General features: G+C 73.2%; 90 protein-coding genes and 1 pseudogene. 33 read left to right on the top strand and 58 right to left on the bottom strand.

All coding sequences use genetic code 11. The features are described 5' to 3' along the window. Together PKE99_RS24970 and PKE99_RS24965 are read left to right on the top strand one after the other, a co-directional pair. A partial coding sequence (locus PKE99_RS24970; RefSeq protein WP_271214922.1) for an MFS transporter occupies window positions 1-784 on the top strand: 784 nt, incomplete at its 5' end. Next, on the top strand, window positions 781-1,524 hold the full coding sequence (locus PKE99_RS24965; protein WP_037049960.1) for a PIG-L deacetylase family protein: 744 nt from the start codon (window positions 781-783) through the stop codon (window positions 1,522-1,524). The genes PKE99_RS24970 and PKE99_RS24965, both read left to right, overlap by 4 nt. On the opposite strand, the gene PKE99_RS24960 is transcribed toward PKE99_RS24965, so the two are convergent. Beyond that, window positions 1,485-4,322, bottom strand: coding sequence for an AfsR/SARP family transcriptional regulator (locus tag PKE99_RS24960; protein ID WP_051737915.1), 2,838 nt, complete (start codon window positions 4,320-4,322; stop codon window positions 1,485-1,487). The genes PKE99_RS24965 and PKE99_RS24960 overlap by 40 nt on opposite strands. 139 nt (window positions 4,323-4,461) lie before the next feature. Here PKE99_RS24960 and PKE99_RS24955 point away from each other — a divergent pair, with 139 nt between their 5' ends. The 3 genes from PKE99_RS24955 to PKE99_RS24945 all read left to right on the top strand — a co-directional run bounded on the left by PKE99_RS24955 (window position 4,462) and on the right by PKE99_RS24945 (window position 8,118). Beyond that, window positions 4,462-5,508 carry a class I SAM-dependent methyltransferase gene (locus PKE99_RS24955; protein WP_037049958.1) on the top strand — a complete coding sequence of 349 codons (1,047 nt, stop codon included), beginning with the start codon at window positions 4,462-4,464 and terminating at the stop codon, window positions 5,506-5,508. 124 nt (window positions 5,509-5,632) lie between these two features. After that, window positions 5,633-7,021, top strand: a complete 1,389-nt coding sequence (locus PKE99_RS24950; protein ID WP_081924526.1) for a type I glutamate--ammonia ligase — start codon at window positions 5,633-5,635, stop codon at window positions 7,019-7,021. After that, complete coding sequence (locus PKE99_RS24945; protein ID WP_306470754.1) at window positions 7,018-8,118, top strand: amidohydrolase family protein; 1,101 nt, start codon at window positions 7,018-7,020, stop codon at window positions 8,116-8,118. Before PKE99_RS24950 ends, PKE99_RS24945 begins: the two co-directional genes overlap by 4 nt. Here PKE99_RS24945 and couO read toward each other — a convergent pair whose 3' ends face one another. Together couO and PKE99_RS24935 are read right to left on the bottom strand one after the other, a co-directional pair. Continuing rightward, complete coding sequence (gene couO, locus PKE99_RS24940; protein WP_037049956.1) at window positions 8,119-8,982, bottom strand: 4-hydroxyphenyl-beta-ketoacyl-CoA hydrolase; 864 nt, start codon at window positions 8,980-8,982, stop codon at window positions 8,119-8,121. A gap of 89 nt (window positions 8,983-9,071) precedes the next feature. Beyond that, the gene (locus PKE99_RS24935) at window positions 9,072-9,707 is read right to left on the bottom strand and encodes a TetR/AcrR family transcriptional regulator (RefSeq protein ID WP_037049954.1); all 636 of its coding nucleotides are present in this window, start codon (window positions 9,705-9,707) and stop codon (window positions 9,072-9,074) included. A 129-nt stretch (window positions 9,708-9,836) separates the two neighbouring features. Between PKE99_RS24935 and PKE99_RS24930 the strand changes: the two genes are divergently transcribed. Then, window positions 9,837-11,078 (top strand): cytochrome P450, encoded by a 1,242-nt coding sequence (locus PKE99_RS24930; RefSeq protein WP_037049952.1) that lies wholly within the window; start codon window positions 9,837-9,839, stop codon window positions 11,076-11,078. Between the two features lie 643 nt (window positions 11,079-11,721). Here PKE99_RS24930 and PKE99_RS24925 read toward each other — a convergent pair. After that, window positions 11,722-14,424 carry an MFS transporter gene (locus PKE99_RS24925; RefSeq protein WP_271214921.1) on the bottom strand — a complete coding sequence of 901 codons (2,703 nt, stop codon included), beginning with the start codon at window positions 14,422-14,424 and terminating at the stop codon, window positions 11,722-11,724. A 108-nt stretch (window positions 14,425-14,532) separates the two neighbouring features. Next, a complete protein-coding gene (locus tag PKE99_RS24920; RefSeq protein ID WP_037049949.1) occupies window positions 14,533-15,273 on the bottom strand; it encodes an SDR family oxidoreductase in 741 nt (246 codons plus the stop codon). Window positions 15,274-15,344: 71 nt separating this feature from the next. On the opposite strand from PKE99_RS24920, the gene PKE99_RS24915 reads away from it, so the two are divergent. Next, window positions 15,345-15,917 carry a TetR/AcrR family transcriptional regulator gene (locus PKE99_RS24915; RefSeq protein ID WP_037049946.1) on the top strand — a complete coding sequence of 191 codons (573 nt, stop codon included), beginning with the start codon at window positions 15,345-15,347 and terminating at the stop codon, window positions 15,915-15,917. A gap of 1 nt (window position 15,918) precedes the next feature. Here PKE99_RS24915 and PKE99_RS24910 read toward each other — a convergent pair whose 3' ends face one another. Continuing rightward, complete coding sequence (locus PKE99_RS24910; RefSeq protein ID WP_051737911.1) at window positions 15,919-17,862, bottom strand: SpoIIE family protein phosphatase; 1,944 nt, start codon at window positions 17,860-17,862, stop codon at window positions 15,919-15,921. A 125-nt stretch (window positions 17,863-17,987) separates the two neighbouring features. After that, complete coding sequence (sbnA, locus tag PKE99_RS24905) at window positions 17,988-18,983, bottom strand: 2,3-diaminopropionate biosynthesis protein SbnA (protein WP_037049943.1); 996 nt, start codon at window positions 18,981-18,983, stop codon at window positions 17,988-17,990. Window positions 18,984-19,667: 684 nt separating this feature from the next. Here sbnA and PKE99_RS24900 point away from each other — a divergent pair. Both PKE99_RS24900 and PKE99_RS24895 read left to right on the top strand, forming a co-directional pair. After that, entirely contained in the window at window positions 19,668-22,391 is a 2,724-nt protein-coding gene (locus tag PKE99_RS24900) for an ATP-binding protein (RefSeq protein WP_037049940.1), read from the top strand. A gap of 196 nt (window positions 22,392-22,587) precedes the next feature. Next, window positions 22,588-23,493, top strand: a complete 906-nt coding sequence (locus PKE99_RS24895; RefSeq protein WP_037049938.1) for a LysR family transcriptional regulator — start codon at window positions 22,588-22,590, stop codon at window positions 23,491-23,493. Here PKE99_RS24895 and PKE99_RS24890 read toward each other — a convergent pair. The 7 genes from PKE99_RS24890 to PKE99_RS24860 form a co-directional block, all read right to left on the bottom strand. Next, window positions 23,436-24,302 (bottom strand): LysR family transcriptional regulator, encoded by an 867-nt coding sequence (locus PKE99_RS24890; RefSeq protein ID WP_037049935.1) that lies wholly within the window; start codon window positions 24,300-24,302, stop codon window positions 23,436-23,438. The genes PKE99_RS24895 and PKE99_RS24890 overlap by 58 nt on opposite strands. A gap of 19 nt (window positions 24,303-24,321) precedes the next feature. Then, entirely contained in the window at window positions 24,322-25,056 is a 735-nt protein-coding gene (fabG, locus tag PKE99_RS24885; RefSeq protein ID WP_037049932.1) for a 3-oxoacyl-ACP reductase FabG, read from the bottom strand. A 10-nt stretch (window positions 25,057-25,066) separates the two neighbouring features. Then, window positions 25,067-26,215 (bottom strand): acyl-CoA dehydrogenase family protein, encoded by a 1,149-nt coding sequence (locus PKE99_RS24880; RefSeq protein WP_037049930.1) that lies wholly within the window; start codon window positions 26,213-26,215, stop codon window positions 25,067-25,069. Between the two features lie 22 nt (window positions 26,216-26,237). Continuing rightward, window positions 26,238-27,404 carry a thiolase family protein gene (locus PKE99_RS24875; RefSeq protein ID WP_037050161.1) on the bottom strand — a complete coding sequence of 389 codons (1,167 nt, stop codon included), beginning with the start codon at window positions 27,402-27,404 and terminating at the stop codon, window positions 26,238-26,240. Window positions 27,405-27,408: 4 nt separating this feature from the next. Continuing rightward, window positions 27,409-29,052, bottom strand: a complete 1,644-nt coding sequence (locus PKE99_RS24870; RefSeq protein ID WP_197040772.1) for a class I adenylate-forming enzyme family protein — start codon at window positions 29,050-29,052, stop codon at window positions 27,409-27,411. After that, complete coding sequence (locus PKE99_RS24865) at window positions 29,049-30,371, bottom strand: MFS transporter (protein ID WP_037049928.1); 1,323 nt, start codon at window positions 30,369-30,371, stop codon at window positions 29,049-29,051. The genes PKE99_RS24870 and PKE99_RS24865 overlap by 4 nt, the downstream gene beginning before the upstream one ends. A gap of 146 nt (window positions 30,372-30,517) precedes the next feature. Beyond that, window positions 30,518-31,087, bottom strand: a complete 570-nt coding sequence (locus PKE99_RS24860) for a class I SAM-dependent methyltransferase (protein WP_037049925.1) — start codon at window positions 31,085-31,087, stop codon at window positions 30,518-30,520. A 236-nt stretch (window positions 31,088-31,323) separates the two neighbouring features. On the opposite strand from PKE99_RS24860, the gene PKE99_RS24855 reads away from it, so the two are divergent. After that, on the top strand, window positions 31,324-31,485 hold the full coding sequence (locus PKE99_RS24855; RefSeq protein WP_156067852.1) for a hypothetical protein: 162 nt from the start codon (window positions 31,324-31,326) through the stop codon (window positions 31,483-31,485). Here the strand turns inward: PKE99_RS24855 and PKE99_RS24850 are convergent. The 3 genes from PKE99_RS24850 to PKE99_RS24840 are packed head-to-tail and all read right to left on the bottom strand — an operon-like array spanning window position 31,482 to window position 34,948. After that, entirely contained in the window at window positions 31,482-32,135 is a 654-nt protein-coding gene (locus PKE99_RS24850) for a TetR/AcrR family transcriptional regulator (RefSeq protein WP_063739828.1), read from the bottom strand. The genes PKE99_RS24855 and PKE99_RS24850 overlap by 4 nt on opposite strands. Window positions 32,136-32,159: 24 nt before the next feature. Continuing rightward, entirely contained in the window at window positions 32,160-33,785 is a 1,626-nt protein-coding gene (locus PKE99_RS24845; protein WP_037049923.1) for a class I adenylate-forming enzyme family protein, read from the bottom strand. After that, on the bottom strand, window positions 33,782-34,948 hold the full coding sequence (locus PKE99_RS24840) for an acyl-CoA dehydrogenase family protein (RefSeq protein WP_037049921.1): 1,167 nt from the start codon (window positions 34,946-34,948) through the stop codon (window positions 33,782-33,784). The genes PKE99_RS24845 and PKE99_RS24840 overlap by 4 nt, the downstream gene beginning before the upstream one ends. 455 nt (window positions 34,949-35,403) lie before the next feature. Between PKE99_RS24840 and PKE99_RS24835 the strand changes: the two genes are divergently transcribed. The 6 genes from PKE99_RS24835 (at window position 35,404) to PKE99_RS24810 (ending at window position 43,564) form a co-directional block, all read left to right on the top strand. Next, window positions 35,404-37,296 (top strand): molybdopterin oxidoreductase family protein, encoded by a 1,893-nt coding sequence (locus PKE99_RS24835; RefSeq protein WP_081924523.1) that lies wholly within the window; start codon window positions 35,404-35,406, stop codon window positions 37,294-37,296. Continuing rightward, window positions 37,296-39,131: an NAD(P)H-dependent oxidoreductase subunit E gene (locus PKE99_RS24830; RefSeq protein ID WP_037049912.1), complete on the top strand. Its 1,836-nt coding sequence runs from the start codon at window positions 37,296-37,298 to the stop codon at window positions 39,129-39,131. Before PKE99_RS24835 ends, PKE99_RS24830 begins: the two co-directional genes overlap by 1 nt. Beyond that, window positions 39,128-40,063 (top strand): 2Fe-2S iron-sulfur cluster-binding protein, encoded by a 936-nt coding sequence (locus PKE99_RS24825; protein WP_037049909.1) that lies wholly within the window; start codon window positions 39,128-39,130, stop codon window positions 40,061-40,063. The genes PKE99_RS24830 and PKE99_RS24825 overlap by 4 nt, the downstream gene beginning before the upstream one ends. 102 nt (window positions 40,064-40,165) lie before the next feature. Further along, entirely contained in the window at window positions 40,166-40,990 is an 825-nt protein-coding gene (locus PKE99_RS24820; RefSeq protein ID WP_037049906.1) for a HalD/BesD family halogenase, read from the top strand. A gap of 13 nt (window positions 40,991-41,003) precedes the next feature. Continuing rightward, entirely contained in the window at window positions 41,004-42,761 is a 1,758-nt protein-coding gene (locus PKE99_RS24815) for a choline/carnitine O-acyltransferase (RefSeq protein ID WP_037050151.1), read from the top strand. Then, window positions 42,758-43,564: a hypothetical protein gene (locus PKE99_RS24810; RefSeq protein ID WP_051737909.1), complete on the top strand. Its 807-nt coding sequence runs from the start codon at window positions 42,758-42,760 to the stop codon at window positions 43,562-43,564. The genes PKE99_RS24815 and PKE99_RS24810 overlap by 4 nt, the downstream gene beginning before the upstream one ends. A gap of 539 nt (window positions 43,565-44,103) precedes the next feature. Here PKE99_RS24810 and PKE99_RS24805 read toward each other — a convergent pair. After that, the gene (locus PKE99_RS24805; RefSeq protein WP_425566523.1) at window positions 44,104-44,523 is read right to left on the bottom strand and encodes an LLM class flavin-dependent oxidoreductase; all 420 of its coding nucleotides are present in this window, start codon (window positions 44,521-44,523) and stop codon (window positions 44,104-44,106) included. Window positions 44,524-44,949: 426 nt separating this feature from the next. Further along, window positions 44,950-45,621: a hypothetical protein gene (locus PKE99_RS39060; protein ID WP_344741576.1), complete on the bottom strand. Its 672-nt coding sequence runs from the start codon at window positions 45,619-45,621 to the stop codon at window positions 44,950-44,952. A gap of 240 nt (window positions 45,622-45,861) precedes the next feature. On the opposite strand from PKE99_RS39060, the gene PKE99_RS24795 reads away from it, so the two are divergent. Beyond that, window positions 45,862-46,740, top strand: a complete 879-nt coding sequence (locus PKE99_RS24795; protein ID WP_063739824.1) for a FadR/GntR family transcriptional regulator — start codon at window positions 45,862-45,864, stop codon at window positions 46,738-46,740. Between the two features lie 59 nt (window positions 46,741-46,799). Here PKE99_RS24795 and PKE99_RS24790 read toward each other — a convergent pair whose 3' ends face one another. The 3 genes from PKE99_RS24790 to PKE99_RS24780 are packed head-to-tail and all read right to left on the bottom strand — an operon-like array spanning window position 46,800 to window position 49,724. Then, the gene (locus PKE99_RS24790) at window positions 46,800-47,930 is read right to left on the bottom strand and encodes an acyl-CoA dehydrogenase family protein (protein WP_037049901.1); all 1,131 of its coding nucleotides are present in this window, start codon (window positions 47,928-47,930) and stop codon (window positions 46,800-46,802) included. Continuing rightward, the gene (locus PKE99_RS24785) at window positions 47,917-48,915 is read right to left on the bottom strand and encodes an acyl-CoA dehydrogenase family protein (RefSeq protein ID WP_156067849.1); all 999 of its coding nucleotides are present in this window, start codon (window positions 48,913-48,915) and stop codon (window positions 47,917-47,919) included. The genes PKE99_RS24790 and PKE99_RS24785 overlap by 14 nt, the downstream gene beginning before the upstream one ends. Next, complete coding sequence (locus tag PKE99_RS24780; protein ID WP_037049897.1) at window positions 48,912-49,724, bottom strand: enoyl-CoA hydratase/isomerase family protein; 813 nt, start codon at window positions 49,722-49,724, stop codon at window positions 48,912-48,914. The genes PKE99_RS24785 and PKE99_RS24780 overlap by 4 nt, the downstream gene beginning before the upstream one ends. A gap of 92 nt (window positions 49,725-49,816) precedes the next feature. Here PKE99_RS24780 and PKE99_RS24775 point away from each other — a divergent pair, with 92 nt between their 5' ends. Then, complete coding sequence (locus tag PKE99_RS24775; protein WP_037049894.1) at window positions 49,817-50,584, top strand: SDR family NAD(P)-dependent oxidoreductase; 768 nt, start codon at window positions 49,817-49,819, stop codon at window positions 50,582-50,584. Window positions 50,585-50,653: 69 nt separating this feature from the next. Here PKE99_RS24775 and PKE99_RS24770 read toward each other — a convergent pair whose 3' ends face one another. The 4 genes from PKE99_RS24770 to PKE99_RS24755 all read right to left on the bottom strand — a co-directional run bounded on the left by PKE99_RS24770 (window position 50,654) and on the right by PKE99_RS24755 (window position 55,252). Beyond that, the gene (locus PKE99_RS24770; protein ID WP_037049892.1) at window positions 50,654-52,144 is read right to left on the bottom strand and encodes a class I adenylate-forming enzyme family protein; all 1,491 of its coding nucleotides are present in this window, start codon (window positions 52,142-52,144) and stop codon (window positions 50,654-50,656) included. A gap of 28 nt (window positions 52,145-52,172) precedes the next feature. Further along, a complete protein-coding gene (locus tag PKE99_RS24765) occupies window positions 52,173-53,132 on the bottom strand; it encodes an acyl-CoA dehydrogenase family protein (RefSeq protein ID WP_051737908.1) in 960 nt (319 codons plus the stop codon). Window positions 53,133-53,181: 49 nt separating this feature from the next. Further along, window positions 53,182-54,336 carry an acyl-CoA dehydrogenase family protein gene (locus tag PKE99_RS24760; protein ID WP_197040771.1) on the bottom strand — a complete coding sequence of 385 codons (1,155 nt, stop codon included), beginning with the start codon at window positions 54,334-54,336 and terminating at the stop codon, window positions 53,182-53,184. Between the two features lie 73 nt (window positions 54,337-54,409). Next, entirely contained in the window at window positions 54,410-55,252 is an 843-nt protein-coding gene (locus PKE99_RS24755) for a mycofactocin-coupled SDR family oxidoreductase (protein ID WP_037049888.1), read from the bottom strand. Window positions 55,253-55,367: 115 nt separating this feature from the next. Between PKE99_RS24755 and PKE99_RS24750 the strand changes: the two genes are divergently transcribed. Genes PKE99_RS24750 through PKE99_RS24740 form a run of 3 tightly spaced genes read left to right on the top strand, consistent with a single transcriptional unit; the run spans window position 55,368 to window position 58,641 of the window. Beyond that, window positions 55,368-56,327, top strand: coding sequence for a PDR/VanB family oxidoreductase (locus tag PKE99_RS24750; RefSeq protein WP_063739823.1), 960 nt, complete (start codon window positions 55,368-55,370; stop codon window positions 56,325-56,327). A 41-nt stretch (window positions 56,328-56,368) separates the two neighbouring features. After that, window positions 56,369-57,142 (top strand): crotonase/enoyl-CoA hydratase family protein, encoded by a 774-nt coding sequence (locus PKE99_RS24745; protein WP_037049886.1) that lies wholly within the window; start codon window positions 56,369-56,371, stop codon window positions 57,140-57,142. Beyond that, window positions 57,139-58,641, top strand: coding sequence for a TLP1 C-terminal extension domain-containing protein (locus tag PKE99_RS24740; RefSeq protein WP_037050138.1), 1,503 nt, complete (start codon window positions 57,139-57,141; stop codon window positions 58,639-58,641). Before PKE99_RS24745 ends, PKE99_RS24740 begins: the two co-directional genes overlap by 4 nt. A 70-nt stretch (window positions 58,642-58,711) precedes the next feature. On the opposite strand, the gene PKE99_RS24735 is transcribed toward PKE99_RS24740, so the two are convergent. From PKE99_RS24735 to PKE99_RS24680, 12 genes are all read right to left on the bottom strand, one after another. Further along, a complete protein-coding gene (locus PKE99_RS24735; protein ID WP_037049883.1) occupies window positions 58,712-59,935 on the bottom strand; it encodes a cytochrome P450 in 1,224 nt (407 codons plus the stop codon). Further along, window positions 59,932-62,169 (bottom strand): CoA transferase, encoded by a 2,238-nt coding sequence (locus tag PKE99_RS24730; RefSeq protein ID WP_063739822.1) that lies wholly within the window; start codon window positions 62,167-62,169, stop codon window positions 59,932-59,934. The genes PKE99_RS24735 and PKE99_RS24730 overlap by 4 nt, the downstream gene beginning before the upstream one ends. Continuing rightward, complete coding sequence (locus PKE99_RS24725) at window positions 62,166-63,806, bottom strand: AMP-binding protein (protein ID WP_051737905.1); 1,641 nt, start codon at window positions 63,804-63,806, stop codon at window positions 62,166-62,168. Before PKE99_RS24725 ends, PKE99_RS24730 begins: the two co-directional genes overlap by 4 nt. A gap of 108 nt (window positions 63,807-63,914) precedes the next feature. Beyond that, window positions 63,915-65,141, bottom strand: coding sequence for a cytochrome P450 (locus PKE99_RS24720; RefSeq protein WP_051737904.1), 1,227 nt, complete (start codon window positions 65,139-65,141; stop codon window positions 63,915-63,917). A gap of 31 nt (window positions 65,142-65,172) precedes the next feature. Further along, complete coding sequence (locus PKE99_RS24715; RefSeq protein ID WP_037049880.1) at window positions 65,173-66,060, bottom strand: SDR family NAD(P)-dependent oxidoreductase; 888 nt, start codon at window positions 66,058-66,060, stop codon at window positions 65,173-65,175. Between the two features lie 171 nt (window positions 66,061-66,231). Next, the gene (locus PKE99_RS24710) at window positions 66,232-66,531 is read right to left on the bottom strand and encodes a hypothetical protein (RefSeq protein WP_037049878.1); all 300 of its coding nucleotides are present in this window, start codon (window positions 66,529-66,531) and stop codon (window positions 66,232-66,234) included. Between the two features lie 19 nt (window positions 66,532-66,550). Continuing rightward, the gene (locus PKE99_RS24705; RefSeq protein WP_037049876.1) at window positions 66,551-68,008 is read right to left on the bottom strand and encodes an aldehyde dehydrogenase family protein; all 1,458 of its coding nucleotides are present in this window, start codon (window positions 68,006-68,008) and stop codon (window positions 66,551-66,553) included. Beyond that, window positions 68,005-69,189, bottom strand: a complete 1,185-nt coding sequence (locus PKE99_RS24700; RefSeq protein WP_037049874.1) for a thiolase C-terminal domain-containing protein — start codon at window positions 69,187-69,189, stop codon at window positions 68,005-68,007. Before PKE99_RS24700 ends, PKE99_RS24705 begins: the two co-directional genes overlap by 4 nt. Next, window positions 69,186-69,623 carry a Zn-ribbon domain-containing OB-fold protein gene (locus PKE99_RS24695; RefSeq protein ID WP_037049872.1) on the bottom strand — a complete coding sequence of 146 codons (438 nt, stop codon included), beginning with the start codon at window positions 69,621-69,623 and terminating at the stop codon, window positions 69,186-69,188. The genes PKE99_RS24700 and PKE99_RS24695 overlap by 4 nt, the downstream gene beginning before the upstream one ends. 172 nt (window positions 69,624-69,795) lie before the next feature. After that, a complete protein-coding gene (locus PKE99_RS24690; protein ID WP_037049869.1) occupies window positions 69,796-71,028 on the bottom strand; it encodes a Vgb family protein in 1,233 nt (410 codons plus the stop codon). Between the two features lie 185 nt (window positions 71,029-71,213). Further along, entirely contained in the window at window positions 71,214-72,533 is a 1,320-nt protein-coding gene (locus PKE99_RS24685; RefSeq protein ID WP_037049866.1) for an MFS transporter, read from the bottom strand. A 128-nt stretch (window positions 72,534-72,661) separates the two neighbouring features. Beyond that, complete coding sequence (locus tag PKE99_RS24680) at window positions 72,662-73,012, bottom strand: SDR family NAD(P)-dependent oxidoreductase (protein WP_231498338.1); 351 nt, start codon at window positions 73,010-73,012, stop codon at window positions 72,662-72,664. A gap of 172 nt (window positions 73,013-73,184) precedes the next feature. Between PKE99_RS24680 and PKE99_RS24675 the strand changes: the two genes are divergently transcribed. Together PKE99_RS24675 and PKE99_RS24670 are read left to right on the top strand one after the other, a co-directional pair. Then, window positions 73,185-74,054: an alpha/beta fold hydrolase gene (locus tag PKE99_RS24675; protein ID WP_037049863.1), complete on the top strand. Its 870-nt coding sequence runs from the start codon at window positions 73,185-73,187 to the stop codon at window positions 74,052-74,054. A 190-nt stretch (window positions 74,055-74,244) separates the two neighbouring features. Further along, a complete protein-coding gene (locus tag PKE99_RS24670) occupies window positions 74,245-76,497 on the top strand; it encodes a molybdopterin-dependent oxidoreductase (RefSeq protein WP_231498337.1) in 2,253 nt (750 codons plus the stop codon). Between the two features lie 21 nt (window positions 76,498-76,518). Here the strand turns inward: PKE99_RS24670 and PKE99_RS24665 are convergent, their stop codons facing one another. The 4 genes from PKE99_RS24665 to PKE99_RS24650 are packed head-to-tail and all read right to left on the bottom strand — an operon-like array spanning window position 76,519 to window position 80,801. Beyond that, a complete protein-coding gene (locus PKE99_RS24665) occupies window positions 76,519-77,385 on the bottom strand; it encodes a TIGR03619 family F420-dependent LLM class oxidoreductase (protein ID WP_037049860.1) in 867 nt (288 codons plus the stop codon). Window position 77,386: 1 nt separating this feature from the next. Then, on the bottom strand, window positions 77,387-79,219 hold the full coding sequence (locus PKE99_RS24660) for a flavin-containing monooxygenase (protein WP_081924520.1): 1,833 nt from the start codon (window positions 79,217-79,219) through the stop codon (window positions 77,387-77,389). After that, on the bottom strand, window positions 79,216-80,160 hold the full coding sequence (locus PKE99_RS24655; protein WP_037049854.1) for an alpha/beta hydrolase: 945 nt from the start codon (window positions 80,158-80,160) through the stop codon (window positions 79,216-79,218). Before PKE99_RS24655 ends, PKE99_RS24660 begins: the two co-directional genes overlap by 4 nt. Then, window positions 80,157-80,801 (bottom strand): SDR family NAD(P)-dependent oxidoreductase, encoded by a 645-nt coding sequence (locus PKE99_RS24650; protein WP_197040770.1) that lies wholly within the window; start codon window positions 80,799-80,801, stop codon window positions 80,157-80,159. Before PKE99_RS24650 ends, PKE99_RS24655 begins: the two co-directional genes overlap by 4 nt. Window positions 80,802-80,825: 24 nt before the next feature. Here PKE99_RS24650 and PKE99_RS24645 point away from each other — a divergent pair, with 24 nt between their 5' ends. After that, window positions 80,826-80,993: a hypothetical protein gene (locus tag PKE99_RS24645; RefSeq protein ID WP_197040769.1), complete on the top strand. Its 168-nt coding sequence runs from the start codon at window positions 80,826-80,828 to the stop codon at window positions 80,991-80,993. Here the strand turns inward: PKE99_RS24645 and PKE99_RS24640 are convergent. The 8 genes from PKE99_RS24640 to PKE99_RS24605 form a co-directional block, all read right to left on the bottom strand. Further along, complete coding sequence (locus PKE99_RS24640; RefSeq protein ID WP_037049852.1) at window positions 80,977-82,179, bottom strand: cytochrome P450; 1,203 nt, start codon at window positions 82,177-82,179, stop codon at window positions 80,977-80,979. The genes PKE99_RS24645 and PKE99_RS24640 overlap by 17 nt on opposite strands. A gap of 36 nt (window positions 82,180-82,215) precedes the next feature. Further along, entirely contained in the window at window positions 82,216-82,674 is a 459-nt protein-coding gene (locus PKE99_RS24635) for a lipocalin-like domain-containing protein (RefSeq protein ID WP_051737903.1), read from the bottom strand. Next, window positions 82,671-84,026 (bottom strand): MFS transporter, encoded by a 1,356-nt coding sequence (locus PKE99_RS24630; protein ID WP_051737902.1) that lies wholly within the window; start codon window positions 84,024-84,026, stop codon window positions 82,671-82,673. Before PKE99_RS24630 ends, PKE99_RS24635 begins: the two co-directional genes overlap by 4 nt. Window positions 84,027-84,212: 186 nt before the next feature. After that, window positions 84,213-85,382, bottom strand: a complete 1,170-nt coding sequence (locus PKE99_RS24625; protein WP_037049849.1) for a thiolase C-terminal domain-containing protein — start codon at window positions 85,380-85,382, stop codon at window positions 84,213-84,215. Next, window positions 85,382-85,816 (bottom strand): Zn-ribbon domain-containing OB-fold protein, encoded by a 435-nt coding sequence (locus PKE99_RS24620; protein ID WP_051737901.1) that lies wholly within the window; start codon window positions 85,814-85,816, stop codon window positions 85,382-85,384. Before PKE99_RS24620 ends, PKE99_RS24625 begins: the two co-directional genes overlap by 1 nt. Before the next feature lie 10 nt (window positions 85,817-85,826). Then, window positions 85,827-87,017, bottom strand: coding sequence for an aromatic ring-hydroxylating oxygenase subunit alpha (locus tag PKE99_RS24615; protein ID WP_037049846.1), 1,191 nt, complete (start codon window positions 87,015-87,017; stop codon window positions 85,827-85,829). Between the two features lie 243 nt (window positions 87,018-87,260). Beyond that, a complete protein-coding gene (locus PKE99_RS24610) occupies window positions 87,261-88,676 on the bottom strand; it encodes an aldehyde dehydrogenase family protein (protein WP_037050119.1) in 1,416 nt (471 codons plus the stop codon). A gap of 134 nt (window positions 88,677-88,810) precedes the next feature. Beyond that, complete coding sequence (locus PKE99_RS24605) at window positions 88,811-89,563, bottom strand: SDR family NAD(P)-dependent oxidoreductase (RefSeq protein ID WP_037049844.1); 753 nt, start codon at window positions 89,561-89,563, stop codon at window positions 88,811-88,813. Between the two features lie 116 nt (window positions 89,564-89,679). On the opposite strand from PKE99_RS24605, the gene PKE99_RS24600 reads away from it, so the two are divergent. The 7 genes and pseudogenes from PKE99_RS24600 to PKE99_RS39055 form a co-directional block, all read left to right on the top strand. After that, a complete protein-coding gene (locus tag PKE99_RS24600; protein WP_037049842.1) occupies window positions 89,680-90,312 on the top strand; it encodes a TetR family transcriptional regulator in 633 nt (210 codons plus the stop codon). Window positions 90,313-90,495: 183 nt separating this feature from the next. Next, window positions 90,496-92,007, top strand: a complete 1,512-nt coding sequence (locus PKE99_RS24595; RefSeq protein ID WP_037049839.1) for a class I adenylate-forming enzyme family protein — start codon at window positions 90,496-90,498, stop codon at window positions 92,005-92,007. Continuing rightward, window positions 92,004-93,095: a protein kinase family protein gene (locus PKE99_RS24590; RefSeq protein ID WP_051737900.1), complete on the top strand. Its 1,092-nt coding sequence runs from the start codon at window positions 92,004-92,006 to the stop codon at window positions 93,093-93,095. The genes PKE99_RS24595 and PKE99_RS24590 overlap by 4 nt, the downstream gene beginning before the upstream one ends. 37 nt (window positions 93,096-93,132) lie before the next feature. Further along, a complete protein-coding gene (locus PKE99_RS24585; RefSeq protein WP_037049836.1) occupies window positions 93,133-94,248 on the top strand; it encodes an NDMA-dependent alcohol dehydrogenase in 1,116 nt (371 codons plus the stop codon). A 27-nt stretch (window positions 94,249-94,275) separates the two neighbouring features. Continuing rightward, window positions 94,276-95,439, top strand: coding sequence for an LLM class flavin-dependent oxidoreductase (locus PKE99_RS24580; protein ID WP_197040767.1), 1,164 nt, complete (start codon window positions 94,276-94,278; stop codon window positions 95,437-95,439). Window positions 95,440-95,473: 34 nt separating this feature from the next. After that, window positions 95,474-96,682, top strand: a complete 1,209-nt coding sequence (locus PKE99_RS24575) for a cytochrome P450 (RefSeq protein WP_037049834.1) — start codon at window positions 95,474-95,476, stop codon at window positions 96,680-96,682. 133 nt (window positions 96,683-96,815) lie between these two features. Continuing rightward, window positions 96,816-97,010: pseudogene (locus tag PKE99_RS39055) on the top strand (AMP-binding protein); the annotation flags it as partial. A 45-nt stretch (window positions 97,011-97,055) separates the two neighbouring features. Here the strand turns inward: PKE99_RS39055 and PKE99_RS24570 are convergent. Genes PKE99_RS24570 through PKE99_RS24560 form a run of 3 tightly spaced genes read right to left on the bottom strand, consistent with a single transcriptional unit; the run spans window position 97,056 to window position 100,905 of the window. Continuing rightward, window positions 97,056-98,201, bottom strand: a complete 1,146-nt coding sequence (locus PKE99_RS24570) for an aromatic ring-hydroxylating oxygenase subunit alpha (RefSeq protein ID WP_037049832.1) — start codon at window positions 98,199-98,201, stop codon at window positions 97,056-97,058. Beyond that, window positions 98,198-99,754 carry a class I adenylate-forming enzyme family protein gene (locus tag PKE99_RS24565; RefSeq protein ID WP_037049830.1) on the bottom strand — a complete coding sequence of 519 codons (1,557 nt, stop codon included), beginning with the start codon at window positions 99,752-99,754 and terminating at the stop codon, window positions 98,198-98,200. Before PKE99_RS24565 ends, PKE99_RS24570 begins: the two co-directional genes overlap by 4 nt. Next, window positions 99,751-100,905: a CaiB/BaiF CoA transferase family protein gene (locus PKE99_RS24560; RefSeq protein ID WP_037050113.1), complete on the bottom strand. Its 1,155-nt coding sequence runs from the start codon at window positions 100,903-100,905 to the stop codon at window positions 99,751-99,753. Before PKE99_RS24560 ends, PKE99_RS24565 begins: the two co-directional genes overlap by 4 nt. A 111-nt stretch (window positions 100,906-101,016) precedes the next feature. Here PKE99_RS24560 and PKE99_RS24555 point away from each other — a divergent pair, with 111 nt between their 5' ends. Then, window positions 101,017-101,616 (top strand): TetR/AcrR family transcriptional regulator, encoded by a 600-nt coding sequence (locus PKE99_RS24555; protein ID WP_037049829.1) that lies wholly within the window; start codon window positions 101,017-101,019, stop codon window positions 101,614-101,616. 3 nt (window positions 101,617-101,619) lie between these two features. On the opposite strand, the gene PKE99_RS24550 is transcribed toward PKE99_RS24555, so the two are convergent. Then, the gene (locus tag PKE99_RS24550) at window positions 101,620-102,789 is read right to left on the bottom strand and encodes an aromatic ring-hydroxylating oxygenase subunit alpha (protein ID WP_037049826.1); all 1,170 of its coding nucleotides are present in this window, start codon (window positions 102,787-102,789) and stop codon (window positions 101,620-101,622) included. A 39-nt stretch (window positions 102,790-102,828) separates the two neighbouring features. After that, complete coding sequence (locus tag PKE99_RS24545) at window positions 102,829-105,102, bottom strand: molybdopterin-containing oxidoreductase family protein (protein WP_156067846.1); 2,274 nt, start codon at window positions 105,100-105,102, stop codon at window positions 102,829-102,831. Between PKE99_RS24545 and PKE99_RS24540 the strand changes: the two genes are divergently transcribed. Further along, window positions 105,077-105,724 carry a TetR/AcrR family transcriptional regulator gene (locus tag PKE99_RS24540; RefSeq protein ID WP_231498336.1) on the top strand — a complete coding sequence of 216 codons (648 nt, stop codon included), beginning with the start codon at window positions 105,077-105,079 and terminating at the stop codon, window positions 105,722-105,724. The genes PKE99_RS24545 and PKE99_RS24540 overlap by 26 nt on opposite strands. 117 nt (window positions 105,725-105,841) lie before the next feature. On the opposite strand, the gene PKE99_RS24535 is transcribed toward PKE99_RS24540, so the two are convergent. From PKE99_RS24535 to PKE99_RS24525, 3 genes are read right to left on the bottom strand one after another with little or no spacing between them, the layout of a single operon-like run. Continuing rightward, window positions 105,842-106,468, bottom strand: coding sequence for a TetR/AcrR family transcriptional regulator (locus PKE99_RS24535; RefSeq protein WP_156067844.1), 627 nt, complete (start codon window positions 106,466-106,468; stop codon window positions 105,842-105,844). A gap of 9 nt (window positions 106,469-106,477) precedes the next feature. Further along, window positions 106,478-107,068: a metallophosphoesterase family protein gene (locus PKE99_RS24530; RefSeq protein ID WP_051737898.1), complete on the bottom strand. Its 591-nt coding sequence runs from the start codon at window positions 107,066-107,068 to the stop codon at window positions 106,478-106,480. Between the two features lie 18 nt (window positions 107,069-107,086). After that, window positions 107,087-108,607, bottom strand: coding sequence for a class I adenylate-forming enzyme family protein (locus PKE99_RS24525; protein WP_037049822.1), 1,521 nt, complete (start codon window positions 108,605-108,607; stop codon window positions 107,087-107,089). Between the last annotated feature and the right edge of the window lie 102 nt (window positions 108,608-108,709).

The raw sequence follows: 108,709 nt of genomic DNA, 5'->3' as shown, positions 1-108,709 counted from the left end.
GGCCGCCCTGGCCGCGGTGCCACCAGGGCGGCGGGGGCGTGCGGCGGCGGTCGTGCCCGCCGGGTCGTCGCTCGCGATGGTCCTGGGGGCGCCGTTGGGGGTCGTCCTCGCCGACGTGTCCTCGTGGCGCGCCGCGTTCGCGCTGGTCGCGGTGCTCGCCATGGGCGCCGCGGCCGGGCTGTGGCACGCCGGAGCCGGCGCCGCGGACCTCCCGCGGACGACGGCCCGCGAGCGGTTGCGGCCCCTGCGGTCGCCGGCGGTCGTCGGCGTCCTGGGCGTGTCGGCGCTGCTCATGGCCGGCTCGCAGGCGGTGCACGCGCACCTCGACGTCCTGCTGACGGGCGGGCCGGGGCCGGTGCTCGCGGCCATGGGCGTCGGCGGGGTGCTCGGGACGTGGTGTGGCGGCGTCGCCGCCGACCGCTGGGGCGGCCCTCGCGTGGTGGCCGTCGCCGCCGTCGGGCTGGCGGCGGCAGTCGTCGCCGTCACGGCCGACCCGGGCATCCTCGGGCTGCTCCTCGCGGCCGTCGGCTGGGGTGCCGCGGCCTGGGCGTGCATCCCTGGCCAGCAGCACCGGCTGGCCGGGCTGGCCGCCGGCCCGCTGCCGGTCGTGCTGGCCCTCAACGGCACGGCCGTCCACCTCGGTTTCGCCGCCGGCACACTGCTCGGCGGCCTCGCGCTCGACGCCCCCGACGGGGGCGCGGACGCGGTCCGGCTCGTCGTCGCGGCCTGCTGCGGCGCCGGCCTGCTCCTGCACCTGCTCCTGATCAGAAGGGACCGATCATGATCACCACCGCGGATCGCGTCGCCGAGCTGGGCACCGTCCTGGGGATCTGGGCCCACCCCGACGACGAGGCCTACCTGTCCGGCGGCCTCATGGCACTGGCCCGCGCGCACGGGCAGCGGGTGGTCTGCGTGACCGCCACCCGCGGCGAGCGCGGGACCTCCGACCCGCAGACCTGGCCGCCGGACCGGCTGGCCGAGGAGCGCACCGGCGAACTGGCCCACTGCCTGGGGATCCTCGGCGTGCGCGAGCACCGGTTCCTCGACTACCGGGACGGGGAGTGCGCCGATGCGGACGCGGAGGTCGCGATCGCCCGGCTCGCCGGGATCGTCGAGGAGGTCCGCCCGGACACCGTGCTGACCTTCGGACCCGACGGGATCACCGGGCACTCCGACCACCGGACCGTGTCCGCGTGGACGAGCGCCGCCGTCGAGCGGGCCGCGCCGCCCCACACCCGGCTGCTGCACGCCGCCGTGCCCGCGCGGCACGCCCGGCGGTGGGCCGGGGTCGACGCCGAGCTCGGCGTGTACGAGCCCGGGTACCCGCTGGTCGTCGAGCAGGACCGGCTCAGCATCGACCTGGCGCTGCCGCCCGTGGTCGCCGCGCGCAAGGTCCGCGCGCTGGCGGCGCAGACGACCCAGACCGCGGGGCTGATCGAGGCGCTGGGCCGGGAGCGGTACACGGCCTGGGTGAGCGAGGAGTCCTACCTCGAGGCGGAGCGGGCGCCGCTGGTGGCCGCCTGAACCCGGTCCGCGCGGGTGACGGCCTCGCGGGCCAGCCGGAGGATCTCCGTCCGGTCGGGCACCGGCCCGTCGGGCGACGGAACGGGCCGGGCCCCGGCGACGGCGGGCGCGTCGGGGGCGAGGTCGGCGGCGGCGTCGATCAGGGCCGCCGTCCGGTCGTCGCCGAGGGTGCGCAGCAGGTCGGCGAGGTTGCGCAGGGTGGTCCAGAGGTGGGTCCAGTTGCCGGTGCGCGCGAAGCCGTCGACGACCCGGGTGTAGCCGCGGAGGGCGTCGTGCACCCGGCCGGCCCGGGCCAGTACCGCGAGCAGCCCGACGCTGGCCACGCCGGCCAGGAACGTCGCGCCGACGCCGCGGGCCAGGCGCAGCGCCGTTCGGTAGTGGGCCTCGGCCGCCTCGAGGTCGCCGGCCAGGCCCTCGATCTCCCCGGCGACGTAGGCCGCCCACGAGCGCATCGACGGGGACACCGCGGCCGCCGTGCCCCGCCCGTTGAGCTCGCGGGCCGTGTCGAGGTCGCCCCCGTACGCGGCGGCGAGGGCCGCGATCCCGAGGCACTCCCGGTGCTCCCCGACGGCCGCGACCGCGGCCAGCGCGTGCTCGGCCGTCGCCTCGAACTCACCGCGGGCCAGGGCCACGACGGCCAGCGCCATCCGGCCGTACCAGGCGTCGTCCGGGTCCGGGCCACGCTTGAGGCCGGTCCGCGCGAGCCGCTCCGCGCCGGCCGCGTCGCCGCGGTGGTAGACCGCCTCCGCCGCGACGCCCAGCACCGCGGCCGCGCGGGGGTGTGCGGCCAGCGCCGGATCGGCCGCGAGCTCCTCGGCCCACCCCCGCAGCTCGACGAGGTCGCGGTAGCCGATCGCCTCGAACAGGGCGACCACGATCGCCGCCGCGGAGTCGAGATCCGCGCGCCGTCGGGCGAGCCGCCAGGCCACACGGAGGTTCGCGATCTCGCGGCGCAGGGTCGCGTCCGCCTCGGCCTCGTCCGCGCCGTCGAGCCCCGCCCGGATCCGCTCGGTCAGCCCGACCGCCCAGCGCACCAGGAGCGCCTCGGCCGCGGGCACCTCGCCGGCCGCGGCCAACCGGTCGGAGCCGAAGGCGCGCAACGTCTCCAGCATCCGGTACCGGGTCCCGTCGGCGAAGTCGGCGTCGAGCAGCGAGGCGTCGACGAGCCGGGCCAGCAGGCCGCCGGGGTCCCCGCCGAGGCCGAGGTCGGCGGCCAGCTGCTCGGCGGTGTCGAGGTCCGCCCCGTCGGCGAACAGCGCGAGATGGCGGAACAGCCGCTGCTCGTCGTCGGTGAGCAGCTGGTACGACCACTCGATCGTCGCGCGCAGGGTGCGGTGCCGGGCGTCGCCGGTCCGCGCACCGCCGAGCAGGTCGAGCGAGCGGTCGAGCCGGGCGTGCAGGTCGGCCAGCGACAGGCTGGACAGCCGGCCCGCGGCGAGCTCGATCGCCAGCGGCAGCCCGTCGAGCCGGCGCACGATGTCCGCGACCAGCCGCAGCTCCGCCGGCCCGGGCGGCGGCCCGGGCCGGGCGCGGCGGGCCCGCTCGAGGAACACCGCGACCGACGCCGATGCAGCCACCTCGCCGCCGGGCTGCGGCACCGGCAGCGGGGCCAGCCGGTAGGTGTACTCGGCGGCCAGTCCCAGCGGCTCCCGGCTCGTGGCCAGCACGGACAGCCGCGGGCAGGCCGCGAGGAGGGCCTCGACGAGCTCGCGCGCGCCGGCGAGGAGGTGCTCGCAGTTGTCGACGACGAGCAGGCCGGGCCGGTCGCCGAGCAGTGCCAGGCAGGAGGCCAGGACGTCGCCGCGGGAGACCACCAGGTCGAGGGCGGACGCGAGGGCGTGCGGCAGGCCGGCGGGATCGGTGACCGGAGCCAGCAGCACCACGGGCGCCTCACCGCGGCCGGCGACCTCCAGCGCGACCCGGGTCTTGCCCACCCCGCCCGGACCCACCACGGTCACCAGCCGCTCCTCGGAGAGCAGCCGGTGCAACGCGCTCACCTGCTCCTCGCGGCCGATCAGCCGGGTCGCCGGCGTCGGGCGTCCGGGCGCGGCGGGAGCGGGCCCGGCCGCCCCGGCCGCGACGGCCCGCTCGACCTCGCCGAGCGCCGGTGACGGGTCGAGCCCGGTCTCGTCGGCCAGCATCCGCCGGAACTCCCGGCCCACCCGCAGCGCCTTGGCCGGCTGTCCGCTCGCGGCGAGCGCCCGCATCAGCAGCACCGCGCCCGGCTCGCGGAGCGGGTCGGCCGCGTGAGCCGCCGCCGCCTGTCCCAGGACGCCGGCGCCGTCGCCCGCCTCCACGGCCCGGCCGACCAGCGCGTCCGTCACCTCCTGACGCAGCCGCTCCTGCTCCTCGACGGCCACGGCGATCGGCGGGACGTCGGTCAGGTCCGCGAGGACGGGGCCGCGCCACAGTGCGTGCGCCTGTCGCAGCAGCGGAAGAGCGGCCGCCGGGTCGTCGAGGCCCCTCGTCCGGGCCAGCAGCGCCCGGGCCTGCGCGAGATCCAGCTCGTCGGCCGCCAGCTCGAGCCGGTACCCGTCCTGCAGGGTCCGCAGCCGGTCGGCCGCCGGACCGAGCAGCGTGCGCAGCCGCGAGACGTGCGTGTGCAGGGCCTGCCGGCCGGAGTCGGGGACGCCGCCGGGCCACAGGGCGTCGAGCAGGTGGTCGACCGGCACGGTGCGGCCCCCGGCCAGCGCGAGGAGGGCGAGCGCGGCGCGGCGTTTCGGGCCGGGGACCTCGACCGGCGTCCCGTCGACGAGCAGGCGCAACGGCCCGAGCACCTCGACGCGCACGCCGCCCATCCCCCACCTCCGCCGACAGCATGCCCGGGCGGCGGGAGTGCTGTCAGCGCCCGGACAGCCGGAGCCAGGCCCGTGCAAGCCCGGGGGCGCACGGTCGTCGTCGACCGGCACCCGAGCCGGGCGGACGGAAGGAGCAGGGATGGATCAGGACACGGTGGCCGAGTTCCTCGGGCGTTTCGTCACCGAGATCGGCGCCACGGGCGCCGCCGGATCGGTCGCGGTCGGCAACCGCCTCGGCCTCTACACGGCGCTGGCCGACGGCCCGGCCACACCCGCGGCCTTCGCCGCGCGCACCGGGTGCCACGAGCGTCCGCTCACCGAGTGGCTGCGCGGGCAGGCCGCGGGCGGCTACATCACCTACGAGCCCCGGACCGGCGAGTTCTCGCTGACCGAGGAGCAGGCCTACTGCCTCGTCGACCCGGACGGGCCGAACATCTCCGCGGCGTACCGGCTGGTGCTGGGTTATCTGCGGGCCGACGAGAAGATCGCGGAGAGCTTCCGCACCGGAACCGGGGTGCCCTGGGACGCGCACGACGAGGACGTCTTCCACGGTTGCGCCGCCTTCTACCGCTCCGGATACGTCGCGGAGCTGGTGCAGAACTGGATCCCCGCGCTCGACGGCGTGCAGGCGAAGCTGGAGGCCGGTGCCCGCGTCGCCGACGTCGGCTGCGGGCTCGGCGAGTCCGCGCTGCTGATGGCGAAGGCCTTCCCGCGCAGCACGTTCGCCGGCTCGGACTACCACGCGGAGTCGGTCGTCGAGGCGCGCAAGCGGACCGCCGACGCCGGCGTGGCCGACCGGGTGACCTTCGAGGTCGCCTCCGCGCAGGAGTTCACCGGCACCGGGTACGACCTGGTCGCGATGTTCGACTGCCTGCACGACATGGGCGATCCGGTCGGGGCCGCCCGCCGGGTCCGGGAGGCGCTGGCACCGGACGGGACCTGGATGGTCGTCGAGCCGGCTGCGGGCGACACCGTCACGGACAACCTCCACCCGGTCGGCCGGCTTTACTACAGCGGCTCGACGTTCCTCTGCGTACCCAACGCGCTCTCCCAGCCCGGGGGCTACGCCCTCGGCGCGCAGGCGGGCGAGTTCCCGATCCGGCAGATCGCGGCGGAGGCCGGCTTCACCCGGTTCCGCAAGGCCGCCGAGACGGCGTTCAACGCGGTCTACGAGATCCGGCCCTGAGATCCGGCCCTGAGATCCGGCCCTGAGATCCGCTCCTGAGATCCGGCCGATCCGGCCCCGGGGGACGACGGGGCGGCGGCCGGACCTCCCGGCCGCCGACCCCGAGCTGGCACGATCGTCGGGCATGGACACCGCACAGCTGGACGCCGCCGGGCGCGAGGAGCGGGCCGCGCGGGCGCGCAGCCTCGTCGAGCGGATGGCCGCCGAACGGATCGCCGCGATCGCGCTGACCTTCGTCGACACCGCCGGCATCACCCGGGCCAAGGGCGTGCCGCTGGCGGCGTTCGAGCACGCGGCGGCGTGGGGCGTCGGTGCCACCCCGGTGTTCGACGCGTTCGGCGTCGACGACTCGATCGCCGCCACCACGGTGGCGAACCCGACCGGGGATCTGCGGCTCCTCCCCGACCTGGACCGGCTCGTCGCCCTCGCCGCCCAGCCCGGGTGGGCCTGGGCGCCCGCGGACCGGTGGACCCAGGAGGGCGGGCCGCACCCCGGCTGCGCACGGCTCCTCGCCGCCCGGACGGTCGACCGCCTGGCCGACGCGGGACTGACAGCGCGGGCCGCCTTCGAGGTCGAGTGGGTGGTGTACCGGGCCGCGGACGGCGAGCCGGAGCCCGCCGCGACCGGCCCGGCGTACGGCATGACCCGGCTGGTCGAGCTGTCGGACTACGGCGTCGACCTGCTCCGCGCGCTCGCCGCCGAGGGTGTCGACGTCCGGCAGTTCCACCCGGAGTACACGCCGAGCCAGTTCGAGCTGTCGGTCGCGCCGGAGCCGCCCGTCGCGGCCGCCGACACCGCCGTCCTCGTGCGCACCACGATCCGCGCGGTCGCCGCCCGGCACGGTCTCGCGGTCTCCTTCGCACCGAGCGTCGCGGACCCCGGCGTCGGCAACGGCGGCCACCTGCACGTCTCCCTCGACCGCGACGGGCGCAACGTCTTCTCCGGGGGAGACGGCCGGTTCGGGCTGACCCCCGAGGCCGAGGCGTTCACCGCCGGGATCCTGGACCGGCTGCCCGCGCTGCTGGCCGTCGGCGCCCCCAGCGTCGCGAGCTACCTGCGGCTGCTGCCCTCGCACTGGGCGGGGGCCTACGCCTGCTGGGGCCGGGAGAACCGGGAGGCCGCGGTCCGGCTGGTCACCGGCTCCCACGGCGAGGAGACGACCGCGGCCAACGTCGAGGTCAAGTGCTTCGACCAGGCCGCCAACCCGTACCTCGTGATCGCGGGCGTGCTCGCGGCCGGGCTGGCCGGCCTGGACGAGGGCGACACCCTGCCGGAGCCGGTGCACGCGGACCCCGCCGGCCTGCCCGACGACGAGCGCGCCCGGCTCGGCGTGGAGCGCCTGCCCACCGACCTCGCCACCGCCGTCGCGGCGTTCGAGGCCGAGCCGGCCCTGACCGGGGCCTTCGGCCCGGCGCTCACCGAGACGCTGCTCGCCGTGCGCCGGGCGGAGGCCGACACCTTCGCCGGCCGGACCGCCGCGGAGATCATCGCCGCCACCCGGTGGCGGTGGTGACCGCCTGGGCCGAGGAGCTGCGGCTCGTCGACCATCACTGCCACAGCGTGGTCACCGACGAGCTCGACGCCGCCGCGTTCGGTGCGCTGCTCACCGAGGCGCCCGCGCCTGCCGGCGACCCGTGGGACTCGATGCTCGGCCTCGCGGTGCGCCGCGAGTGCGCCCCGGTCCTCGACCTCCCGCGGCACGCCCCGCCGGCGGACTACCTGGCCCGCCGACGGGAGCTCGGCGCGCCCGTGGCGACCCGTCGGCTGCTCGCCGCCACCGGCTCGGACGCCCTGCTCGTCGACCACGGCCTACGGGCCGCCGACCTGCTCGGGCTCGACGGGCTGTCCACGGCCGCGGGCGCGCCCGTCGCCGAGGTCGTGCGGCTGGAGGCCGTGGCCGAGGACGTCGCGCGGTCGGGAGTGCGCCCGGCCGACTACGCCGACGCGCTCGTCGAGGAGCTCGCCCGGCGCACCGCGGGCGCGGTCGCGTGCAAGTCGATCCTGGCCTACCGGCACGGCTTCGACGTTCCGCCGGGCCGCCCCGCACCGGCCGAGGTCGCGGCCGCCGCCGCGGAGTGGTCGCGCACCGGCGGCCGCCTCGCCGATCCGGTCCTGCTGCGGCACGCGCTGTGGTGCGGTGTGGACCGCGGCCTGCCGGTGCAGCTGCACACCGGCTTCGGCGACCCGGACGAGGACCTGCACCGGGCGAATCCGGTGCTGCTCACGGACTTCTGCCGGGCCACGGCGGGCACGGGCACGCCGATCGTGCTGCTGCACTGCTACCCGTACCACCGCGAGGCGGCCTGGCTGGCCCAGGTGTTCCCGCACGTGTGGTTCGACGTCGGGCTGGCCTCCACCTACGTCGGGCACCGCGCGGCCGAGGTGCTCGCCGAGGCGCTGGAGCTCGCCCCGTTCGGCAGGCTCCTCTACTCCTCCGACGCCTTCGGGCTGCCCGAGCTGTACCTGGTCGCGGCCCGCGCCTTCCGCCGCGCCGCCGCCCGGGTGCTGGGCGGCTGGGTCGCCGAGGACCAGGCCGCCGAGGACGAGGTGCGGCGGATCGCCGCGATGATCGCCGGCGGGAACGCCCGCGCCCTCTACCGGGTGCCGTGATCAGCCGAGCCCGAGGACCCGCACGGCGTTGTCCTTGAGGATCAGCGCCCGGACGTCGTCCTTGATCTCCAGGTCCGCGAAGTCGGCGAGCCACCGGTCCGGGGTGATGACCGGGAAGTCCGAGCCGAACAGCACCTTCCCCCGCAGCATGGTGTTCGCCGCCCGCACCAGCTGCGGCGGGAAGTACTTCGGCCGCCAGCCGGACAGGTCGATGAACACGTTGGCCTTGTGCGTGGCGATCGAGATGGCCTCGTCCTGCCACGGCACGGACGGGTGCGCCATCACGATCGTGAGGTCGGGGAAGTCCGCGGCGACGTCGTCGAGCAGCATCGGGGCGGAGTACCGCAGCTTGATCCCGTGCCCGCCCGGCAGGCCCGCTCCGATCCCGGTCTGCCCGGTGTGGAACAGCGCCGGCACGCCGGCCTCGGCGATCGCCTCGTACAGCGGGTAGTACCTCGGGTCGTTGGGCTCGAAGGCCTGCAGCGACGGGTGGAACTTGAACCCGCGGGCACCGCGCTCGACGAGCGTGCGGATCCGCGTGACGGCCGCCTTGCCGGCGTGCGGGTCCACCGAGCCGAACGGGATCAGCACGTCCGGGAACTCGGCGGCGCCGTCGAGGATCTCCTCGCTGGACAACGCCGGGTGCCCGGTACCCGAGGCCGCGTCGACGGTGAACACCACGGCGGCCATGTCGCGCTCGCGGTAGTGCTCCGCGATCGCCGCGACGGTCGGCGTGCGGTCCTGGTCGGCGCGGAAGTACTGCGCCGAGGCGTCCATCAGCTCCTGGTCCAGCGAGAAGCAGCCGTGTCCGTCCTGCTCGACGTGGGTGTGCACGTCGATCGCGACCAGCCGGTCGATGTTCACGTGTCCTCCGGGGTTCCGCTTCGGTGCGCCACGGCACCGTATCAAGCTTCCTGAGATAGCGGGAGCCCCGGTCGGTGCACCCCGACCGGTCATCGCGCGTCGGGCCGATCGACCAGGCGGAGGACCTCGGCCACCAGTCCGCGGTGTCGCTGCACCACGTCGGCGCCCTCCTCGGCCGCGGCCCGGGCCAGGTCGTCCGTCGCCACCCGCAGCGCCGCGTTGACCACCGCGGCCCGCGCCCGCACCTCCAGCGAGTGGGGCGGCAGATCGAACCGCGCGGCGAGCGCGGCGGCGATGGCCGTCTCGGCCCGCTCGTGCAGCACCAGCCAGACGGCACGGAGGGCGGGCTCGTCGCGCGTCAGGTGGACCACGGCGAGCACGGCGTCGAGGTCCGCGCGCGAGTCCTCCGGCACCACCGTGTACCGCTCGCGCAGGTGATCGGCGAGCGCGACGCCGCGCGGCCAGGTGCGGAGCACGGCCTGGAAGGCCTCCAGGGACTGCGAGAGCAGCGGCTCCACGCAGCTCTCCTTGCTGCGGAACGAGCGCCACAGGGTGCGCTCCGAGACGCCCGCGGCCCGCGCGATCTGCTCGCCGGACGTCGTCGCCACGCCTTGCGCCCGGAACAGCCGGACCGCATGCCGGGAGATCTCCAGGCGCTGCGCACGGCGGCGCTCCTCACTGACCGGCGGCCGGCCCCGACGGGTGCGCGGCTCCGTCACCTCCATGCGCCCTCCGGTTCCGTCGCGGAGCGGCCAGCCTACGGGCGGTGTCCGGCTCGTCCCGGTCGTCCTTTAATTGGCAGACACTGCCAGAAAATCGTACGGTCGGGGGTGCGCCCTTTCGGAAGGAGAGTCATGACCGCAGTCGCCCCGCCCACCACGGACCACACCGAGCGCGACCGCCCCGACCGCCGGCTGCCCTTCACCCGCCCCAACATCCTCGAGCTCGCCCCGCTGTACGAGGTGCTGCGCCGCGAGGCCCCGGTCGCGGCCGTCACCACCCCCGCCGGCGACCCCGCGTGGCTGGTCACCCGGTTCGACGAGGTGCGCGAGCTGCTCGGGGACAAGCGCCTCGGCCGCTCGCACCCGGAGCCCGAGCGCGCGGCCCGCATCTCCCACGCCGCCGTCCAGGACGGGCCGACCGGCTCCTACGAGACCGAGCAGGCCGACCACACCCGGATGCGACGACTGCTCACGCCGGCCTTCTCCGCGAAGCGGATGCTGCGGCTGGGCGACCACGTCCAGGAGCTCGTCGACGGCTACGTCGACCGCATGGTCGCCGCGCACGAGGCCGGCGAGGCCGTCGACCTGCACACCGCGCTCGCGCTCCCATTGCCCGTCGCGGTGATCTGCCGGCTCCTCGGCGTCCCGGAGGAGGACCGCGAGCACTTCCGGTCGCTGTCGGACCGCATGGCCACCTACTCCGAGGACGGCGACGCGCACCGCGCCCGCGCCGAGTTCGGGCGGTACATGGCCGGGCTGGCCGAGGCCAAGCGCGCGCACCCGACCGAGGACGTCATCTCCGACCTCGTGCAGGCCCAGGCCGCCGACGAGGCCTTCGACCACGAGGAGATGATCCGGCTCTCCGTCGGCCTGCTCTTCGCCGGCCACGAGACCACCGTCAACCGGATCGGGCTCGGCACCCTGTTCCTGCTCACCCGGCGCGAGCACTGGGACCACCTCGTCACCGACCCGGACGGCCGGGTCAACGCCACGGTCGAGGAGATCATGCGGCTCGGCGCGCCCGGCGACCTCGGCCTGCTCCGGTACGCCCACACCGACCTCGACGTCGCGGGCGTGACCATCCGGCGCGGCGACGCCGTGATCCTCTCGATCAACGCCGCGAACCGCGACCCCGAGGCCTTCGCCGACGCCGAGACCTTCGACCCCGACCGGGCCGAGCACTCCCACCTCGGCTTCGGGCACGGCGCCCACTTCTGCATCGGCGCGAGCCTCGCCCGCGTAGAACTGCGGACGGTCTTCGCCACCCTCGCCCGCCGACTGCCCGGCCTGCGCCTGACCGCCACCCTCGACGACATCGACGTCCGCACCGACCACATCACCGGCGGGGTCACCGAGCTGCCCGTGACCTGGTGACGCCCGCCTGAGACGACCCGCCAGCCGCCGGAGTGTCGACGGCCGGCGGTCGCGTAGGGAACTCAAGATCGCCGGTCGGGACCGGACCCGGCCGCACGCGGCGGCGAGCGGTCCGAGACGGCGATCATGGCGCGGCGCGGGCCCACAGCGGGCTCGCCTATGCCCATGATCGCTGATCGAGACCGTAGACGGCCACATGTGGCCGCGGATGTCTCGAACGGTGATCACAGCGCAGTTTCCATGATCGTTCTTACGACCACGGAGCCGCCAGAACAGACGCCAGACAATCGGAAGCGATGATCACGATCCATGGCGTGGGCCATCACCGCCGCTCATGATCGCCGGTCGAGACCGACACCGGCCATACCAGGCGGCGAGTGGCCCCTGACGACGTTCATCAAGCGGTCGTGCCGCCGTCAGCTTGACCACCTCTGTCCGTGATCGCCGTCCCGGACCGCACACAGCCACCTACGGCCGACAAATGTCCCAAATGGTGATCATGATCAGGGCCGTGATCGCCACCTGCGACCGGGGAGCCGACAGAACTGTCGCGGAACGGTCACAAGCAGCATTTGTGGAGCCCCCTACACACGACCGCCGACCGCCGGAGATGTCCCGGCGGCCGGCGGTCGCGTCCTGACGGTCAGTCCCCGGCGACGGGGTCGAACCTCCGAACGTCGGCGGGGGCGGCACCGGACGGGGCCGCGGCGCCGTCCCATGGCGACGGCGCACCGAGCTCGACCCGCACGTCGGTGGTGGTGCCGGGCTCGACCCGCACGCTGCGGACATCCGGCGCGTAGCCGGCGGCGGTGAGCGTGTAGGTGCCCGCCGGCAGGTCGGCGAAGGCGAACCCGCCGTCGACCCCCGTGGTGGCGGTGCCGACCACCTCGCCCTCCGGCGAGATCAGCGTCGCGACGGCCTCGGCCACGCCGCGGCCGGTGCGCGCGGCGGTGACCGTGCCGCGCAGCTCGGCCCGGACCGGGAGCTGCAGGTCGACGGCCGCCGCCTCGCCGTCCGCCACCAGGACGGTCGTGACCACGGGCTGGTGGCCGGCCAGCGCGGCGGTGAGGGTGTAGCTCCCCGCGGGGACGCCCTCGATCGCGTAGCCACCGGCCTCGTCCGTACGGGCGGCGCCGGCGACGTCGCCCCGGGCGTCGATCAGCGTGACGGCCGCGCCGGCGGCGGGCTCGATCGCGCCCCGGTCGACGGTGCCGGAGACCCTCCCGCCGCCTGCGAGGGTGATGTCGTGGCGGGCCGGGCGGCCGGCCACGGCGACCATCGACGCCGAGGGCCGCAGCGATCCCGAGGACACGACCAGCAGGTACGTGCCGCCGGTGCGCAGGTGGATCTCGTAGCCGCCGTCGGGCGCGGTGGCGGTCCGGGCGACCTGCTCGCCGCGGGCCCCGGTGAGGGTCACGGCGGCGTCGCGGATCCCGGCTCCGCCGGCGCCGGTCACGAAGCCGTACACCGCCGGGCCGACTCCGTCGGGGTCCTGCGCCGGGCGCGGTCGGGGGCGGGGCGACGGCCGGACGGCCTGCTGGGGCCGGGCGTGCCGGCCGAGCGACCACTCCCCGGCCGGCGCGGCGAGCGCAGCAGGCGCGACGGGCGTGGCGGGTGCGGCCGGCGCAGCGGGCGCAGCGGGCGCGACGGGCACCCCGCGCTCCCCCGGGACGACCGGGATCGGCATGGTGGCGGGCTCGATCGCCGCGGCGGCCGGTGTGGCGAGGGTCGCGGGGGCGACAACGCCGTCCACCTCCTGCCGCTGCTGCTCGATACCGCTCTGGGTGCGCAGCGGCACCTCCTTGATGAACACGATCGCGAGCAGCGAGACCACGGCCAGGCACGCGGAGACCAGGAAGATCGTGGCGGTGCCGTCGCCGTAGGCGGCCCGGACGATGTCGGCGACGAACCCGGGCAGCTGGTTCAGCGAGCCGATCCCGACCTCACCGGAGCCGCCGGCCGGGACCGCGACCCCGGCGTCGGCCAGTCCGTCGGTGGTCAGGGTGGCGACCCGGCTGGCGAGGATCGAGCCGAGGACCGAGACGCCGATCGTGCCGCCGAGCGACCGGAAGAAGGTCACCGTCGACGACGCGGCGCCGAGGTCCTTCGCCTGCACGGTGTTCTGCACCGCGAGCACCAGGTTCTGCATGGTCATGCCCATGCCGAGGCCCAGCACGGCGAGGAAGGTGCCGACCAGGACCATGTTCGTGGCGTGGTCGATCGTGGCGAGCAGGCCGAAGCCGGCGATCATGAGGATCGCCCCGCCGACCAGGAAGCCCTTCCACCTGCCCAGGCGCGAGATGAGCTGCCCGGAGAGGGTGGCCGAGACCGTCGAGCCGATGATCATGGGCAGGGTCAGCAGGCCCGAGGCCGTCGGCGAGTAGCCGCGCGCGATCTGGAAGTACTGGCCGAGGAAGACCGCGCTGCCGAACATCGCCACGCCGACCGCGACGCTCGCGACGGTCGCGAGGGTGGTCGTGCGGTCCTTGAACAGCCGCAGCGGGACGATCGGCTCCGCGGCGCGCGACTCGACGAACACCGCCAGGCCCAGCAGGACGACGCCGATCGCGAGCAGCGACCACGAGGTGCCCGAGGTCCAGGCGAAGTCGTTGCCGGCGAGGGTGACCCAGATCAGCAGGTCGCAGACACCCGCGGCGATCAGGGCCGCGCCGAGGTAGTCGATCTTCACCTGCCGCTTGACCACGGGCAGGTTCAGGGTCCGTTGCACGACGACCAGCGCGACCACCGCGACCGGCGCGCCGACCCAGAAGCACCAGCGCCAGCCCAGCGAGCTGTCGACGATCACGCCGCCGATCAGCGGACCGGCCACGGTGGCCAGGGACATCACCGCGGCGATCGGACCGGTGTAGCGGCCCCGCTCCCGGGGACTGATCATCGCCGCGATCACGATCATGACGAGCGACTGCAGGGCGCCGAGGCCCAGGCCCTGCACTGCGCGCCAGACGATCAGGATGTCGACGGAGTGCGAGAAGCCGGCCAGGATCGACCCGCCGATGTAGAGCACGATCGCGATCTGGACCAGCAGATTCTTGGAGAAGAGGTCCGAGAGCTTGCCCCAGATCGGGGTGCTCGCCGTGGACGACAGCAGGGTCGCGGTGACGACCCAGGTGTACTGGCTCTGCGAGCCGTGCAGGTCCGTGATGATCGTCGGCAGCGCGTTGGACACGATCGTCGACGACAGCAACGCGGTGAACAGCGCCAGCAGCATCCCGGTGAGGGCCTGCAGGATCTGGCTGTGGGTCATGCCGGCGCCGCCGCCGGCCCCGGCAGGGGCACTGCTCCCCGTCCGGGCCCGGGGCGCCTCCTGGGCGTGGGTGATGGACACGGTGTCTTCCTCGTCCTCGTCATTGATTGCTACATGCAACGATAGTCAGATGTATGCACCATGCAAGTTACTGCGAGGTGATCGTGCTCACCGCGTCGACCTCACGGGTCAGGCCACCCCGCCGTTGACGTAGAGGACCTGCCCGTTGACCCACCGCGCGGGGCCGGCCAGGAAGGCCACCGCCTCGGCGATGTCGGCGGGCTCGCCCAGCCGCTCCAGCGGCGGCATCGACGCGAGCCGGTCGACGGCCTCCTGCGGCTTGCCCTCGAGGAACAGCGGTGTGGCCGTGGGGCCGGGCGCCACGGCGTTGACCGTGACGTCGCGACCGCGCAGCTCCTTCGCCAGGATCATCGTGATGGCGTCGACCGCGCCCTTGCTCGCGGCATAGCCGGCGTAGGTGGGCAGCGCGAGCTTCACGACCGAGCTGGAGAAGGTCACGATCGCGCCCCCGGTCCGCACCCGGCCCGCCGCCTCGCGGGCGACCACGATCGTGCCGCGGACGTTGGTGCGGTGCATGCGGTCGAAGTCGTCGAGATCGAGCTCGGCCAACGGCGCGAGCAGCATGATCCCGGCGGTGTGGACCACGACGTCGATGCCGCCGAAGGCCTGCTCGACCTCGTCGAACATCGCCGCCACGGCCTGCTCGTCCGCCACGTACCCGCCGACGACGAGGCTGCGGCCCCCGGCGGCCTCGACCGCGGCCGCGGCCTCCTTCGCGCGCTCGGCGTTGCCGGCGTAGTGCACGGCCACGGCGAACCCGTCGGCGCCGAGCCGCTCCGCCACGGCCCGGCCGATGCCGCCGGAGCCGCCCGTCACGAGCGCGACGCGGGTGGTCTGGGCGGTGGTCATGTCGTCCTCCTTGATGTGTACGATGAGTTCATAAAAGCACATGTGTACGACGAGTTCAATTAGGAGGGTTCGTGGGCCGAGGGCGCCGTCCGACGGAGCAGGTGCGCGGCGAGGTGCTGGCCGCGGCGGGCGCGCTGCTGCTCGACGGGGGCATGGCCGCGTTCACCGTCGACGAGGTGGCGCGGCGCTCGGGCGCGAGCAAGGTGACGATCTACAAGCTGTGGCCGTCCAAGGGCACGCTCGCGCTGGAGGGTTACTTCACCACCGTCGAGGCGGCCCTCGAGTTCCCCGACACCGGGGACGTGCAGGCCGACCTCCGCACCCAGCTGCACGCGTTCGTCGACCTGCTGACCACCACCACGGCCGGGCGCACGGTCGCCGAGCTCATCGGGCACGCGCAGACGGACCCGGAGCTGCGCGAGGCCTACCTGCGCACCTACTCCTCCCCGCGGCGGCGGCTCGCGGTCGAGCGCATGGAACGGGGCCGCGCCGCCGGGCAGCTACGGCCCGACCTCGACCCGGAGACGGTCGTCGACCAGCTGTGGGGCGCCTGCTACCACCGGCTCCTGGTGCCCGACCTGCCGCTCGACCACGCGACCGCCGACGCGCTCGTCGGCAACCTCTTCCGCGGGATCGGGGCCTGAGTCAGCCCAGCCGGTCGGCGAGCCCGGTCAGCGCGACCACGGCGCCCGCGACCCCGTCCGGATCGACGCGCAGCCGCAGCCCGGGCAGCATCCCGGCCAGGTCGTGGAACAGCTGGACGCCCGCGCTGGACAGCACCGTGATCCCGTCGAGGTCGATCCGCAACGGGCGGGTCCCGCCGCGCGCGCCCTGCAGCAGCTGCGCCCGCAGCTGGTCCACGGTCGTCAGGTCGACGGGGCCGGACACCGTGGCGACGCCGGCGACCTCGTCGAGGTCCACGGCGAGCTTGTCGTCCCGGGGTCGCGGCTCCGGCGCCGGCGGCGGCACCCCGATCGTGACCGGGCGGCCCAGCCGGCGGCGGAGCCGCACCGTCGTGCCCGCGGGGCCCTGCTCGATCACGGTGTCGTCGGTCAGCTCGCGCATCATCAGCACGCCGCGCCCGCCGACCACCGGGCCGGGGGGCGGCGGCCGCCAGCGTCCGGCGTCGGCGACGGTCAGCCGGACCGCGCCGTCCGCGCCCAGCTCCGCCTCGAACCGCACCGGCCGCTCCGGTCCCTCCGTACCGGCGTACGCGTGCCGGACGACGTTGGAGAGCGCCTCGACCGCCGCGTAGACCAGGGAGTCGACGTCGTCGTCGCCCGCGCCGACCTCCGCCAGCCACCCCGCGAGCCCGCGGCGGACCACCGCCAGCATCGACGGCTCGGCATCCAGATCCAGCACGAACGGCGCCGGCGGCGTGCGGCGCTCGGCGATGACCAGCGTGACGTCGTCCTCGTAGCCCTCGCCGAGGAAACCCATCCGCTCGGTGACCACGGTGGCGAGCCGCTCCACGCCCGAGTCGGGCAGCGTCGTGTCGTCGAGGACACGGTCGTCGAGGTCCCGCCGCGCCGCGGCCGCCGTCCCGGCCAGGGAGGCGACCGTCTCCCCCAGCGGCCGGCCCGGCCGTTCGACGAGCCCGTCGCTGTAGACCAGCAGCGTCTCGCCGACCTCGACCCGGTCCCGGACCCACGCGGCCGCGGGGCCTCCCGTGCCCAACGGTGTCGTGGCGGGCACCGCGAGCCGGCGCGCCCCGTCCGGTCCGACGACGACGGGCGGCGGGTGGGCGTGCGCGGCCACCTCGAGCTCCCCGGTCGCCGGGTCCAGCACGGCCACGCACACACTCGCGGCGCGGGTCGCGCGCTGCCGCGCGGCGAAGCGGTCCAGCCGCTGCAGCGCCGCCGCCGGGGCCTCCCCCGCGTGCAGCGCGTCGAGCGCGACGGCCCGCAGCTGCCCCATCGCGCCGGCCGCGCCCGCGCCGTGGCCCACGACGTCGCCGACCAGCAGCGCGACGCGGTCGTCGGGCAGCACCAGCACGTCGAACCAGTCCCCGCCGGCCGCCAGCTCGTCGCCGGCGACCCGGTAGTGCGCCGTGGTGACGAGCTCGGGGAGCACGGGCACGCCGGTGGGCAGCAGGCTGCGCTGCAGCTCCAGCACGATCTCCGACGCGTGCCGGTACCGCCGCTCCGACGCCGCCGCCGCGAGCTCCGCCTCCTCCTGGCGCAGCGCCTGCGCGGTGGTCTCGGCGATGTGCACGACGAGCCCGCGGACCGTGCCGTCGGCGTGGTGCGTCGGCAGGAAGGTGTAGGTGAAGAAGCCTTCCTCGAGGCGGCCGTCGCCGTCCCGGTCGACCAGCACCCGGCGGTGCTCGGCCGAGACCGGGCGACCCGCGGAGTAGGCCTCCTCCATCATCTCGAAGATCTGCTGCCCCTCCAGCTCCGGCAGCACCTCGCGGATGGGGCGGCCGACGATCCCGGGCCGGAACCCGGCGGAGGCGCGGGCCCCGGTGTTGGCCGCGACGACCCGCAGCTCGGGACCCTCGAAGGCCCAGATGATCGCCGGGACCGACTCGAACGCGTCGAGGACGTCGGCGGGAGCACCGGCGTCGCTCGTGTCGTCGTCCACCGGCATGCCGCAGATCGTGGCACAGCGGCCGGGCGGCCGCGCGGCGCTCCCGTGTCAGAGGTCCGGCGCCGCGGCGTGTAGGGCCGGCCCGGACGTCGCCCAGGCCGTCGACCGCCCCGCCTGCGCCCGGCTCAGGCCGAGCAGGCGCGCTGCGCCGGGACCGTCTCCTCCTCGTCCCGGAGGACGTCGTCGCCGTAGAGCGCCTCGACCCAGTTGCTCTGGTACACGGTGTCCAGGTAGCGCTCACCGAGGTCGGGGGCCAGCGCCACCGACACCGTCCCGGGTGTGCCGTGCTCGGCCAGCCAGCGGGTCGCACCGCTGACGACCGTGCCGGTCGACCCACCGAACAGGAACCCGCGGCGGGCGAGCCGGTGGCACATCCGCACGGTGTCGGCCTCCTCGACGCGCACCACGTCGTCGACCAGGGACCGCTCGAGGAACTGCGACGGCACGCTGCTGCCCAGCCCCGGGATCATCCGCCGCCCCGGCGCATCGCCGAAGGTCACCGAACCCGCTGCGTCGACCGCCACGATCCGCACCTCCGGCGCGTACTCGCGGAACCAGCGCGCGCACCCCATCAGGGTGCCGGTGGTGCCTGCGCCCACGAACAACACGTCGAGGTCCGGGAACTCGCGGTGGATCTCCGGCGCGGTCCGCCGGTAGTGCGCCCGCCAGTTGTCGGTGTTGCCGTACTGGTTGAGCCACACGTACTTCTCGTCCGAGGCGAGCAGTTCGCGCACGTGCCGCAACCGGGCGCCGAGCAGCCCCTCCTCCGGGTCGGGGTCGGTCATCACGTGCACCTCGGCCCCCAGCGCCTCCATCATCCGGCGGGTCGCCAGGTTGCACCGGGAGTCGGTCACGCACACGAACCGCAGGCCCTTGCTGGCCGCGAGCAGGCTCAGCGCGACCCCGAGGTTGCCCGACGACGACTCGACCAGCACCGACCACGGGTGGATCACGCCGCGCCGCTCGGCGGCCTCGACCATCTCGGTGGCCGCCTTGAGTTTGATCGATCCTGCGAAGTTGAACCCCTCGCACTTGAGGTGCAGCGGCTGGTCGACGATCGCGGCCAGATCGACGTACAGCGCATCCTCGTTGTACTGATGGGGCTCGGAGATGACGGGCACTGTGGCCCTCCTCGTCTGACTGCTCGCCCGCGGCGCGGTGGCGCCGGCGAGACCGTGATGGAGAACGACGGAGGTTCGGGGTTCCGGTCCGCGGGCGCGCCGAGGCGACCCTCCGCACCGGGGTGGATCTCCGGCCGTCGCGCGGGGCGCGAGGGCGGCCGGTGTGCCGGGTGGGTCCCGCGTGTCGCGGGGTGGTCCGTCCCGGGAATCGGCATTCGAGTGGTCGGTGACCGGTCAGCGCGAACCGGGTGGGAGCCGCACGGGTACGGCGGCCGCGAGCCCCGGTGGCCGGCGGGATCGCCGCCTCCGGGACGTCACCGACGTCGCTCTCCTGATGTCGTCACGAGCGGTCAAGGTTCCCCCCTTCCCGACCGGCGACGGCACCCCCATGCCTCGCCGATCAGTGCCCCGCCGCCCCCTTGCGGCGAGTCGTGCACGTAGATCCCTCCGGAGGACCCGTCTGTTTCACACCGGTCGAGAATTCACTCGGAAAGCGTATATGGGGTTGCGCGACAACAGCGTTCCGTGCCTATCCCGCGACAACCGGGTGATCACACCGATGCCGGCATTCTCCGGGCGATCTCGGCCTGGCCTCGACCTGGCCTCCCCCCGACGGCGTGACCACCGTGGACCCACCGGTCGTCCTCCATCGACTTCGGACGTGATCGCGCGCACACTGCCACCATGACCGCGCCGGACGAGTTCGTCGGGCGACGTGAGGAACTCGGCGTGCTGGCCGAGGAGTTCGACCGGGCGAGGGCCGGCCAGGCGCGGGTGGTGTGGCTGACCGGCGGTGCCGGGATCGGCAAGACCTCCGTGCTGCACCGCTTCCGTGACCGGGCCGGCGCCGGGACGGTGCTGTGGGTCGCCGGCGACGAGGCCGAGGCGGGCCTGCCGTACGGCCTGCTGCGGCAGCTCCTCACAGACGTGCCGGCCGAGCTGGTCGCGGACCTGCCCGTCCTCGCCGCGGGACCGGCGCCCGGGGCCGATCCGGTCGACGTCGGGGCGGCGCTGCTGGAGGTCCTGAGCGCGCTGCAGTCCGCCGGGCCGGTCCTGGTGGTCGTCGACGACGCCCAGTGGGCCGACGAGCTGTCCGTGCGCGCACTGGTGTTCGTGGTGCGGCGACTCCGCCGGGACCAGGTCCTGCTCGTGGCCGGGGTCCGCGCGGAGGACGCGCCGTCGCCGGCCTGGGGCCGCGTCCTCGCCCAGGAGCCGCTCCTGCGCCGGATCTCGCTCACCGGGCTGGTCCCCGACGACGTCGGCGCCCTGTCCGTCGCCCTCGGCGGACCCGAGCTGCCGCCCGCCGCCGCGCGCCGCCTGCGCGACCACACCGAGGGCCACCCGATGCACGTCCGGGCGCTGCTGGAGGAGATCCCGCCGGCCGACCTGCTCGACCTCGCCGTCACCCTGCCCGCACCGCGCTCGTTCGGCTCGCTGGTCCTGGTCCGCGTCGCCGCGCTGTCCCGGCCGGCGCAAGAGGTCGTGTTGACCGCGGCCGTGCTGGGCGTGCGGGCCGCGCTGTCCGACGTGGCCGCGCTGGCCGGGGTGCCGGATCCGCTCGCGGCGCTGGGCGAGGCCGTCGCCGCGGGCGTGCTGCAGGAGGTGCCCGCCGGCGTCCGGCCCGACGTCGTGTTCCGGCATCCGCTGATCCGCGCCGCGGTCTACGCCGACCTGTCCCCCGAGCGGCGGCACAGCCTGCACGCCGCCGCGGCCGAGCGCCTGGGCGGCGCGGCGGCCCTCGAGCACCGGATCGCCGCCGCCGTCGGGCCGGACGCCGTGCTGGCGGCGGAGCTGCAGGAGCTGGGCGAGAGCGAGCGCGCGGGGCGGCGGTGGCGGGACTCGGCGGCGCACCTGCTCGCCGCGGCCGACCTCAGCCCCACCCACCGGGAGCGGTCGGCCCGGCTCGTCGGGGCGCTGGAGTCGATGCTCGCCGGCGGGGACCTCGCCGCGGGCCTGCGGGCGGAGCCGGAGGTGCGGGCGGCGGAGCCGAGCCCCGGGCGCAGCCGCGTCCTCGGCCAGCTCGCCGCGTTCACCGGCCGGTTCGCGGTGGCCCGCGAGGAGCTCACGGCCGCCGTCGAGCAGGGCGGTCGGCAGGACCCCCGGCGGCCGGCCGCGGCGGCGCACCTCGCCCTCGTCTCGCTCATCGAGGGCGACACCGCCCGGGCCGTCACCTCGGCCGAGGAGGCACTCGCCGCCCACGAGGCCTCGGACGTCGCGGCGACGGCGCGGTTCGTGCTGGTCGTCGCGCTGGCCGCCGAGGGCCGCCACGCGGACGCCCGTGCCGTGCTCGACGCCGGCCGGTCCGGCCCGGAGTCCGTCGAGGCCCGGGCGCTGCGCGGGATCCTCGCGCTGTGGTCCGGCGACGCCGCCGGGGCCGCCCGGACCCTCTCGGAGGTGGTCGACGACCGCGCCCAGCACCTGCCGATGCAGGGTCGCCTGCTCACCCTGGGCTACCTCGCCGAGGCGCACTACCGGACGGGCGACTGGCAGGAGGCGACCGTCGAGGCGGAGCTGGCGATCTCGCTGGCCCGGGACGCGGGCGTGGTGATGGGCAGCGGCGTGGTGCGCGCCATCGCCGCCTACGTCGCGGCGGGCCGGGGCGACCGGGAGACGGCGCGCGCCCACACGGCTGCGGCGGCCGGGGTCGCGCAGGCACTCCCGTGGTGGGGCGGGCGCGCGTACGCCGCCCTCGCCGCCGCCACGCTCGCGCAGGCCGAGCACGACCACGCCGCGATGCTGGAGGCGTTGCGGCCCTACGACGATCCCGCGCTCGCCCGGCTGACCGACAACCTCGGGACCGCCGGCTGGCGGGTCCTGCGCACGGAGGCCCTCCTCGGGCAGGGCCGCGAGCAGGAGGCGGACGACGCCCTGCGCGCGCTGGAGGCCCGGATCGCGGGCCGCCCGCCGGGCTGGCCGGAGGTGGAGGCCGCCCGGCTGCGCGGCCTGCGCGAGGAGCTGCGGGCGGACCGCGGAGCCGCGGAACGCGCCTACCGGCAGGGCCTCGCGACGGCCGACGACGTCGGTGCGGCCCTCGGCCGTGCCCGCCTGGAGGTCGCCCTCGGCCGGCTGCTCCTGGCCGGCCCCGAGCGGCGCCCGGCGCTGGACCTGCTGCGGACCGCCCACGACCGGCTCGCCCGCCTCGGCGCCGCCCCGTTCCTCGCGGAGTGCGCCGAGCTGCTCCGCTCCGCCGGGCTGCACCCGCCCTCGTCCGGCGACGCGCTGGGCCTCACCCCGCAGGAGCTGGCCGTGGCCCGCTCCGTCGCCGCCGGGCGCACCAACCGCGAGACGGGTGCGACGCTGTTCATCACCGGCCGCACCGTCGCCTTCCACCTCAGCAACATCTACGCGAAGCTCGGCCTCTCCTCCCGTCGCGAACTGGCCGCGCGGCTGCAGGAGTTCGACGCCTGACCGCCTCCCGGGCGCGCAGCTGGGCCGTGTTCAGAAAGTCCTGGTCGATGGGCTTCGTGATCCAGATCGTGTCTGGCAAGGCGCCGCCCCGGCCTCGTACCGGGCGTACTCGGCCGCGGGCGGCAACGCCGCCGGGCACGATCTGGGCGCGAAGACCGCGATCCGGGGCTTGCTGAACACGGCCTAGGGTCGGGCCGTGGAACCGCGGGCGGCCGAGTACTTCCTCGCCGTCGTCGAGCACGGCGGGGTGACCCGGGCGGCCCAGGCGCTGTACCTCGCGCAACCGTCGCTGTCCGAGGCGATCCGGCGGCTCGAGGAGGAGCTCGGCGTCGTCCTGTTCGAGCGGTCCGGCCGCGGTCTCGTCCCGACGCCCGCCGGTCGGGCCCTGGTCGAGCCGGCCCGCCGGATCGTCGCCGACGTCGAGCGGGCCCGGCGCACCGTCGAGGAGGTCGTCGCGCTGCGGGCCGGCGAGCTCGTGGTCGCCGCGGTGCCGGCGCTGGCCGTCGACCCGCTGCCCGAGCTGGCCGCGGCCCTGCGCCGGCGGCTGCCCGGCGTCCGGCTCGTCCTGCTCGACGGCACCGCGGAGGGCGTCGAGGCCGACCTGCGGGCCGGGCGCTGCGAGGTGGCACTGACGGACGGGCCGCCGGCCGACCGGGACCCACTCTGCCGCCACGACGCCGGCGGGCGGGAGATCGTGCTGGTCACGGCCGGTGCGGAGGAGCTGCCCGATCCGCTGCCCCGGTCCCGCCTCGCCGAGGTCCCGCTCGTCACGGAGCTGGGCGACAGCTGGCTGCGCGCCGAGCTGGGCGAGCCGCGCACCGCGGTGGAGTGCGCGCACCGGCAGGCGCTGTGGGAGCTGGTCGCCGCGGGCGCCGGGGCGGCCCTGGTCTCCCGGGCCGGTGCCGCGCGGGAGCTGCCCGGTGCGCGGACGGTTGGCCTGGACCCGCCGCTGCACCGCCCGGTCGTCGTCGCCCACCGTCCGGGGCCGCTCTCCCCCGCCGTCGCCGCGTTCCTCGAGGTCGCCGGGCTGGGCTGCGGCGACCCTCAGCCGAGGGCGGCGACGAACGCCTGCCCGGCGGGCGAGAGCCGGCGCGGGTCGTAGATCACGCCGTGCGGCCGGTGCACGGCCGGGCGTAGCGCCCGCACACCGGCCCCGAGCCCCGCCAGCCGCTCGGCGGCCGACCGCTCCAGGAAGGTGGCGCCCACCCCGGCCAGCACCAGTGCCCCGATCGCCTCGCGGTGGTGGCACACCGCGGCGACCCGGGTGCGCTTGCCCACCGAGAGCAGCTCGCGCTCGATCTGGATCCGCACCGGCACCGCCTGCGGGACGACGATCAGCGGCAGGTCGGGCAGGTCCGCCAGGTCGAGCGGGTCGGCGGCGGGCAGGTCCACGTCGGGCGGGGCGACCAGCCGGTACTCGTGCCGGCCGAGCTCGCGCACCGTCAACCCAGGGGCCGGCACCGGGAGGTGGGTGAAGGCCAGCTCGCAGTGCCCCTGCCGGACCAGGGCGGCGGAGTCGTCGTCGTCCGCGAGGGCGCCGATCCGCACGGCGACCTCCGGGTGTGCCCGGCGGAAGGCCCCGACGAGCCCGGCGACCGGATGGACCGCGACGTAGGTGGAGGCCAGGACGTCGAGCCTGCCCCGCACCGGGCCGTCCGGGCCGACCGCGGCCCCGTCCGCGGCGAGGGCGCTGCGGACGATCCGGCGTGCCGGCCCGACGAACGCGCGACCGGCCGCGGTGAGCACCATCCCGCGGCCGATCCGGTGGAACAGCTCCGCGCCGAGCTCGCGCTCCAGCGCCCGTACCGCCTGGGAGACCGACGGCCCCGCCAGCCCCAGCGCCGTCGCGGCCCCGGCCACCCCGCCGTGCTCGACGACCGCGAGGAAGTACCTGGCCTGCCTGAGCTCCACGACCTCAGCGTAGGGAGGCTCAGATGTGCCGGCCGCCCGTCACCTCGAGCACGGTGCCGGTCATGTAGCTGGACAGGTCCGAGGCCAGGAAGAGCGCGACGTTCGCGACCTCGTCCGGCTCCCCGATCCGGCCCAGCGGCACCTCGGCCCGCTTCGCCTCGAGGATGTCCTCGCGCAGGTCCGCGGTCATCGCGGTGGCGATGATGCCCGGCTGGATCGCGTTGACCCGGATGCCCAGGTGGCCCAGCTCCTTGGCCGCGGCCTTGGTCAGCCCGACGATGCCGGCCTTGGCGGCGCTGTAGTTGGTCTGGCCCATCATCCCGACCTTGCCCGAGATCGACGACATGTTGATCATCGCGCCGCGGCCCTGCTCGCGCATGACCAGCGAGGCCGCCCGGACACCGAGCCAGCAGCCCCGCAGGTGCACGTCGACGACGGCCTCGAAGTCCTCCAGCGTCATCCGGCGCAGCGTGCCGTCCCGGAGGATGCCGGCGTTGTTGACCATCACGTCGAGCGACCCGTGCTGGTCGACGCAGGTCCGCACGAGCGCGTCGACCTCCTCGGGCACCAGCACGTCGCACGCCACGCCGGTGACCCGCTCGCCCAGCTCCTTCGCGGCCGACTCGGCGGCCTCGCCGTCCCGGTCCCCGATCACGACCGAGGCCCCGTGCGCGGCGAAGGTCCGGGCGATCGCCAGCCCGATCCCGGCCGCCCCACCGGTGACGACGGCGGCCCGCCCTGCCAGCAGCTCCATGACGTCCTCCTCAGCCCGCCACGTCGGCCAGCAGCCGCCGGGCGATGATCAGTTTCTGGATCTCGCTCGTGCCCTCGTAGATCCGGAAGAGCCGGGCGTCGCGGTAGAACCGCTCCACCGGGACCGAGCGCATGTACCCCATCCCGCCGTGCACCTGGACACCCCGGTCGGCGACGCGCCCGAGCATCTCGCTGCAGAACAGCTTGGCCGACGACGGGGCCAGCGTCATGTCCTCGCCCGCGTCGTAGGCGCGGGCGGCCTCCAGCACCATCGCCCGGCCCGCGTACAGCTCGGCCTGCGACTCGGCGAGATGGGCCTGGACCAGCTGGAACTCCCCGATCGCCTGCCCGCCCTGCCGGATCGTCGCCGCCGCCTGCACCGTCTCCTCGAGGATCCGGTCGGCGAGCCCGACGCACAGCGCGGCGACGTGCAGCCGGCCGCGGGCCAGGGACTTCATCGCCGTCCGGAAGCCCGCGCCCTCCGCGCCGACGAGGGCGTCGGCCGGCACCCGGACCTCGTCGAGGACCACCTCCGCGGTCCACGCCCCGGCCTGCCCCATCTTCTTGTCCTTCGGCCCGACGAACAGCCCGGGCGTCCCGGCCTCGACGAGGAACGCCGAGATCCCGCGGGAGGTGCCGGCCGTGTCCGAGTCGGTGCGGGCGAACACCACGAACAGGTCCGCGACCGGCGCGTTGGTGATGAACCGCTTGGCGCCGTCGAGCACCCAGCCGTCGCCCTCGCGGCGGGCCCGGGTCCGCAGCCCGCTCGGGTCCGACCCGGCGTCGGCCTCGGTCAGCGCGAACGAGGCGATCACCTCGCCGGCGGCGATCCGCGGCAGCCAGGTCTGCTGCTGCTCGGGGCTGCCGTCGTGCACCAGCACCTTGCCGGCCAGCCCGTTGTTCGTGCCGACCATGGAGCGGAAGGCCGGGGTGGTGCGGGCCAGCTCGAACGCCAGCCGGACGTCCTCGGTCATCGAGAAGCCCAGCCCGCCGAACTCCTCGGGCAGCGCGAAGCCGAACAGCCCCATGGCCGCGGCCTTCTTCCGCAGGTCGGGCGGGATCTCGTCGGTCTCCTCGATCTGCTCCTCGCGCGGGCGGACCTCGTCGTGCACGAAGGTCCGCACCGAGGCGAGGATCGCCTCGAAGTCGTCGGCGTCCATGGTTCCTCCAGGGCAGGTCGGGCTAGAGCAGTTCGAGCACGGTCGCGTTGGCGGTGCCGCCGGCCTCGCACATGGCCTGCAGGCCGTGCCGGACCCGGGCGGACCGCATGCGGTGCACCAGCGTCGTCATCAGCCGGGCGCCGGCGCCGCCCAGCGGGTGGCCCAGGGCGATCGCGCCGCCGCGGGCGTTGAGCAGCCGGGGATCCGCCCCGGTCTCGGCGAGCCAGGCGCAGGTCACGGCGGCGAAGGCCTCGTCGACCTCCACCGCGCCGATGTCGTCGAGCCGCAGCCCGGCCCGCTCGAGGACCCGTGCGGTGGCCGGGATCGGCGCGGTCAGCATGGTCACCGGGTCGACGGCGGCGAGGGCGAAGGCGTGGAAGCGCACCAGCGGGGTCCAGCCCTTCCGACGCGCGATCTCGCTGGTCGTGACCAGGTGCGCGGCCGCGCCGTCGGCGAGGTGCGAGGAGTTCCCCGCGGTGATCACGCCGTCCGGCCGGAACGCCGGCCGCAGCCGCGCCATCGACCCGGGCGTGCCGCCGCGCCGGATCCCCTCGTCAGTGTCCACGACGAGCGGCGGGCCGCCGTCCTCCGCGGGGACCGTGACCGGCACGATCTCGCCCTTGAACTCGCCGCCGTCCGAGGCCAGGGCCGCTCGCTCGTGGGACTCGAGGGCGTACTCGTCGAGCTGCGCGCGGGAGAGCCCCCAGCGCTCGGCGACCACCTCGGCGGCGCGGCCCCGGTCGAAGTCCACGCCGAAGTACCGCGCCCGTACGGCGGGCCCGTACGGCAACCCGGGTCCCCGGGTGCGGGCGGAGCCCATGGGCACCCGGGTCGCCGACTCCACTCCGCCGCAGACGACGACGTCGTACTGGCCCGCGATCACGCCGGCGGCGCCGAAGTGCACGGCCTGCTGCGCCGACCCGCAGGCCCGGTCCACGGTGGTCCCGGGCACGGTCTCCGGCCAGCCCGCGGCCAGCGCGGCGAACCGCCCGACGTTGGCCGCCTGCTCGCCGACCTGCGACGCGCAGCCCCACACGACGTCGTCGACCGAGGCGGGGTCGAGGCCGGTGCGCTCGGCGAGCGCCCGCAGCACCGTCGCCGACAGGTCCACCGGGTGCACGCCCGCCAGCGCGCCGCCGCGCCGGCCGATCGGGGTGCGGACGGCGTCGACGACGACGGCGTCCCGCATCCGGTCACGCACCGACCAGCCTCGACCGCAGCTCGGTCTTGAGGACCTTGCCGGCCGGCGACGTCGGCAGCCGGTCGGTGAACACCACCTCGCGGATCCGCTTGTAGGGCAGCACGCGCTCGCCGACGTGGGCCATGAGCGCCTCCGCGGTCAGCCCGGCGCCCGGGTCCGCCACGACGAACGCGACGGGCAGCTCCCCCGCGACCGGGTCCGGCCGCCCGACCACCGAGGCCTGCCGCACGCCCGCGACGCCGGTCAGCAGCTCCTCCAGCTCGCGCGGGTAGACGTTGTACCCCTTGTAGATCAGCATGTCCTTGGCCCGACCGGTGATGGCCAGGTAGCCGTCCTCGTCGAGCCGGCCGATGTCGCCGGTGCGCAGCCAGCCGTCCGGGAACTGCTCCGCGGTGGCGTCGGGGCGGCCGAGGTACCCGGCCGTGACCTGGGGGCCCCGGACCCACACCTCGCCGTCCGCGCCCTGCGGCACGCAGCGGGACGGGTCCTCGAGGTCCCGGATCTCGATCTCCGTGTCGAAGCCGGGCACGCCGACGGTCCCGATCTTCCGCAGCCCGTCCGGGGTGGTCGGCGGGAAGGTGACGGTGCAGGTCGCCTCGGTCAGCCCGTAGCCCTCCAGCACGGTGGCGTTCGGGAAGGCCGCCGCGAGGCCGGCGTGGGTGGCGGCGTCCATCGGCCCGGCCCCGCTGGTGATCGCCCGCACCGAGGTCAGGTCGCGCTCGACGAGGTCCGGCACCGCGAGGACCGCCTGGTACGCCGTCGGCGCGGTCGCGGTGTAGGTCGCGCCGTACCGCTCGACGAGGTCGAGCAGGCCGGCCGGGTCGAAGCGCCCGGCGATCACCGCCGTGACCCCGCACGCCACCAGGAAGTTCAGCGTGACCAGGGCGTGCTGGTGGTAGAGCGGGGAGGTCACGACCGAGACCGAGCGGCCGAGGTCGACCGGGAAGTCCGCGGTGTCGGGCAGCTCGCGGAAGCGGATTCCCGAGCCGTCGACCTCGGGCAGCACGCCGGCCCGCCAGCAGGACATGTGCAGCACGTTCGCGACAAGGTTGCGGTGCAGCACCTGCACCGGCTTCGACGCGCCCGTCGTGCCGCCGGTGTAGGCGAGCAGCGCGGTGTCGTCCGGCCCGGTCCGGATCTCCGGCGGGTCCGAGGGCCGGCCGCGGGCCAGCTCCGGCAGGCCGACGCCGATCGCCGTCAGGCCGGGCGCGACGGCGGTCGCGGGCAGGGTCACCACCAGGTCGAGGTCGGGCAGCGACTCGGCGCACGACGGGTGGGTGATCGCCGCGACCGCGCCGGTCTCGCGCAGCTGCGCGGCGAGTGCCGGCGCGGGCTGCAGCGGGTTCAGCAGGGCGACGGTGCCGCCGGCGAGCAGGATCGCGTAGTAGCCGACCGGATGCCACAGGCCGTTGGGCCCGTGCAGCGCGACGACGTCGCCCTCCCGGATCCCGTTCGCGCGCAGCCCGTGCGCGGCCTTCGCCGCCGTGCGGAGCAGCTCGCCGTAGGTCAGCGACTCGTCCCCGTCGCGCAGCGCGGCCCGGTCGGGAAAGGCCGAGGCCGCCCCGCGCAGGAACGCGGCCGCCGGCAGGGCCGGGTAGTCGAGCGAGCGCGGCAGGGAGGCGGGCCAGATCGTCACGCCGCCACCGCCGGGGTGGCGCGGGCGACGGTCTCCCGGTCGCGGTCGGGCCGCACGATCAGGGCGACGACCACGCCGCCGACCACCGCGGCGAGCCCGAACACCTGGAAGGACAGGGCGTACCCGGCGGCCGGGCTCGCGGCGCCGTCGACGATCAGGCCGGTCACCGCGGGGGCGATCAGCCCGGAGAGCGCCTGCAGGGCGAGGAAGATCCCGAGCACGGTCGACTGCCGCGCGGCGGGCGCGATCAGGGAGACCGACGCGGACATCAGCGGCAGGCACACCGCGCCGATGCCGTAGCCCACCGACACGATCGCCACTGCCGCGGCCGGCGCGCCGACCAGCGGCAGCACGGCCAGGAGCCCGCCGCCGAGCACCAGCCCGGCCGCGCTGATGAACCCGCGCATGACCCGGGAGCTCGCGCCGCGGGCCAGCCGCCGGTCCGTCCAGGCGGACACGCCGATCATCACGACCATGCCGACGATGCTGGGCAGGCCGAGCATGCTGCCCGCCTCGAGCCGGCTGAAGCCCAGGCCCGTCTCGAAGTACGAGGGCAGCCAGGTCAGCACGACCGTGACCAGCCCGTACATCGTGAAGGTGCCGATCACGGCCCCGATGAAGGTCGGTCGCGTGAGCACGACGCGCAGCGGCGCGGACGGGGCCGACGCCCGCGCGTCGGGGGTCCGGAGGGCGTACGGCCCGGGCTTGCCGATCAGCAGCCACAGCCCGGCCCAGACCATCCCGAACACGGCCAGCGCGACGAACGCCGCCCGCCAGCCCCACGTCACCACGATCAGCGTCAGCACCGGGGCGATCGCGATCTTGGCGATCGACGCGCCCGAGCTGACCAGCGCCGACGGCAGCGCCCGCCGCTCGGGCGGGAACCAGCCGAACGACGCGACGCTCGCCATCGCGGTGCCCGGGCCCTCGGCCGCGCCCAGCGCGATGCGCCCGATCAGCAGGGCCGCGCCGGTCGCCCAGAGCAGCACGGGCAGCTGCGTCACCGACCAGAGCAGGGCCAGGGCGAACAGCACCCAGCGCATGCCCACCCGGTCGGCGACGAACCCGGTGACCACGCCGGTGATCGAGAAGAGGAAGTAGAAGGCGCTGCCGATGAAGCCGATGTCGGCCGCGGTGAGGCCGAGGTCGGCCATGAGCGGCTGGGCGGCGATCCCGAGGATCGCCTTGTCCGCCCAGTTGACGACGATGAACAGGACCGCCATCGCGGTCACGGACCAGGCCCGGACGGGGTTCACCCGCACGTCGGACCCGGTGGACGGGGACCGCACGGGGGCGGCCGCGGCGTCGTGCACTGCCATCTTCCAGCGTCCTCCTCGATGAACACGCGGCCGCGGGTGCGGCCCGATCAGTCAACGGGCGAGGAGTGATCGGGTCAAAGAGACAGCGGCTCACGAACCGGGAGGAGATTCCTATGGGGTGCACGGGAAGGACGCGAGCCCGCGGCCTACGGGGGCGTGGTCGCGCTGAACCGGAAGGAGCGCCCTCCCAGGCCCGTCTCCGCCTCGGCGAAGCCTGCCGCGCGGAGCCGGTCGGGCAGGGTGGCGGGATCGACGGGCACCATGGTGTCGCGCACGTGCAGCAGCCGGAACCGGAGCGAGACCCGGCTGTCCGAGCCCGCGAACGTGCCGCCGGGCCGCAGCACCCGGGCGGCCTCGGCGAACAACCGGTCCTGCTGTGCCGCCGAGGGGACGTGGTGCAGCATCGTGAAGCAGACCACCACGTCGACGCTCCCGGCCGGGAAGGGCAGGTCCGCGCCGTCGCCGGTCCTGACCTCGACCCGCCCGGCGAGATCCCACCGCAGGTCGGCGGCGAGCACCGGGTCGACCTCGACGGCGGTGAGGCGGCCGGCGCGCTCGGCCAGCCAGCGGGTCGTCACCCCGTAGCCCGGGCCGATCTCCAGCACCTCGCCGGAGAGCGCCACGCCGTCGAGCGCCCACGGCATGACCTGGCCGTGCATCCGCTCCGCCCAGCCCGCGGAGCGGCACAACCGGCGATGGACGGCGTTCATCGGCATGGGCCGGGACGCTAGACGCCGTCCGCCTCCTGGTCGACCGGCCTGTCGCGTCCGGACGGCACGGGGCGGTCCACCGCCGCGGACCTCGACCGGCGAGGTCCGGGGCCGCGTGTCGGCCGGGCGTCCGACCGAACGGCGCAAAGGGCCGCGTCCGGTCGTCGTCAGAGAGGGCGACGACCCCAGTTCGACCAGTGACACCCCTGGTGCAGGTGGGTTGCGCGATGCACCATCGAGTCATGCCACGGTGGGCATGGGGCTTGATCATCGTGCTGGTCCTGCTGATCTGGGTGATCCCGAACCCGGCGGCGGCAGGAGCAGCGGTCGGCAACGCCTTCCAGGCGATGATCATCTTCTTCCGGAGCATCGGCACCGCGGCCTCCGCGCTGATCGTCCTCTAGCGCTCCGCGGGCTCCCCCGGCACGGCCGCCCCGGTCCGGATCAGCATGCCGTCGACCAGCAGGTCGGCGTAGGCCGCGCCGATCTCGTCCGGCGAGCGCTTCCCGTCGGGCCGGTACCAGCGGTAGACCCAGTTGGCCGCCCCGAGCACGGCGAGGGCGGTGAGCCGGGGGTCCAGGTCCGGCTTGACCCGCGGGTCGGCCTGCGCGTCGGCGACGAGGTCGGCGACCACGGCCTGGTACTCGCGGATCGGCAACCGCGCCCGGTGCTCGTCGGAGAGCTGGTCGAACTCGTGCAGGAGCACCGTCGTCCCGACGAGGTTGTCGGTCAGGTACAGCACGTGCCCGCGGATCACCGCCCGCAGCCGATCGACGGGATCGAGGTCGGCCGCGGCCAGCGCGCGCAGGTTCGCCAGGCCGGCGCCGTAGACGGACCGGACGACCTCGAACAGCAGCTCGTCCTTGCTGCGGATGTAGTGGTACAGGCTCCCCTTCAGCACGCCGAACTCGTCGGCGATGTCCTGCAGGGTGGTCGACCGGTATCCCTTGCGCGCGAAGATCCGGGCCGCGATGTCCAGCAGCTCCTGCCAGCGGCCGTCGTCGGAGCGGAAGGGCGGCGCGGTGCCGGTGCGCGGCGCCCTCCTCCTGTTCACCACCCCGTGGACCTCACCGCCGGGTCACACCCCGGCCGACAGCTCGTCGAGCAGCCGGTCCCGCAGGCGGAACTTCTGGATCTTGGTCGCGGACATCGGCCAGTCGGAGGTGACCCGGACGTACCGCGGCACCTTGTACTTCGCCAGCCCCGCACGGCAGTGCGCGAGCACCTCCTCCTCGGTCAGCGCCGCGCCCGGCCGCAGCTCGACGAACGCCGCCGGCACCTCGCCGTACTTCGGGTCCGGGACGCCGACGACCGCCGCCACCTGCACGTCCGGGTGCGCGGCCAGGTGGGCCTCGACCTCCAGGCAGCCGACGCTCTCGCCGCCGACCTTGAGCATGTCCTTCGTGCGGCCGCGGAAGGTGAGGTTGCCCGCGGCGTCGATCGAGGCCAGGTCGCCGGTGTGGAACCAGCCCTCGTCGTCGAAGCTCGCCGCGGTCTTCACCGGGTCGTTGCGGTAGCCCTGGAAGAGGTTGAACCCGCGGATCCACAGCGGCCCGGTCTCCCCCGGCGGCAGCGCGGTGCCGGTCACCGGGTCCCGGACCAGCGCCTCGACGCCGGTGAAGGGCTTCCCCGAGGTCAGCCGCGCCTCCAGCGGGTCGTCGAGCCGGCCCATGATGGCGACCCCGCCGGTCTCCGTGGACCCGTAGCAGCTGACGTGCGCGGTGTGCGGCAGCTGCTCCTGGAAGCTGCGCAGCAGGTCCGGCGGGCCGACGGTGAGCATCGCGCGCGCCCGTCGGAAGGTGTCCGGGCCGTACGAGTGGTGGCGCAGCAGCGGGCCGGTCAGCGTGGGGTAGGCGGGGTAGAGGATCGTCGCGCGCTCGCGCTCGATCTGGGCCATCGCGGCGTCGACCTCGAAGTGGGTCATGGAGAGCCAGGCGGCGCCCGCGTTGAGCACACCGACCATCGGCGCCTGCGCGCTGACGTGGAACATCGGCAGCGGGTTCCACATCCGGTCGGCGGCGGTGAGCGCGAAGGCCTCCTCGCCGACCGCCCGCCCCAGCCCGACGACGGAGCGGTGCGTGAGCGGGCAGCCCTTCGGCTCCGCCGTGGTGCCGGACGTGTACATCATGATGTACGGCATGTCCGGCGTGACGGCCTCGGCCGCCGCCAGCGCGGTGCCCTCGTCGACCGCGGCGCCGAGGGCGAGGAAGTCCGCACTGGTGCGGAAGCCCGGTGCCGCGCGGGTTCCGATCACCACCGCCGTCTCCAGCGCGGGCGCGCCGGCGAGGGCCGGCGTGGTCCCGGGTGCGGTGCCCGCCAGCTCGGGGAAGGCCTGGTGCAGCCGCGCCACGTAGTCCACGTGCTCGTCGACGGCGTCGGTGGTGAGCAGGACCTTCATGGCGGAGTCGGGGACGACGTGCGCGATCTCCCGCGGTGCCAGCCGGGCGTTGACCGGCACGAACAGCGCCCCGGTCATCGCGGTCCCGATCATGGCGTGGGCGAAGGCCAGTCCGTTGAGCATCAGGGTGCCGACGGCGTCCCCCGGCCCCACACCGAGCGCGGTGAGCGCCCGCGCCACCTCGGTCGCCGAGGCGAGCAGCTCGCGGTAGGTCTGCCGGACCTCGAGGAAGACGAACGCGTCGGAGTCCGGGTGCTCGCGGGCCGCCCGCAGGACCAGGCCCGGGATCGTCAGCGGAGCGCTCACGAGAACGACCGTGGCAGGCCGAGCCCCTCGGCGATGCCGTTGCGGGCCATCTCGTTCGTGACCGGCCCGATCCGGAACAGCCGCACGTCCCGCCAGTAGCGCTGCATGTCCGTCTCGGCCGAGTAGCCCATGCCGCCGAGGATCTGCAGGCCCAGGTCGGCCGCCTGCCCGGCCAGCTCGGAGGCCACGACCTTCGCCATGTTCGCCTCCTGCCCGCACGGGCGGCCCGACGACTGCAACCATGCCGCGCGGTAGACCATCAGCTCGGCCTGGTCGCGCCACATCGCGATGTTGGCGACGTGGTGCTGCAACGCCTGGAACCGGCCGATCGGCCCGCCGAAGGCCTCCCGTTCCTGCATGTACCGCAGCGCGTCCTCGAGGACCCCGTCCATGATCCCCACGCAGAACGAGGACAGCATGATCCGCTCGTTGTTCAGCGTGGGCAGCAGCATGTACCAGGCCCGGTCCTGCTCGCCGAGCAGGTTCGCGTCGGGGACGAACACGTCGTCGAGGAAGACGTCGCACGAGCCGAGCGCACGCATCCCGAGCTTGGGGATCTCGCGGACCGTCACGCCCTCGGCCTTCGCGGGCAGGATGAACAGCGAGACGCCCTGGTGCCGCTTCTCGCCGTGGTCCGCGGTCCGGGCCAGCAGCAGGATGTAGTCGGCCACGTGCGAGGCCGAGCTCCAGGTCTTCTGCCCGTTCACCACCCAGCCGCCGTCGACCTTCCGCGCCCGGGTCCGCATGCCGCCCAGCAGGTCCGTGCCGCCACCGGGCTCGGTGAACCCGATCGCCCACTTCTCCCGGCCCTCGACGATCGCCGGGAGGTGCTCCGCCTTCTGCTCCTCGGTGCCGTAGAGCCCGACCGACTTGCCGCCGGCGAAGGAGGTGATCCCCCAGACCCAGGTCAGCCCGGCCAGCGACCGCGCCAGCTCACGGGCCAGGATCATCTGGGTCAGCACGTCCCCGCCCTGGCCGCCGTACTGCTCCGGGATCCCGATGCCGTGGAAGCCCGCGGCCGTGAACTTGTCGAACAGTGCGAACGGGAAATGGTGCTCGTCGCGCTCGAGCTCCCGCGCCCAGGACTTGGGGACCTCGCGGTCCACCCACGCCCGCACGGTCTTCCGGAAGAGCTGCTGCTGCTCGGTCAGCTCGAAGTCCACCGCGACACCTCCGTTGGTCCGCCGCGGCCCGACGCTACCCGCCCAGACAATCGTTTGGTAGGGCTCGCGCGCCGAACAACAGGTTCGACACCGAATCCGGTGAGCGACCGACGTCAACTTCTCCTTGACGATCGCGGCGTCAATGCTAGGTTGACGTTTGTTGACGAGGCGTGACGTCGAGGGGCCGGGGAGGTGCGCCATGGCCAAGAAGAAGGACAAGAAGAAGAAGGGCAAGAAGAAGAAGTGAGCCCTGCGGGTTCGCTCCGTCGAGCCCGGTGGCGCCGCGACGATGCGGTCCGGCGCCACTCCCGCGTCCCGGGGGCGGACCACGGGATCACGGTCGGCGACCCTGGCCTGTCGGACGGGTCGAGTTGCCTGCGCCCCCGTGTGCGGAGTCACATTTCTCACTAGGCTGGTCGCGGCTGGTCCTCGCAGTCCGAGCAGGAGGTCGCCCGATGCCGCGCCGCCCCCGCCACGTCCGCCTCACCGAGCCGCTCGTCCGTTCCGACGGCGTGCTACGCCCGGCGAGCTGGGACGAAGCACTCGACCGCGCCGCCGCCGGGTTCCGCGGCGTCGCCCCCGAGGCGTTCGGGATGTTCAGCTGTTCCAAGGCCACGAACGAGATGAACTTCGTCGCGCAGAAGTTCTCCCGGGTGGTCATGGGCAGCAACAACGTGGACTCCTGCAACCGCACTTGACACGCTCCCTCGGTCGTCGGTCTGACGGCAGTGTTCGGAGCGGGTGGCGGGACGTCGGCCTACGTCGAGGCCGAGGACGCCGATCTGCTGGTCCTGTGGGGTTCCAACGCGCGCGAGACGCACCCGATCTTCTTCCACCACGTCCTGCAGGGCCTGAAGAAGGGCGCCCGGATGTGGTCGGTCGACCCGCGGCGCACGTCCACGGCGCAGTGGGCGGACGGGTGGCTGGGCCTCGACGTCGGCACGGATGTCGCGCTGGCCAACGCGATCGGGCGGGAGATCATCCATGCCGGCCTGGTCAACGAGGTGTTCGTCGAGCGCTCGACGACCGGGTTCGAGGACTACCGCGCCACGGTCGAGCCCTACACGCTCGAGCGTGCCCAGGAGATCACCGGCGTCGACGCCGACCTGATCCGCGGCCTGGCGCACGCGTACGCCCGCGCCGACCGCGCGCAGATCTGCTGGACGCTCGGCATCACCGAGCACCACAACGCCGCCGACAACGTGTTCGCCCTGATCAACCTCGCGCTGCTGACCGGGCACGTCGGCCGCTACGGGTCGGGACTGGTGCCGCTGCGCGGGCAGAACAACGTCCAGGGCGGCGGTGACATGGGCGCCATCCCGGCCAAGCTGCCGGGCGGCTACGACCTCGGCGACGAGGAGGCACGGGCCCGGTACGAGCGGGCGTGGGGCGTGCCGATCTCGCCGAAGCCGGGGATGCACCTGTCCGAGATCTTCGAGGCGATGGACACGGGCACGCTGCGCGCGCTGTACTGCATCGGGGAGAACCCGGCCGAGTCGGAGGCCAACGCCGCCCACGCCCGCCACCTGCTGGAGGGCCTGGACCACCTCGTCGTCCAGGACATCTTCCGGACGGCCACGGCCGAGCTGGCCGACGTCGTCCTGCCCGCCGCGGCGGACTGGTGCGAGTACGAGGGCACGGTGACCAACTCCGAGCGGCGCGTCCAGCGCGTCCGCAAGGCGCTCGACCCGCCGGGGTCGGCCCGCCCGGACTCGCACATCATCTGCGGCGTCGCCGAGCGGATGGGGCACGCCTGGGGCGAGCCGACCGCCGAGGAGGTGTGGGACGAGCTGCGGTCGCTGTCCCTGAACTGGCACGCCGGCATGTCCTACGCCCGCCTGGACGCGCTCGGCGGGATCCAGTGGCCGTGCCCCGACGAGGACCATCCCGGCACGCCGACGCTGCACACCCGGCTGTGGGCCGAGAACCCGGAGGAGCGCGGCCGCCTGGCGCCGTTCATGCCGGTGGAGCACGCCGCCCCGCTCGACGTCCTCAGCGAGGACTTCCCGATCCGGCTCACCACCGTCCGCATCCTCGACGCCTACAACTCGGGGGTGCAGAGCGGCGGGTACTCCTCGCCGATGCGGCGGCGCGAGTCGCTGCGGATGGACGCCGGGGACGCGGCGGAGCTGGGCATCGCCGACGGCGAACGGGTGCGGGTCGTGTCCCGCCGCGGCGCGGTCGAGGCGCCGGTGGCGTTCGACCCGTCCCTGCGGCCGGGCCTGGCGTCGTTCACGCCGCACTTCTCCGAGGAGGTCGACATCAACGTCCTGACCAACGACGCGTGGGACCCCAAGTCGGGTACGTCGGAGTTCAAGGCGACGGCGATCCGCATCGAGAAGATCTGATGGACCTGCGCCTGTCCGGCACCGCGCCGACCGAGGCCGAGCGCCGCGCCGTCGACGCGGCGTTCGCCGCGCACCGGTCGCCCGACGACCTGCCGGGCGCCGACGTGCGCTTCCCCGACTCGGGGCACGCCGCCCGGGGCCGCCGGCACATCCTGCTGCCGGCCCTGCACGCGGTGATGGACGAGGTCGGGCACCTCACGCCGGGTGCGCTGAACCACGTCGCCCGGGTGCTGTCGGTGCCGCCCGCCGACGTGTACGGCGTCGCCACGTTCTACGCGATGTTCAGCGTCACGCCGCGGGCGCCGCACGTCGTGCACGTGTGCGACGACGTGGCGTGCGCCCCGGCCGGCGCCGAGGACGTCATCGCCGGGCTGGCCGAGGACCTCGGCGAGGAGGGCGAGGGCAAGGAGGTCTGCTGGGTGCGCAGCCCGTGCCTGGGCCTGTGCGAGCGGGCCCCGGCCGTGATGCTGCAGCTGGCCAAGCGGCCGGACGTGAGCGTCGCGCCCGCCGCGATCGGGGGTCTGCGGGCGGAGCTGGACCGGATCGCGACCGAGGAGCCCGCGGAGGTCCCGTCCGCGGACGCCGCGTTCGCCGACGTCACCGTGAGCGTCCCCCAGGCCGGGCAGCCGCAGCTGACCCTGCTGCGCCGGGTGGGCGTCGTCGACCCGGAGAGCATCGACGACTACCGCGCCCACGGCGGCTACGAGGCGCTGCGGCGCGCGGTCGAGATGGGCGCCGAGCGGGTCATCCGCGAGGTCTCCGACTCGTCGCTCACCGGGCGTGGCGGGGCCGCGTTCCCGACCGGGGTCAAGTGGGACGGCGTCGCGCGCGCCCCGAGCCGCCCGCACTACCTGGTGTGCAACGCCGACGAGTCGGAGCCCGGCACGTTCAAGGATCGCGTGCTCATGGAGTACGACCCGTTCGGGCTGATCGAGGCCATGACGATCGCCGGGTTCGCCACCGGCTGCGAGCGCGGCTACCTCTACATCCGCGGCGAGTACCCCCTCGCCACGCGGCGCCTGGAACACGCCATCGCGACCGCCCGGGCCCACGGGTACCTCGGCGACGACGTGGCGGGGGACGGTTTCCGCTTCGACATCGAGCTGCGCCGCGGGGCCGGCGCCTACATCTGCGGCGAGGAGACCGCGCTGCTCAACTCGATCGAGGGCCACCGCGGCGAGCCCCGCAACAAGCCCCCGTTCCCCGCCACGAGCGGGCTGTTCGGCAAGCCGACCGTGATCAACAACGTCGAGACGCTGTACAACGTCCTGCCGGTGCTCGCCGTCGGCGGCCAGGCCTTCGCCGGGGTCGGCGGCGGCCGCTCGACCGGCACCAAGCTGTTCTGCGTGTCCGGCGCGGTCGCCACACCCGGCGTCTACGAGGTGGAGTTCGGCACCACCCTGCGCGAGCTGCTGGAGCTGGCCGGGGGCGTGCGCGGGGAGCTGCGGACCGTCCTGCTCGGCGGCGCGGCGGGCGGGTTCGTCCTGCCCGAGCACCTCGACGTCCCGCTCACGCTCGAGGCCGCGCGCGAGATCGGCGCCACCCTCGGCTCCGGGGTGGTGCTGGCGTTCGACACGCAGGCCGACCTGACCGGGACGCTGCGCCGGATCGCGGCCTTCTTCCGCGACGAGTCGTGCGGGCAGTGCGTGCCCTGCCGGGTCGGCACCGTCCGTCAGGAGGAGGCGCTCGCGCGGCTCACCCGGGGCGCCGCGAAGGGCCCGGAGCTGATGCTGCTCGACGACCTGGCCCGCGTCATGCAGGACGCGTCCATCTGCGGCCTGGGGCAGACCGCCCCGGCCGCCGTCATGTCCGCACTGAAACTGGGGCTGCTGTGACGACCGTGCTGCTCGGCTCGATCTCCCGACTCGTCACCGTCACCGTCGACGGCCGCGAGCTCCGCGTCCCCGAGGGATCGACGATCCTCGATGTGCTGCGTGAGCAGGGCGTCGAGACGCCGACCCTGTGCTGGGCGCCGAACCTCACGCCCATCAACGCCTGCCGCGTCTGCATGGTCGAGGTCGAGGGCTCGAGGGTGCTCGTGCCGTCGTGCGCACGGAAGGTCGACGACGGCATGGTCGTGCGCACGGACACCGAGAAGGTGCGCCACAGCCGCCGGATGGTGCTGGAGCTGCTCGCCTCGTCCACCGACATGACCCAGGCGAGCGCGGACGTGCAGCGCTGGATGGTCGAGTACGGCGTCGACCCGGACCGGTACGGACCGCCCGCCCCCGCCGAGGAGGACCGCGCGGGTCGCCGGCCGGGTCACCACCACGTCCCGGACGGGTCGACGGCGGCGAACGTCGCCCAGCCGGTCAAGGTCGACAACGACCTCTACGTGCGCGACTACGCCCGCTGCATCCTCTGCTACAAGTGCGTGAAGGCCTGCGGCACGGACGCGCAGTTCACCTTCGCGATCTCCGCCGCGGGCCGCGGGTTCGACGCCCACATCGCCACCGAGTACGACGGCGAGCTCCCCGACTCGGCCTGCGTGTACTGCGGCAACTGCATCGGGGTCTGTCCGACGGGCGCGCTGAAGTCCGTCCGCGAGCACGAGCTGCGCGAGGACGGGGACTGGCACCCCGAGTCGGAGACCGTCACCACCACGATCTGCTCGTTCTGCGGGGTGGGCTGCAACCTGGAGCTGCACGTCCAGCAGGGCAGCATCGTCAACGTGACGAGCCCGTCGGACCACTCCGTGACCCACGGGCACCTCTGCATCAAGGGCCGCTTCGGCTTCCAGCACGTGCAGAACCTGCCCGAAGCCTGAGCGCCGCCCCGGGACCCTGCGGTCGGAGACTTCTGGCCCACCCGGCGAGCCGCTACGTTCCGCACACCGACGCTCGCACGACGACGTGAAGGGTGGGGCCGCGTGGACCCGACGATCGTGGACACCGATCGCTATCCGCTGGACGACCCGGCCCTGGTCGACCGGGTGCGCGCCGATCTGCGCGAGTCCGGGTGCTGCGTGCTGCCGGGGTTCGTGCGGGCCGGGCAGGTCGAGGCGTTGCGCGAGGAGGGCCGGGCCCTGGCTCCCCGCGCCCACCACGAGACCGAGATCGTCAACGTCTACAACACCGCCCCGGACCCAGCGCTCCCGGCGGAGCACCCGGCGCACCGGCTGATGCAGCGGGGCAACGCGTTCGTGGCCCGGGACCGGATCCCGGCCGACGCGCTGATCCAGCGGCTCCACCGCGACCGGGCCGTCCAGCGGTTCGTCGCCGCCGCGTTCGGCCTGCCCGAGGTGTTCGCGCTCGCCGACCCGCTGTCGGGTCTGGTGCTCAACGTCGTCGTCCCCGGTCGGGAGCACCCCTGGCACTTCGACACCAACGAGTTCACCGTCAGCCTGCTCACCCAGGCCGCGGAGGCCGGTGGGGCGTTCCAGTACTGCCCCGGCATCCGGTCGTCGCAGGCCGAGAACCTCGACGCCGTCTCCGCCGTGCTCGACGGCGACCACACGGCCGTCCGCACCCTGGACCTGCGCCCCGGCGACCTCCAGCTCTTCGCCGGCCGGTACTCCCTGCACCGGGTCAGCCCGGTCGAGGGCGGCCGGGACCGGCACACCGCGATCCTCGCCTACAGCCGTCGGCCCGGGGTGGTCGGCACGGCGACCCGGACCCGGCAGCTGTTCGGCCGGGTCGCCGCCGCCCACTCGGTCCCCACCGGCGCCGGCCGCGTCGACCGGCTCCTGATCTGAAGGACTCCCGGTGATCCTCTCCCCCTTGACCTTCGGCAACGAGGACGCCCTGCCGCGGGTGCCGCTGCCCTCCCTCGAGGACACGGCCCGGCGGTTCCTGGAGTGGTGCGCCCCCCTGCTGACCGACGACGAGCGCGCCCGCACCGAGAAGGCCCTCGACGAGTTCCTCGCCGCCGAGGCCCCGGAGCTCGACGCCGCCCTGCGCGCCTACGACGCCACACCCGGCGTGCACAGCTGGCTGGACGCGTTCTGGCGCTCCCGCTACCTCGGCCGCCGCGACCGGATCGCGCTCAACGCCAACTTCTTCTTCCTCTTCCAGGACGCTCCCGGTCTCGGCCGGATCGAGCGCGCCGCCGAACTGACGGCCGCCACCGTCGCGTACAAGCTCGCCATCGACGCCCAGGCCGTGCCGCCGGCGACCCAGCGCGGCGCGCCGCTGTCGATGGAGCAGCTCAAGTACCTGTTCTCGGCCTGCCGGATCCCCGGCCGCGAGATCGACGCCAGCCGCACGCCCTACACCGCCGCCTGGCCGGGACCGTCGACCGAGCGGCACGTCGTGGTGTTCCACCGCGGCCACGTCGTCCGGCTCGACGTGATCGCGCCGGACGGGACGCCGCACTCGGCCGCCGAGATCGCCGAGGGCCTTGACGCCGTCGTCACGGCCACCGCCGAGCGCGGCGACGGCGTCGGGAGCCTCACGACCAAGGCCCGCGCGGCCTGGGCGGAGAGCCGCGACGCGCTGCGGGAGCACAACGCGGACGTCCTCGAGACGATCGAGACCGCGTTGTTCTGCATCGCCCTGGAGGACGCCCTTCCGGCCGAGCCTCGCGAGGCGTGCGACATTCTCCTGCACGGTGACTCCGGCAACCGCTGGTTCGACAAGTCGCTCACGCTGATCGTGTTCGGCGACGGCACGGCCGGGCTCAACGGCGAGCACTGCGAGCTCGACGGCACCACCGTCATCGGCTACGTCGACGCGATCCTCGGCGCACCGACCCCGGACCTCCCCGGCGCGGGCCCCGCCGCCGTCACGCCCGTCCGCTGGCGGCTCGACGACGCCCTGCGCGCCGACATCGCCCGGGCCGCATCCGGGTTCGCCGACTTCGCCGCGGCCTGCGCCACGTCGACCCTGACGATCGAGGGCTTCACCAGCAGGCGGGCCAAGGAGCTGCGCTGCTCCCCCGACGCGTTCGCCCAGCTGGCCTTCCAGCTCGCCCACCGCCGCGCCAAGGGCCTCACCGGCGCGACCTACGAGTCGATCGCCATGCGCCGCTTCCACCACGGCCGCACCGAGGCCATGCGCGTGGTGACCCCGGAGGTCGTCGCGTTCGCCGACGTGATGACCGACCCGGCCGCGGACGACGACGTGCGGCGGGCCGCCTTCCGCGCCGCCGCCGAGGCCCACGTGCGCCGGGCGAAGGAGTGCCAGGCCGGGTACGCCCCCGAGCAGCACCTCTGGGAGCTCCAGTGGATCCAGCGCCGGCGCGGCGGCCCGGCGCTGCCGTTCTTCGACAGTCCCGGATGGACGATCCTGCGCGACGACTACCTCTCCACCAGCTCCGTCCCCTCGCCCCGGATCCAGTACTTCGGTTTCGGCTCCACCAGCCCCACGTGCATCGGCGTCGGGTACGGGCTGCAGCACGACCGCTTCGACGTCTACCTCGCCACCCCGTCCGCGGTGGCCGACCGGATGCACGTCTTCGCCGACCGCCTCCGCGAGGCCGTGGCCGAGCTCGACACCCTCCTCGCCGGAGAGGAGGCCCCCGGATGACCCCGGCGCGGACCGTGACGTCCAAAGCCGACTTCAGCGGCATCTACACCGCGCCCGACCCGCGGGCCTACTTCGCGGCCCTCGCGCCGCTGGAGTACCAGGTCCCCGCGCACGCCCTGCCCGTCGTCCGCGCGGAGATCGACGCGGCCGGCCGGGATCCACGGGCACGGACCGTGCTCGACCTCTGCTGCTCCTACGGCACCAACGCGGCGCTGCTCCGCACCTCGGTGGGGCTCGGCGCGCTCGCGGCGCGCTACACCAACCCCGCTCTCGCCGAGCTGTCCCCGGGCGCGCTCGCGGCCGCCGACGCCGCGTTCTTCCGTGTCCGGGAGGACCGCCCCGACGTCCGCGTCCTGGGCCTCGACGCCTCCGCCCCCGCCGTCCGCTACGCGTCCCGGGCCGGGCTGCTCGACCGCGGGTTCGCCGAGGACCTCGAACGCGCCGATCCCTCCCCCGGGCTCGCCGCCGCACTCCCCGAGGTGGGGACGGTGGTGTGTACCGGCGGCGTCGGGTACGTCGGCCCGCCGACCTTCACCCGCCTCCTCGCCCACCTGCCGTCGGACGTCCGGGTGGTGGCGTTCGTGCTGCGCGTCTTCGACTACGACGAGATCACCGGCGTGCTCGACGCGCACGGGCTCGCCACCCACCGCCTGCCCGGCACCGTCCGCCAACGCCGCTTCGTCGACGCGGCGGAACAGGCCGCCGCGATCGCCGACGTCCGCTCCCGCGGCCTCGACCCGACCGGCAAGGAGTCCGCGGGCTGGTTCCACGCCGACTGCTACATCAGCCGCCCGCGCCCCTGAGCCGGCGTGTGAGCCGGCGCCGGGAAGGCGGCGTGGGCTCAGTACGCCACGATCCGGTCCTGAATCAGGTGACCGCCGGTCGCGGGACGGAGGTGGGAGCGGTCCACCATCCGCGCCGTCGGCCATGCCGAGCAGGATGAGGGTGCGGGTGATCTCCTCGCGAACCACGATCGCCTGTCCCGCCTTGCCGGCCCCCCAGCAGCGCGAAGTACCGGCTCGAGAGGTGGCACGCCGTGACCGGATGGGACGTCTACACCGTCGCCGGTGTGCTCGCCTCAGTCACGTGCATGACCCTCGACGACCCCGACCCCCCTGACCCGGAGAGCCCGTTGCTCAGCCGGCGAGGTCGCCGATTCCACGAACCCCCTCACGAGCCTCCTACCGGTCGGCCTCCGCACATACCTGGCGGTCGTGCGGGGTGGGCCCTCGGGGGCGGTGCCGGCGCCGTCGACGATCTCGAATCGGGCGCCGGGGATCCGTTCGGCCGCCGCCGTGGTCCAGCGAGACGATGCCGTCCCGGTCGCCCCAGGCGACGGTGGTCAGCGTCTCCTCCAGCCGGCCGAACCGCTCGGCCGTCCGCGGGAACGGCAGGCCCAGCCCGCGCGCCTCCTCGGCGTACCAAACTGCGCCGATCCCGAGCCAGGCCCGGCGCCGCTGAGCACGTCCAGCGTCGTCACACACTTGGCGAGCAGCGCGGGCTCGCGGAACGTCACCGCGCTGACCCAGGTCAGCAGCTCCACCCGGGAGGTGCACGCCGCGAGGTAGCCCAACGTCGTGTACGCCTCGAGCATCTCGCTCTCCGCGGATCCGTTCGCCGGGATCTGCCAGAGGTGGTCCGCCACCGCGAGCCGCGCGAACCCGGCGTCCTCGGCGGCCACCGCCACCCGCCGCAGGTCCGCCGCGAGGGCGGGCGGCCCGCCGGGCACGCGGAACTCCGAGAGCTGCAGACCGATCTTCATGGGCGACACTGCCTCCCCTTCGACGACCGAGAGACCCGATCGTGCCCGCCCGGCGCTGGAGACGATGTGACCTGGATCCGGGGATCACGCGAACCGGAGCACCACGTCGTCCCGCGGCTCTCGGGGTGACAGAGTCCGGAGACGAGAAGAGCCCGGACTGGGTGTCCGGGCTGATCAGGAAGGGTGGAGCTGAGGGGATTCGAACCCGTGACCCCTCGACTGCCAAGATCCCCCGTGGCCCACGAGTGGCTCCACGGCGAGTTGCCTGGCGCGGACCTTGGCAACACTCGAGGCGTCACCGCGGGGAGGTCGCTGTGAACTCGCGACCCACCACGGTCAGAGCCGCCACGATCCTGGGCCGTGCCAAGATCAAAGCCCCGGTGACATGACCGAAGAGGTCAGGGGCCATCCGGGGCTATTCGCTCATCAGGATAGCACCCGCGCTCGTGAGAGGTCAGGCATGACGGCTGATGGCTGGTCGAGGACTGGCTGTCCTCCCCGCGCTTTGCCGTCTACCTCGCTGCGACCGAGGGCGATCGCGACGGCGCACTCAAGCTCTACGAATGGAACGCGGCGCTCTCCTCGGCCTTCCACCACGACCTGGGGCACCTCGAAGTCGCGCTGCGCAACGCCTACGACCGGGCCCTCACCGGTAGCGATCAGCCCGACGGACCGCACTGGGTCTTCGAGCCCGCTCGCCACTTCCCGCCGCAGACGAGAAAGGCCGCCAACGGCAGACGCTACGACGCCAACGCGACCTCGCGGCGGCTCCTCGATGCCGCAGTGAACGACGCCCGCCGCAGTACGCGGGCGCACGACGTCCCACCGGGCAAGGTCATCGCCGAACTGGGGTTCGGCTTCTGGCGCTACCTCTCCTCGCGCCGTCATCACGACGACCTCTGGGTCCCGCGACTGCACACGGCGTTCAGACCCGGAACCGACCGACGTGCCGTCGACGAACCCGTCCGACGGCTCCACGAGTTGCGCAACCGCGTCGCTCACCACGAGCCACTGCTCGGCCACGATCTCGCTGCACGCCACCGCGACCTGCTCACGGTCGCACGCCTGCTCTCGCAACCGCTCCACGAGTACCTGCACGCACACACCAGGTCCGCGAATTTGATCGCGACGCGGCCCCACTGATACCGCGGCGTACACGCTGGGCGCCGGGCCGGCCGTTCGACATCTCGTGCACCTCGCCCCGGGCCGACCACTGTGGATCACCGGAACGGAGGACAGGACCCGCCGGGGCGGAATCCGCAGTTCACGGCCCGTCTCCCGCTCATCAGTGTAAACTTATCGAGGAATCGACTTCGCGGCCGACGGATGGGATCCAGCATGGCAGAAACCCCGGGTCTGTCCCGGCGCGCTCGAGTGCAGCCGCGGCTGGCCGAGCTCATCGCCTCGGAGTTGCGCGAGCAGATCCTCAACGGCGTGCACACCAGCGGCCTGCTGCCGAAGCAGGACGATCTCGTCGCGATGTTCGGGGTGAGCGCCCCTCCGCTGCGGGAGGCACTGCGCATCCTCGAGGGCGAGGGCCTGATCACCGTCCGGCGCGGTAAGGCGGGCGGCGCGCTCATCCACATGCCCGACGGGGGCTCGGTGTCGCACTCCATCGGGGTGGCGCTACAGGGCGACCAGGTCCACCTGCGCGATCTCGGCAGTTCGATCCTCATGTTCGAGCCGGCCTGCGCGGCCACCTGCGCCACCGACGAGGGGGCCCGCGAGGCCCTCCGCCCGCTGGTCGAGGGCAACCTCCGGCTCACCGAGGAGGTCATCGGCGACGGGCCGGCGTTCACCCACCGGGCCCGCCAGTTCCACGATCTCGTGGTCGCGCAGACCCCGGTCGCCACGACCCGGATCATCGTGCGCAGCCTCGTCGCGATCTGGTCGACGCAGGAGGAGACCTGGGCGCACGAGGCGACCGACCTCGGCCGGTACCCGACCGTCGACGCACAGAAGCAGGTGCTCGCCGCGCACCGGCGGATCGCCGACAAGATCTTCGACGCCGATGCGGCGGGCGCCGAGCGGTACGCCCGCGCCCACCTCGAGGCCTCGCAGCAGAACATGCTGTCCCAGTTCGGCGACCGCGTCGTCGACGCCTCGTCGGCGCGTGCGGTCCGGGGCCTGCGGGACGAGACGGCGCGGCAGTCCGAGATCGCCCGGCTGCACGAGCTCGAGGCGCAGCCGGCGCGGAGCTGGGCCAGCGCTCTCTGACCGCCCCCCAGCGGGGGACCCCGGCGGCGAACCCGCCGGGCGTGCCCCCGCCGGCGAGCTCAGCGGGGCAGCCCGAGCACCCGCTGGGCCAGCAGGTTCAGCTGGATCTGCTCGGAACCGCCGTAGATCGACGCGGCGCGCGAGTAGAGGTAGCGGCGCATCCACTCCCCCGCCGCGTCGGACTCCGCCGGCAGCACGGCCGATGCGCCGAGCAGGTCGATGGCGGCGCGGTGCAGCGCCTGGTCGACCTCTGTCATCAGGATCTTGTCGACCGACATCTCCGGCCCGGGCAGGGTGTCGGCCAGGTCGCGTTCGGCGAGCCGGCGCCGGACGTGCGTGGTGAGGATGCGGAACCGGACCTCCAGGTCCGCCACCCGCCGACGCACCGCCGCGTCGGTCCGCAGACGGTCGCCGAGCAGGGTGCGGAGCTCGCCGAGCGCCGCGCCGAACTTGGAGAGGTAGCCGACGTCGGCCGCGCCCCGCTCGTACGCCACGGTCATCATCGCGATGGGCCAGCCGTCGCCCTCGGCGCCGAGCCGGTTCTCCTCGGGCACCTCGACGCCGTCGAAGAACATCTCGCAGAACTCGGACTCGCCGGTGGTGGCGACGATCGGCCGGACCTCGATCCCGGGCGAGCGCATGGGCACGACGAACGCCGAGACGCCCTTGTGCCGCCCACCCGACTCTCCGGTGCGGGCCAGCAGGATGCAGAAGTCGCAGTACTCGGCGTAGCTCGTCCAGACCTTCTGCCCGGTGATCCGGTAGCCGGTGCCGGTCCGCTCCGCACGCGTCGAGAGGTTGGCGAGGTCGGAGCCCGCGTTCGGCTCGCTGAAGCCCTGGCACCAGTAGTCCTCGCCGCTCAGCAGCCGAGGCAGGTAGCGGTCGCGCTGCTCCTGGGTCCCCCACTGCAGGAAGGCACGCCCCATGTAGCCGATGCGCGGGGCGTCGGGCGCGCCGAGGGCGCCGATCTCCTCGTTGAGCGCGACGTCGTAGACGTTGCTCAGCCCGCGGCCGCCGTACTCGGTCGGCCAGGACAGGCCGACCCAGCCGCCCGCGAACAGGACCTGGTGCCAGCGCTTGAGAAACAGGCCGCGCGGCTCGTCCGCCCCCTGCTCGATGACGTTGTCGCGCAGCCACTTCCGCAGCCCGTCGCGGAAGGCGACCAGTTCAGGGCTCTCACTCAGGTCCATCGGTGGCCTCCTGGTCGACGAGGGCGAGCAGCGCGTCCGCGGTGGCCTCGGCGCCACCGAACACCTCGGCGTCGAGCAGCGCACGGCGCAGGTGCCGGTGCGCGGGGAACTCCCAGGTGATCGCGACGCCGCCGAACACCTGCACCGCGTGCTCGACGATCTCGACGCCCGTCCGCGCGGCGTAGGACTTGGCGACCAGCGAGGTCTCCCGGTGCTCCGCGTGTGCGTCGAGCGCCCACGCTGCGGTGATCACCGCGCTGCGCAGAGCCTCCACCTCGGCGTACGCCCGCCCGCAGAGGTGCTGCACGGCCTGGAACGACCCGATCGGCACGCCGAACTGGATCCGCTGCTTCGCGTACTCGACGGCGTCGGCGAACAGCCGCCCGGCCGTGCCGAGGAGGTCGGCGGCGAGCAGCAGGCGTGCGAAGGAGCCGAAGCGCCCGAGCGCGTCGGCCGAGGGGCCAGCGGCCAGCCGGCGGGTGCCGCCGGACGGGCGGGCGACCGACCGCGAGAGGTCCTGCGTCCCGGTGGGGTCGCCGAGATCGACGACGAGCAGGTCGTGCCCCGACAGCGCGAGCGCGTGCCGGAGAGGCGGCCCGGCGTCCCAGGCGAGACCGGTGCCGTCGACGGTGAGCCCGGCGAGGTCCTCGGTGAGCAGCACGGTGGCGGGCGCGTCGAGGGAGGCCCCGGCGAGCCGCGCCAGCTCGCCGGCGAGCAGCGCGCCGACCAGCGGCGCGCCGCAGACCGCGCCCGCCAGCTCCTCGACCACGATCGCGGTCATGGTCGCGGTCGCGAGCGGCGAGCCGTCCTCGTCCGCCTCGCGGAGCTGGGTGAAGCCGGCGCCGTCGAGCGCGGACCAGCACCCGCTGTGGTCCTCCCCCGCGGTGTCGCGACAGCGGCGCGCGATGTCGCGGGCGGTCGCGCGGAGGTCGGCCTCCTCCTCGGTGTCCGGTGCCGTGGTGGGGACCAGCGTCGCGGCACTCATCGGGCGGTCCACTTCTTCGGCTTGGCCGCGGCCCAGTCCAGTCCGTCGACACCGATCGGGTTGCCGATCTGCGTGTACATCAGCGCCGACGCCATGGCCTGCTCCCGGCCCAGGTCGCGGGACCTCCACAGGGCCTTGATCGTGCCCTGCACGGCGGCCGGGGGCTGGCTCGCGATCGTCGCCGCGAGCTCGTGGGCCCGGTCGAGCAGGCTCTCCGCCTCGACGACCTCGCTGACCAGGCCCGACTCCCGGGCCGTCTCGGCCGTCACGCGCTCGTGCAGACCCATGACCGCCATCCGCACCACGTCCGAGTAGCGCATCCGGTAGCTCAGGCTGATCGGCTCCAGGGCCGCGACCATGCCGTAGGTGACGTGCGGGTCGAAGAAGGTGCTCTCCGGAGTGGCGAGCACGATGTCGCACTCGCCGATCCAGTAGAACGCCCCGCCCGCGCACATCCCGCGCACGGCTGCGACGACCGGCTTCCACACCTCGTTCGACTTGGGTCCGAGCTCGCGGCCCGGGTCCTCCGACTCGGCCCACGGCGCCGCGGTGTCCAGCCAGGGCGAGTCGGAGCCGGACGTACGCTCCGTGGTGTCCAGGCCGGTGGAGAAGGCCCGCTCCCCGGCACTGGTCAGCACGATCGCCCGCACGGCAGGATCGGCGCGCAGCTCGGCCCACAGCCGGGCGAAGTCGCGGCGCATCTGCTCGTTGAAGGCGTTGAGCACCTCGGGGCGGTTGATCGTGACGGTGGCGACACCGTCGTCCGCCCGGTCCACGAGGACCGTGTCGTAGGCGGATGTGTCGGGCATGCGCTGCCTCTCCTCGCCGAGGGGTCGCTTACTCCGCTATCTTTACAAGATATGTAAGGATAACGCCAGTCGCCGTCCCGAGGAGCACGCCCATGACGACCGCCGCCGAACTGTTCTCCCTCGAGGGGCGCACGGTCCTGCTGACCGGCGCCACGGCCGGGTTGGGCCGGCGCTTCGCCGAGACCCTCGCGGCCGCCGGGGCCACGGTCGGCGTCGTCGGCCGCCGCCCCGAGCTGTGCGAGGAGATCGCCAAGGAGAACGACGGCTGCGTGCCGCTGCCGTTCGACCTGGCGCGGACCGAGGAGCTCCCGGGCCTGGTGGACACGGCCGTCGAGCGGCTCGGCCCGATCGACGTGCTGGTCAACAACGCCGCGTACATCGCCGGCGGGGCGAAGGCGGAGGACGAGACGCCCGAGCAGATCGCGCAGACGCTCGCGGTCAACCTCGTCGCCCCGATCACCCTGGCGCAGCGGATCTACCCGTCGATGAAGGAGCGGGGCGCAGGCGTGATCGTCAACGTCACGTCGATCGTCGCGCGGGCGGGCATCGCCTGGTTCCCACAGGCCACCTACGCGGCGTCGAAGGGCGGGTTGGAGGCGATCACCCGCGAGTGGGCCGCGCAGTGGAGCCCGCACGGGGTGCGGGTCAACGCGCTGGTCCCCGGCTTCTTCGAGAGCGAGATGACCAGTGAGGTGATCCACAAGCGCCGGGTGCAGGAGTGGATCCTGAGCAACACGATCCTGCCCCGCCACGGGCAGGTCTCGGACTTCGACGGCGCGCTGCTCTACCTGTGCAGCGACGCCAGCAGCTACGTCACCGGCCAGACCCTCGTCGTCGACGGGGGCTGGACCGCGCACTGAGGTCCACCGACGCGCGACGGGCCGCCCGGGAGATCCGGGCGGCCCGTCGTCGTTCTCAGGCGGCCGTGGTCACGTGGTGGCGAACCCGCGCCGCAGCTCCCGGCGGAGGAGCTTGCCGGTCTCGCTGTAGGGCAACGCCTCCCGGAACTCGATCAGCGCCGGCGTCCTCGACGACCGCAGCCGGGCGCGGACGAAGTCCCGCAGCTCGTCCGCCTCGATGGCACGACCGTCCCGCGGCACCACGAACGCCGCGACCGTCTCGCCCCACTCCACGTCCGGTGCACCGACGACGGCGACCTCCTCGACGTCCGGGTGCTGGAGCAGGACGTCCTCGATCTCGCCGGGACTGAGGTTCTCGCCGCCCCGCACGATCACGTCGTCGGCCCGGCCCTCGATGAAGAGATACCCGTCGGCGTCGAGCCGCCCGTGGTCGTTGGTGGGGAACCAGCCGTCGGGGTCCTTGGCGTCCTTGCCCTCGTACTCGCCGGCGATCTGCTCGCCGCGGACCACGATCTCGCCGACCTCGCCGGGCCGGAGCACCGTGCCGTCGACGTCCCGGATCTGCAGCTCGACACCGGGCAGTGCCCGTCCGACCGAGCCGAGCCGGGCCGCCACGGCGGGATCGTCGCTGGCGTAGGCGACGCGGTGGTCGTCGGGACCCAGCAGCGCCACGGTCGAGCTGGTCTCGGTGAGGCCGTAGGCGTTGACGAACCCGACCCGCGGCAGCAGCTCCAGCGCGCGGCGCACCACCGGCAACGGCATGCGCCCGCCGCCGTAGGACAGGTGCCGCAGCGCCGGCAGGTCGGCTCCGGTCTCCTCCACGACGTCGAGGATCCGGCCGAGCATCGTCGGCACGATCATCGCGTGCGTGATCGCCTCGGCCTTCGCGAGCTCGACCCAGGTGGCCGCGTCGAACTGCGGCAGGTACACGATCCGCCGGCCCAGGTAGACGTTCGACAGCACCGACGCCATCCCGGCGATGTGGTAAGGCGGCACGCTGACCAGCGCCGCCTCGTCCCCCTCCGCGCCCAGGAACTCGGTGGAGCCCAGGACGTAGGAGGTGAGGTTGCGGTGGCGCAGCAGGACCGTCTTCGGTGCACCGCTGGTCCCGCTGGTGAAGAGCGCGATCGCGACGCCCTCGCCGTCGTCGGCCGGATCGGGGACGACCTCCGCCGGGGTGAGGTCCCCCGGCGCGAGCAGCCCGGGGCACGCGTCCAGGCCGTCGATGCCGGCGACCCGCGGGGCCGTCCGCTCGTCGGGGACGACGACGGCCGGGCTGCACCGCTGCAGCGCCGCGCGCAGCTGCTCGTCGGTGAGCCGGTAGTTCACCGACGTGAAGGTGGCGCCGGCCAGCGCGCTGCCGAACAGCAGTGCCGGGAGGGCGTCGCTGTTCTGGCCCGCCTGCACCAGCCGGGTCGCGCCGCGGCTGTGCAGGAAGCCGGCGACGCGGGCGGCCCGGTCGCGCAGTTCGGCGTAGGTGACGCCGTCCGCGGCGCGGCCGACCGCCACGCGGTCGCCGGCGGCGTCCGCGGCCATCTCGAGCAGGAGAGTGAGGTTCACGGACTTCGTCTTTCCTCGTGAGCGGTGATCAGAGCAGGGCGTGGTCCCCGGCCCCGACCAGGCCGTCGCCGTACAGGCCGGCGAAGGGCACGGTGGCCATGCCGTCGAGCAGCCGCTTGCGGGTCTGCGAGTGCCCCCACGGCAGCCGGCGGATCGCCTGGCTGTGCCGGGAGAGCCAGCTGAGGTCGACCTCGTCGCAGAAGCCCATCGCGCCGTGCATCTGGTGGGCGGTGCGGAACACGGTCTCGGCCGTCTCCAGGGCCGACACCCGGCAGGCGAGCACGTCGACGGCCGCGCCGGGCTGCCCGCTCAGCACCGACCACAGCGTGTACTTGGCCAGCTCCTGGAAGCCCTGCAGCGTGGTCGTGGTGTCCGCGAGCCGGAACTGCAGCGCCTGGAAGGAGGCGATGGGCTGGTCGAACTGCTTGCGGTCCAGCATGTGCTGCCGGGTCTTGTCGAGCGCCGACTCGAGCATCCCGAGCAGCGTCCAGCAGGGCAGCAGCAGGGCCAGCGGCGCGGAGTCGTCGGACTCCCAGGTGCCCAGCTCGACCTCGCTGACCAGCGGGCCAAGCTTCGTGCCGAGCGCCGGACCGGCCGAGACGACGGGCGCGCGGCGGGCACGACCGTCGGAGACAACCCAGTTCAGCTCGGGCGCCAGGCTGATCAGGTTGACCCGAGCGACCGGCCCGGTCGCCACGGCGACGGCGCCGAACCCGGCGTCGGGATCCGCGGCCAGCCGCTCGGCGACCGGATACGGCAGGGCGACCCGGCCGGCCGACCGGCACGCGGCCGCGGCGGCCTCGCCGTCCTCCGCCGACTCGCGGGGCCGCAGGTCCCACAGGCCCAACTGGTCGAGGATCCCGGTGACCTCGTCGATCCCGGTGCCGGCCTCGGCGGCACGGGCGAGGTCGGCGCCACCGACCTTGGCCAGCGCGGCGTCCATGACCCGCCCGAGCTCCAGGGCGTCGTCGGTGAGCTCCGTCTTCATCGCAGCGTTCTCCCCGCTCGGTGCTGTTCGTTCGCTCCGCACGCTCCGCTCACTTCGTCTTCAGCAGCGACCGGGAGAGCAGCAGCCGCTGCACCTCGATGCTCCCGGACGCGACGGTCGCGGCCTGCGCGTAGCGCCAGTGGTCGTCGACGGCGCGGGCGAACAGGTCGGAGCGGTCCGCCGCTCCCACCGCCCGCTCCTCGAGCATGTCCATGAGGACCTCGGCGACCTCCTGGTCGGTCTGGGTCACCGCGATCCGGTACGACGCCGTATCGGCCGGGTCGACCGCGCCGGCCTCGATCTTCTCGACCACGCGGTAGGCCAGCAGCCGCGCCTGGCGGACGTGGATGAGCGCGGTCGCCCAGCGCTCCTTCAGCTCCTCCGGCAGGGTTTCCCAGCGGTCGCCCAGTGCTGCGGGCGCCATGTTGAGCAGCCGGTCGCAGCGGGCGTAGCGGGCGATGCCGACCCGCTCGAAGGCCAGCGCCTCGCGCACGATCGACCAGCCGGCGTCGACCTCGCCGAGGACGTCCGCCTCGGTGACGGGCACGCCCTCGAAGAACACCTCGTTGAGGTGGTGCGGGCCGACCATCGCCTCGATCGGGACGACCTTGATCCCGGGGCGGTCCATCGGCACCAGGAACACCGTGATGCCCTTGTGCTTCGGCGCGTCCCGGTCGGTGCGGGCGAGCAGGAAGCACCAGTCGGCCATCGTGGCGTAGGAGGTCCAGACCTTCTGGCCCTCGATGCGCCAGCCGCCGCCCTCCTGCGGGACCGCGGCGGTGCGCAACGAGGCGAGGTCCGAGCCCGCCTCGGGCTCGGAGAAGCCCTGGCACCAGATGACCGTGCCCGCCCCGATCCGGCTGAGGTGCTCGCGCTTCTGCTCGTCGGTACCGAACCGCATGATCGCCGGCCCGACCCAGTTGACGCCCATGTACTGCGCGCCGCGGGGCTCGAAGTGCCCCCACATCTCCTCGCGCATCACGGCCTGGTCCCACTGCGAGGAGGCCGAGCCGCCGTACTCCACCGGCCACGCCGGGGTGAGCTGCCCCTTCTCCGCCAGCAGCCGGCAGAACGCCTGGGCCGTCTCGAGGTCCTTGGGGTCGCGGGTGAACGCACCCAGGAAGGTCTGCGGCACGTGCTCGCGCACGAGGGTCCGCAGTTCCGCACGCAGCGCTGCGCTGCTCTCGGAGTCGGAGAACTCCACCGTCACACCTCCGTCGTCAGACCACAGCAGCGTGACATGAACAAGTAATCTTTACAAGTATTACTGCCTTTGGTCAGGCGATGACGAAGCCGTTGTCCACCGGAAGGGTCACGCCGGTGACCGCGCCGGAGCGCTCCGAGGCCAGCCACAGCACGGCCTCCGACACGTCCTGCAGCCCGATCCGCCCGCGGTGCATGGCGTCGTTGAAGCCGCCCGCCACGCGGTGCTTGTTCGCCTCCACCCACGCACCCATGGCCGGGTTCTCCACCATCGGAGTACCGACGGCGGTGGGGTGGATCGTGTTGACCCGGATGCCGTGCGGCCCGAGCTCGTTGGCCCAGGCGCGCATCAGGCCGACGAGCCCGTGCTTGGCGGCCGTGTACGCGTCGGCCCGGACGTCGCCGCGCGAGGTGCCCTTCAGGCCGGACGTCGAGCTGATGATCACGATCGAGCCACCCCGGCCACCCTCGACGAGCGCGTCCCGGGTCGCCTGCAGCGTGTTCCACGCCCCGGTGAGGTTGACGGCGATGTAGTCGGCCCAGATCTCGTCGATCGTGGTTGTCTCGGTCTCCGGCAGACCCTGGGCGACACCGGCGTTGGCGACGACGACGTCGAGCCGTCCGAACGTCGCCATCGCCTTCTCGACGGCCGCGACGAGCTCCTCGCGGTTCCGGACGTCGGCGTGCGCCGTCAGGCAGCGGCCGCCGGCCGCCTCGACCAGCCGGGCGGTCTCCGCCAGGTCCTCCTCGGTCCCGAGGGCGTAGGGGACCGTCGCGATGGGCGCGCAGATGTCGACGGCCACGATCGCGGCGCCCTCGCGGGCGAGGGTCAGCGCGTGCGAGCGCCCCTGCCCGCGGGCGGCCCCGGTGATGAAGGCGACCCGGTCCTGCAGATCGCCCCGCCCGTCGTCCGCCATGTCCGCGCCTCCACACCTCGATGAATACTGGTAAAGATTGTGCAGATGCTAGGATCGCGGTTCCGGCCCGTCAAACGACGTTGCCGCACCCCCGCTCGCCGCCGAGGAGGAGTCCGTGCGCAGCATCCATGACGAGGTGGACGTCGACCTGGTCGTCGCCGAACGGGTCGACGCGGCCGACGGCGTCATCGTCCTCGATCTCCGCGCCGCGGACGGCAGCGACCTCCCCGCCTGGGATCCCGGCGCCCACATCGACCTGCAGCTGACCCCGGAGCTGTCGCGCCAGTACTCGCTGTGCGGCGACCCCGATCGCCACGACGTCTGGCGGATCGGCGTGCTCCTGGAGCCGGAGAGCCGCGGCGGCTCCCGCTTCGTGCACGACAAGCTGCACGTCGGCGCCGAGGTGCGCGCCCGCGGCCCGCGCAACCACTTCGCGCTGGAGCCCTCGCCGCGCTACGTCTTCGTCGCCGGCGGCATCGGCGTCACGCCGATCGTGCCGATGATCGGCGAGGCGGAGCGCGCGGGCGCGGAGTGGACGCTGCTCTACGGCGGCCGGACGCTGTCGAGCATGGCCTTCCGCGAGGAGCTCGCGCTGCTCGGCGGGGGCCGCGTGACCGTGACCCCGCAGGACACCCACGGTCTGCTCGACCTCCCCGCACTGCTCGCCGATGCGCGCGCCGACACGCTGGTCTACGTCTGCGGCCCGGAGCCGCTGCTCGACGCCGTCACGGCCCTGACGGACCCGTGGCCCGCCGGCACCCTGCACCTCGAGCGCTTCACGCCGAAGACGCTCGGGCCGATCGGGGACGCGTCGTTCGAGGTCGAGCTCGCCCAGTCCGGCCTGACGCTGACGGTTCCGCCGGACCGGTCGATCCTCGACGTCGTCACCGAGGCGGGAGTCGACGCGCCGTCGTCGTGCGGCGAGGGGACCTGCGGGACCTGCGAGACGGTCGTCCTCGAGGGCACCCCCGAGCACCGCGACTCGCTGCTGACGCCCGAGGAGCAGGCGGCGAACGAGACGATGATGATCTGCGTCTCCCGCGCGGCCTGCCCGCGGCTGGTCCTCGACATCTGACCGCCGCTCACCCGATTCACCGCACGAGTAGGAGGAAGCGCGTGGGAGTCCGATTCGAGCCCGAACCCGAGAACCACCTGGCGGTCATCACGATCGACCGCCCGGAGGCCCGCAACGCGGTCAACGCCGAGGTCGCGCAGGGGATCGAGGAGGCCGTCGACGCGATCGAGGCGGACGACCGGATCTGGGTCGGCATCCTCACCGGCGTCCCCCCGGTGTTCTCCGCGGGCGGCGACCTCAAGGAGATCGGCAAGGGCCGGGTCAAGACGCTGCACACCAAGCGCGGCGGCTTCGCCGGGTTCGTCCGGCGCGAGCGACGCAAGCCGTTCATCGCCGCCGTCGACGGCTACGCGCTGGCCGGCGGCACCGAACTGGCCCTCGCCTGCGACCTCGTCGTCGCCTCGCGCGGCTCGACCTTCGGTATCCCCGAGGTCAAGCGGGCGGTCGTGGCCGGGGCCGGCGGGCTGTTCCGGCTCGGCCGGCGGATCCCCTTCGCCGTCGCGATGGAGTGGGCGCTGACCGGCGACGCCTATCCGGCCGAGCGGGCCGCCGAGCTCGGGCTGGTCAACGAGCTGGCCGAGTCCGGGAAGGCCCTCGAGGCCGCGCGCGCCCTGGCCGCCCGGATCACGGTCAACGCGCCCGTCGCGGTGCAGCTCTCCCGGCAGCTGATGATCGAGGCGACGCACCTGGTCGACGAGGACGAGGCCTGGGAGCGCAACCGGGCGGTGGTCCGCGCCGCCGGCGAGACGGAGGACTTCGCCGAGGGCATGAAGGCCTTCGTGGAGAAGCGCGACCCGGTGTGGAGCGGTCGGTGAGCGGCGGCTCCGGCGGTCCGGTCGTCGTCATCGGCGTCGGGCAGCTGCGCAACAACCGCGAGAAGGACCCTGCCCGGGCGCTCGAACCGGTCGAGCTGATCCGGCGGGCGATCGGTGCGGCCGCCGACGACGCCGGGCTGCCCGAGGGCGCGCTCGGCGAGGTCGACGCCCTCGGCGTGGTCCAGGTCGTCTCCTGGAACTACGACGACGTCGGCGCGGCGGTCGCCGAGGCCGTCGGCGCGCGGCGGGCGAAGACCTCGGTGTCGGAGGTGGGCGGGCACCAGCCCGTCGCCGTGCTGACCGAGCTCGCCCGGTCCATCGCCACCGGCGAGGCCGAGCTGGCCGTGGTGTGCGGCGGCGAGGCGCAGTCCTCGGTGGAGCTGCTCGGCGCGGTGAAGGAGCCGGAGAAGGCCGAGAACTGGAGCCACACCCCCGGTGGGCCGGGCACGTTCACCCGGGCGACCGGCGGCACCGAACGCATGTGGGACCTCGGGCTGGTCGGCCCGATCCGCATCTACCCGCTGTGGGAGAACCGGCTGCGCCACGACCTCGGGCAGAGCTTCGCCGAGTCGCAGGCCTGGTCGGCCGAGATGTACTCGCGGTTCAGCGAGATCGCCGCCGGCAACGAGGCGGCGTGGAACACCGACGCGCTCACGGCGGAACAGATCGCCGAGGTCGGCCCGAAGAACCGGATGATCTGCTTCCCCTACCCGCTGTGGATGAACGCGCTCAACCGCGTCGACCAGGCCGCGGCGGTGATCCTGGCCAGCCCGGCCGCGGCCGACCGGCTCGGCGTCCCCGTCGAGAAACGGGTGTACCTGCGGGCCGCGGCGGTCGACGAGGACTGCGAGGACGTCCTGGAGCGCGAGTCCTACGGGCGCTCGCCCGGCCTGGAGCGCAGCCTCGACGCCGTCCTCGGGTCGGCCGGCACGCGGGCGGAGGCGCTCGACGTCGTCGACCTCTACAGCTGCTTCCCGATCGTGCCGAAGCTCGGCGCGCTGCACCTCGGGCTGGACCGGGACCGCGAGCTGTCCGCGACCGGCGGCCTGACCTCCTTCGGCGGGGCGCACAACAACTACTCCGCGCACGCCCTGGTCGCGGTCGTCCGGCGGCTGCGCGAGGGCGGCAGGACCGGGCTGGTCTACGCCAACGGCGAGTACCTCACCAAGCACGCGGCCGTGGTCCTGGACCGTGAGCCCGTCGAGGACTTCCGCTGGTCCACGGCCGCGGCCGACGAGCACGGCCCGGTCGCCGTCGACGACACCCTCACCGGCCCGCTGGAGATCGAGACCTTCACGGTGGAGTTCGACCGGGAGGGCAACCCGGCCCGCGGTTACGTCATCGGCCGATCCCCGGCCGGGACGCGCACCGGGGTGCGCGTGTCCAAGTCGGACCGGTCGACCCTCGCCGCGCTGGTGGACCCGCAGTCGGACCCGATCGGGCGGACGGGCCGGGTGGTCACCGAGGGCGAGCGCCGGCTGTTCACGCTGGCGGACTGAGCCCGAGAACGACGACGCGCCGCCGACCTCCCCGGGGTCGGCGGCGCGTGGTCGTTCCGGGAGCGGACTCTCAGGGGCGCGGGCGCACCGGGAGGGCGGAGAAGCCGTTGTTGACCCCGACCAGGCCGTAGCGGCGCACCCGGTCCGCCACGACCTCGTAGTCCGGGATCCGCCGCAGCACGGCCTCGACGGCGACCCGCAGCTCCATGTGCGCCAGCCAGATCCCGAGGCAGTAGTGCATGCCGACGCCGAAGGCGAGGTGCAGGCCGTCCTTGCGGCCCAGCTTCACCTCCTCGGCGCCGGGGAAGCGCTCCTCGTCCCGGTTCGCCGAGCAGATCAGCGCCGCGACCCGGTCCCCGGCCTTGACGTGCACGTCGCCGAAGGCCTGGTCGGTCACCGCCGTCCGGGCGACCAGCGGGGTGACGGCGGCGAGCCGGGTCAGCTCCTCCACCGCGTCGGGGATCTTCGCCGGGTCCTCGACCAGCTCGCGGCGCAGGTCGGGGTGCTCGGCCAGGTACAGCACGATGTTGTCCATCGACGCCGCCGTCGTCCGCACCCCGCCGAGCAGCATCGACAGCGCGAGGTCGATCACCTCGTCCTCGGTCAGCCCCGTCCTCGGGTCGACCATCGCGGTGACCAGGTCGTCACGCGGCTCGGCCTTCCGGGCCCGGACGACCTGCCCGACGAGCTCGCGGACCTCGGCGAACTTGTCCGCGGTGCGGGCGGCGAGGGCGTCGCGGTTGCCGCCGGCCTCGGGGTCGATGGCGAAGGCGTCCTCGAGCATCAGCACGACCTTCTCGGGGTCGCCGATCTCGCCGCTCGCCAGCCCGACGAACTCGCTGATGGTGGCCACGGTGAGGCGGAAGCTGAACTCCTGCGCGACGTCGAACTCCGGCTTGCCCACCAGCTCGTCGAGCAGCCGGTCCGCGGCCGCGCGGGCGATCGGCGCGACCTTCTGCTCGATGTTGCGCTTGGCGAACAGGTTGCGCAGCGGCTTGCGCAGGCGGTCGTGGGCCGGTCCGTCGAGGCTCCCCGGGATGATCGCGGGAGCGTGCGGGGCGGTCGGGATCAGCTTGCCGCCGCGCAGGCCGTCGGCGCTCTTCTCGACCGTGAAGTTCTCGGGGTCGGACAGGATGCGCCGCGCGTTCTCGTAGGTGGAGGCGACCCAGTAGCCGTCGTGCGCCTCGGTGAACCCCATCGGGCACGTGGCACGGAGCTCGGCGAACTTCGCCGGGGCGTCCTGCCCGAACTCCGGGGTGTGGTGGTCGAACTCGATCGTCGGACGCTCGCTCATGCCCTTCCTCCCGACGTGACGGGCACTGCCGCCAGGCGGATCACGCCGCCCTCGGCGAGGCCCTCGATCGTCGCGTCGTCGTAGCCCAGTTCCGCGAGCAGCTCGCGGGTGTGTTCGCCCAGGTCGGGCACGCTCTCACCGGGCGCGGCCGGCACGTCCCAGAAGCCGGCCACCAGGTCGAGCCGGCCGTAGCCGCGGGTCTGCAGGGTGCGCGCGACGCCCAGGTCGGCGTGCACCACCGAGTCCATGAAGGCGTCGAGGCGGTCCTCGGCGACCCGGCAGGACCGCACGCCCGCCGCCGCCAGCCCGGCCAGCGCGTCGTCGACCGCCTGGGCGGCCAGTGCGCCCACGGGGTCGGGGCCGAGGTGCGCGGCGAAGGCCTCGGCCTGCCCCTCGTCGGCCGCGTCGACCAGCAGCCAGCCGTCCATGCACCGGTAGAGGCGGTGCGCGGGGTCGAGCCCGGTCTGGTCGGCGTCGAGCACCGGCGCGGGGGTGACCGCCCCGTCGGCCAAGGTCACGGCGACCTCGGAGGCCGCGGTGATCCCCGCCGCCAGCAGCGACGTCCCGGTCTCCCCCGGCGTGCCGGTCGTCTCGCGCTCGTAGAGGCCGAGCAGGGCGCCGAAGGCGGCGATCATGCCGGACTGGACGTCGAACACCGAGTTGCGCAGCCAGATCGGTGTGCGGCCCTCCCCCGCGTTGGCGTGCTCCCAGCCGGTCAACGCCTGCGCGGTCGGGTCGTAGCCCGGCAGCGGCGCCATCGGCCCGCGCGGACCGTAGGCGCTGACGTGGCTGAACACGATGCCCGGGTTCACCGCGCGCAGGCCGGGGCCGTCGAGCCCGAGGCGGGCCGCGGGACCGAGCCGCATGTTGTGCAGCACGACGTCGCCGGACCGGATCAGCCGCCCGAGGGCCTCCCGGGCGTCGGGCGCCTTGAGGTCGATCGCCAACGACCGCTTGGCGCGGTGGCAGCCCGCGAACTGGGTGAGCCCGCGCCCGCGGTCCCCCGCGAGGGGCTCCACCTTGACGACGTCGGCGCCGAGGTCGCCGAGGCACTGCGCGCCGAAGGGACCGGCGACGACCGACCCGAAGTCGAGGACGCGCAGGCCCGCGAGCGGCCGCGGGTCCACCGGCGGGACGGACACCTCGTGCGTCCGCGGCGCCCACCTCGTCAGCACCTCGTCGAGCGCGGTCGAGCCCGCCGCCGGGGCCGGGCCGGTGATCCGGCTCGGCGTGCTGGTCTCGACGGGCGGCCCGGCCTGCAGCGCACGCCCGACGACCGGGTCGTCGACCTCGGCGACGTAGCCGTTGACCCGAACCTGCTCGTCGGTGAAGCACTCGCCGAGCTCGCGGACGACGATGCACGGCACGTCTGCCTCGCCGAGCTCGTCGCGCCACTCGTCGCTGGATCGGGTGCGGAACACGCGGTCCCAGGTCGCCCAGTTCTCCGGGGTCACCCCGACCTCGGACAGGTCGACGAGATCGGCCAGCGCCAGCGCCTCCAGCACCGGCGGGGACTCGATCCAGCCGCCGACCGCGCCGGCGAGCTGAACGTACCGCCCGTCCGCGCACCCGAAGATGGACAGGGCGGCGTCGGGCCAGATCTTCGGCAGCGTGTGCCTGTCCAGGCCCGCGGGCAGCCGCTCCCAGCGCTGCCAGTACAGCGCCGCGGGGGCGAGTCCCCCCTGGAACACGCTCGTGCCGACCGGGAGCACCGCGCCGGTCCGGGCCCGCTGCACGAGCCGCGCGACGACGCCCGCGGCGGTCAGGTAGGCGGCGCTCCAACTGGGGAACGGCAGCCGGATGTAGACCGGGCCGGGGCGGTTGCCCTGCTGCTCGTCGAAGAAGCCCTGCTCGGCCTGCACCATCGCGTCCGTCGCGGCGACATCGGCGAGTGGGTGTCCGGTCGGGTAGCTCGGCACGGTCGCGACGATCAGGCCCGGGTGCCGCGCGGCCAGGGTCTCCGGGTCGAGGCCGCGGGCACGGGCGGCCTCGACCGGGAGATCGTGGACCAGGACGTCGGCGCGCGAGAGCAGCGGTTCCGGATCGCCGACCACGGACCGCTTGCTCCGGTTCCACGTCGCGAAGGCGACGGGCCGCGCGGCGCGGTCGGGATCACCACCGGCCGGCTCGATCTTGACGACGTCCGCCCCGGCCTCGGCGAGCAGCCGGCACGCGACGGGCCCGGCGATCCCCGAGGCCAGCTCGACGATCCGGACGCCGTCCAGCACACTCACGCGCTCACCTCCGCGACCAGCGACGCGAAGGTCTCGCCCGCCCAGGCGTAGTCGGCCTTGCCGTTGTCGTGGCGGCGGATCGCCGGCACGTACGCCACCGCCTTCGGGATCTTGTACCCGGCCAGCGCGTCGGCGCAGCGGGCGCGAATGGTGTCGCGGTCCAGCTCGGGACCCGCGGCCACCAGCAGCGCGACGACCTCCTGGCCCCACCGCTCGCTCGGGCGGCCGAACACGATCGCGTCGGCGATCTCGGGCAGCGCGCGCAGCACGCCCTCGACCTCCTCGCCGTAGATCTTCTCGCCGCCGGAGTTGATGACCGTGGCCTCGCGGCCGAGGAAGCGGATCTCGCCGGTCCCGTCGACGCTCGCGCGGTCGCCGGAGATAGACAACCGGAGCCCCTCGACGACCTTGTAGGTCGCCGCGGTGCGCACCTCGTCGTTCAGGTACCCGCGGGGGAGCTCGCCGGCGTTGGAGAGCCAGCCGATGCCCGGGCTCTCCGCGGTCAGCAGCCGGGTGTGGTCGTCGGACACGACGAAGGTCTGCGGCCCGGCCCTGAACGCCGGCTGGGCGCTGCTGGTCTGCATCGCCTGCGGCCCGGTCTCCGACGAGCCCAGTGTGTTCACGAGCTTCAGGCCCGGGAAGTAGGTGTCCAACTCGGACCAGGCGGACGGGGACAGCGCGGCCCCGCTGGAGAAGATGTAGGACAACCCCGGCGGCTCGGCCCCGGCGCGCAGGGCCTTGACCAGCGGCTGCGCGAACGGGTCGCCGATGATGGCCATCCAGGTGACCTTCTCGCGCCGGCACAGCTCCAGCGCGCGCTCGGCGTCGAAGCTGTGGTCCTCGCTCAGCACGAGCGTGCCGCCGCGCGACCAGGCGCCGTAGGAGAACCAGGCGGCGGCGCCGTGCATCAGCGGCGGGGCGACGAAGGCGCGCAGCCACCCGCGACGGGGAGCATCGCGGGTGGCCGCCTCCAGCGACTCCACCGCGATCCCGCAGGGTCGCCCGGCGAGCTCGCGCAGCCGCCAGATCACGCCCTTCGGCATCCCGGTGGTGCCGCCGGTGTAGAGCACGTGCACGTCGTCCGGGGAGGGCACGACCGGCTCGGCCGGCGGCCGTGCGCCGGCCAGCACCTCCTCGTAGGCCCGCGCACCGGCGGGCAGGGCCGCGCCGGAGCCGTCCTCGACGACCACCAGCACCGGCTGCAGGTCCTCGACCAACGCGAGGGCCTGCTCCAGCACCGGACCGAACTCGCGGTGCAGGACCATCGCGACCGGCCGGGCGTCGCGGAGCAGATAGGCCAGCTCGTCCGCCCGGTACCGGTAGTTGACGTTGAAGGGGGCGCACCGGGCGCGGTAACACCCGATGCTGCCCTCCAGGTACTCCGGGCTGTTGCGCAGCAGCAGCCCGACGGTGTCGTTGGGCGACCGCCAGTCGACGGCCGCCCCGTCCCGGGGGCCGAACCCGCAGCCGGTGAGGAACCACCCGAGCCTCGTCGTCCGCTCGCGCACCTCGGCCCACGTGAGCCGGCGCCCGCCCTGGACGACGCACTCCCGCTCCGGGACGCCGTCGGCGACGGCGTCCCACAGCTGCAGCAGGCCGAACGACCTGACCTCCCCGGCCGACGGTGACGGGCTCATGGGTTCCTCTCGACGTGCGGGTACTGCTGTGAAGGGAGTCGGCGAACTGCCCCCTTCGTCCGAAGGGGCCTCGGCTTCCGAGGCCGATGGGTTCTCAGGCGGTCATCGTCACGCGGAGCGCGGCTCGAACTCGATCCGCACGTCCTCGATCGCCCAGGTGAGCCCCAGGTGCTCCTTCGGGGTGCAGCCTTCCTGCAGCCGGAACGACGGGATCCGCCGGTGCAGCTCCTCGAAGGCGATGCGCAGCTCCAGGCGGGCGAGGTGCACGCCGACGCAGCGGTGCGCGCCCAGGCTGAAGGACAGGTGCGGCTTCGACTCGCGGGTGAAGTCGACGGTGTCCGGGTCCGGGTAGTACTTCGGGTCCCGGTTCGCCGCGGCGAGCGGACAGAACACCCGCTCGCCCTCCGGCAGCTCGAGGTCGGCCACCTGCGCGGACGCGGCGGCGACGTTCCGGGTGGGCATGGCCGGCGAGGTCCAGCGCAGCAGCTCCTCGATCGCGGGCGCGAGCGCGTCCGGCGTCGCGAACATGGCCTCCCACTGCTCCGGGTGGGTGGCCAGGTAGGCGATGCTCTGCCCGATCACGCTCTGGACCGTGTCCAGACCGGCCATGAGCAGCAGCACGAACAGGTCGGAGAGGTCGCTGTCGGAGATCGGCTCGCCCTCGAGCCCCTGGTTCACGATCACGCTCGTGATGTCGTCGCCGGGGTTGGCCCGCCGGTCGTCCACGATGGCCTGGATGTAGGCGCGGGACTCCTCGCTGGCCTTGATCCGGGCCTGCATCGTCTCCTCCTCGGTGCCGCCGGGCACGCCGTGGAGGAAGATGTTGACCCAGTCGTTCATGCGCTCGGCGTCCTCGAGCGGCCAGCCCATGATGGACAGGAAGACCGTGCCGGGGAACGGGAAGGCGAACTGCGGCACCACGTCGCACTTCCCGGTCGCCACGAACCCGTCGATGAGCCCGTTCGCGACGTCGCGGATCTGCTTCTCCATCTCCTGCACCCGGGCCGGGGAGAAGAGCGGGTCGAGCAGCTTGCGGTACTTCCGGTGCACGTCGCCGTCGAGCTCGATCGGGATCTGCTGCTTCTGCCCGAACGCCACCTTCCCGTCCGGGATGTTCGGGAAGCTGACGAAGCCGCGGTTGTTGCGCCGCAGGATGCTCGAGATGTCGTCGTAGGTGGTGGCCACCCAGAACCCGCCCTTCTCCGAGAAGGAGACGGGGCACTTCTCCCGCAGCTCGGCGATCTCGTCCAGCTTCTGCTGGATCGTGCCGCCGGGGTAGACGTCGTAGTCGTGGCGGCGCTCCGCCTTGACCTCGTCCAGGGTCTTCTCGGTCATCGGTGACTCCCGCAGGTGGTGGTGGGCGCGCTCAGCCGTTGAAGTTGCCCTTGCGGGCGTTGTCGTTCAGGTTCTCCCGCCAGTTGGCGCCGAACGGGATGGCGACCTGGGCGAGGGTGCCGCCGTCCGTGGTCGGGATGGTGACACCGGACATGTACAGCAACTCGTCCGACGCCAGGAACAGGGCCGGGTAGGCGCTGTCCAGGATGCGCGGCGGGCGGCTGATCTTGAGCGGGATCGGCGAGTGCTCCGGGATCCACTCGCCCGCCATCTCCTCGTGGGACTTCTCCAGCACGGGGGCGTCCGCGGGGAGGATGAAGTTGGCGGACATGCCGTGCGTGGGGGCGATCGCGTTGATCCGGATCCCGTAGCGGCCGATCTCCCAGGCCGCGCAGATGCGGACCAGGCCGTTGATACCGGCCTTCGCCGACCCGTACTGCGGAAAGCCCGGGTAGCCGACCAGGGAGGCTGCCGACGAGGTGCAGATGATCGAGCCGCCCTCGGGCCCGCCCGGGTTGTTCTTCATGGCCCGCACCGCGTGCTTGACGGCGAAGAAGACGCCCTTGAGCACGACGTCGTGGGTCTCGTCCCACTCCGCCTCGGAGATGTCCTCGAACGGGGTGAGCCCGAAGTCCTTGGCCGGGATGCCCGCGTTCGCGAACATCACGTCCAGCCGCCCGTAGGTGTCGACGGCGGCCTGCACCGCGGCCTCCACCTCGGACTCGACGGTCACGTCGGCCTTGACGGCGATCGCCTCGTTGCCGTCGGAGAGCACCTGCTTGAGGGTCTCGTTCGCGCGCTCCTCGGAGACGTCCGTGATCACGACCTTCGCGCCCTCCTGCGCGAAGAGCCGCGAGGACACCCGCCCCAGGCCCGAGCCGGCACCGGTGATCACCGCGACCTTGTTCGCCAAACGCATTGCCGTTCCTCCTGTGCCGCAGATCCTTCTGGGCGGACACCTGCCGCGTCCCGTCGATGGGTCGGAGCCGTCCGGAGCGCACGGCTTCCCGTGTGCCGGCGGTCACGCCAGGCGAAGTCTCACATGACCTGTTTATCTTTGCAAGTATTACGGTAATGACGATTGAAGCGGTCAGTCGGACGACGGCAGGCTCTTCGCCTGCTTGATCCCCAGCACCTCGTCGCCCACCCGCAGTTGCCCCGCTCCGGCCTTGGTGCACAGCAGCTCCATGCCGGTGGCCGGGTGCACGTACCGCTTGCCGGTGAGCGACCCCGGGCCGTCCTCCCCGATCGGGCTGCCCGCGTCGACCGGCAACGGCGCCATCGGCACGTTGCCGCAGGTCAGGTCGACGTCCTCGGAGGGCGGACGCACCACGATCACCTGCGTGGTGCACCCGCTGCTGCCCAACCTCGCGCCGGTCGTCGGCTTCATCGCTCGTCCCCTTCCGCTCTCACAGGAGCACCTGCACGGTCTTCGCGGCCACGAACTCCCGGACGCCGCCGAGGCCGCCCTGGACGCCGTAGCCGCTCTGCTTGCGGCCGCCGAACCCGATGTGCGGACCCGCCGGCGCGCCACCGCCGTTGACGCCGACGTTGCCGGTGTCCAGGGCACCGGCCACGCGCAACGCCCGGCCGACGTCCGCAGTGAACACGTAGCCCGCCAGGCCGTAGTCGCTGTCGTTGGCCAGCGCGACGGCCTCGTCCTCGTCGTCGAAGGTCTGCACCCCGACGACGGGCCCGAAGACCTCCTCGCGGGCCAGCTCGACGGTGTTGTCCGGGAGCTCGACGACGGTCGGGTCGACGAAGAAGCCGTCGGCGAGCTCACCGCCCGCGCGCTGCCCACCTGCGAGGACGAATCCGTAGGCGCGGGAGCGGTCGATCATCCCGACGATGCGGTCGACCGCGGCCTGGTTGATCACCGGGCCCATCGACACGCCCTCGGTGAACGGGTCGCCCTGCCGGATGCCGGCCAGCGCCGCGGTCAGCCGCTCGACGAACTCGTCGTGCACGGAACGGTGGACCAGCAGCCGGGAGCCGAGCGTGCAGACCTGGCCCGCGTTGGCGGTCAGGGTGAGGGCCGAGGTGACCGCGCGGTCGAGGTCGGCGTCGGCGAACACCAGGCTCGCCGACTTGCCGCCCAGCTCGAACACACACGGGGTCAGGCGCTCCGCGGCGGCCGCGGCGATCCGGCGGGCGGTGGCCGGGCTGCCGGTGAAAGTGATCTTGTCGATGCCCGGGTGCGCCACGAGGTGCGACGAGGCCTCCACCCCGGCCGTGACGACGTTGAGCACGCCCGGCGGCAGCCCGGCCTCGAGCGCGAGCTCGGTGGTCCGGATCGCGCCGAAGGGTGCCAGCTCGGACGGCTTGGCCACGACGGTGCACCCGGCCGCGAGCGGTGCTCCGATCGTCATGCCGTAGGCGCCGGTCGAGCCGTTCCACGTGGCCAGCCCGGCGACCACACCGACCGGCTCGACCGCGGTGTACTCGAAGACGCCGCGGCCGGTGAGCGGCACGGTGTCGCCGGCCAACCGGTCGGCCCAGCCGGCCGCCTCCTCGATCCAGTCGGCGCCGTAGTGCACCGAGAACGGGGTGTAGGCGCGCGGGCCGCCCATCTCCAGCGAGGCGATGGTGGCCAGCTCGTCCACGTGCTCGCGGATCAGCTCGGCGAAGCGGGTGAGCACGCGGCGGCGGTCGACCGGGTTCCACGCCCGCCAGGCGGGCAGGGCCTCGCGGGCGGCGGCCACGGCCGCGTCGATCTCCGCGATGCCGGCCATCGGGACCGCGGCCTGCGTCTTCCCCGTGGCAGGGTTGACGTGCTCGTACGTGCCGCCGGACGCGCGGTCGAGGCGGGCGTCGCCGATCACCAGGCGGGTGGGCAGGACGGACGTGCGGTCGTCGGCGAGGGTCATGCCGTGCTCCTGTTCGGGGTCGGTCCGCCCTGCTCGGTGGCGAAGAGCGCGACGCTGCTGAGCTCGGAGATCGGGCCGCCGGAGACCAGGCAGACCTTCGCCCCGGGGACAGGGTTGGGCGACTCCCCGCGCAGCTGCCGGACGGCCTCGACGGCGTTGCCCATCCCGTGGAGGAAGCCCTCGGCGAGGTCCCCGCCGCTCGTGTTGATCGGCAGCCGGCCCGAGGGGGCGACGAGGTTCTCGAAGGTGAGCACCTCGCCGGCCGTCTCCGCGGTGCAGAAGCCGAGGTCGATCAGCGCCGAGACGGGCGGGCCGGTGAAGTTGACGTAGAGCTGCACGACGTCGACGTCCGCCGCGGTCAGGCCGGTGCGCTCCCAGACCCGTCGGGCGGGCGCGGCCTGCGACGACGCGTGGTACGGCTCGTGGTTCTCGTCCATCTCGCCCCACCGGCCCTGGGCACCGTAGGCCGCGCCGAGCAGGTACACGGGCTTGTCGGTCAGGTGCCGGGCCCGCTCGGCGGAGGTGAAGATGATCGCCGCAGCGGCGTCGTTCTCCCTCGAGGAGTCGAACAGCCGGATCGGCTCGGCGATCAGCCGCGAGGAGTCGTAGGCCTCGTCGGTGAGCACCAGGTCCTTGCCGACGGCCCACGGCGTGCGGTTCGCGTGGTAGTAGCTGGCCTGCGCGACGGCCTTGAGCGCGCTCGCCGGCACGCCCTCGGCCTCGAGCAGCCGCTGGGTCCGCAGGCCGAGTGCCTGGGCGGGGGCGTCGATGCCGTGGGCACGGTAGGCGAGGCCGAACACGCCCTGGCTCACGGCCGAGCTGAGCCGTCCGCTCGTCGACTCGGCGGTGGCCCGGTACACGACCACGGTCTCCGCCTGCCCCGAGAGGATGGCTGCCTCGGCCTGCGCGATCGCCCCGGCGCTGCCGCCGCCACCGCCGCCCCAGACGAGGCTGCTCCAGCGCAGCTCCTTCGTGCCGAGCGGCCCGGTGAGCCGCGGCCCGTCCTGGAGATCGGCGCCGTAGGAGACGAACCCGTCGATGTCGGCGGTGTCGATCCCGGCCATCGCCGCGGCGTCGTCGATGGCCTTGAGCAGCAGCTTGCGCTCGGGATCGGGCGACTTCCCGCGCTTGTGGTACGCCGTGCTGCCGTATCCGACGGCGGCGATCTGCGCGGGCTTCATGCCGCCACCTGCTCGCCGAGCGACCAGGTGAGCACCGGCAGGTCCGCGGTACGCGGCGACGCCGGCTGGAACGAGCCCGTCAGCGGGGCCCCGATCCGGATGCCCTCCTCGCTGCCGGTGAGCAGCCCCATGATCCGCGCACCGCCGGCCTGCGGGAGCTCGACGAGCACGTTCACGTACGGCACGAGGTCGGCGTAGGCAGGCACGAACGGCAGGTGCGTACGGATCCAGGAGTAGACGCGTCCCACGGGCTCGACCTGCTCCCAGACCATGTCGTAGGCGCCGCAGGCCGGGCACCGCCAGTCCGCGGGCCAGCTCCACCGCCGGCATCCCGCGCAGCGCTGGATGCGGAGCTCCTCCGCACCGAGACCCTCCCAGTAGGGATGGTCGACGCGGTCGGAGAATGGATGCACCTCGTCGCGTTCGTTCGCCATCGTCTCCCTCGTCGATGCTCCGGGCCTGCTGTGCCATAAAAGTTTATAAAGCTTATGCAGTCAAGACCCTGAACCTACAGAAGTAAGGCCCGGTCGCCCTCCTCGTGGGAGTCGGGCGACCGGGCCTCGGGGAGCCCCGGCTCAGGACCGATGTTCGCTCCGCAAGCTCCGCTCAGCCGTGCAGCGGGTACGTGTTGCTGATGTCGACCGTGTTCGGGATGTCGAAGTACGAGATCCGGTTGGTCGCGAAGCTGGCGAAGATCATCTTGCCGGGGACCGTGTTGTTCAGGTCGCACGGCATCGACACCGGGGACGGGGTGTCGATCTCGGCCAGGGTGTTCTTCTCGACGTCGAGCTGGCCGATCCGGCTGCCGCCGGTGAAGGTTCCCTCGACGAAGTAGATCTTGCCGTCGCTGCCGAAGCGCAGCTGCCCGGGCTGCGGGAGCGGGTTGCCGAGGGACAGGCTGCCGCCGAGCAGATCCTGCCGCATGGCGAGGAGGTCGTACTCCTTGATCTCGCCCGTCGCCGGGTCGAGGCGGCCGATCTTCGACGCCAGCGTCTCACCGAAGTACAGGTACTTGTCGTCCGGCGACACGGTCAGCCCGGCGGGGAAGGTCACGCCCGGGGTCGGGATCGAGTACTCCTTCCACTCATGGGTGTCCACGTCGAACGTGGCGACCTTGTTGGCGAAGCCCTCGGTGATGGCGACGGTCCCGCCCGGGCCCTCCTCCATCGCGACCGGACCGGCCGCCGGCGTCGGGATCGGGAACAGCTCCCACTCCTCGGACTCCGGCTCGAAGCTGCCGATCGCGTTGAGCCCGATCGCGGTGAAGTAGATCTTCCCGTCCTTCGCCCAGGTCGTGTCGAAGGAGACGCCCGGGCCGTTGTTGATCTCCACCGGCAGCGGCTGGGTCGGGACACCGACGTTCGCCCACGGGAAGGCGTGGGTGGTGATCTCGTCGGTCTCCGGGTCGAACTCGCCCAGGGCGTTGCCGCCGACCTCGCCGAACCAGATGTGGCCGTCCGGCCCGCGGTTCTGGCCGCCGGGCAGGCCGCCGGGGTTGGGCAGCGGGACGTCGCGCACCTCGCCGGTGTGCGGGTCGACGACGCCCATCGCGTTACCGACGAACTCGTCCGAGACGAGGTCGCCGTTGTTCGCGATCGCCACCTCGCAGGAGAAGCCCGCGGGGGTCGGGAAGGCCGGGAACTCGTGGATCGGCCCGGTGCCGGGCAGCGTCGCCGTGCCCGACTTCATCCCGGGGGCGTCCGTCGCCCACGGTTCGGCGGCCGCGGCGGCCGCACCCTCGGATCCGGGTCGCGCGGCACCCGGTTCCGCGGCGGCGGGCCCGGCCACCAGCACCGCGCCCACCACGAGTGCGGCGCTCGTCGTCGCCGCGACCACCACCCTGCGCCTCGTCCTTGAAGCCCGCATCAGCTCTTCGCTCTCCTCGGTCAACGTCCGGTCGTCGAACTGGCCGACCGGCCCTCGGCCGTCGGCGGCGAGAGCCAATGATCACCAGTAATCTTTACAACGATGACGAAGATCGCAGGATGCGCGGTTCACCCGAATCGGGGAGGAGGCCGGGCTCGTCAGACGTCGACCGGGCGGGCGCGCCTGCGCACAGCCAGCAGTCCGAGCCCGCCGATGGCAGACAACGCGACCAGGAGCAGGCTCAGCGGCCAGGTGCCGGCGCCGAGGTGCGCGAGCTGAACCGCGAGCAACGGCGTCGCGGCCGCGCCGATCATGTTCCCGGTCTCGCGGGCGAGACCCATGCCGCTGTAGCGGACGCCCGGGTCGAACAGCTCGGTGACCAGCGTCCCGGCCACCGCGACGATCGCCGTGGCCGCGACGCCGTTGGCCAGGATCATCGCGATGAACAGCCCCGGCGGCCAGTCGCCCCGCACCAGGGCGAAGAACGGGAAGGCCAGGACGGCCGAGAAGGCCAGTCCGAACGCGATCACCGGCCGCAGCCCGATGCGGTCCGACAGTGCACCGAAGACCGGGGTGAGCACCGTGCCGGCCAGCTGCGCCGAGAGCAGGGCCGCGAAGGTGACCGTGCGGGACAGCCCGACCTGCTCGCCGCCCGCATAGGACACGACGAACACGATGTAGAAGTAGCCGAACCCGGTCTGCGCGGTGACGATCGCGATGATCGCGAGCACCTGGCGACGCCGGGTGCGCAGGATCTCGCGGAGCGGGGACCGCACCGTGGCCCCCGCCTCCTCGGCGCGGCGGTACTCGGGGGTCTCGGGCAGGTGCCTGCGCAGCCAGATGCCGTAGCCCACCAGCACGATGCTCAGGAGGAACGGGATCCGCCAGCCCCAGTCGAGGAACTGCTCGGAGGTCGTCAGGGACGACACCGCGAGCAGCATCAGGGTGCCCAGCACGCCGCCGAGCGCCGCCCCCGTACCCGGCAGCGAGCCGAGCAGGCCGCGCCGTCCCGGCTTGGCGAACTCCACCGCGACGAGGGTCGCGCCGCCGAACTCGGCGCTCGCGCCGATTCCCTGCAGCACCCGCAGGGCCACGAGCAGCACCGGAGCCGCCGCACCGAGAGTCGCGTAGCCGGGTACGAGGCCGATGCCCATCGTGGCCACACCCATCACCAGCATCGTCCCGACCAGGACCCGTCGTCGCCCGATGCGGTCGCCGACGCTGCCGAGCACCGCGCCGGCGATCGGCCGGACCAGGAAGGCCACCGCGAAGGTCGCCACGGACTGCAGGGTGGCGAGGAAGGGCGACGAGCCCGCGAAGAAGACGGTGCCGAACACCGTCGCGGCCGCGGAGCCGTAGAGGCTGAAGTCGTAGTACTCGAGGACGGTGCCGACGAACGCGGCCTTCCCGGCCCGCCCGCTCCGCGACCCTTCCGGACCGGCACGTTCGCCGGCGATCGAGGGCTGGACGTCCGTCATGGGCTCCTCCTCCGGGTGCGGTCCCTCGACCGCCCCTCCGCGACGACGGCGACGCGGCCCACGAGGGGAGGTGAGCCGCGTCGCACGCGAGAGAGAGTCACACAAACGGGTTATCTTTACAAGTATTACTAGTGCAATTCGCTTGAGAAGACGGAGTAGCCCCCGTCGACCACGATCGCCTCCTGCCGCGGCACCGTGAGGCCGGTGCGGGTCCAGCCCGGGACCAGGGTGTTGACCCGGACGCGGTGACGGGCCAGCTCGACGGCGAGCGTTCGGGCCGGCCCGAGCACACCGGTCTTGCTCGCTGCGTAGGCGGCCTGCTGCGCCGCACCGAAGCGGCTGACCCTGGACGACACGAGGATCATCGAGCCGCCCGTCCCCTGCTCGACGAACCTGCGGGCGCCCTCGCGGCAGGAGAGGAAGACGCCGTCGAGGTTCGTCGCCATGACCCCGCGCCAGTCCTCGGACAGATCACTCACCACACTCTCCCGTGGGTCAATCTACAGAGATAAGGTAAGTCTGCGATACGATGACACACGATCCGTCTACCGTCGCGCCTCGGCGGCGGAGGCTGCCGCGACGACGCGAGGGGTGCGCCATGGTCCGACCGCACGAGCCCGCTCGCGCCCAACTCGGACGAAGGTGAGATCGATGGAACACGGCCACCGCCGGCTCACCCTGCCGGGCGAGGGCGTCCGGCTCGCCGCGGACCGGTGGGCACCGCCCCTGCGCACGCGCCGCGGCACCGTCCTGCTGCTGCACGGCGGCGGGCAGACCCGGCACTCCTGGCGACACACCGGCCGACGGCTGGCCGCGGAGGGCTGGACCGCGATCACGTTCGACCTGCGCGGACACGGCGACAGCGACTGGGCGCCGGACGGCGACTACACGCTCGACGCGCACGTGGCCGATCTGCGCACGGCGGTCGCCGTGCTCGACGAAACCCCGGTGCTCGTCGGCGCCTCCCTCGGCGGCATGACCTCCCTGCTCGCGCTGGCAGCCGACCCGACACTGGCCCGCGGCCTGGTGCTCGTCGACGTCACGCCCACCACCGAGCGCGCGGGGACCGCGGAGATCACCGACTTCATGCGCTCCGGCACGGCGGGATTCGCCACGCTCGACGAGGCGGCTGCGGCCGTCGCCGCCTACAACCCGCACCGGACCCGGCTGCCGCGGCCCGAGGGCCTGAAGAAGAACCTCCGCCGCCGCGACGGTCGCTGGTACTGGCACTGGGACCCGCGCCTGCTCGACAGCCGGCAGACCGACCCGCGCACGCTCGACGAGAACGCCCGGCGCGCCCGCGAGGCCGCGCGTGGGCTGGCCGTGCCCACGCTGCTGGTGCGGGGCCGGCAGTCGCGTGTGGTCAGCACCGCGGGCGCCCAGGAGCTGCTGAGCCTGGTCCCGTCGGCCCGCCTCGTCGACGTCGACGGCGCCGGGCACATGGTCGCGGGCGACGACAACGACGTGTTCGGCGAGCACCTGCTGGACTTCCTCGACGGTCCGGTCCGGCTCGCCGGATGAGGACTCACCCGCCTGCGACCGCTTTCGGCACCATCGCCTGGCGCTGCGGCGGTCGGCTCGGGTCCGGCCATCTCGCGGTCCGCGAGCGGTGCCCCTCGGCCGAGCACCCGGCCTGGTTCACGGCGCACGACCACCGTTGACCGCTCGCCATCCTCAACCTACAGTCGTTAGATATGTGCGAGGAGGCCCGATGACGACCGACGCCGCCACCCGAGCCACCGTCCGGAACCTGGCCATGCGGACCGTCCCCCGGGGTTGCCCGCTGTGCGAGGCGATGTGCGGCCTGACGGTCACCCTCGACGCCGAGGACCGGGTGGTCTCGGTCCGCGGCGACGCCGACGACGTCTACAGCAGGGGCTACCTCTGCCCCAAGGGCGCCTCGCTCGGGGCCGTGGACGACGATCCCGACCGGCTGACCCGCCCGCTCGTGCGGCGCGCCGGCGAGCTGCGCGAGGCGAGCTGGGAGGAGGCGTTCGCCGAGGTCGACCGGCTGCTCACGCCCCTGCTCGCGGAGGACCGCAACTCGGTCGCCGCGTACACCGGCAACCCGACGGGCCACAACGTCGCGTTCACCCTGCTCGCGGGCCGGCTCGCCCGGTCGTTGGGCAGCATCCAGGCCTACTCGCCGGCGACGATGGACCAGCTGCCGCAGAACGTCACGGCGGCCCTGCTGTTCGGGGAGCCGAGCAGCATCCCGGTGCCGGACCTCGAGACCACGGATCTGCTGGTGATCGTCGGCGGCAATCCGCTGGTCTCGAACGGCAGCATCGGCGCCGCGCCGGACTATCGCGGGAAGCTGAAGGCGCTGCGGGCCCGCGGCGGCCGGGTGGTCGTCGTCGACCCGGCCCGAAGCGCCACCGCCGCGGCGGCGGACGAGCACCTGCAGATCCGGCCCGGCACGGACCTGTTCCTGTTCCTCGGGATCCTGCACGTCCTGTTCGCCGAGGACCTGGTGCGACCCCGCGCGGCCGCAGGCCGGCTCAGCGGGCTCCGCGAGCTGCGCGAGGTCGTCGCGGCACACCCGCCCGCGGCCGTCGCCGAGGTCTGCGGAATCCCACCGGAGACGATCGCGCGGCTGGCACGGGAGCTCGCCACGGCGGACAGGGCCGCCGTCTACGGCCGGCTCGGGACGACCCTCAACCGGTACGGCACTCTCACCTGCTGGGCGCTCCAGGCCGTCAACGTCCTGTGTGGGCACCTCGACCGACCGGGCGGGCTGCTGTTCACCCGGCCCGTCACCGGCGGGCCGACCACGCGGAAGGCCCCCAAGCCCGCGCACCCGTTCACCGTCGGCCGGTACCGGACGCGGGTGAGCGGGCATTCCGAGGTGCTCGGCGAACTTCCGGTCGCGGCGCTGGCCGAGGAGATCCTCACCCCCGGTCCCGGCCGGGTCCGCGGACTGGTGGTGTACGCCGGCAACCTCGCACGCTCGCTGCCGGACTCCGCACGCATGCAGCGCGCCCTCACGGAGGTCGAGGCGCTGATCTGTGTCGATCCCTACCTGAACGAGACGACGCGGTACGCGGACGTGATCCTCCCGCCGCCGGGCACGCTCACCCGGGACCATTTCGATCTCGTGCTCTACCAGTACGCGCAGCGCAACTACGCGCGCTTCTCCACACCCGCTCGCGAGGTCCCCGACGGAATGCTCTCGGAGTGGGAGATCCTCCTGCGGCTCTGCGCGATCTACGAGGGCCGCGGCCCCCACGCCGACCCCGACGAGATCGACGACGAGATCGCGACGAGCCTGCGCCGCTCCATCGCCCGCAGCCTGGGCGCAGAGGAGTCCGAGATCGTTGCCGGCGTGCCCGGTCGCGGCCCGCGACGGCTGCTGGACCTGCGCATCCGCTCCGGCCCCTACGGCGACCGGTTCGGGCGTGATCCGGGCGGGCTGTCGCTCTCCCGACTGCTGGAGTTCCCGCACGGCATCGACCTCGGACCGCTGGAGCCGCGGCTCGACGAGGTGATCCGCACGCCGTCCGGCACGATCGAGCTGGCCCCGCCGATGATCCTCGAGGCCCTCGCCCGGGTCGAGGTCCCGCAGCCCGAGCCCGGCACGCTGCTGCTCATCGGCCGCCGTGACCTGCGGTCGAAGAACTCCTGGCTGCACAACGTCTCGCCGCTCGCGAAGGGCAAGGACCGGTCGGCGCTGCACGTCTCCCCCGCCGACGCCGAGGCGTACGACCTGGCCGACGGCGGGTTCGCGCGGGTGACCTCGGCCGCCGGCGAGATCCGGGTGCCGGTCCGGGTCACGGACGAGGTGGCGCCCGGCGTCGTCTCGCTGGGCCACGGCTGGGGCCACGACGACCCGCACGCACGGCTGCGGGTCGCTGCGCGGAAGCCCGGCGTCAACAGCAACACCCTCACCGACGGCACCGTGCTCGACCCGCTGTCGGGGACGGTGCAGATGAACGCGATCCCGGTCCGCCTGGCCCGCACCTGAGCCCGAGCGGGGACCGGCGGTTCACCTCCCTCGCGAGACCGTGCCCAGCGCGCTCTCGAGATGGCGCAGGTGCTCCGCCACCGACCCCAGGCCGGCGTCCATCGTGCTGAACGACAGGTGCGACGCGCCGTGGTCGACCCAGAAGCCGATCTCCGCCGCCAGCTCGTCCGCGGGTCGACCCGGCACCCGGATCCGCGGCTCGACGCCGATCCCGGCCGGGTCGCGCCCCGCCTCGCGTGCCGCCCGGCGCACCGCCTCCAGACGCGCGGCCGCCTCCGCGCCCGGCTTCTCCAGCGGGAACCAGCCGTCGGCGATCCGCCCCACCCGGGCGAGCGCCGCGGGTGCCTTCCCCGCCAGCCACACCGCGATCTCCCGGCGCGGCCGCGGCGCGAGGCCGACACCGTCGAGCTCCTCGACGCTCGTCCGCGCCGTGACCGACGGCGCCGACCACAGCGACCGCAGCAGCGCGACCTGTTCCTGGATCCGCGCCCCACGTCGGGCGAAGGGCACGCCGAGCGCGCGGTATTCGGACTCGTTCCAGCCCAGACCGACCCCGAGCCGCAGGCCGCCCTCGGCGAGCCAGGCCGCCTGCGCCGCCTGTTTGGCCACGAGCGCGGTCTGCCGCTGTGGCAGCACCAGCACGCCGGTCACCAGCTCGAGCCGGCACACGGCGGCCAGGTACCCGAAGAGCACGAAGGGTTCGTGGAACTCCGAGTCGTTCCGGTAGAGGTGCGTCCATTCCGGACGAACCGCCGGATCGACGCCGAGCACGTGGTCGTAGACGAGGAGGTGGTCCATCCCCAGCCCCTCGACCCCGCGGGCGAACTCCGCGATGTCGGCCGCGTCCCGCAGCACGTCGTACTGCGGGAACACCGCCCCGATCCGCATCTCAGCGCACCAGCTCGATCCCGGCCAGGTCACCGGCGTCCCGCCAGTCCCGCAGGAGCCGGTCGAACTCGTAGAACCCGCGCCCGTACCGCTCGCCGGTGGCGGGCCGGATGCCGCCGTGACCGCCGCCCTCGTTGTTGTAGTAGCCCGGCGTGCACTGTTCGAGGAACGTCTTCGGCGGGGCGAGTTCCTTGATCAGCGCGACCCACGCGTCCTGCGCCTCGCGGGTCGGCTCGATGGTCGCGGCGCCGCGGGCCGTCGCCGCGGCGATCAGGTAGGCGATGTGCTCGCCCTGCTGCACATAGTTCGCCGTGACGCTGGCGTTGCCCCCGCCCTGGGTGTTCCCCGTGAAGAACAGGCCGGGGAAGCCGTGGCTCGTGAGGCCGTGCAGAGTGCGGAAGCCGTCCCGCCAATGGTCGAAAAGGGACAGCCCGCCCCGACCCTCGATCGCGTCGATGCCGGAGGCCACGCTCAGGTCCTGGGCGGTGATCTCGAAGCCGCTGGCGAAGATCACACAGTCGACCTCGTGCTCCTGCCCGCCCGCCACCAGGCCCCTCGCGGTCATCCGCTCGATGCCCTTGGTGGCCGACACGTCGACCAGCGTGACGTTGGGCCGGTTGAAGGTCTCCAGGTAGTCATTACTGGAGCAGGGCCGCTTGCACAGGTAACGGTAGTAGGGCTTGAGCGCCTCGGCCGTCTCCGGGTCGTGCACGATGTCGTCGACGCGTCGCCGGACGCGCTCCATCACGCCGTAGTCCTCCTGCTCGCGGATCGCGGCGAGCTCGGTGGGTTCCAGGGTGCAACCCGCGATGCGCGCGGAGACGTTCCGCCCCACCTCGGTGAAGAAGTCGCAGGCGACGTCCTCCGCGGGCGAGAGCGTCGGGAACGGCTCGGAGGCGAAGGCGTGGAAGGCGGCCTGCCGGCGTTTCTGCCAGCCCGGCGTCAACGACGCCGCCCACTCGGGATCGGTGGGCGGGTTGCGGCGTTCGTCCACGGCGGACGGTGTGCGCTGGAAGACGGTGAGGTGCTTCGCGTACCGGGCGAGGTACGGCACGATCTGGATCGCCGTGGCGCCGGTCCCGATCACCGCGACGCGCTTGTCGTGCAGCTTGTCCAACACCGTGTCTCCGGGGCTGCCCCCGGTGTAGCCGTAGTCCCACCGCGCCGAGTGGAAGGTGTGGCCGGCGAAGTCGTGGAGGCCGGGGATCCCGGGCAGCTTCGGCTTGCTCCACGGCCCGGTCGCCATCACGACGTAGCGTGCGCGCAGCTCGTCGTCGTGGTTGGTGGTGACGGTCCAGCGCCTGGTCGTCTCGTTCCAGCGCATCGCGCGGATCATGGTGCCGAACAGGGCGCCGTCGTAGAGGCCGTAGTGCTTGCCGATGGCGCGGCAGTGCTCGTAGATCTCCGCGCCGTCCGGGAACCGCTTGGACGGCATGGCGTCCAGTTCCTCGAGCAGCGGGATGTAGCAGTAGGACTCGTTGTCGCACTGGATCCCCGGGTACCGGTTCCAGTACCAGACGCCGCCGAAGTCCCCGCCCATGTCGACGATCCGGACGTCCTCGACGCCCGCCTCCTTCAGGTGCGCGCCGGTGAGCAACCCCGCGAACCCGCCGCCGACCACCAGGACCTCGACGTCCTCGTGCAGCGGCTCGCGCACGACGGGCGGGCTGTGCGGGTCGGCCTCGAAGAAGTCGTCGCGCTCGCCCTGTCCGGTGTGGATGTACTGCGCCGACCCGTCGGTCCGCAGGCGCTTGTCCCGTTCCGCGGCGTACTTCTCCCGCAGCGCAGGGATGTCGAGGTCGGTGGGCGTGGACGAGGGTCCGCAGGTCGTCACGATGCGTCTCCTGTACTGATTCCGAGGCCGCGCCGCAGCACGGCGAGGCGGCTGCGCTTGAAGTCCTCGCTCACCCGCGCCGTTCCCACGTCGAAGCCGTGGAAGGTCCGCGGGTAGACCTCGACCCGGGTCGGGACGCCCGCCGCGATCAGGCGCGTGGCGTAGTCGAGGTCCTGGTAGACGAGCAGGTCCAGTCCGGCGGCACCGATATAGGTGGGCGGCAGCCCGGACAGGTCTGTCGCGCGCGCCGGGGCGGCGTAGGGCGACACGTCCGGCCCGCCCACCGCATCGGCGCCGAGCAGGCAGGACCAGCCGAAGTCGTTGCTCTCCCGGAACCAGGCGATCTCCCCGGTGACGCCGTCCGGCGCGACAGAGCGGTCGTCGAGCATCGGGTAGATCAACGACTGCAGGACGAGCGGCGGGAACTCCGCCTTGTCGCGGGCCATGAGCGCCAGCGCCGCGGCGAGCGCGCCGCCCGCGCTCACCCCCTCCGCGGCGATCCGCGTCGGGTCGACGCCGAGCTCCGCGGCCTCGGAGTGCAGCCAGCGCAGCGCCGCATAGCAGTCCTCGATCTGGCTGGGGTAGCGCGCCTCGGGCGCGAGCCGGTAGTCGACGGAGACGACCATGATGCCCAGCTCCGCCACGATCCGCCGGTTGAACGGCGCCCCGTTGTCGGCCGTATCCCCCACGAACCCGCCGCCGTGGATGAAGAGGAGCGCGGGCACGACACCTGTCCGCACGGCAGGCTCGAAGACCACGACCCCGACGTCCGTGCCGGGCACCCGTCGCTCGGACCGTGTGACCCCGTCCGCGGGCGGCGGGCCCGCGCCGGACCAGACGGCGCGCATTCCCGCCCGGTCGGCCTCGAGGGTGTCCGCGCCGAACGGCCGCGTGGGCATCCGCTCCAGGAGTGGCTCGAGCTCCGGGTCGATCGCGGTCACCGTGGCTCCGGCATCCGGCTCCGGGCGCTGACCAGGGAGATCCCGCCGTCGCTGACCAGGTGGGCGCCCGTCACGTTGGCGGCCAGGTCGGAGAGGAGGAAGCCGATGGAGTCCGCCATCTCCTCCGGCTGCGCCCACCGGCCGCGCGGGGTGTTGAGCGCGCCGAGCTCCGCGACGAGGTCCGCGCGGTCGCCGCCACGGTCCGCGACGGCCTGCCGGAACGTCTCCTGCGCGTCCCAGATCCCACTGTCCACACTGCCCGGCACGACGACGTTGACCCGGATCCCGTCGGCGGCGTTCTCCAGCGCCGCGACCTTCGCCAGATGACCCAGCGCCGCCTTCGCCGCGCCGTAGTCCGCGGTCCCCTCCATCGGCCTGATCCCGGCGACGGACGAGGTCAGGACGATGCTGCCGCCCCGGCCCCGCATCAGCCGCAACGCACACCGCAGTCCGTGGAACGCGCCGTCCAGATTCGTGCCCAGGACCCGACGCCACTGCTCCGCGGATGTGTCCGCGACGGGAGAACCGGCCGGCGGCACCCCGGCGTTGAGCACGGCGTGGTCGAGCCGCGACGTCTCGGCCTCGATCCGCTCCCAGAGACCCGGGTCCCCGACGTCCCGACGACCCGTCGGACCTCGCACGAGAGGTCGACGGCCGCCAGTCCCGTGGCATCGACGTCGACGAGGATCAACCCGGCGACCCCGGCCTCGTCGAGCCACCGCGCCGTCGCCCGGCCGATGCCCGACGCCGCGCCGGTCACCAGCGCCCGGCGGCCGCCGAAGTCGAGCTTCTTCGCGATGCTCCTCGACTCTGGGCTCACCGGGACGGGGTGAAGCGCAGGGGCAGCGACTCGAGCCCTCGCACCTGGCTGTGGTGGAACACCGGATCCCCGTCCAGCTCGTAGTCGGGCATCCGGCGGTGGATCTCCTCCAGCGCCGTGCGGATCTCGATGCGGGCCAGGTGGGAGCCGACGCAGCGGTGGATCCCGGCCCCGAAGGCCAGGTGGCGGTTGGTCGGGCGGTCGAGCCGGAGGGTGCCCGGGTCCTCGAACTCGGCGGGGTCCCGACCCGCGGCCGACGACATCAGCAGCACCCGGTCGCCCGGCTCGAGGGTCACCCCGCGCACGACCGTCCGCTTCTTCACGAGCCTGCCGAGCGCGACCGGCGAGTCGATGCGCAGCAGTTCCTCCGCCGCGGCACCGGCGAGGCCGGGATCGGCGATCAGGGCGTCCCGCTGGGCGCGGTCGCGCAGGAAGTGCAGCATCCCGAAGGACAGCACCCCGCGGACGGTGTGCAGGCCACCGACCATCAGCAGCCACAACATCTTCTGGAGCTCGGTGTCGGTGAGCGGGCGTTCGTCGTCGTACCGGGCGGTGAACAGCACGGACATGACGTCGTCCGGCCGCGGGTCGTTCCGCCGGGCGATCATGTCGCCGAAGTAGGCGAACACCGCGTCGTTGGCCTCGGAGCGGACCCGGGCGTCCTCCTCCGGGGACGCCCCCGGTTTCCCGACGAGCATGTCGGTGGTCCAGCGGTCGAACTGCGGGGCGTGCTCGGCGGGCCAGCCCATCAGCGCGACGAACGTGCCGGCCGTGATCGGCTGCGCGAACTCGGTCACGAACTCGCAGGTCCCTCGCGCGGCGAAGGCGTCGATCAGCTCGACGGCCACCGCGCGGATCCGGTCCTCGAGGGCCTTCATCCGGCGCGGGCTGAACAGCGGGTTGAGCACGTCCCGGTAGTGCTTGTGCGCGGGCGGGTCGATCTCGTTGGGGATCGAGGGCTCGGTGGTGATGCGCGGGACCTGCGCGTTCTCGACGGAGAAGACCTCCCAGTCCCGGCAGGCCTCGTGGCAGTCGTCGTAGCGGGTGAGGATCCAGTGCCCGCCGTGCCGCGGCGACCAGGCGACCGGCGTCTTCTCCTGGTACGCGGCCAGTGTTTCGTGCGGGACGGCGAGGGCGGGATCGGCGATGTCGAAGTCCACCACCAGCTCGGCGGGGACGTCCTCGGTTCGGGTGGGCATGGCGGTACTCCGATCGTCGTCGGGACGGAGTGCGGGTCAGCGGGTGAGCGGCCGCCAGCTCAGCTCGTCGTACAGCAGGCGGCCCGACCGGGTGCGGCGTTCCTCGGTCCGCAGCACCAGCAGCCCGTCCTCCCAGCGCGCGACCCGGACCAGGTCCGTCCCCGGGTGCTCCGGGTAGAGGGAGATGTCGAGGTGGTGGGTCACCGTGTCCCCCGCCAGCTCGAACCAGCCGCCGTAGCCGACGAAACCGAGGGCGGCGGCGCCGCGGGTGGCGTCGTCGACCTGCAGGAAGTCGCCGTCGGTGGGCCAGGCGCGCTCGCGCTGCATGAGCAGTGCCGTCACCCGCCCGTCGGGCTGGTAGCTGATCCGCCCCACGGGGTCGGGTCCGAGGACGTCGCCGATGACCTCACCGTCGACGAGCCGGACGAAGCGGACCAGGTCCCAGGTGCCGTACAGCTGCTCGGCGGAGAGTGCCGTGCGTTCGCTCGTGCTCATGCGGTGGCCGGGGTCTCGGAGGTACCCGGCTCGGCGACGGGCCGTGGCTCGGCGCGGCGGTCGGCGAGCCCGCTGCGGGGCACCGCCGCCACGAGGACGGACGCCGCGACGCCCACGGCCGCGAAGGCCCAGAAGGCGCCGGTCGCACCCGCGGAGGTCGCCATGATGAGACCCACCATGATCGGCCCGACGACGCCGCCGAGCCGGCCGAGGCCGGTGCAGAGACCGAGGACGGTCCCGCGCGAGGCCGCCGGGTAGTAGATCCCCGCGAACCCGTAGACGGCGGTCTGGGACGACGCGCAGAACCCGATCAGGAGCACCAGCGCGAAGACCACACCCTGCGCCGGGCCGAGCGTCAGCGTGGCGACGGCCAGCGCGCCCAGGACGAAGCCGGTCGAGATCACCTTGCGGGACCCGAAGCGGTCCGCCAGCCCGGTGAGGACGACCATGCCGATCGCGCTGCCGATGTTGAACGCCAGGAGGAAGGTGAGCGCGGAGCCGAGGTCGTAGCCGGTGGACCGGAGGATCTGCGGGATCCAGGTGTTCATGCCGTAGGACACGAGCAGCCCGAAGAAGCTGATCAGCGGGAAGAGCACGGTGGCGAGGCGGAAGCCCGGGACGAACAGGGTCCGCAGCGCGGACCGCCGACGGCCCTCCGCGGCGGGCGGAGCCGCCTGCAGCGCGACGGCCGACTCGGCGCTGCGTCCCAGGTCGTACCGCTCGGCCAGCGCCTGCGCCTCCTCGTGCCGGCCGCGGGCCACGAGGAAGGCCAGCGACTCCGGCAGGTTCCGATAAGCCACCACGAAGAGCGCGATCCCGATGATGCCGGCGGCGGCGAAGAGCGAGTGCCAGCCGAACGCGGGGATCACGAAGATCGCGATGACGGAGATGATGGCGCCACCGATCGGGAAGCCGGTCTGGATCACGCCGTTGTAGAACTGCCGGCGTTCGATCCGCACGTACTCCATCGTCAGTGCGATCACCGTGGGCAGTGCCCCGCCGAAGCCGAGGCCGGCCAGCAGGCGGAAGGCGCCGAACATCTGCAGGTTGGTCGCCACCGCGCACAGCGCGGTGAAGATGCTGAAGCTCGCGACGCAGGCGAGCACGATGGGCCGGCGGCCGACGATGTCGGTGAGGTACCCGGCGAGCATCGCGCCGAGCATCATCCCGAACAGCGAGAGGCTGCCGATGAACCCGGCCTCGACCGCCGTGATGCCCCATTCCTTGTTCTGGATCAGCACGGGCATGACGGCGCCGAACATCAGCAGGTCGATGCCGTCGAGGACGGTGACCGCGAGGCAGGTCAGGACGACCGCCCTGGACCCCGCGGTACGCGCGGCGGGTCGGGACATGGTGGCTCCTCGTACTCTCTGTCGACGATGACGTCCGAGCGTCAGGTGGTGGGTGTGCGGGTGCCCCCGACGATCGTCGAGAGCACCCGCACCGGCTCCGACGACCTGTTCTGCCAGGCGTGCCTGCTGCCGTTCACCACGACGAGATCGCCGGCACGCAGCGCGACCTCGCCCTCGTCCAGCTCCTCAGAGGGCCGCCGCGCTCGCGAACAGCGCCGTGGAGACGACCGGGTCGCCCGGGCCACCGGTCATCAGGGACAGGTTCGCATCGGGCACCTGGTTGGTGGAGGTGCCCCGGATCTGCCGGACGGCCTCGCCGACCAGGCTCATGCCGTGGATGAAGCCCTCGGCGAGGTTGCCGCCGGACGTGTTGATCGGCAGGCCGCCGTTCGGGGCGATCAAGTTGTCGAAGGTGACGAACTCCCCCGCGCCCTCCGGCGTGCAGAAGCCGTGCTCGATCAGGGCGGACACGCCCATCCCGGTCATGTTCTCGTAGATCTGCGCGACGTCCACGTCGCCCGGCCCGTAGCCGGTGTCCGCCCACAGCCGGTCGGCCACGCCCTGGAAGCCCGCCGACCAGTACGGGTTGCCGCTCTCCTCCCGCATCCCCCAGCCCGATGCCGCTCCCATCGGGGCGCCGAGCAGGTAGGCGGGCTTCTGCTTCAGGTCCTTCGCGCGCTCCGCCGACACGAGGATGACGGCGGACCCGGCGTCGTTCTCCCGGGAGCAGTCGAAGAGGTGGTAGGGCTCGGAGACCCAGCGGGACTCCTCGTAGGTCTCCGCGTCGAGCTCGGTGTCGCGGCCGATCGCCCGCGGGTTGCGCCTCGCGTGGTGGTACGAGGCCAGCGCCATGTCCCGCAGCGTGCGCGCGGGCACGCCCTCCGCCTCGATCAGCCGCATCGACCGCAACGCGCACAGCTGTGCGGGCGAGTCCAGGCCGTTGACCAGGTGCTGGGGTGACGTGTCGTCCTGCGCGACGTCCACCCGCAGCCGGCGGCCGCGGTACTCCGACATCGCCCGGTACACCACGACCACGTTCGCCTGGCCGGTGACGATGGCCGTGGCCGCGAGGCCGAGCGCGCCCGGGATCCCGCCGCCGTGGGTCCACACCAGCGCCCCGAAGCGCAGCTCCTTCGTCCCGAGCGCCGGCATCATCCGCTGGCCGTCGTTGCGCTCGGAGCCGTAGGAGACGAACCCGTCGATCTCCGACGGGTCGACCCCGGCGTCCTCGGCGGCGGACACGATGGCCCGCAACACCAGCTTGAGCGCGGGCTCCCCGGACGTGCCGCGCTTGTACCAGGGCGTGTCGCTCACACCGACGACGGCGGTGGTGCCGCGCAGCATCGTGTTCACCATCAGTCCACCACGCTCCATCGCACGGCCGGGTACCCCTTGCTCTTCGCCGAGGGAGGGTCGATGTGGCCGCGCACCTCGACGCCGCATCGGACGCCGGAGTCCGGCCCCGCGAGCGCGCCGACCACCCGCGCCCCGTCGGCGCCCGGCAACTCCGCGACGACTACGACGTAGGGCACGTCCTCGGCACGTTCCTTCGTACGGTCGAAGGCGTAGTGCGCGCGTGTCCAGGAGTAGATCCGCCCGCTCATCTCCACGGGCTCCCAGAGCTGCTCCCACGAACCGCAGTGCCCGCACCGGAAGTGCGCGGGCCACATCCACTGCTTGCAGTCCGCGCAGCGGGGCAGCCGGAACTCGCCCTCCTCCAGGGACTCCCAGAAGCGGTCGTCCGCCCCGATGCCCCCGGTGATCCGGTGGGCGTGGAACTCGTACTCCACGGATCCCTCCTCAGCCCCAGTGCCGGGGGTCGTCGAGCGCAGCCGCCATCCAGCGGTGGAAGTGCTGGTTGGCGATCTCGTTGCGGCCGAAGTACAGCGGCCCGATGTCCTGGTTGGACACGGCCTTCTGCAGCCCCTCGTTGACCACGAGGTCCTCGTCCCGCAGCACCGCCATCAGGATGTTCCAGTTCTTGTCCCAGCGGGCCTTCTGCTCGTCGGTCACGGCGGGCTCGCGGGTGAGGATCCGCATCTGCATCCGGGTGCCCGTGGCGGTGCCCGGCGCGGGCACGAAGTTGAGGACCTCGAGATGGTCCGGCTGGCGGAGCACGCTCATGTTCGGCATGAGAAAGTGCGCCACGGTGATGTGCCGGTCGATCTCGGCTGTCTCCGGGTCCTGGCCGCGGACCTTGTCGATGCTCTTGCGCGCGGAGACCATCCGGCCGTGCCGGCCCATCGGCTGCCAGGTCTGCAGGTTGTTGTAGAAGTACGGCGCGACGGTGCCGGTGTGGGCGTAGGCGATGTGGTAGCCGTCGAGGAAGGCGTCCATCAGCACCTTCCAGTTGATGTCCACGTCGAAGTTGCCCGCCACGTAGCAGGTGTAGCGGTCCATCTCCAGCGCGGAGAGCGACGCCTCGAACTCCGCGCCCAGCCACTCGCCGATGTCGATCTTCCGGTCGCCCGCGGCGGAGTCGACGACCCAGACGAAGCCGTGCCGCTCCTCGACCGGCACCTCCTTCAGCCCCAGGCAGGACTTGTCGACCGTGCCGAACGTCGGCTCGTCGGCGATCGCCCGCAGCGAGCCGTCGCCGGCGTAGGACCAGCCGTGGTAGCGGCAGGAGAAGAACCGTCGCGAACCGGAGTCCTCGTTCACCAGCCGTGCCCCGCGGTGCCGACAGGTGTTGACGAAGCCGCGCACCTGGCCGTCGGCCTGGCGGACCAGCACCACCTCGTTGTTCGGCAGCTGGGCCACGAGGAAGTCGTTGCGGTTCGGCAGCTCGCTGCCGTGGGCGGCAATGATCGGCACGTGGCCGAACAGGTCGGCGCGCTCGCGCACGGCGAGGGCGGGGTCCGAGTAGACCCGCGCGTCGATCTCGAGGACCTCGGGCGCGAGGTCGGTCGTGCCGCGGTCGAGGTGGTCGAAGAGGGCGCGGGCGAACCCGGCCTTCGTCTCCGCGTCGTAGGGCAGGTCGGTGTACACCATCGGAGCCCTCCTCCTGAGGGCCGCCCGCCACTGTGGATCGTGCCGTGGTGGTGGGACGGCTCCGGCTCGTCGTCGTCGACGATTGTTCGGGAACGGGAAATGCGATCGGGAGAATCCGCCTGCGGCCCCGGGAATGGGCTCGCTCCACGTGTCACCCGGTCGATGGTGGCACCGCCTCGCACCGTTTCCGGTGCGTGGTCGGTGTCACCTTATTGGGTTAGGTTGCTGGGGTCAAGCCACCGCTCACAGCTGCAGGCTCTTGATCTCGACGAACTCCTCGAGGCCGAACGCGCCGCCCTCGCGGCCGTGTCCGGACTGCTTGAAGCCGCCGAACGGGGCGGCCCCGTTGAACCGGCCGCCGTTGACCTCGATCTGGGTCGCCCGCATCCGGCGCGCGACGCGCCGGGCACGGGCGGGGTCCGCAGACCAGACCGCGCCGGCGATCCCGTAGATCGTGCCGTTCGCGATCGCCAGGGCCTCCTCCTCGCCGTCGAACGGGATGATCGACAGCACCGGCCCGAAGATCTCCTCCTGGGCGACGGTCGCGGTCGGCGCGACGTCCGACAGGACCGTCGGGGCGACGAAGAAGCCCGGACCCGCGGGCGCCTCGGACGAGCCGGTGACCAGCTTCGCTCCCTCCTCGAGGCCCGTGCGCACGTAGTTCAGGATCTTGTCGCGCTGCGCGCCGGTGACCATGGGGCCAAGCTTGGTGGTGTCTGCGGTGGGGTCGCCGGGGACGTAGGCCTCAGCCGCCGCCTTCGCCAACTCCTCCGCCGCTCCCAGCCGGTCGCGCGGCACGAGCATCCGAGTCTGGGCGTTGCACGACTGGCCACCGTTCATGTAACAGGCCCGGACGGTGTGCGGGACGGCCTTGGCGAACTCCTCGTCGGACAGGTCGTCGAGCAGGACTGCGGCGCTCTTGCCGCCGAGCTCCAGCGACACGCGCTTCACCGTGCCCGCGGCGAGCTCCAGGATGCGCTTGCCCACGGCGTTCGAGCCGGTGAAGCTGACCATGTCGACGTCCGGGTGCACGGCCAGCGCCTCGCCGACGATCGGCCCGTACCCGTTGACCAGGTTGAACACGCCCGGCGGCAGACCGATCGCGTCGATCGCCCCGGCCAGCGCCTGCGCGGTCAGCGGGGCCACCTCGCTGGCCTTGACGACGACGGTACAGCCGGCGGCGAACGCGGCGCCGATCTTGGCGGTGATCTGGTGCAGCGGATAGTTCCACGGCGTGATGGCGCCGACGACGCCGACGGGCTCGCGCACGATCAGCGAGTTGCGCAGCGGCTCCTCCCACGGGAAGTCCGCCGCCGCGGCCGCCGCCTCCCGCAGGTCGACGATGCCGAGCCCGACCTGGGCCCAGCGGGCGGTGCGCCGCGGCGTGCCGACCTCGGCCACCACGATGTCGGTGAGCTCGTCCTGCCTGCGCTCCAGCTCGTCCGCCAGCCGGAAGACGATCTTGGCGCGCTCGCCCGGGTCCGTCGCGGCCCACCCCTCGAGGGCCCGGCGGGCCGCGGAGACCGCCACATCGACGTCCGCGGGCGAACCCGCGGGCACGTCGCCGATCCGCTCCTCGGTGGCCGGGTTGAGCACCTCGACCCGCTCGGTGCTCGCCGAGGCGGTCCACGCCCCGTCCACGTACAGATCGAAGGTCACGACGTGCACTCCCCCTCGTCGGGCAGGCTCGGGAAATGGCGGCGAAATCGACGCCGGCAACAGGGTCGCGGCGAATTCCGCGGCGACCGATCTTTACCTTACGGGTGTAGATAGAACGGTGTCAACCGTGCCGATCAGGCGATACCCCCACTGACCGGAAGCGTGTGCCCCGTGACCATCGCGGCGGCGGGCGAGCAGAGGTACACGACGGCGGCTGCCACCTCCTCGGGCACCACCGCCCGCTCCACGAACTGCCCGCTCGACACCTGCTCGGCGATCGCCTCCGGACTGAACCAGGCCTCGACGGTCGGGGTGAGGGTCAGCCCGGGCGCGACGGCGTTCACCCGGATCCCCTCCGCGGCGTACTGCTTGGCGGCGTACCGGGTCAGGTGCACGACCCCGGCCTTCGCTGCCGCGTAGGCCGGTGAGGCGGTGGTCTGCGGGCTCATCCCGGCGCTCGACGCCATGTTCACGATCGCCCCGCCGCCTCGGGCGAGCATCGCGGGGATCTCGTACTTCATCCCCAGCCACGCCGAGGTCAGCGACATGCCGAGGATCCAGTTCCACTTCTCGAGGGACGTGGTGGTGACGGTACGGCCGAGCTCGCCGCGCCCCACGTTGTTCAGCGCCAGATCGAGGCCGCCGAACTCGTCGACGACCCGGCCGACCATGGCCGCGACCTGCTCCTCGTCGGTGGCGTCCGTCCGTACGAAGAGGCTGCGGGCGCCCGCGGCGACCAGCTCCTTCGCCGTGGACTCACCGCGATCGGCGTCGAGGTCAGCGATCGCCACCGCCGCACCCGCCTCCGCCAACGCCCGGGCCGACGCCAGCCCGATACCCGAGGCTCCCCCCGTCACCAGCGCGATCTTCCCGTCCAGCACGCCCATGGGCCGGTCCTCTCCCCGCCGGGTCCACGACGGACCCCGGATGGGCGGCGAAGATACCTTACGCAAATAGGTGAAAGTAGTCCTCGACGCGTTCGTCGGTGCGCCATAATCCGCGCATGCCGCGGCCCGCCCAGCCCCTTCTGAGCTACCCGTCGATCGTATCGTCGGCGTTGGCGATCATCGACGAGGAGGGCCTGGAGGCGTTCAGCCTGAAGCGCCTCGCCCGCGAGATGAACGTGCAGGCGCCGTCGCTCTACTACCACTTCCCGGACAAGGCCTCGATCCTCGAGGCGGTCGCCCGGGCGATCGTGCTGGAGACGCCGCGACCCCGGGAGCGGAACCCGGACGACTGGATCGAGTACTTCGTCACCCAGAGCCTCAACTTCCGGCGGACCATCCTGCGGCACGCCAACGCCGCACCCGTGCTTCTCCAGTTCATGCCGCGGGACGTCTTCGCGCCCGTCTACGAGATCTCCGCGGCGTTCCTCTCCGAGGTCGGCGTGCCCGACCACCTGCAGGTTCTCGTGCTCGACGGTCTGGACCGCTTCACCCTGGGCGCCGCACTGACCGAGGCGATGAAACGCCCGGCGAACCGCAAGGAGATCTTCCCGGACGTCGACCCCGGGTCGGAGCCGGCGCTCACCCGGGCGATCGAGGCCAACGCGCTCGACCCCGAGACCCTGTGGGCCGAGTCGATCCGGACCTTCCTGCGCGGCATCGACGACCCGCGCCTCGGCCGCCGGCCCTGACGTCGACGGCGACCCTTGACACCCCTCTACCTACCATCGTAAGGTAAGTTTTCGTTCGGCTTTTCCGAGCCATTTCCGTGCGATACCTCGTCAATGCAGACAGGAGTGCGGACGAATGCCCTCGCGTCCCGATTCGCTGCGCGTCCGGCGCCACCCTCTCCTGCCCACCACCGGGAGAACCGCATGATCACCGACGGCGTCCGCTGGTGGGCGCGCAACAACCCCGACCGCCTCGCGATCGTCTTCGACGGCACGGACGAGGTGGACTACGCGACCCTCGACCGCTGGACCGACAACGCCGCCCATCGGCTCGCCGCGCTCGGCGTCGGCAACGGCGACCGTGTCGGATTCGTCGGCGCCAACAGTCTGGAGTGGATCGCCTCCGCGATCGGCGCCCTGAAGCTCGGCGCCGTCGCCGTTCCGTTCAACAACCGCTTCACGCCCACGGAGTTCCGCCACCAGCTCACCGACGCCGAGCCCGTCGCGGTGGTCGCCGACGAGGCGTCCCGCGAGCGGATGGCGGACGCGATCGGGGACGACCCGATCCGGCTGCTGCCGATGGAGTCCTTCGCCGAGCAGCGCACGGCGCCGCACACCCCGGTGCCGCCGCCCACGGTCGACCCGGACGACGTCGCGATCATCGTCTACACCAGCGGCACCACGTCGAAGCCCAAGGGCGTCACGCTCTCCCACCGCAGCTTCGTCAGCTTCCTCACCGAGTTCGCGGTGACCGAGCCCGTGATGCGTCCGGGCGGCCGGATGATCTTCGTGCTGTCCATGTCGGGGATGCCGGGCCTCCCGTGGCATGTCCTGCACCCGCTCACTCGCGGCATGACGCTGTTCTACGAGCGCGGCTTCGACGCCAAGGCGATGCTGCAGCGCATCAGCGAGCAGCGGGTCGAGGTGGTGTGCGGCGTGCCGCTGCTGTTCGAGCAGATGTCCGCGCTGCCCGAGTTCGCGGAGGCCGACCTCTCCTGCATCCAGCTGGCCACCGTGGCCGGTGCGCGTGTGTCTCCGGACAACCTGAAGGTCTGGCTGGACAAGGGCGTCGTGCTCCGGCAGTCCTACGGGATGACGGAGCTGCACGGCCTGTCGTCGATGAACCCCGTCGAGGAGGCGATCGCGCACCCGGAGGCGGTCGGTCGCGGCTCGGTCTTCACCCCGCACCGGGTCGTCCGGGCGGACGGCGCCGAGTGCGCGCCGGGTGAGGAGGGCGAGATCGTCGCGAAGGGCCCGTCGATCACGCCGGGGTACTGGCGGAACCCCGAGGCGACCGAGGCGGCGTGGCGGGACGGCTGGTTCCACACCGGCGACCTCGGCGTCGCCGACGAGACCGGACTGATCCGGATGGTCGACCGGATGAAGGACCTGATCATCTCCGGCGGGTACAACATCGCACCGTCGGAGATCGAGAACGTGATCGCCGGGCTGCCCGGGGTCGACGAGGTGTGCGTGGTCCCCGTGGCCGACGAGCGGTTCGGCGAGACCCCGGCGGCGGTAGTACACGGTCTCGACGCGCCCGACGGAGCGGCCGTCGTCGCCCACTGCACCGAGCACCTAGCGGGCTACAAGGTCCCCCGGTACGTGGTGCACGCCGCGGACCCGCTGCCGCGCATGGCGAGCGGCAAGATCGCGCGCCGCGAGATCCGGGAGCTCTACGCCGACGTCCCCGCCACGCACGCCAAGGTCCGATGAGTGAGCGTGCGAGCGAATCATCGACGCAGAGCACCGCGCTCCGGTCCCCCACTGCCCTGGAGGGGATCACGCCGGAGTGGCTGACCGGGATCCTCGCGCGCACCACCCCGGGCGTCGAGGTCGCCGAGGTGGCGGTCGACTCGGTCGTGTGGGGCACGGCCACCAAGGTGATGCTGCGCGTCGGGTACACGCAGAACCCGCAGGGCGGCCCGCCGGAGGCGTTGTGCCTCAAGGGCGGATTCGACGACGCCATGCGCGCCCTCGGGCACCGCGGCTACCGGGCGGAGGCCCGCTTCTACGCCGACATCGCCCCCGCGCTCGGCGACGTCGTGCCTCGCTGCTGGGGCACCGAGGTCGACGACGAGGGCGAGCAGGGCCTCGTCGTGCTCGACGACCTGCGCGAGCCGGGTGTCGCGTTCGGCCGACCGCAGGACCGCTACACCCCCGACCAGGTCGCGGCCGCGCTGGAGCTGCTGGCGGACATGCACGGGCGCAGCTGGGACCGCACCGGCCCCGGCGCCACGCCCTGGCTCGTCGTCGGCTCGCCGCAGTACCGGACCGTCGTCACGGGCTTCCTGTCCGAGGCCCACTGGACGGCGGCTCTGGAGCGGCCCACCACCGACTGCTTCACCCCCGCGATGCGCGATCGCCGGCGTGTGGAGCGGGCGATGCACCAGCTCTGGGAGATTGACGACGCGGGCGTCCAGTCCCTCGCGCACGGTGACCCGCACATCGGCAACACGTACCTGGTCGACGGCGCGATCCGCTTCCTCGACTGGCAGGTCGCCTGCCTCGGCCCGTGGTCGGACGACACGGCGTACTTCCTGGTGGGCGCCCTCGACGTCGAGACCCGCCGGGCCTGCGAACGCGACCTGCTGCGGACCTACCTGGCGGCGCTCGCCGCGACCGGTGCCCCCGCCCCCACCTTCGACGAGGCCTGGGCGGCCTACCGCCGCCACCACCTGCACGGCCTGCTGTTCGCCGTGTGCCCGCCCGAGAAGCAGGGCGAGGAGGTCTGCCGGCTGATGGGCGAGCGCTACGCCGCGGCCGTCGCCGACCACGACACCCTGGCCGCCCTCGGCCAGTGACCACGCGCCCCTCATGGGCGCGCGAGGAGGAGGACCGATGAAGTCCAGAGCAGCTCTGCTCATGGAGGTACCCGGTAAGTGGGAGGTCGTCGAGGTCGACGTCGACGAGCCCCGCGCGAACGAGGTGCTGGTCCGGTACGTCGCCACCGGCCTCTGCCACTCCGACGAGCACCACGCGACCGGCGACAACGCGACCCAGGTCCTGCCCTACTGCGGCGGCCACGAGGGAGCGGGCGTCGTCGAGGAGGTCGGCCCGGGCGTCACCATGCTGAAGCCCGGCGACCACGTCGTCACGGCGTTCATCCCCGGCTGCGGGCGCTGCCGCTGGTGCGCGGGCGGGATGCAGAACCTGTGCGACCTCGGTGCGCTGATTCCGAAGGGCGCCATGCTCGACGGCACCTACCGGATGCACCTCGACGGCCGGGATGTCGCCCAGGCCGCGTTCGTCGGGACGTTCTCGCAGTACAGCGTGGTGCCCGAGCTGTGCTGCGTCCCGATCGGAAAGGACATCCCGCTGCAGACCGCGGCGCTCGTCGGCTGCGGTGTTCCCACCGGATGGGGCTCGGCCGTCAACGCGGGCGGCGTGGAGCCGGGGAACGTCGTGATCGTGATGGGCACCGGGGGTCTGGGGATCAACGCGGTGCAGGGCGCGAAGCACGCCGGTGCGGTCCGGATCATCGCCGCCGACCCGCTTCCCTTCCGCCGGTCCAGCGCGCTGCAGTTCGGGGCCACCGACGCGGTCGAGTCGATCGAGGAGGCCGCGGACCTCGCCCGGTCGCTCACCAACGGCCAGGGCGCGGACGTCGCCGTCGTGACCACGAGCGTGCTGAAGGGCGAGCACATCGCCCAGGCCTTCGACGCCGTCCGCAAGGACGGCACGGTGGTCGCCACCGCGGTCCCCGGACGGGCACCGAGCCCGATCCCCCTGGACCTCGCTCAGCTCTCGGCCTACCAGAAGCGGATCCAGGGCTGCCTCTACGGCGCGTGGTCCCCGACGAAGGCGGTCCCCGCCCTGCTCGACCTGTACCGCGCCGGGCATCTCAAGCTCGACGAGCTGATCAGCCGCACCTTCACCCTCGACGAGATCAACGACGGCTACGCGGCGATGTACGAGGGCAGCACGCTGCGCAGCGTCGTCGTGCATTCCGGCTGAGTCCACTCCACCCGACGGGAGCATCCCTTGCGCTTCGGCCTGTTCATGCCGCCGTACCACAACCCCCGCCGCAGCCCTGCCGTCGCGATCGAGCAGGACCTGCGGCACATCGAGGCCCTCGACCGCCTCGGCTACGCCCAGGTCTGGTTCGGCGAGCACCACAGCGGCGGGTTCGAGTACACCCCCTCACCCGAGTTGATGATCGCCGCGGCCGCCCAGCGGACCTCCCGGATCGAGCTGTGCAGCGGTGTGATCTCGCTGCCGTACCACCATCCGCTGATGGTGGCGGACCGGATCGCGTTCCTCGACCACATGACGCGCGGCCGCATCCGGATCGGGTTCGGTCCTGGCGCGCTCGTCGCGGACTCGCAGATGATGGGCATGGACTACGACCTGCTCCGGCCGCGGATGGAGGAGGCGCTCGACGCGATCATCGAGCTGCTCGGGACCTCCGGCCCCGTCCACCGCAAGACGGACTGGTTCACCCTCGACGACGCCCGGCTGCAGCTCCAGGGCTACCGGCCCGGTGGGATCCCGCTCGCCGTCGCCGCAGCCATGTCGCCGTCGGGGCCGAAGCTGGCGGGCCGGCACGGGCTGGGGCTGCTGTCCGTCGGCGGAACCTCGGCCGCCGCCGCGGAGCTGCTGGCGAAGACCTGGGGGATCACGGAGGCCGAGGCAGCCGCGCACGGGCAGACCGTGAGGCGGGACGACTGGGCGATCGTCGGGAACGTGCACCTCGCCGAGTCGGACGAGCAGGCGCTCGAGGACACCCGGTTCGGGCTGGCGGACTTCATGGCGTACCGGCACGTCACGACCCCGATGCAGATGATCGCACCGGGCGAGGAGGTCTCCCACGAGGAGCTGGTGCGCCGGGTCAACGAGTCCGGGTACGGCTGTATCGGCGGGCCGGACCGGGTGGCCGACTACGTCCGCGGGCTCGTCGAGCTGACCAGCGGCTTCGGCACCTTCCTGCTCACCGCCCACGACTGGGCGGACACCGCCGCGACGACCCGTCAGTACGAGCTGTTCGCCGACGAGATCATGCCCCGCTTCACCGGCACCACCGACTCCCTGAACCGCTCCTACGCGTGGACCGCGGAGCGCAAGGACGGCTTCAGCGAGCGCTTCCACGCCGGCATCCGCAAGGCCCAGGCGGACTACGCCGCCGGGCGAGGCGGCTCCGCCGGCTGACCCGGACGCCCCCCACCACAGAAAGGCGACGCCAGTGCCCACCCGTCTCGAGGACGTCCCCGCCGAGCTGATCACCGACTTCGACATCACCGACCCGGCGCTGGCCGATCCCCACGACGCGCTCGCCGTGCTGCAGGAGAAGACGCCGGTCGCCTGGTCCCCGCTGCACGGCGGGCACTGGATCGTCACCCGCTATGACGACGTCCACGCGGTCGTCCGGGACTGGGAGACCTTCTCCAACACACAGAACCAGGTCCCCGTGGTCGCGCCGGTGCCGGCGATCCCGCTGCAGATCGACCCGCCCGAGCACAAGCTGTACCGGCAGATCCTCAACCCGCTCTTCAACCCGGGCCGGATGCGCGCGCTGGAGGAGGCGATCCGGCACACCACCACGTCGCTGATCGACGGCTTCGCCGGGCGCGGGCGCTGCGACGTCGTGCAGGAGCTGGCGCACCCGCTGACGATGGCCACGTTCGTCTCCCTGATGGGCTGGCCGCTCGACGACGGCGAGCGCTTCACCGAGTGGACCGAGGCGATCCTCGTCGGGAAACCCGGTGCCCCGGCGGAGGAGGACGCGGCGTTCCGCCAGAAGGCCAACGAGGAGGTCTTCGCCTACTTCACCGGCGTGATCGCCGACCGCCGCGGCGGCGACGGCCAGGACCCGACCTCGCAGATCGTCGACGCGGAGTTCGAGGGCCGTCCGCTGACGGACGACGAGCTGCTCCGGATGTTCTGGCTGCTGATGCTCGGCGGGCTGCACACCGTGCGCGGTGTGCTGGGCCTGGGGCTCATCCATCTCGTTCGCAACCCGCAGGAGCGGCAGCGGCTGCTCGACGACCCGTCCCTGCTGGGCGGCACCGTCGAGGAGCTGCTCCGGGTCGAGGCACCGGTGGCCGCCGGCCGGGTCGTCACCCGCGAGACGACGCTGCAGGGGGTGACCCTGCAGCCCGGCGACATGGTGCTGGTCATGCTGTCCGCGGCCAACCGGGACCCGCGGGAGTTCCCCGCGCCCGACGAGCTGCGCATCGACCGGACCCCGAACCGGCACCTCGCGTTCAGCGGCGGCCCGCACCGCTGCGTCGGCTCGCACCTCGCCCGCATCGAGCTCTCGGTCGCCCTCGCGGAGATCCTCCGCCGGATCCCGGACTTCGAGCTGGACCCCGAGCACACGCCCGAGCTGCACCACAGCCAGGTGCGAGGGATCAACTCGCTGCGCATCCGGTTCACCCCGGAGACGTCCTGACCCCTGTCGAGATCGTAGGGTTCCGCTGGCAACAGGGGTTCTCGGCGGAGAGCGGGGTGACCGGCGCTGGCGCACCTTCGGCGCACTGCTGGCCGACGGGGCTCTGGGGTGGGACGTATTCCTGGCCGAATCGGTGACGCCGGACGACGTGGTGACCCAGATCGACGGCGACTGCATCTCGGACGTCCTCTTCACCTCCGGGACCACCGGCCGTCCCAAGGGCGTGCTCACCACACACGCCCAGAACCTGCGCGGCTACTTCGACTTCTCCCGCCTCGCCGGGTTCCGGGACGGCGGCCGCTACGCCATCGTCAGCCCCTTCTTCCACGCGTTCGGCTACGACGATGATCCCGACCGGAGCCTGAGCTCCGGCTCAGTCCCCCAGGTCCGCCGCCAACTCGCGGTGCAGGTGCTGGCAGGACTGCTCGTTGCGGCCGTAGAGGAAGGTGCCGTGCGGGTGGGCCTCGGCGTTCTGCTGGATGGTCAGCTCCATCGGCCAGTCCTCCTGGACGGCGGCCTCCTCGAGGATCTCCCAGCTCCGCATGATCCGGCGCTCGATGCGCTCGTCGCGCTTCTCCGGACGGACCAGGAAGCGGATCTGCGTGGTGGAGCGGCCCGCGGTCCCGGTGTCCGGCCAGACCGTCCAGAACTCGACGTGGTCCGGCGTGGAGATGACCATCGAGTTCGGGTAGAGGAACAGGTTGCTGCCCATGTACCGGAAGCTCGCGTCGGTCGGCTCGCCGGCGCGGGCGGCGTCGCCCATCCGCGTGCGCGGGCTGAAGGACTGCCCGTGCCGCCCGTACTGCCGCCACACGCTGGTGTTCGTCTCGATCAGCTTGCCGACGCCGGTGGGGTGCAGGAACTTCGGGTGCAGGACGTCGATCGCGCCGTCCAGGACGATCTTCCAGTTGATGTCCAGGGTGAAGGACCTGTCGAGGAAGATCTCCGCGCCGTCGAGGCCGAACGGGGCCAGCTGCGCGTCCACCTCCGGGCCGAGCCAGTCGTCGATGTCCCAGTCCTGCCGGCCGGACAGGTCCGCGAAGAGGAACCCGTGCCGCTCCTCGACGCGGATGGTGTGCAGGCCGTGCCGGTCCTTGTCGACGTGGGTGTAGAAGTCGTCGTAGGGGACCCCGCGCAGCCCGCCGTCCTCCCGGCTGTAGCTCCAGCCGTGGTAGTGGCAGGTGAAGTAGCGCTGCTTCCCGCAGGGCGCGTCCGCGACCCGGCCGCCGCGGTGCCGGCAGATGTTGAGGTAGCCGCCGACCGTCCCGTCCGACTTCCGGACGACGAGCAGCGGGATGCCCAGCACCTCACGGGTGACGAAGCTGCCGCGCTCGGCGATCTCCGACCCGTGTCCGATGATCACCGGGAGTCGGGCCATCAGCTCGCGCTCCTTCGCGGCCCGCTCCTCGCTGACGAAGTGCGCGATCGGCACGCGGAGGTCCGTCGGCGACATCTCCGTCGTGCCGGCCTTGAGGTGCTCGGTGAGCAGGTCGGCGACGTCGCTGTTCAGCAGGCTCATGTCCGGTTCCCCCGGGTGGTGGTGAGCGGCACCGCGTCGGGCGGCACCTCGGGATAGGCCGCGCGGATCTCGCGCTTGAGGATCTTGCCGCCGAGCGTGCGCGGCAGCGGGGCGCCGGTTCCGACGATCCACTTCGGACGGCGGTAGTCGGCCAGGACCGTGCCGACGTGCGATCGCAGCTCGTCGACGTCGACCCGGTCCAGGTCCGGCACGACGAGCATCGGGACCTCGCCCCAGCGCTCGTGCGGGACCCCGACGACCGCGCACTCCTCCAGCCCGGGCCGCCCGGCCAGCACGGTCTCGATCTCCGCCGGGTACACGTTGAGCCCGCCGGAGATCAGCATGTCCTTGGCCCGGTCCACCAGGGTGAGGAAGCCGTGCTCGTCGAGCCGGCCGATGTCGCCGGTGTGCAGCCAGCCACCCGCGAGGGTCTCGGCGGTCGCCTCCGGACGCTTCCAGTACCCCGTCATCACCGACGGGCCACGCAGGAGGATCTGGCCGGGCTCGCCGACCGGGACGTCCCGGTCGGCGGAGTCGACGACCCGGATCTCGTGGTGCATGATCACGCGCCCGACCGACCCGACGTGGTCCGCGGCCTCGTCCTCGTAGAGCAGGGTGGCGTAGCCGCCGGCGAACTCGGTCTGCCCGTAGCCCTGGCGCATGCCGACGCCGAGCCGCTGCCAGGCGCGGATCACCTCGATCGCCATCGGCGCGCCCGCGCCGACCCCGGCGCGCAACGCGGACAGGTCGGCGTCGGCGAGCTGTGGGAGCGCGAGCACTCCCTCCCACACCACCGGCACGGCCGAGCACACGGTGATCCGCTCGCGTTCGAGCAGCTCCAGGATCTGCGGCGGGTCGAACGTGCCCTGCACGATCGCCGGGGCGCCGGTGGTCACCGACTCGCGCAGGTAGCTCGACGAGCCGCCCGTGAAGGCCAGCGGCACGATGATGAGGACGCGGTCCCTCCAGGTCAGCGCGTCCGCGACGGCCCGGGCGTTCCCGTTGGCGACGATCGCCCGGTGCGGCAGCATGGCGCCCTTGGGCACGCCGGTGGTGCCGGAGGTGTAGGCGAGCAGCGCCGTCTCCTCCGGGTGCGGACGACGGGCCGGCGGCCGCTCGCCGGTCAGCCGGAGGTCGTCGAGCGGGGTGCAGCCCTCCACCGGTTCCGTGGTGAGCACGGTGAGACCGAGCACCGCGGTGCGGGCGTCGGCGAGCACCGGGACGAGCGCGGGCTCGGTGACGACCATGCGGCTGCCGGCGTCGACGACCGGGTGCACCATCTCGGCCGCGGTGAACCGGACGTTGAGCAGCTCGACGGCCGCACCGACGCGGAACGCGGCGTGCATCGCCTCGACGAACTGGACCTTGTTGGTCATGAGGATGCCGAACACGTCACCCGGACGCAGCCCGGCCCGGTACAGGCCGGCGGCCAGCTCGTCCGCGGCGCGGTCCAGCTCGGCCCAGGTGTACTCGCGCTCGGCGAACCGGACGGCGAGGTGGTCGGGCAGCCGACGCGCCCAGAAGCGCAGCAGCTCGGAGAAGTGGCCGCTCACGACCCGAGCACCTCCTCCGTGTGCTGCCCCAGCTCGGGGGCGAGCTCCGGGGCGAACTCCTCCCCCACGACGCGGACCGGGCTGGCGGCGAAGCGGTAGCCGCCCTTCTCGTAGGTGGTGGCCCGCGCCCGGAAGTGGGGGTCGTCGAGCAGCTCCTCGACGGTGTTGACCGGCCCGCCGGCGACGTCGTGGGCGAGGAACAGGTCGGTCCACTCCTGCTTGGTACGCGTCCGGAACAAGGCGTCGAGCTCGCGCCACACCTGCAGGGCGCGCTCCTCGCTCCCCTCGTCCACGGTCGACAGGTCGATGTCCAGCAGGTCCGGGCGACCCACGGCCGCGCAGAGGGCCCGCCAGAACTTGGGGTGGTGCGAGCCGAGGACGATCGCGCCGCCGTCCTTCGTGGCGTAGGCGTCGAGCAGCGGCCAGTCCGGCAGCCTGCCGTCCGGCGTCCAGCACGGGCGCGCGTAGGTGCGGTCGGCGTTCAACGCGGCGTCGATCCTGTCCGGCATCCACGCCGTGGCCACGTCGATACTGCTGACCTGCAGTCGCGCGCCGACACCGGTCTCGCGGGCCCGCAGCACCGCGGCCAGGATCGCCATCGCCCCGTACGCACCGACGGCGTACATGGCCTGCGGGACCTCGGCCGAGCCGCCCATGACCCCGGGCGGCGACGGGTGGTCGGTGTCGACCGTGCGCATGCCCGCGTAGGCGTCGAACCACATGCCGCCGGTCGCAAGGTCGCGGTACGGCCCCTCGGCGCCGGTGCCGGACACCTCGCACAGCACGGTCTGCGGGCGCACCTCGCGCAGCGCGTCCCAGCCGAGGCCGAGCCGCTCCAGATGGCCGTGCCGGGTGCCCTCGACCACCGCGTCGGCGGTCGCGGCGAGCCGCAGGAACGCCTGCCGCCCCTCCTCGGACCGCAGGTCCAGGGCCACGCTGCGCTTCCCCCGGTTCCACCGCAGGTGCATGAAGCCGGGGCCGTCCGGGGAGCCGACGGCGCGGGCCCCGTTGTGCCGTACGCCCTCGCCCGTGCCGGTCTCCACCTTGACCACGTCCGCCCCCAGGTCGGCGAGGTGGCCGCCGACGGACGACGGCGCGAGCTGTGCGACCTCGAGGATCCGCACGCCCGCCAGCAGGGAGTAACCGCTCACGTCCCTCGACTCCATCGTCGACGCCTCCAGGTCCGGGATGCGTCGACCGTGGCACATGAGACATTATTCGTCAAGCGTCTCATTTCGCAGACCTGGCCTAGACTCACCGCCATGGCGAGCCCACGCGCGAGCACGACCGAGGAGCCGGCAGGCATGCAGGCGCAGCTGCTCGACGCCGCGGAGGAGTGCTTCGAGCGCTTCGGGATCGCCAAGACGACGATGGAGGACGTGGCGAAGGCCGGCGGCGTCTCGCGCGCCACCGTGTACCGGTACTTCGCGGACCGGGAGGCGCTGGTCCTGGCCTCGATCACCCGTCGGGCGCGCCTGAACATCCCGCGCGCCCAGGCGCACATCCGGCGCTTCCCGAGCTTCGGGGAGAAGCTGGTGGAGGGCCTGATCTACAACGTCGACCGCGGCCACAAGGACCCGGTGGTACAGCTGCTCGTCACGGGCGACCAGCCGGGTCTGGCCGCGCGGATCCTCGGCGGGGAGGGCGTGTCCCACCAGCTGACCTATGAGCTGTGGGAACCGATCCTGCAGGCGGCACAGCAGAACGGCGAGATGCGGGCCGAGCTGGACCTGCACGAGGCCGCCCGGTGGCTGGCCCGCATCACCACGATGATGGTGTCGCAGGAGGAGGGCATGCGCCTCGCGCCGGACGAGCTCCGGCGCGAGCTGCGCACGTTCCTGGTGCCCGCGTTCCTCGCGTGAGGATCAGGCGAGCAGCTTCCGCAGCTCGCGGTGGAAGATCTGGTTCACGACCTCGTTGCGGCCCAGCACCATCCCGCCCGCGTTCGCGCTGACGAGCCCGGTCTGGGCGGCCCGCAGCAGGGGGAAGTCCTCCTGGTGCAGCACGGCGAGCAGGATCTTCCAGTTCTTGTCCCAGACCTCCTCCCACTTCTCCTTCGTCATGCCGCTGGCCTCGAGGCTGGGCACGAGCAGCCGCATCTCCATGCGGCAGCGCCCCGGGTCGGTGGGGTGCGGACGGAAGGTGAGCAGCTCGAAGTGGTCGTCGGGCTGGCGGAGCAGGGTGCTGTTGGGCAGCAGGAAGTGCCCGTCGATGACGTACCGGCCGAGGTCGCGGTCGCCGGGGTCCTCCTCCAGCCAGCGGTCGATCTTCTTGCGGGGCGAGAGCATGCGCGCGTGCCGGCCGAAGTCCTCGACGACCTGCACGTTCGTGTGCACGTGCTTGCCCGCAGTGTTAGGGTGCGCGTACTGGATGTGGTAGTTGTCCGTGAACGCGTCCTGCATGAGCTTCCAGTTGGCGGGCTCGTCGAAGCCCTCGGACCGGACGGCCAGCAGGTCCTGCAGCCGGTAGCCGGCCAGGATGTCGTCGACCTCCGGACCCAGCCACGAGGCGACGTCGATCTCGGCTCCGCTGTCCACGGCGTCGTCGACCATCCAGATCAGACCGTGCCGCTCCTCGGTCGGGAGCTCGATCAGCCCGAACCGCGTCCGGTCGATCTCGCCGAACGTGTTGTCCCGGGTGATCGCCCGCAACGAGCCGTCCGTGTCGTACGACCAGCGGTGGTAGCCGCACGAGAACAACCGGCAGCGGCCCTTCTCCTGCTCCTCCAGCAACGCCCCGCGGTGCCGGCACAGGTTCACGAACGACTTCACCGAGCCGTCCTTCTGCCGCACCACGATCACCTTGTTCCGCGGCATCTGCAGCGTGAGGAAGTCCCCCGGCTTCGGCAGCTCGGTCGCGTGGGCCACGATCGACGGCACCCGGCCGAAGACGAGGTCGCGCTCCCGCTGGGCGATGCCCGGGTCGCGGTACTGCTCAGGACCGAACGGGACGACCGAGTCGAACTCCTCGGTGGTGTCGTTGCGCAGGTGGTCCAGAGCCCGCCGGATCCGGTCCCCTCGAGGCGCAGCTGTCATGGCGACCCCCTCGTCGACGTTTATCTACTACATCTAGGTTTACACCACCGAGGGCTCCAGTGGAAGCCGGAGCGGGCGCACCTCGACGGGGATCCCGGTCAGCCGGGCCATGTTCGACTCCGGCTCGTAGCTGCCCGGCCCGTGCGGCATCAGCCGGTTGACGTTCACCCCGGGGCGCTCGCGGGACAGCCGCAGTCCCGGCTGGAGCCCCCAGCCGTGCTCCATCGCGACGACGCCCTCCCGCAGCCCGGGATCGAGAGCGACGGTCGCCCGGACCTCGCCCCACGCCGAGCGCACGACAGCCTCGTCGCCCGGGGACAGTCCGAGCCGCGTCGCGTCGTCGGGGTTGAGGGTGAGCGGATTGCGGTCCCGCGGCCCGCGCTTCATCTCGGGCACGTTCGCGTACCAGGAGTTCTGCGCCTTGGCGTCCCGCCGGGAGATCAGCTTGAGCTGGTCCGGTTTCTCGGTCGCGAGCTCGGCGAAGATCCGGGCGCACCGCGCGATCGCGGCGTCGAAGGCCGCCGGGCGGCAGTCCACGCGGCCGTCGGTGGTCTGGATGTGTCGGGCGAACAGGGACCCCGGTTCGGCGTCGCCGACGGGAAGCCCGTGCGAGCGGGACGTCACCTGCTCGCGGGTCAGGCCACCCGCGGCCAGCATGTGGTCGACGCGGGACCAGCGCGCGGTCTCGGGGTCCTCGGCGTCGAGCACGGACGGAAGCCCCATCTCCTGGGCGATCCGGGCGAGGATCCACCACTCCTCGCGCCGCTCGTGCCGCGGCGGGACGACGGCGGGCGTCCACTGCACGAACGTGCTGGCCGCCATGCCGAGGGTCGCGACGTTGACGTCGGCCCGCTCGTACATGTCGGCGGCCGGCAGCAGCCAGTCCGCGTACTCGCCCGTCGCGTTCGGGTAGAGGTCGATCACGACGAGCAGCTCGAGCGCCTCGAAGGCCTTCCGCAGCCGCTCCTCGCCCGGGATCGTGAGCAGCGGGTTCCCCGCGATCACGACGAGGGCGCGGATCGGCTGCTCGGCGTCGAGGACGTAGTCGGCCAGCAGCGCGCCGGGCAGGTGCCCGCGGCGCATCGGGCCGAACTCGCCGTCGACGACGTCGCGCGCCAGGTCGCCACGGGCCTTCCGGGCCGCCGGGTAGACCTCGCGGCCGGGGATGTTGCCGCCCTCCCGGTCCAGGTTGCCGGTGACCAGCACCAGCATGGTCATCAGCCAGTACGCGAGCATGCCCTGCCGGCCCATGTTGACGCCGGTGGACATGTGCGCGGCCGCGCGCGGGGCGGCGGCGAAGTCGCGGGCGATCCCGCGGATCCGGTCCGCCGGGACTCCGCAGACCTCGGCGACCCGCTCGGGCGGGTAGTCCGCGACGAAGGCGCGCAGCTCGTCGAGGTGCGCCCCCTGCTCGTCGGCGACGGGATCGAACCCGCACGTGCGGTCGATCTCGTGGATCAGTGCGGCGAGGAGGTAGACGTCCGTGTCCGGCTTGATCGGCACGGTCTCGCCGGTCCGCGGACCTGCGGTCTCGGTGTCCCGCGGGTTGACGAACCAGATGCGGGCGCCCCGCGCGGCGGCGTCGGCGAGCTCGCGGTAGGCGTTGGGCACGACGAGGAAGCTGCCCTTGCTCACCCGCCAGTTCGAGCCGAGCAGCAGCAGCGCCTCGGTCCGCCGCAGGTCCGGGAGGGCATGCAGGGCGGAGGTACCGAACATCGCCGTGGCGGCCGCGAACTTGTTGCTGCAGTCCTGTGTGGCCGAGTTGAACACGCGGGTGACGCCGAGGCGCGCGAACAGCTCCGGTGTGCCGATGCCGATCTGCGAGTTGAAGCTGGCGGGGTTGCCCATGTAGAGCCCGATGCTCTCCGGGCCGTACTCGTCGAGGAGCGAGGTGAGGGTGGCGGCGATCCCGCCGACGGCGTCGTCCCAGGACCTCACCTCCGCCTCGCCGTCGAAGCGGTGCAGGGGATGGTCAAGGCGGTCGGGGTCGGCGTGGATCGCCGCGCCGGCCATGCCCTTCCGGCAGGCGAAGCCGCGGGAGACGGGGTGGTCGCGGTCCGGCTCCAGGGCGACCAGCTCGCCGTCGCGCACGGTGGCGACGAGGCCGCACGCCGGTTCACACACCCGGCAGTAGGTGGCCGTGCGTCGCTCTCCGGACATCCCCGCCCCCTCCGCGTCGAGAAATCTAAAGGTAATAGGCAGCGTGGCGCGCGACAAGTGCGGGGCGGGATCGCGGATAATGGTCCGCATGCCACGCCCGGCGAAGCCGCTGATCAGGTACGACTCGGTGATCGAGATTTCCCTGCGGATCATCGACACCGAGGGCCTCGACGCCTTCAGCCTCCCGCGGCTGGCGCGCGAGCTGAACGTCCGCGCGCCCTCGCTCTACCACCACTTCCAGGACAAGGCCGAGATCCTCCGGGCGGTCGCGCGGGCGATCGTGCTCGAGGCGAAGTGGCCGGACGAGCAGAGCGTGCCGAACTGGGTGGAGTGGTTCGTGCGGCTGAGCCTCGACTTCCGCAGCGCGGTGCTGCGGCACCGGAACGCCGCCCCCGTCCTGCTGCAGTTCATGCCCCGGGACGTCCTCACCCGCACCTACGACACCAGCGCGCGCCTGCTCGCGGAGCTCGGCGTGCCGCCCGAGCAGCGTGTGCTGATCCTCGACGGCATGGACAAGCTCACGGTCGCGGCCGCCATCACCGAGGCGGTCAAGGGCCCGGACGAGCGGGGCCGGGCGTTCGCGAACGTCGACCCCACGACCGAGCCGACGCTGGCCGAGGCCGCAGAGCTCAACCCACGGTCCGTCGAGGACCTGTTCGCGGAGTCCATCCGCTGCTTCCTGCGCGGCGCGCTCCCGTACATCGACGTGGACGCCCCGGCACCCAGCCGCGCGGCGATCGCCGTCCCCGGACCCGGGACGTCCGCCGCATCGTGAACTCAAGCCATCAGGCAGCGGCCGCATCGGCGGTGCCGCGACCCGCACGGTCGCACCGGATCGATGGCTGAACTCGCGGGGACCTGACCACTCGCGAGGACCAGCCGGTGACGCGCCTCAGCTGGTGACGAGCGAGGCCGAGATCCCGGCCAGGTAGAGCCGCACCGATCGTTCCAGCAGCGCCTCGCCCTCCGCTCCGCCGGACTCGATCGCCTCGACGAGGTACGGGTACCGCTCGCGCTCCACGCCCTGCGGGATGTGGGTACGGCCGTGCACCGCGTCGCCGGCGTCGGCGAAGGCCATGCCGAACACGAGCTTCTCCAGCCCGCGCATGATCACCCAGCGGTCCCCGGCCGGCACCCCACCCTCGGCCAGGACCCGGGCACCCCGCTCGTGCGAGGGCATGATCACCGTGTTCGGGAAGTAGGCGTAGAGCAGGCCCGCGGCACGCGGATGGTCGAGGAGCAGGCGGTAGGTGCCGAGGCAGAGCGCCACGAACCACTCCTGCCACTCCCCCGGCGCCGGGACCGGCGCGAGACGCACCGAGGACAGCAGCGCCCGCGAGGCCTCGGTGAGCAGGTCGGAGCGGTTGGCGAAGTGGTGGTAGAGCGAGGGGCTGCGCACACCCATCTCGCGGGCCAGCTTCTCCAGCGAGAAGCTCTCGTAGCCCTGCTCGTCGATGAGCCGCAGCGCGGCCGCGACGGCGGCGGCGCGGGAGATCAGCGGCTGCTTCGGACGGGGCATCACCGCAGCCTAGACGGCCGCGCGGCGGGGATTGTCGAAGGAACGGAAGATCACCTCGCCCGAGTCGGTGTCCACGATGGCGTAACCGACCTGATCGCCGCGGGCGGGCTGGTCGCTCATCCCGACCGACCCGGGATTGACGATCAGTGTGGGGCCCACCCGTCGGGCCATGGGCAGGTGCGTGTGTCCGAGGACCACGAGGTCGGCGTCGAGCTCACCGGCGCGCTCGAACTCCGGGCTCTCCGGATCGAGGTAGCGGGCGTAGGGCGGGAAGGGGCTGCCGTGCACCATCAACAGGCGCATCCCGCCGATGGTGCACCGCAGCTCGGTGGGCGCCGCCTCGACGTACGCCAGTTCGGCCCGGGAGACCCGCGGCGACTCGCGGGCGCGGGTCCCACCCGGGCCGAGGAAGGACAGCTCGTGGTTGCCGAGCACGTAGAGCGCCTCCGCCTCGCGCATCGCCCGGACGATGTCGTTCGAGAACCGGTGGTCCGAGAAGGCGTCCCCGGCGACGAGCAGTGCGTCCGCCTCGGCGGCGAGCTCACCGAGCGCACGGTCGAACGCCGCGGCGTTGCCGTGCACGTCGGCGACGATGCCCATTTTCACGTCGGCAGGGCTTCACGCCACCGGTTGCGCCGGCGCCGCCAGCTCGGGGTGTGCCTCCCGGATCTGCCGGCGCGCGATCTTGCCGCTCGCCATCCGGATCAGCGGCTGCTGCTGCACCACGACGTGCCGGGGCACCTTGTACCCGGCCAACCGCTCCCGGCAGAACGCCGTGACCGCCTCCGGTTCGAGGTGCGCCTCGGCATACACGATCGCCGCCGGCGTCTCGCCGAACTTGGGATCGTCGGCCGAGATGACGCACACCTCGACGACCTCGGGGATCTCGGCGATCACCGCCTCGATCTCGGACGGGGCGACGTTGTAGCCGCCGGTGATGATGATGTCCTTGAGCCGGTCGACCACCCGGATGTAGCCCTCCGCGTCCTTGATCCCGACGTCGCCGCTGTGGAACCAGCCCTCCCGCATGGCGTCGGCGTAGGCCTTCTCGTTGCGCCAGTAGCCGGGCGTGACGCCGGGGCCGGCCACGATGATCTCGCCGGGTTCCTCCGGGTCGCAGTCCGTCCCGTCGGGCCGGACCACCCGGTGCCGGGTGAAGACCGTGCCCCGGCCGATCGACTCGGGCCGGGAGACGGCCTGGTCGGCCGGGTTCAGCGTGGAGATCCCGCCGAGCTCGGTCATGCCGTAGGCCTGCCGCAGCAGCACGCCCTTGTCCAGCCACGCCCGGATCGTGCCGACCGAGGCCCGGGCCCCGGCGATCGTGACCAGCTCCAACGACGACAGGTCGGCCGCGGCGAACGCGGGCTGCTTCGCCATCTGCTCGAACAGCACCGGTACGCCGCACATGATCTGGATCTTCTCGCCGGCGAGCCGCCGCAGGGCGGTCGGTGCGTCGAAGCCCTTCTCGTAGTACATCGACACGCCGCGCGTCAGCGGGTGCAGGAAGTGCCAGAGCAGCCCGGGTGCGCCGGACATCGACAGCAGGTAGATCATCCGCGCGCCCGGCCGGATCGCGGGCTCGGCGAAGGCGAAGTCCGCGATCAGGTTGAACGTGCTGCGGTGCGTGAAGATCACGCCCTTGGGCCTGCTGCTGGTGCCGCTGGTGTAGATGATCTGCGTGACGTCGTCCGGCCCCGCCGTCGGCCGCGGCACCGGGGCCGGGTCCGTGTCCCGCAGACCAGTGAACTCCGACAGCCCGAGCAGGCTCACCGACGTGCCCCCGAGGGCGGCGGCGATCCGCTCCCGGTGGGCCTCGTCGGCGAGCACCACCCGTGGCTCCGAGTCCTCGACGAGGTAACGCAGCTCGTCGCTGGTGAACCGGTTGTTGAGCGGGACGACGATCGCGCCCAGCTTCAACGCCCCGATCCCGGCGACCACCCACTCCAGGGCGTTGTCGCCGATGATCGCGACCCGGTCCCCGGGCACGACGCCGCAGGCCGCGTGGAAGTGCGCCGCGGCGTCCGTCCAGCGGTCCAGCGTGCGGTAGTCGACGACGTCCGTGCCGTCGAAGACGATCGCCGGCCGCTCCGGCGCGGCCGCCGCCCAGTAGCCGAGACCGTCGGTCACCAGCTCCGTCATCGGGTCTCCGTAAGGTTGTTGATGTTCGGGACGAGGTGTTCCGGACGCCCGCGACGGCAGGGTGTGGCTGATCGGTTCTTGTCGTTGGTGGCTTCTGAGGAG

The organism is Pseudonocardia halophobica (assembly GCF_027922425.1).
GTDB lineage: Bacteria > Actinomycetota > Actinomycetes > Mycobacteriales > Pseudonocardiaceae > Pseudonocardia > Pseudonocardia halophobica.
Note: the sequence above shows the minus strand (reverse complement) of the source record. Positions and strands in the feature narration are given on the sequence as shown.

Excerpts from the sequence above, each read along its gene's own strand:
- PKE99_RS24965 (WP_037049960.1), top strand. The coding sequence starts at position 781 with ATGATCACCACCGCGGATCGCGTCGCCGAGCTGGGCACCGTCCTGGGG.
- PKE99_RS24960 (WP_051737915.1), bottom strand. The coding sequence starts at position 4,322 with ATGGGCGGCGTGCGCGTCGAGGTGCTCGGGCCGTTGCGCCTGCTCGTC.
- PKE99_RS24955 (WP_037049958.1), top strand. The coding sequence starts at position 4,462 with ATGGATCAGGACACGGTGGCCGAGTTCCTCGGGCGTTTCGTCACCGAG.
- PKE99_RS24950 (WP_081924526.1), top strand. The coding sequence starts at position 5,633 with ATGGACACCGCACAGCTGGACGCCGCCGGGCGCGAGGAGCGGGCCGCG.
- PKE99_RS24935 (WP_037049954.1), bottom strand. The coding sequence starts at position 9,707 with ATGGAGGTGACGGAGCCGCGCACCCGTCGGGGCCGGCCGCCGGTCAGT.
- PKE99_RS24930 (WP_037049952.1), top strand. The coding sequence starts at position 9,837 with ATGACCGCAGTCGCCCCGCCCACCACGGACCACACCGAGCGCGACCGC.
- PKE99_RS24920 (WP_037049949.1), bottom strand. The coding sequence starts at position 15,273 with ATGACCACCGCCCAGACCACCCGCGTCGCGCTCGTGACGGGCGGCTCC.
- PKE99_RS24910 (WP_051737911.1), bottom strand. The coding sequence starts at position 17,862 with ATGCCGGTGGACGACGACACGAGCGACGCCGGTGCTCCCGCCGACGTC.
- PKE99_RS24900 (WP_037049940.1), top strand. The coding sequence starts at position 19,668 with ATGACCGCGCCGGACGAGTTCGTCGGGCGACGTGAGGAACTCGGCGTG.
- fabG (WP_037049932.1), bottom strand. The coding sequence starts at position 25,056 with ATGGAGCTGCTGGCAGGGCGGGCCGCCGTCGTCACCGGTGGGGCGGCC.
- PKE99_RS24880 (WP_037049930.1), bottom strand. The coding sequence starts at position 26,215 with ATGGACGCCGACGACTTCGAGGCGATCCTCGCCTCGGTGCGGACCTTC.
- PKE99_RS24875 (WP_037050161.1), bottom strand. The coding sequence starts at position 27,404 with ATGCGGGACGCCGTCGTCGTCGACGCCGTCCGCACCCCGATCGGCCGG.
- PKE99_RS24865 (WP_037049928.1), bottom strand. The coding sequence starts at position 30,371 with ATGGCAGTGCACGACGCCGCGGCCGCCCCCGTGCGGTCCCCGTCCACC.
- PKE99_RS24860 (WP_037049925.1), bottom strand. The coding sequence starts at position 31,087 with ATGCCGATGAACGCCGTCCATCGCCGGTTGTGCCGCTCCGCGGGCTGG.
- PKE99_RS24855 (WP_156067852.1), top strand. The coding sequence starts at position 31,324 with ATGCCACGGTGGGCATGGGGCTTGATCATCGTGCTGGTCCTGCTGATC.
- PKE99_RS24830 (WP_037049912.1), top strand. The coding sequence starts at position 37,296 with ATGGACCTGCGCCTGTCCGGCACCGCGCCGACCGAGGCCGAGCGCCGC.
- PKE99_RS24810 (WP_051737909.1), top strand. The coding sequence starts at position 42,758 with ATGACCCCGGCGCGGACCGTGACGTCCAAAGCCGACTTCAGCGGCATC.
- PKE99_RS24805 (WP_425566523.1), bottom strand. The coding sequence starts at position 44,523 with ATGAAGATCGGTCTGCAGCTCTCGGAGTTCCGCGTGCCCGGCGGGCCG.
- PKE99_RS24795 (WP_063739824.1), top strand. The coding sequence starts at position 45,862 with ATGGCAGAAACCCCGGGTCTGTCCCGGCGCGCTCGAGTGCAGCCGCGG.
- PKE99_RS24790 (WP_037049901.1), bottom strand. The coding sequence starts at position 47,930 with ATGGACCTGAGTGAGAGCCCTGAACTGGTCGCCTTCCGCGACGGGCTG.
- PKE99_RS24785 (WP_156067849.1), bottom strand. The coding sequence starts at position 48,915 with ATGAGTGCCGCGACGCTGGTCCCCACCACGGCACCGGACACCGAGGAG.
- PKE99_RS24780 (WP_037049897.1), bottom strand. The coding sequence starts at position 49,724 with ATGCCCGACACATCCGCCTACGACACGGTCCTCGTGGACCGGGCGGAC.
- PKE99_RS24775 (WP_037049894.1), top strand. The coding sequence starts at position 49,817 with ATGACGACCGCCGCCGAACTGTTCTCCCTCGAGGGGCGCACGGTCCTG.
- PKE99_RS24765 (WP_051737908.1), bottom strand. The coding sequence starts at position 53,132 with ATGAAGACGGAGCTCACCGACGACGCCCTGGAGCTCGGGCGGGTCATG.
- PKE99_RS24755 (WP_037049888.1), bottom strand. The coding sequence starts at position 55,252 with ATGGCGGACGACGGGCGGGGCGATCTGCAGGACCGGGTCGCCTTCATC.
- PKE99_RS24735 (WP_037049883.1), bottom strand. The coding sequence starts at position 59,935 with ATGAGCGAGCGTCCGACGATCGAGTTCGACCACCACACCCCGGAGTTC.
- PKE99_RS24725 (WP_051737905.1), bottom strand. The coding sequence starts at position 63,806 with ATGAGCCCGTCACCGTCGGCCGGGGAGGTCAGGTCGTTCGGCCTGCTG.
- PKE99_RS24720 (WP_051737904.1), bottom strand. The coding sequence starts at position 65,141 with ATGACCGAGAAGACCCTGGACGAGGTCAAGGCGGAGCGCCGCCACGAC.
- PKE99_RS24715 (WP_037049880.1), bottom strand. The coding sequence starts at position 66,060 with ATGCGTTTGGCGAACAAGGTCGCGGTGATCACCGGTGCCGGCTCGGGC.
- PKE99_RS24710 (WP_037049878.1), bottom strand. The coding sequence starts at position 66,531 with ATGAAGCCGACGACCGGCGCGAGGTTGGGCAGCAGCGGGTGCACCACG.
- PKE99_RS24705 (WP_037049876.1), bottom strand. The coding sequence starts at position 68,008 with ATGACCCTCGCCGACGACCGCACGTCCGTCCTGCCCACCCGCCTGGTG.
- PKE99_RS24700 (WP_037049874.1), bottom strand. The coding sequence starts at position 69,189 with ATGAAGCCCGCGCAGATCGCCGCCGTCGGATACGGCAGCACGGCGTAC.
- PKE99_RS24695 (WP_037049872.1), bottom strand. The coding sequence starts at position 69,623 with ATGGCGAACGAACGCGACGAGGTGCATCCATTCTCCGACCGCGTCGAC.
- PKE99_RS24685 (WP_037049866.1), bottom strand. The coding sequence starts at position 72,533 with ATGACGGACGTCCAGCCCTCGATCGCCGGCGAACGTGCCGGTCCGGAA.
- PKE99_RS24675 (WP_037049863.1), top strand. The coding sequence starts at position 73,185 with ATGGAACACGGCCACCGCCGGCTCACCCTGCCGGGCGAGGGCGTCCGG.
- PKE99_RS24670 (WP_231498337.1), top strand. The coding sequence starts at position 74,245 with ATGACGACCGACGCCGCCACCCGAGCCACCGTCCGGAACCTGGCCATG.
- PKE99_RS24665 (WP_037049860.1), bottom strand. The coding sequence starts at position 77,385 with ATGCGGATCGGGGCGGTGTTCCCGCAGTACGACGTGCTGCGGGACGCG.
- PKE99_RS24640 (WP_037049852.1), bottom strand. The coding sequence starts at position 82,179 with ATGCCCACCCGAACCGAGGACGTCCCCGCCGAGCTGGTGGTGGACTTC.
- PKE99_RS24635 (WP_051737903.1), bottom strand. The coding sequence starts at position 82,674 with ATGAGCACGAGCGAACGCACGGCACTCTCCGCCGAGCAGCTGTACGGC.
- PKE99_RS24630 (WP_051737902.1), bottom strand. The coding sequence starts at position 84,026 with ATGTCCCGACCCGCCGCGCGTACCGCGGGGTCCAGGGCGGTCGTCCTG.
- PKE99_RS24625 (WP_037049849.1), bottom strand. The coding sequence starts at position 85,382 with ATGGTGAACACGATGCTGCGCGGCACCACCGCCGTCGTCGGTGTGAGC.
- PKE99_RS24615 (WP_037049846.1), bottom strand. The coding sequence starts at position 87,017 with ATGGTGTACACCGACCTGCCCTACGACGCGGAGACGAAGGCCGGGTTC.
- PKE99_RS24605 (WP_037049844.1), bottom strand. The coding sequence starts at position 89,563 with ATGGGCGTGCTGGACGGGAAGATCGCGCTGGTGACGGGGGGAGCCTCG.
- PKE99_RS24600 (WP_037049842.1), top strand. The coding sequence starts at position 89,680 with ATGCCGCGGCCCGCCCAGCCCCTTCTGAGCTACCCGTCGATCGTATCG.
- PKE99_RS24595 (WP_037049839.1), top strand. The coding sequence starts at position 90,496 with ATGATCACCGACGGCGTCCGCTGGTGGGCGCGCAACAACCCCGACCGC.
- PKE99_RS24590 (WP_051737900.1), top strand. The coding sequence starts at position 92,004 with ATGAGTGAGCGTGCGAGCGAATCATCGACGCAGAGCACCGCGCTCCGG.
- PKE99_RS24585 (WP_037049836.1), top strand. The coding sequence starts at position 93,133 with ATGAAGTCCAGAGCAGCTCTGCTCATGGAGGTACCCGGTAAGTGGGAG.
- PKE99_RS24570 (WP_037049832.1), bottom strand. The coding sequence starts at position 98,201 with ATGAGCCTGCTGAACAGCGACGTCGCCGACCTGCTCACCGAGCACCTC.
- PKE99_RS24555 (WP_037049829.1), top strand. The coding sequence starts at position 101,017 with ATGGCGAGCCCACGCGCGAGCACGACCGAGGAGCCGGCAGGCATGCAG.
- PKE99_RS24550 (WP_037049826.1), bottom strand. The coding sequence starts at position 102,789 with ATGACAGCTGCGCCTCGAGGGGACCGGATCCGGCGGGCTCTGGACCAC.
- PKE99_RS24545 (WP_156067846.1), bottom strand. The coding sequence starts at position 105,102 with ATGATCCGCAGGGAAATCTCGATCACCGAGTCGTACCTGATCAGCGGC.
- PKE99_RS24535 (WP_156067844.1), bottom strand. The coding sequence starts at position 106,468 with ATGCCCCGTCCGAAGCAGCCGCTGATCTCCCGCGCCGCCGCCGTCGCG.
- PKE99_RS24530 (WP_051737898.1), bottom strand. The coding sequence starts at position 107,068 with ATGGGCATCGTCGCCGACGTGCACGGCAACGCCGCGGCGTTCGACCGT.
- PKE99_RS24525 (WP_037049822.1), bottom strand. The coding sequence starts at position 108,607 with ATGACGGAGCTGGTGACCGACGGTCTCGGCTACTGGGCGGCGGCCGCG.